This window comes from Nonomuraea sp. NPDC049709, assembly GCF_040674815.1.
In the GTDB taxonomy this organism is placed as follows: Bacteria; Actinomycetota; Actinomycetes; order Streptosporangiales; family Streptosporangiaceae; genus Nonomuraea.
On record NZ_JBFANM010000011.1, the window covers coordinates 1 to 113,067 of the forward strand.

102 protein-coding genes and 4 tRNA genes (1 of these 106 only partly in view) are annotated in these 113,067 nt (G+C 72.3%); 46 read left to right on the forward strand and 60 right to left on the reverse strand.

Annotated features, from left to right (window positions below; genetic code table 11):
• Nucleotides 1-88: 88 nt before the first annotated feature.
• From AB0J69_RS12900 to AB0J69_RS12915, 4 genes are all read right to left on the reverse strand, one after another.
• Nucleotides 89-925, reverse strand: a complete 837-nt coding sequence (locus AB0J69_RS12900; protein ID WP_364116301.1) for a chitosanase — start codon at nucleotides 923-925, stop codon at nucleotides 89-91.
• 74 nt (nucleotides 926-999) lie between these two features.
• A complete protein-coding gene (locus AB0J69_RS12905; protein WP_364116304.1) occupies nucleotides 1,000-1,605 on the reverse strand; it encodes an FMN reductase in 606 nt (201 codons plus the stop codon).
• A gap of 25 nt (nucleotides 1,606-1,630) precedes the next feature.
• Entirely contained in the window at nucleotides 1,631-2,743 is a 1,113-nt protein-coding gene (locus AB0J69_RS12910; RefSeq protein WP_364116307.1) for an LLM class flavin-dependent oxidoreductase, read from the reverse strand.
• A 176-nt stretch (nucleotides 2,744-2,919) separates the two neighbouring features.
• Nucleotides 2,920-3,456 (reverse strand): ABATE domain-containing protein, encoded by a 537-nt coding sequence (locus tag AB0J69_RS12915; protein WP_364116310.1) that lies wholly within the window; start codon nucleotides 3,454-3,456, stop codon nucleotides 2,920-2,922.
• A gap of 91 nt (nucleotides 3,457-3,547) precedes the next feature.
• Between AB0J69_RS12915 and AB0J69_RS12920 the strand changes: the two genes are divergently transcribed.
• Complete coding sequence (locus AB0J69_RS12920; protein WP_364116312.1) at nucleotides 3,548-4,975, forward strand: MFS transporter; 1,428 nt, start codon at nucleotides 3,548-3,550, stop codon at nucleotides 4,973-4,975.
• On the opposite strand, the gene AB0J69_RS12925 is transcribed toward AB0J69_RS12920, so the two are convergent.
• From AB0J69_RS12925 to AB0J69_RS12935, 3 genes are read right to left on the reverse strand one after another with little or no spacing between them, the layout of a single operon-like run.
• Nucleotides 4,962-5,612 carry an epimerase gene (locus AB0J69_RS12925; protein ID WP_364116315.1) on the reverse strand — a complete coding sequence of 217 codons (651 nt, stop codon included), beginning with the start codon at nucleotides 5,610-5,612 and terminating at the stop codon, nucleotides 4,962-4,964. The genes AB0J69_RS12920 and AB0J69_RS12925 overlap by 14 nt on opposite strands.
• On the reverse strand, nucleotides 5,609-6,052 hold the full coding sequence (locus AB0J69_RS12930; RefSeq protein WP_364116318.1) for a DUF4291 family protein: 444 nt from the start codon (nucleotides 6,050-6,052) through the stop codon (nucleotides 5,609-5,611). The genes AB0J69_RS12925 and AB0J69_RS12930 overlap by 4 nt, the downstream gene beginning before the upstream one ends.
• Before the next feature lie 48 nt (nucleotides 6,053-6,100).
• Nucleotides 6,101-6,832, reverse strand: a complete 732-nt coding sequence (locus AB0J69_RS12935; RefSeq protein ID WP_364116320.1) for a helix-turn-helix domain-containing protein — start codon at nucleotides 6,830-6,832, stop codon at nucleotides 6,101-6,103.
• A 71-nt stretch (nucleotides 6,833-6,903) separates the two neighbouring features.
• Between AB0J69_RS12935 and AB0J69_RS12940 the strand changes: the two genes are divergently transcribed.
• Complete coding sequence (locus AB0J69_RS12940) at nucleotides 6,904-7,278, forward strand: metal-sulfur cluster assembly factor (protein ID WP_364116323.1); 375 nt, start codon at nucleotides 6,904-6,906, stop codon at nucleotides 7,276-7,278.
• Nucleotides 7,268-8,251: an amidohydrolase family protein gene (locus tag AB0J69_RS12945; RefSeq protein WP_364116326.1), complete on the forward strand. Its 984-nt coding sequence runs from the start codon at nucleotides 7,268-7,270 to the stop codon at nucleotides 8,249-8,251. Before AB0J69_RS12940 ends, AB0J69_RS12945 begins: the two co-directional genes overlap by 11 nt.
• Here AB0J69_RS12945 and rodA read toward each other — a convergent pair.
• From rodA to AB0J69_RS12985, 8 genes are all read right to left on the reverse strand, one after another.
• On the reverse strand, nucleotides 8,213-9,349 hold the full coding sequence (gene rodA, locus AB0J69_RS12950) for a rod shape-determining protein RodA (RefSeq protein ID WP_364116329.1): 1,137 nt from the start codon (nucleotides 9,347-9,349) through the stop codon (nucleotides 8,213-8,215). The genes AB0J69_RS12945 and rodA overlap by 39 nt on opposite strands.
• The gene (mrdA, locus tag AB0J69_RS12955) at nucleotides 9,346-11,199 is read right to left on the reverse strand and encodes a penicillin-binding protein 2 (RefSeq protein ID WP_364116332.1); all 1,854 of its coding nucleotides are present in this window, start codon (nucleotides 11,197-11,199) and stop codon (nucleotides 9,346-9,348) included. Before mrdA ends, rodA begins: the two co-directional genes overlap by 4 nt.
• The gene (locus AB0J69_RS12960) at nucleotides 11,192-11,653 is read right to left on the reverse strand and encodes a rod shape-determining protein MreD (protein ID WP_364116335.1); all 462 of its coding nucleotides are present in this window, start codon (nucleotides 11,651-11,653) and stop codon (nucleotides 11,192-11,194) included. The genes mrdA and AB0J69_RS12960 overlap by 8 nt, the downstream gene beginning before the upstream one ends.
• A 4-nt stretch (nucleotides 11,654-11,657) precedes the next feature.
• Nucleotides 11,658-12,449 carry a rod shape-determining protein MreC gene (mreC, locus tag AB0J69_RS12965; RefSeq protein WP_364116338.1) on the reverse strand — a complete coding sequence of 264 codons (792 nt, stop codon included), beginning with the start codon at nucleotides 12,447-12,449 and terminating at the stop codon, nucleotides 11,658-11,660.
• A complete protein-coding gene (locus AB0J69_RS12970) occupies nucleotides 12,446-13,678 on the reverse strand; it encodes a rod shape-determining protein (protein ID WP_364116341.1) in 1,233 nt (410 codons plus the stop codon). The genes mreC and AB0J69_RS12970 overlap by 4 nt, the downstream gene beginning before the upstream one ends.
• Before the next feature lie 113 nt (nucleotides 13,679-13,791).
• Entirely contained in the window at nucleotides 13,792-15,648 is a 1,857-nt protein-coding gene (locus AB0J69_RS12975) for a hypothetical protein (RefSeq protein WP_364116343.1), read from the reverse strand.
• A gap of 220 nt (nucleotides 15,649-15,868) precedes the next feature.
• Nucleotides 15,869-16,303: a nuclear transport factor 2 family protein gene (locus AB0J69_RS12980; RefSeq protein ID WP_364116345.1), complete on the reverse strand. Its 435-nt coding sequence runs from the start codon at nucleotides 16,301-16,303 to the stop codon at nucleotides 15,869-15,871.
• Between the two features lie 15 nt (nucleotides 16,304-16,318).
• On the reverse strand, nucleotides 16,319-16,831 hold the full coding sequence (locus tag AB0J69_RS12985) for a nitroreductase (protein ID WP_364116347.1): 513 nt from the start codon (nucleotides 16,829-16,831) through the stop codon (nucleotides 16,319-16,321).
• 2,028 nt (nucleotides 16,832-18,859) lie between these two features.
• On the opposite strand from AB0J69_RS12985, the gene AB0J69_RS12990 reads away from it, so the two are divergent.
• Complete coding sequence (locus AB0J69_RS12990) at nucleotides 18,860-19,354, forward strand: pentapeptide repeat-containing protein (protein WP_364116680.1); 495 nt, start codon at nucleotides 18,860-18,862, stop codon at nucleotides 19,352-19,354.
• Between the two features lie 843 nt (nucleotides 19,355-20,197).
• Here AB0J69_RS12990 and AB0J69_RS12995 read toward each other — a convergent pair.
• The 5 genes from AB0J69_RS12995 to AB0J69_RS13015 all read right to left on the reverse strand — a co-directional run bounded on the left by AB0J69_RS12995 (nucleotide 20,198) and on the right by AB0J69_RS13015 (nucleotide 22,505).
• Nucleotides 20,198-20,272, reverse strand: a tRNA-Val gene (locus AB0J69_RS12995).
• Between the two features lie 6 nt (nucleotides 20,273-20,278).
• Nucleotides 20,279-20,349, reverse strand: a tRNA-Cys gene (locus AB0J69_RS13000).
• A gap of 15 nt (nucleotides 20,350-20,364) precedes the next feature.
• Nucleotides 20,365-20,436: transfer RNA gene (locus tag AB0J69_RS13005), tRNA-Gly, on the reverse strand.
• Between the two features lie 82 nt (nucleotides 20,437-20,518).
• The gene (locus AB0J69_RS13010; protein WP_364116349.1) at nucleotides 20,519-21,253 is read right to left on the reverse strand and encodes an SDR family oxidoreductase; all 735 of its coding nucleotides are present in this window, start codon (nucleotides 21,251-21,253) and stop codon (nucleotides 20,519-20,521) included.
• Nucleotides 21,254-21,305: 52 nt separating this feature from the next.
• A complete protein-coding gene (locus AB0J69_RS13015) occupies nucleotides 21,306-22,505 on the reverse strand; it encodes a ferritin-like domain-containing protein (RefSeq protein ID WP_364116351.1) in 1,200 nt (399 codons plus the stop codon).
• A 113-nt stretch (nucleotides 22,506-22,618) separates the two neighbouring features.
• Here AB0J69_RS13015 and AB0J69_RS13020 point away from each other — a divergent pair, with 113 nt between their 5' ends.
• From AB0J69_RS13020 to hutH, 3 genes are all read left to right on the forward strand, one after another.
• A complete protein-coding gene (locus AB0J69_RS13020) occupies nucleotides 22,619-23,170 on the forward strand; it encodes a hemerythrin domain-containing protein (protein ID WP_364116353.1) in 552 nt (183 codons plus the stop codon).
• Between the two features lie 152 nt (nucleotides 23,171-23,322).
• A complete protein-coding gene (locus tag AB0J69_RS13025) occupies nucleotides 23,323-24,030 on the forward strand; it encodes a metalloregulator ArsR/SmtB family transcription factor (protein ID WP_364116355.1) in 708 nt (235 codons plus the stop codon).
• A 16-nt stretch (nucleotides 24,031-24,046) separates the two neighbouring features.
• Nucleotides 24,047-25,597: a histidine ammonia-lyase gene (gene hutH, locus AB0J69_RS13030; protein WP_364116357.1), complete on the forward strand. Its 1,551-nt coding sequence runs from the start codon at nucleotides 24,047-24,049 to the stop codon at nucleotides 25,595-25,597.
• 1 nt (nucleotide 25,598) lies between these two features.
• Here hutH and AB0J69_RS13035 read toward each other — a convergent pair whose 3' ends face one another.
• Nucleotides 25,599-26,822, reverse strand: a complete 1,224-nt coding sequence (locus AB0J69_RS13035) for a Rid family hydrolase (RefSeq protein ID WP_364116360.1) — start codon at nucleotides 26,820-26,822, stop codon at nucleotides 25,599-25,601.
• Here AB0J69_RS13035 and AB0J69_RS13040 point away from each other — a divergent pair.
• The 6 genes from AB0J69_RS13040 (at nucleotide 26,821) to AB0J69_RS13065 (ending at nucleotide 31,602) form a co-directional block, all read left to right on the forward strand.
• Nucleotides 26,821-27,738 (forward strand): LysR family transcriptional regulator, encoded by a 918-nt coding sequence (locus AB0J69_RS13040; RefSeq protein ID WP_364116363.1) that lies wholly within the window; start codon nucleotides 26,821-26,823, stop codon nucleotides 27,736-27,738. The genes AB0J69_RS13035 and AB0J69_RS13040 overlap by 2 nt on opposite strands.
• Nucleotides 27,705-28,715, forward strand: a complete 1,011-nt coding sequence (locus tag AB0J69_RS13045) for a chorismate-binding protein (RefSeq protein ID WP_364116366.1) — start codon at nucleotides 27,705-27,707, stop codon at nucleotides 28,713-28,715. Before AB0J69_RS13040 ends, AB0J69_RS13045 begins: the two co-directional genes overlap by 34 nt.
• A complete protein-coding gene (locus AB0J69_RS13050; protein ID WP_364116368.1) occupies nucleotides 28,716-29,546 on the forward strand; it encodes an aminotransferase class IV in 831 nt (276 codons plus the stop codon).
• A gap of 177 nt (nucleotides 29,547-29,723) precedes the next feature.
• A complete protein-coding gene (locus AB0J69_RS13055) occupies nucleotides 29,724-30,410 on the forward strand; it encodes a serine/threonine-protein kinase (RefSeq protein WP_364116370.1) in 687 nt (228 codons plus the stop codon).
• Nucleotides 30,389-30,985: a hypothetical protein gene (locus AB0J69_RS13060; RefSeq protein WP_364116371.1), complete on the forward strand. Its 597-nt coding sequence runs from the start codon at nucleotides 30,389-30,391 to the stop codon at nucleotides 30,983-30,985. Before AB0J69_RS13055 ends, AB0J69_RS13060 begins: the two co-directional genes overlap by 22 nt.
• A gap of 146 nt (nucleotides 30,986-31,131) precedes the next feature.
• Nucleotides 31,132-31,602: a hypothetical protein gene (locus AB0J69_RS13065; protein ID WP_364116373.1), complete on the forward strand. Its 471-nt coding sequence runs from the start codon at nucleotides 31,132-31,134 to the stop codon at nucleotides 31,600-31,602.
• 6 nt (nucleotides 31,603-31,608) lie between these two features.
• Here AB0J69_RS13065 and AB0J69_RS13070 read toward each other — a convergent pair whose 3' ends face one another.
• On the reverse strand, nucleotides 31,609-32,997 hold the full coding sequence (locus AB0J69_RS13070) for a hypothetical protein (RefSeq protein ID WP_364116375.1): 1,389 nt from the start codon (nucleotides 32,995-32,997) through the stop codon (nucleotides 31,609-31,611).
• A 144-nt stretch (nucleotides 32,998-33,141) separates the two neighbouring features.
• Here AB0J69_RS13070 and AB0J69_RS13075 point away from each other — a divergent pair, with 144 nt between their 5' ends.
• Nucleotides 33,142-33,699 carry a DUF305 domain-containing protein gene (locus AB0J69_RS13075; RefSeq protein ID WP_364116377.1) on the forward strand — a complete coding sequence of 186 codons (558 nt, stop codon included), beginning with the start codon at nucleotides 33,142-33,144 and terminating at the stop codon, nucleotides 33,697-33,699.
• A 135-nt stretch (nucleotides 33,700-33,834) separates the two neighbouring features.
• Here AB0J69_RS13075 and AB0J69_RS13080 read toward each other — a convergent pair whose 3' ends face one another.
• On the reverse strand, nucleotides 33,835-34,251 hold the full coding sequence (locus tag AB0J69_RS13080; RefSeq protein ID WP_020547189.1) for an SsgA family sporulation/cell division regulator: 417 nt from the start codon (nucleotides 34,249-34,251) through the stop codon (nucleotides 33,835-33,837).
• A gap of 459 nt (nucleotides 34,252-34,710) precedes the next feature.
• Here AB0J69_RS13080 and AB0J69_RS13085 point away from each other — a divergent pair.
• A tRNA-Val gene (locus AB0J69_RS13085) sits at nucleotides 34,711-34,785 on the forward strand.
• A gap of 2 nt (nucleotides 34,786-34,787) precedes the next feature.
• On the opposite strand, the gene AB0J69_RS13090 is transcribed toward AB0J69_RS13085, so the two are convergent.
• Both AB0J69_RS13090 and AB0J69_RS13095 read right to left on the reverse strand, forming a co-directional pair.
• Nucleotides 34,788-35,123, reverse strand: coding sequence for a tyrosine-type recombinase/integrase (locus AB0J69_RS13090; RefSeq protein WP_364116379.1), 336 nt, complete (start codon nucleotides 35,121-35,123; stop codon nucleotides 34,788-34,790).
• Between the two features lie 63 nt (nucleotides 35,124-35,186).
• On the reverse strand, nucleotides 35,187-35,381 hold the full coding sequence (locus AB0J69_RS13095; RefSeq protein WP_364116381.1) for a hypothetical protein: 195 nt from the start codon (nucleotides 35,379-35,381) through the stop codon (nucleotides 35,187-35,189).
• 38 nt (nucleotides 35,382-35,419) lie between these two features.
• Between AB0J69_RS13095 and AB0J69_RS13100 the strand changes: the two genes are divergently transcribed.
• The 6 genes from AB0J69_RS13100 (at nucleotide 35,420) to AB0J69_RS13125 (ending at nucleotide 42,538) form a co-directional block, all read left to right on the forward strand.
• Nucleotides 35,420-35,668, forward strand: coding sequence for a hypothetical protein (locus tag AB0J69_RS13100; protein ID WP_364116383.1), 249 nt, complete (start codon nucleotides 35,420-35,422; stop codon nucleotides 35,666-35,668).
• 916 nt (nucleotides 35,669-36,584) lie between these two features.
• Nucleotides 36,585-38,249, forward strand: a complete 1,665-nt coding sequence (locus AB0J69_RS13105) for a TROVE domain-containing protein (RefSeq protein ID WP_364116385.1) — start codon at nucleotides 36,585-36,587, stop codon at nucleotides 38,247-38,249.
• A 123-nt stretch (nucleotides 38,250-38,372) separates the two neighbouring features.
• Complete coding sequence (locus tag AB0J69_RS13110) at nucleotides 38,373-38,732, forward strand: helix-turn-helix domain-containing protein (RefSeq protein ID WP_364116387.1); 360 nt, start codon at nucleotides 38,373-38,375, stop codon at nucleotides 38,730-38,732.
• A gap of 281 nt (nucleotides 38,733-39,013) precedes the next feature.
• Nucleotides 39,014-39,211, forward strand: a complete 198-nt coding sequence (locus tag AB0J69_RS13115; RefSeq protein WP_364116389.1) for a hypothetical protein — start codon at nucleotides 39,014-39,016, stop codon at nucleotides 39,209-39,211.
• A gap of 132 nt (nucleotides 39,212-39,343) precedes the next feature.
• A complete protein-coding gene (locus AB0J69_RS13120) occupies nucleotides 39,344-41,716 on the forward strand; it encodes a hypothetical protein (protein ID WP_364116391.1) in 2,373 nt (790 codons plus the stop codon).
• Nucleotides 41,717-41,809: 93 nt separating this feature from the next.
• Nucleotides 41,810-42,538, forward strand: coding sequence for a methyltransferase domain-containing protein (locus tag AB0J69_RS13125; protein ID WP_364116393.1), 729 nt, complete (start codon nucleotides 41,810-41,812; stop codon nucleotides 42,536-42,538).
• A 46-nt stretch (nucleotides 42,539-42,584) separates the two neighbouring features.
• Here AB0J69_RS13125 and AB0J69_RS13130 read toward each other — a convergent pair whose 3' ends face one another.
• On the reverse strand, nucleotides 42,585-43,784 hold the full coding sequence (locus AB0J69_RS13130) for an aminoglycoside phosphotransferase family protein (RefSeq protein WP_364116395.1): 1,200 nt from the start codon (nucleotides 43,782-43,784) through the stop codon (nucleotides 42,585-42,587).
• A gap of 361 nt (nucleotides 43,785-44,145) precedes the next feature.
• Here AB0J69_RS13130 and AB0J69_RS13135 point away from each other — a divergent pair, with 361 nt between their 5' ends.
• The gene (locus tag AB0J69_RS13135; RefSeq protein ID WP_364116397.1) at nucleotides 44,146-44,949 is read left to right on the forward strand and encodes an endonuclease/exonuclease/phosphatase family protein; all 804 of its coding nucleotides are present in this window, start codon (nucleotides 44,146-44,148) and stop codon (nucleotides 44,947-44,949) included.
• Nucleotides 44,950-45,031: 82 nt separating this feature from the next.
• Here AB0J69_RS13135 and AB0J69_RS13140 read toward each other — a convergent pair whose 3' ends face one another.
• The 8 genes from AB0J69_RS13140 to AB0J69_RS13175 form a co-directional block, all read right to left on the reverse strand.
• A complete protein-coding gene (locus tag AB0J69_RS13140) occupies nucleotides 45,032-46,588 on the reverse strand; it encodes a phospholipase D-like domain-containing protein (RefSeq protein WP_364116399.1) in 1,557 nt (518 codons plus the stop codon).
• 10 nt (nucleotides 46,589-46,598) lie between these two features.
• On the reverse strand, nucleotides 46,599-47,906 hold the full coding sequence (locus AB0J69_RS13145) for a HAMP domain-containing sensor histidine kinase (RefSeq protein ID WP_364116401.1): 1,308 nt from the start codon (nucleotides 47,904-47,906) through the stop codon (nucleotides 46,599-46,601).
• Nucleotides 47,903-48,592, reverse strand: coding sequence for a response regulator transcription factor (locus AB0J69_RS13150; protein ID WP_364116403.1), 690 nt, complete (start codon nucleotides 48,590-48,592; stop codon nucleotides 47,903-47,905). The genes AB0J69_RS13145 and AB0J69_RS13150 overlap by 4 nt, the downstream gene beginning before the upstream one ends.
• 93 nt (nucleotides 48,593-48,685) lie before the next feature.
• Entirely contained in the window at nucleotides 48,686-50,023 is a 1,338-nt protein-coding gene (locus tag AB0J69_RS13155; RefSeq protein WP_364116405.1) for a cation:proton antiporter, read from the reverse strand.
• Complete coding sequence (locus AB0J69_RS13160) at nucleotides 49,980-51,371, reverse strand: cytochrome P450 (RefSeq protein ID WP_364116407.1); 1,392 nt, start codon at nucleotides 51,369-51,371, stop codon at nucleotides 49,980-49,982. Before AB0J69_RS13160 ends, AB0J69_RS13155 begins: the two co-directional genes overlap by 44 nt.
• Entirely contained in the window at nucleotides 51,365-52,417 is a 1,053-nt protein-coding gene (locus tag AB0J69_RS13165) for an alpha-hydroxy acid oxidase (protein ID WP_364116409.1), read from the reverse strand. Before AB0J69_RS13165 ends, AB0J69_RS13160 begins: the two co-directional genes overlap by 7 nt.
• Nucleotides 52,417-53,985 (reverse strand): NAD(P)-binding domain-containing protein, encoded by a 1,569-nt coding sequence (locus tag AB0J69_RS13170; protein ID WP_364116411.1) that lies wholly within the window; start codon nucleotides 53,983-53,985, stop codon nucleotides 52,417-52,419. Before AB0J69_RS13170 ends, AB0J69_RS13165 begins: the two co-directional genes overlap by 1 nt.
• A gap of 70 nt (nucleotides 53,986-54,055) precedes the next feature.
• Nucleotides 54,056-55,558, reverse strand: a complete 1,503-nt coding sequence (locus tag AB0J69_RS13175) for an AMP-binding protein (protein ID WP_364116413.1) — start codon at nucleotides 55,556-55,558, stop codon at nucleotides 54,056-54,058.
• Nucleotides 55,559-55,653: 95 nt separating this feature from the next.
• Between AB0J69_RS13175 and AB0J69_RS13180 the strand changes: the two genes are divergently transcribed.
• Nucleotides 55,654-56,343 (forward strand): sulfotransferase family protein, encoded by a 690-nt coding sequence (locus AB0J69_RS13180; RefSeq protein ID WP_364116415.1) that lies wholly within the window; start codon nucleotides 55,654-55,656, stop codon nucleotides 56,341-56,343.
• Nucleotides 56,344-56,419: 76 nt separating this feature from the next.
• On the opposite strand, the gene AB0J69_RS13185 is transcribed toward AB0J69_RS13180, so the two are convergent.
• Nucleotides 56,420-57,346, reverse strand: coding sequence for a LysR family transcriptional regulator (locus AB0J69_RS13185; protein ID WP_364116417.1), 927 nt, complete (start codon nucleotides 57,344-57,346; stop codon nucleotides 56,420-56,422).
• A gap of 245 nt (nucleotides 57,347-57,591) precedes the next feature.
• The gene (locus AB0J69_RS13190; protein ID WP_364116419.1) at nucleotides 57,592-58,134 is read right to left on the reverse strand and encodes a hypothetical protein; all 543 of its coding nucleotides are present in this window, start codon (nucleotides 58,132-58,134) and stop codon (nucleotides 57,592-57,594) included.
• Between the two features lie 676 nt (nucleotides 58,135-58,810).
• On the opposite strand from AB0J69_RS13190, the gene AB0J69_RS13195 reads away from it, so the two are divergent.
• Complete coding sequence (locus AB0J69_RS13195; RefSeq protein WP_364116421.1) at nucleotides 58,811-59,869, forward strand: aldo/keto reductase; 1,059 nt, start codon at nucleotides 58,811-58,813, stop codon at nucleotides 59,867-59,869.
• A gap of 169 nt (nucleotides 59,870-60,038) precedes the next feature.
• Here the strand turns inward: AB0J69_RS13195 and AB0J69_RS13200 are convergent, their stop codons facing one another.
• A complete protein-coding gene (locus AB0J69_RS13200) occupies nucleotides 60,039-61,055 on the reverse strand; it encodes an aminoglycoside phosphotransferase family protein (protein ID WP_364116423.1) in 1,017 nt (338 codons plus the stop codon).
• A gap of 71 nt (nucleotides 61,056-61,126) precedes the next feature.
• Between AB0J69_RS13200 and AB0J69_RS13205 the strand changes: the two genes are divergently transcribed.
• The 3 genes from AB0J69_RS13205 to AB0J69_RS13215 all read left to right on the forward strand — a co-directional run bounded on the left by AB0J69_RS13205 (nucleotide 61,127) and on the right by AB0J69_RS13215 (nucleotide 64,627).
• Entirely contained in the window at nucleotides 61,127-62,941 is a 1,815-nt protein-coding gene (locus AB0J69_RS13205; RefSeq protein WP_364116425.1) for an amidase family protein, read from the forward strand.
• On the forward strand, nucleotides 62,938-63,684 hold the full coding sequence (locus AB0J69_RS13210; protein ID WP_364116427.1) for an SDR family oxidoreductase: 747 nt from the start codon (nucleotides 62,938-62,940) through the stop codon (nucleotides 63,682-63,684). The genes AB0J69_RS13205 and AB0J69_RS13210 overlap by 4 nt, the downstream gene beginning before the upstream one ends.
• A 73-nt stretch (nucleotides 63,685-63,757) precedes the next feature.
• Nucleotides 63,758-64,627 carry a hypothetical protein gene (locus tag AB0J69_RS13215; RefSeq protein WP_364116429.1) on the forward strand — a complete coding sequence of 290 codons (870 nt, stop codon included), beginning with the start codon at nucleotides 63,758-63,760 and terminating at the stop codon, nucleotides 64,625-64,627.
• A gap of 166 nt (nucleotides 64,628-64,793) precedes the next feature.
• Here AB0J69_RS13215 and AB0J69_RS13220 read toward each other — a convergent pair whose 3' ends face one another.
• From AB0J69_RS13220 to AB0J69_RS13230, 3 genes are read right to left on the reverse strand one after another with little or no spacing between them, the layout of a single operon-like run.
• Entirely contained in the window at nucleotides 64,794-68,021 is a 3,228-nt protein-coding gene (locus tag AB0J69_RS13220) for an AAA family ATPase (protein ID WP_364116431.1), read from the reverse strand.
• Entirely contained in the window at nucleotides 68,018-69,304 is a 1,287-nt protein-coding gene (locus AB0J69_RS13225) for an oxygenase MpaB family protein (RefSeq protein WP_364116433.1), read from the reverse strand. Before AB0J69_RS13225 ends, AB0J69_RS13220 begins: the two co-directional genes overlap by 4 nt.
• A 23-nt stretch (nucleotides 69,305-69,327) precedes the next feature.
• On the reverse strand, nucleotides 69,328-70,038 hold the full coding sequence (locus AB0J69_RS13230; RefSeq protein WP_364116435.1) for a Crp/Fnr family transcriptional regulator: 711 nt from the start codon (nucleotides 70,036-70,038) through the stop codon (nucleotides 69,328-69,330).
• A gap of 179 nt (nucleotides 70,039-70,217) precedes the next feature.
• Between AB0J69_RS13230 and AB0J69_RS13235 the strand changes: the two genes are divergently transcribed.
• Nucleotides 70,218-70,790, forward strand: a complete 573-nt coding sequence (locus AB0J69_RS13235; RefSeq protein WP_364116436.1) for a sigma-70 family RNA polymerase sigma factor — start codon at nucleotides 70,218-70,220, stop codon at nucleotides 70,788-70,790.
• A gap of 1 nt (nucleotide 70,791) precedes the next feature.
• On the opposite strand, the gene AB0J69_RS13240 is transcribed toward AB0J69_RS13235, so the two are convergent.
• The 6 genes from AB0J69_RS13240 to AB0J69_RS13265 all read right to left on the reverse strand — a co-directional run bounded on the left by AB0J69_RS13240 (nucleotide 70,792) and on the right by AB0J69_RS13265 (nucleotide 77,748).
• Entirely contained in the window at nucleotides 70,792-72,060 is a 1,269-nt protein-coding gene (locus AB0J69_RS13240) for a hypothetical protein (protein WP_364116438.1), read from the reverse strand.
• A gap of 185 nt (nucleotides 72,061-72,245) precedes the next feature.
• Nucleotides 72,246-72,665: a hypothetical protein gene (locus AB0J69_RS13245; RefSeq protein WP_364116440.1), complete on the reverse strand. Its 420-nt coding sequence runs from the start codon at nucleotides 72,663-72,665 to the stop codon at nucleotides 72,246-72,248.
• A 102-nt stretch (nucleotides 72,666-72,767) separates the two neighbouring features.
• On the reverse strand, nucleotides 72,768-74,729 hold the full coding sequence (locus AB0J69_RS13250; RefSeq protein ID WP_364116442.1) for a beta-galactosidase: 1,962 nt from the start codon (nucleotides 74,727-74,729) through the stop codon (nucleotides 72,768-72,770).
• Between the two features lie 10 nt (nucleotides 74,730-74,739).
• Complete coding sequence (locus AB0J69_RS13255; RefSeq protein ID WP_364116444.1) at nucleotides 74,740-75,573, reverse strand: carbohydrate ABC transporter permease; 834 nt, start codon at nucleotides 75,571-75,573, stop codon at nucleotides 74,740-74,742.
• Nucleotides 75,570-76,532, reverse strand: a complete 963-nt coding sequence (locus AB0J69_RS13260) for a sugar ABC transporter permease (protein ID WP_364116446.1) — start codon at nucleotides 76,530-76,532, stop codon at nucleotides 75,570-75,572. The genes AB0J69_RS13255 and AB0J69_RS13260 overlap by 4 nt, the downstream gene beginning before the upstream one ends.
• A gap of 1 nt (nucleotide 76,533) precedes the next feature.
• Nucleotides 76,534-77,748: an ABC transporter substrate-binding protein gene (locus tag AB0J69_RS13265; protein ID WP_364116448.1), complete on the reverse strand. Its 1,215-nt coding sequence runs from the start codon at nucleotides 77,746-77,748 to the stop codon at nucleotides 76,534-76,536.
• A gap of 170 nt (nucleotides 77,749-77,918) precedes the next feature.
• On the opposite strand from AB0J69_RS13265, the gene AB0J69_RS13270 reads away from it, so the two are divergent.
• Both AB0J69_RS13270 and AB0J69_RS13275 read left to right on the forward strand, forming a co-directional pair.
• A complete protein-coding gene (locus AB0J69_RS13270) occupies nucleotides 77,919-79,109 on the forward strand; it encodes an ROK family protein (RefSeq protein WP_364116450.1) in 1,191 nt (396 codons plus the stop codon).
• 124 nt (nucleotides 79,110-79,233) lie between these two features.
• Nucleotides 79,234-81,738, forward strand: coding sequence for a discoidin domain-containing protein (locus AB0J69_RS13275; protein WP_364116452.1), 2,505 nt, complete (start codon nucleotides 79,234-79,236; stop codon nucleotides 81,736-81,738).
• Here the strand turns inward: AB0J69_RS13275 and AB0J69_RS13280 are convergent.
• Nucleotides 81,725-82,891, reverse strand: a complete 1,167-nt coding sequence (locus tag AB0J69_RS13280) for an alpha-hydroxy acid oxidase (RefSeq protein WP_364116454.1) — start codon at nucleotides 82,889-82,891, stop codon at nucleotides 81,725-81,727. The genes AB0J69_RS13275 and AB0J69_RS13280 overlap by 14 nt on opposite strands.
• A gap of 89 nt (nucleotides 82,892-82,980) precedes the next feature.
• Between AB0J69_RS13280 and AB0J69_RS13285 the strand changes: the two genes are divergently transcribed.
• A complete protein-coding gene (locus tag AB0J69_RS13285) occupies nucleotides 82,981-83,859 on the forward strand; it encodes a hypothetical protein (protein WP_364116456.1) in 879 nt (292 codons plus the stop codon).
• Between the two features lie 99 nt (nucleotides 83,860-83,958).
• Here AB0J69_RS13285 and AB0J69_RS13290 read toward each other — a convergent pair whose 3' ends face one another.
• From AB0J69_RS13290 to AB0J69_RS13310, 5 genes are all read right to left on the reverse strand, one after another.
• Nucleotides 83,959-84,231 carry a DUF4031 domain-containing protein gene (locus tag AB0J69_RS13290; protein WP_364116458.1) on the reverse strand — a complete coding sequence of 91 codons (273 nt, stop codon included), beginning with the start codon at nucleotides 84,229-84,231 and terminating at the stop codon, nucleotides 83,959-83,961.
• A complete protein-coding gene (locus AB0J69_RS13295; protein ID WP_364116460.1) occupies nucleotides 84,228-84,965 on the reverse strand; it encodes an HAD family hydrolase in 738 nt (245 codons plus the stop codon). Before AB0J69_RS13295 ends, AB0J69_RS13290 begins: the two co-directional genes overlap by 4 nt.
• An 18-nt stretch (nucleotides 84,966-84,983) precedes the next feature.
• A complete protein-coding gene (locus AB0J69_RS13300) occupies nucleotides 84,984-86,165 on the reverse strand; it encodes a cytochrome P450 (RefSeq protein ID WP_364116462.1) in 1,182 nt (393 codons plus the stop codon).
• A 165-nt stretch (nucleotides 86,166-86,330) separates the two neighbouring features.
• On the reverse strand, nucleotides 86,331-86,606 hold the full coding sequence (locus tag AB0J69_RS13305) for a hypothetical protein (RefSeq protein WP_364116464.1): 276 nt from the start codon (nucleotides 86,604-86,606) through the stop codon (nucleotides 86,331-86,333).
• A gap of 366 nt (nucleotides 86,607-86,972) precedes the next feature.
• Nucleotides 86,973-87,551: a hypothetical protein gene (locus AB0J69_RS13310; RefSeq protein ID WP_364116466.1), complete on the reverse strand. Its 579-nt coding sequence runs from the start codon at nucleotides 87,549-87,551 to the stop codon at nucleotides 86,973-86,975.
• A gap of 199 nt (nucleotides 87,552-87,750) precedes the next feature.
• Between AB0J69_RS13310 and AB0J69_RS13315 the strand changes: the two genes are divergently transcribed.
• The 5 genes from AB0J69_RS13315 (at nucleotide 87,751) to AB0J69_RS13335 (ending at nucleotide 92,885) form a co-directional block, all read left to right on the forward strand.
• Nucleotides 87,751-88,992, forward strand: coding sequence for a hypothetical protein (locus AB0J69_RS13315; RefSeq protein WP_364116468.1), 1,242 nt, complete (start codon nucleotides 87,751-87,753; stop codon nucleotides 88,990-88,992).
• A 12-nt stretch (nucleotides 88,993-89,004) separates the two neighbouring features.
• Nucleotides 89,005-89,697: a DUF2786 domain-containing protein gene (locus tag AB0J69_RS13320; RefSeq protein WP_364116470.1), complete on the forward strand. Its 693-nt coding sequence runs from the start codon at nucleotides 89,005-89,007 to the stop codon at nucleotides 89,695-89,697.
• An 88-nt stretch (nucleotides 89,698-89,785) separates the two neighbouring features.
• Complete coding sequence (locus AB0J69_RS13325; RefSeq protein ID WP_364116472.1) at nucleotides 89,786-90,820, forward strand: Ldh family oxidoreductase; 1,035 nt, start codon at nucleotides 89,786-89,788, stop codon at nucleotides 90,818-90,820.
• On the forward strand, nucleotides 90,821-92,116 hold the full coding sequence (locus AB0J69_RS13330; protein ID WP_364116474.1) for an MFS transporter: 1,296 nt from the start codon (nucleotides 90,821-90,823) through the stop codon (nucleotides 92,114-92,116). It begins immediately after the preceding gene.
• 4 nt (nucleotides 92,117-92,120) lie between these two features.
• The gene (locus tag AB0J69_RS13335; protein ID WP_364116476.1) at nucleotides 92,121-92,885 is read left to right on the forward strand and encodes an SDR family oxidoreductase; all 765 of its coding nucleotides are present in this window, start codon (nucleotides 92,121-92,123) and stop codon (nucleotides 92,883-92,885) included.
• Between the two features lie 28 nt (nucleotides 92,886-92,913).
• Here AB0J69_RS13335 and pgm read toward each other — a convergent pair whose 3' ends face one another.
• Nucleotides 92,914-94,545, reverse strand: a complete 1,632-nt coding sequence (pgm, locus tag AB0J69_RS13340; RefSeq protein ID WP_364116478.1) for a phosphoglucomutase (alpha-D-glucose-1,6-bisphosphate-dependent) — start codon at nucleotides 94,543-94,545, stop codon at nucleotides 92,914-92,916.
• A 97-nt stretch (nucleotides 94,546-94,642) separates the two neighbouring features.
• Here pgm and AB0J69_RS13345 point away from each other — a divergent pair, with 97 nt between their 5' ends.
• Genes AB0J69_RS13345 through thrS form a run of 3 tightly spaced genes read left to right on the forward strand, consistent with a single transcriptional unit; the run spans nucleotide 94,643 to nucleotide 98,209 of the window.
• Nucleotides 94,643-95,542 (forward strand): TIGR03564 family F420-dependent LLM class oxidoreductase, encoded by a 900-nt coding sequence (locus AB0J69_RS13345; protein WP_364116480.1) that lies wholly within the window; start codon nucleotides 94,643-94,645, stop codon nucleotides 95,540-95,542.
• Nucleotides 95,543-95,572: 30 nt separating this feature from the next.
• On the forward strand, nucleotides 95,573-96,178 hold the full coding sequence (locus AB0J69_RS13350; RefSeq protein WP_364116482.1) for a GH25 family lysozyme: 606 nt from the start codon (nucleotides 95,573-95,575) through the stop codon (nucleotides 96,176-96,178).
• Between the two features lie 39 nt (nucleotides 96,179-96,217).
• Nucleotides 96,218-98,209 carry a threonine--tRNA ligase gene (gene thrS / locus AB0J69_RS13355; RefSeq protein WP_364116682.1) on the forward strand — a complete coding sequence of 664 codons (1,992 nt, stop codon included), beginning with the start codon at nucleotides 96,218-96,220 and terminating at the stop codon, nucleotides 98,207-98,209.
• A gap of 186 nt (nucleotides 98,210-98,395) precedes the next feature.
• Here thrS and AB0J69_RS13360 read toward each other — a convergent pair whose 3' ends face one another.
• Both AB0J69_RS13360 and AB0J69_RS13365 read right to left on the reverse strand, forming a co-directional pair.
• Complete coding sequence (locus tag AB0J69_RS13360) at nucleotides 98,396-98,644, reverse strand: TM2 domain-containing protein (protein WP_364116484.1); 249 nt, start codon at nucleotides 98,642-98,644, stop codon at nucleotides 98,396-98,398.
• Nucleotides 98,645-98,794: 150 nt separating this feature from the next.
• Complete coding sequence (locus AB0J69_RS13365; protein WP_364116486.1) at nucleotides 98,795-99,517, reverse strand: PIG-L deacetylase family protein; 723 nt, start codon at nucleotides 99,515-99,517, stop codon at nucleotides 98,795-98,797.
• 46 nt (nucleotides 99,518-99,563) lie between these two features.
• On the opposite strand from AB0J69_RS13365, the gene AB0J69_RS13370 reads away from it, so the two are divergent.
• On the forward strand, nucleotides 99,564-100,697 hold the full coding sequence (locus tag AB0J69_RS13370) for an RNA polymerase subunit sigma-70 (protein WP_364116488.1): 1,134 nt from the start codon (nucleotides 99,564-99,566) through the stop codon (nucleotides 100,695-100,697).
• An 83-nt stretch (nucleotides 100,698-100,780) separates the two neighbouring features.
• Nucleotides 100,781-101,206: a hypothetical protein gene (locus tag AB0J69_RS13375; RefSeq protein WP_364116490.1), complete on the forward strand. Its 426-nt coding sequence runs from the start codon at nucleotides 100,781-100,783 to the stop codon at nucleotides 101,204-101,206.
• A 2-nt stretch (nucleotides 101,207-101,208) separates the two neighbouring features.
• On the opposite strand, the gene AB0J69_RS13380 is transcribed toward AB0J69_RS13375, so the two are convergent.
• Entirely contained in the window at nucleotides 101,209-101,718 is a 510-nt protein-coding gene (locus tag AB0J69_RS13380; RefSeq protein ID WP_364116492.1) for an Asp23/Gls24 family envelope stress response protein, read from the reverse strand.
• Nucleotides 101,719-101,794: 76 nt separating this feature from the next.
• On the opposite strand from AB0J69_RS13380, the gene AB0J69_RS13385 reads away from it, so the two are divergent.
• Nucleotides 101,795-102,325, forward strand: coding sequence for an HIT domain-containing protein (locus AB0J69_RS13385; protein WP_364116494.1), 531 nt, complete (start codon nucleotides 101,795-101,797; stop codon nucleotides 102,323-102,325).
• On the opposite strand, the gene AB0J69_RS13390 is transcribed toward AB0J69_RS13385, so the two are convergent.
• Together AB0J69_RS13390 and AB0J69_RS13395 are read right to left on the reverse strand one after the other, a co-directional pair.
• Nucleotides 102,281-104,386 carry a hypothetical protein gene (locus AB0J69_RS13390; protein ID WP_364116496.1) on the reverse strand — a complete coding sequence of 702 codons (2,106 nt, stop codon included), beginning with the start codon at nucleotides 104,384-104,386 and terminating at the stop codon, nucleotides 102,281-102,283. The two genes, AB0J69_RS13385 and AB0J69_RS13390, sit on opposite strands and share 45 nt — an antisense overlap.
• 121 nt (nucleotides 104,387-104,507) lie before the next feature.
• Complete coding sequence (locus tag AB0J69_RS13395; protein WP_364116498.1) at nucleotides 104,508-105,410, reverse strand: branched-chain amino acid transaminase; 903 nt, start codon at nucleotides 105,408-105,410, stop codon at nucleotides 104,508-104,510.
• 87 nt (nucleotides 105,411-105,497) lie between these two features.
• Between AB0J69_RS13395 and AB0J69_RS13400 the strand changes: the two genes are divergently transcribed.
• Nucleotides 105,498-106,907 (forward strand): PLP-dependent aminotransferase family protein, encoded by a 1,410-nt coding sequence (locus AB0J69_RS13400; protein WP_364116500.1) that lies wholly within the window; start codon nucleotides 105,498-105,500, stop codon nucleotides 106,905-106,907.
• Nucleotides 106,908-107,145: 238 nt separating this feature from the next.
• Here the strand turns inward: AB0J69_RS13400 and AB0J69_RS13405 are convergent, their stop codons facing one another.
• Both AB0J69_RS13405 and AB0J69_RS13410 read right to left on the reverse strand, forming a co-directional pair.
• Nucleotides 107,146-108,660 (reverse strand): family 10 glycosylhydrolase, encoded by a 1,515-nt coding sequence (locus tag AB0J69_RS13405; protein ID WP_364116502.1) that lies wholly within the window; start codon nucleotides 108,658-108,660, stop codon nucleotides 107,146-107,148.
• Between the two features lie 175 nt (nucleotides 108,661-108,835).
• Nucleotides 108,836-110,974, reverse strand: coding sequence for an elongation factor G-like protein EF-G2 (locus AB0J69_RS13410; protein ID WP_364116504.1), 2,139 nt, complete (start codon nucleotides 110,972-110,974; stop codon nucleotides 108,836-108,838).
• A gap of 145 nt (nucleotides 110,975-111,119) precedes the next feature.
• On the opposite strand from AB0J69_RS13410, the gene pgsA reads away from it, so the two are divergent.
• The 3 genes in view from pgsA to AB0J69_RS13425 are tightly spaced (each overlapping or abutting the next) and all read left to right on the forward strand, a layout consistent with a single transcriptional unit that may run on beyond the window.
• Nucleotides 111,120-111,743, forward strand: a complete 624-nt coding sequence (gene pgsA, locus AB0J69_RS13415; RefSeq protein WP_364116506.1) for a phosphatidylinositol phosphate synthase — start codon at nucleotides 111,120-111,122, stop codon at nucleotides 111,741-111,743.
• A complete protein-coding gene (locus AB0J69_RS13420) occupies nucleotides 111,740-112,663 on the forward strand; it encodes a phosphatidylinositol mannoside acyltransferase (protein WP_364116508.1) in 924 nt (307 codons plus the stop codon). Before pgsA ends, AB0J69_RS13420 begins: the two co-directional genes overlap by 4 nt.
• Nucleotides 112,660-113,067: the 5' portion of a glycosyltransferase family 4 protein gene (locus AB0J69_RS13425; protein WP_364116510.1), read on the forward strand. 723 nt of this gene lie beyond the right edge of the window; 408 of the gene's 1,131 nt are visible here — the first part of the coding sequence; the start codon lies at nucleotides 112,660-112,662; its stop codon lies beyond the right edge, outside the window. Before AB0J69_RS13420 ends, AB0J69_RS13425 begins: the two co-directional genes overlap by 4 nt.

Consider the following 113,067-nt stretch of genomic DNA (forward strand, 5'->3'; position numbering starts at 1 on the left):
GACCCCCGACCCCACGACCGCCGTGGTCCCCACACCGCCCGGACCCCGGCCCGCGCGCTCCGGGGCCGCCCGTCCCGGAGCGCGCTCCTCACTTCTTGATCGTGTAGCTGTCGCCGTACACCTTCCAGGTCAGCGGCGGGTTCAGGTCGAGGTTGCCGTTCCTCAGGAACACCCGCTGCATCGTGTCCACGCGGGTCGTGTCCTCGTGCGCCTCCTCGGCCCGCATCGCCGCCTTGCGCGCGTCCAGGAACGCGTTCAGGTACGTCACCTCGTTCCCGCCCTGCGCCGGCGGCTTGGCCTTGGCCAGGGCGGACTTCCTGATGCCGCCGAAGCTCAGCCGGCTCGTGCCGGGGCCGTGCATGACGATGGCGTCGTAGTAGGCGAACTGGCCGAGCGCCCGCAGCCCGTCCTGCTTGGCCTGCCGGACGGCCGGGCCGAAGTAGACGCGGTCGCGCTCGTCGTTCTGGGCCTGCTGGAAGGCGGGGTCCTTGGCGGCGGCCCGCCAGTCCTTCATGAAGTTCGGCTCCAGGCCCTGGTGGGAGTCGGTGCCGTTGACCGCGCGCAGGGCGGGCAGGTATCTGGCCAGGACGTTGCCGGGCTTGCGCCTGGTGTAGAGCTCGACCAGCTCCAGCATGTCGCCGGTGCCGGAGCAGAAGCCGATGATGCCGGCCGTGTAGCCGCGCTCGTCCTCGATGTCCTCGATGTAGCCGTACTGGGCCTTCCAGTCGAGCGAGGAGTTCTCCGCGCTCGACACCAGCCGCATGGCGATGTCCTTCTTGTGCGGGTCGGTGAGGTCCACCGGTGCGGTGCCGGTCAAGGGGCCGGTCAAGGGGCCGTTCAAGGGGCCGGTCAAGGGACCGGTGAGGGGGCCGGTGACAGTGACGGTGACGGTGAGGGCGAGGCTGAGCAGAGTCGCGGTCAGCACGTGGGCTCCCTGCTTTCGTTAGGAAAGGTTCCTAACGGACCTTACTCCTCCGGACGCGGCCCGCGCCGGTGAACCTAGTCGACCGGGCGCAGGGCCGCGAGCTGCTGCTCGAACGGGACGATCTCCTCCGGCTGCTCCGCCCGGCCGGGCGCGCGGTGCAGCAGCAGGTCGGCCAGCTCGTCCGCGGCGCGGGCGATGCGCTCGCCCAGCCCGTCCGTGAAGGCGTCGCGGCCGCCGCCCCAGTCCTCCGACGCGGCGTACACGGCGGTCGGGACGACCACGGCGCGCAGGTACGCGAACAGCGGCCGGAGCGCGTGCTCCAGCGCCAGCGAGTGCCGGGCGGTGCCGCCCGTCGCCGCGATGAGCACGGGCTTGCCCGTCAGCGCGGTGTTGTCGAGCACGTCGAAGAACGACTTGAACATGCCGCTGTACGAGCCGCTGAAGATCGGCGTGACCGCGATGAGCGCGTCGGCCTCCGTCACGGCCGCGATCACCTCGCGGAGCCTGCCGTTCGGGAATCCGGTCACGAAGTTGTTGGCGATGTCCACGGCCAGGTCGCGCAGCTCGATCACGCGGACCTCCACCTCGGCCCGCCGCGCCACCGCCTCGGCCAGGCGGTCGGCGAGCAGGCGGGAGGAGGAGGGCTGCGTCAGCCCCGCCGTGACGACGACGAGCTTCATGGGGGTCGATCTCCTTCCGGGCGCTTCAGGCGCCCACGTGCTCCGAGGCGTTCTTGCCGGCGGGTGCGTTCTTCTTCGCCAGCAGGGACGCGTGCGTCGGCGCGCCGGGCACCTCCGCCGGCCGGTCCTTGGCGAACTCCTTGCGCAGCACGGGCACGACCTCCTCACCGAGGATGTCGAGCTGCTCCAGCACGGTCTTCAGCGGCAGGCCCGCGTGGTCCATGAGGAAGAGCTGGCGCTGGTAGTCGCCGAAGAACTCCCTGAACTCCATCGTCCGGTCGATGACCTGCTGCGGGCTGCCCACGGTGAGCGGCGTCTCCGCGGTGAACTCCTCCAGCGACGGCCCGTGGCCGTACACGGGGGCGTTGTCGAAGTACGGGCGGAACTCGCGTACCGCGTCCTGGGAGTTCTTGCGCATGAACACCTGGCCGCCCAGGCCCACGACGGCCTGCTCGGGGGTGCCGTGGCCGTAGTGCGCGTACCGCTGGCGGTAGAGGTTGATCAGGCGCATGAAGTGCTCCTTCGGCCAGAAGATGTTGTTGGCGAAGAAGCCGTCACCGTAGTAGGCGGCCTGCTCGGCGATCTCCGGGCTGCGGATCGAGCCGTGCCAGACGAACGGCGGCACCCCGTCGAGCGGGCGCGGCGTGCTCGTGAACCCCTGCAGCGGGGTGCGGAAGCGCCCCTCCCAGTCGACGACGTCCTCGCGCCACAGCTTGTGCAGCAGCGCGTAGTTCTCGATGGCCAGCGGGATGCCCTGCCGGATGTCCTGCCCGAACCACGGGTACACCGGCCCGGTGTTGCCCCGGCCCAGCATGAGGTCCACCCGGCCGTCCGCCAGGTGCTGCAGCATGGCGAAGTCCTCGGCGATCTTCACCGGGTCGTTCGTGGTGATCAGCGTCGTGGCGGTGGAGAGCTGCAGGCGCTCCGTCCTGGCCGCGATGTAGCCGAGCATGGTGGTCGGGGAGGACGGCACGAAGGGCGGGTTGTGGTGCTCGCCCGTCGCGAACACGTCCAGCCCGACCTCCTCCGCCTTGAGCGCGATCGCCACCATCGCCTTGATCCGCTCGTGCTCGGTCGGGGTCCTGCCGTTGGTGGGATCGGTGGTCACGTCGCCCACACTGAAGATTCCGAACTGCACTTTTAGTCACCATCCATGACTGTTGAATCTTTGACGGCTACGGTAGCGCTGAGGCCCTCGGGGATATTCCATCATCCGGCATGCCCGATGCCGCCCGCTCCTCGGGGCCCCTGGCCAGGGGGTCGGGGGCCAGGGGGTCAGTGGTGCCGGCGGGCCAGGGGGCCGGGGGTCCGGGGTCAGTGGTGCCGGCGGGCGCGGAATGCGGCCGCCTTGGCGCGGTTGCCGCAGCCGCGCATGTCGCACCAGCGGCGCGTGCGGCGGTGCGAGGCGTCGATGTAGAGGCGCGTGCAGGGGTCGGCCTCGCACTCCCTGATCAGCGCGGCCTGCGGGCCGCCGAGCAGCTCGGCGGCGGCGCGGGCGGTGCTGGACAGCGCGGCCGGCAGGTCGCCGCCGCGCTCCAGGCCGTCCTCGCCGAGCAGCACGCTCGCGGGCGCGTGGCCGGCGGCCCAGTTGAGCGTCTCCCGGTCGGCCGCCTCGAACGGCGCTCCGGTACGGGCCGCCGACGCCAGCCGGTAGATCGCCTCGCGCAGCGCCACCGTCCGGGCGAGGTCGTCGCCGCTCACGGCGGGCGGGGTGTCGAGGAGCCCGGCGGCGACCGTCCAGTGGGCCAGGTCGCCGGGGGTCGCCAGCAGGTCGATGCGCTCGCCCCGGCGGTGGCCGACGGTGCCGGCCAGGTCGAGCCCGAGGTTCCCGCTGACGAAGGTGAAGTCCATGGCCCTCATCGTAACCGGGTTGACAAGTTACTTCTGGCGCTGCCAGGGTCAATAACCGCTAAGTCTGGTTATTTCGTGAAAGGTGCGCGTCGTGACGACGTTGGCTTCCACCGCCGACCGCTCCACCGCCGGGGCGGGACGGCGCTCGTACGGGGCGCGGCACCGGTGGGTCGTGCTCGCCGTGGGCGTCGGGGCGCAGGCCAGCTTCTCGGCGATGTTCTCCGGCATCCCGGTCACCGGCATCACGATGCGCGCCGACTACCACCTGTCGACGGGTGCGCTCGGCCTGGTGCTGGCCTGCCTGGGGCTCGGGGTGGCGGCCTCCGACATCGTGTGGGGGCTGCTGACCGACCGCTTCGGCGACCGGCGCGTCCTGCTCACGGGATTGACGTCCACGGCCGCCCTGCTCGCCGTGATGGCCGTGGCCGTGACCCCCGGGGACGGGGCCGGGGTCGGCCTGCTGGCGGCGTGCATGGCGATCGCGGGCGCGCTGGGCGGCAGCGTCAACGGGGCCTCGGGGCGGGCGGTCATGACGTGGTTCGGGGAAGGGGAGCGGGGGTTCGCGATGAGCATCCGCCAGACGGCGATCCCGGTGGGCGGGGCGGTGGGGGTGGCGTTGCTGCCGTGGCTCGCCCAGTCGTACGGCTTCCGCGCCGTCTACGCCGTACCCGCCGCCTTCTGCCTCACCGCCGCGGCCGCCACCTGGCGCTGGCTCCACAACCCCTTCCTGGAGAAGACCGGCCCCGGCGAGCGAAACCCTGCGGCAACGCCCAGCACCCCCGAGGCGCAGGCGGCGGCGACCACCGGTGACGCCGGCCAGGAGCCGCGTCCGGCGGCACCCCACCCGTCAGCGGAGGACCACGGGGATGCGCACCCGACGGGGCAGCCGCTCCCGGCGGAGGCGCGACGGGACCCGCGCCCGACGGGGCAGCCGCTCCCACCGAAGGGCCGCTCACCGCTCCGCCGCTGGGACGTGTGGCGGGTGGCCCTGGCCGGGGCGCTGCTCACCGTCCCCCAGTTCGCCGTCCTCTCCTTCACCGCCATCTTCCTGCACGACGTCAAGGGCGAGGGCGCCACGCTGGCCAGCGTCACCGTCCTGATCGCCCAGCTGGGAGGCGGCGCGGCGCGCATCTGGACCGGCCGCCGCACCGACCGCCGGGGCAACCGCCGCACCTACCTGCGCGGCATCGGCGCCCTGGCCGGGGTCGCCATGGCGGCCGCGGCGGTGCTCACCGACGCCCCCACCCCGCTCACCGTCGCCGCCCTCGCCGTCGGCGGCCTGCTCGCCAATTCCTGGCACGGCGTCGCCTACACCGAGATCGCCGCCATGGCCGGCCCCGACAGGGCCGGAACCGCCCTGGGCCTCCTGGGCACCGCACTGTTCGCGGTGGGCTTCCTCACCCCGCTGCTCATCCCCGTCGTCATCGCCCAAGCCTCCTGGGCGGCGGTCTGGGGCCTGGCCGCGGCGGCCTCACTCCTCGCCATCCCCCTGGCCCCAGGGACGATCAGAGCGCGTTGATGTCCGCGGGCCCGAGGATCCGCTTCGGCGCCCCGCGCTCGGCGACCGCGATCATCGCCTGCCCGATCCGCTCCGTCGTCGTCACCCCCGACGCGAACAACCGCCGCAGCACCGGGTAGAGCGGCCGGGTCACCACGTACGCCACCCGGTAGAGCCGCGTGCGCGAGGTGACGCCGTGCATGGGCTGGATGTAGCCGGGCCGGAACATGTACGCCTCCAGCGGCAACGCCAGCAGCGCGTTCTCGGTCAGCCCCTTCACCCTGGCCCACATGGCCCGCCCCTGCGCGTCGGTCCCGACGCCGGACACGTATATGAACGTGGAGCCGGGACTCAGCCGCGCCAGCGTCTCCCCGGCCGCCAGCGTGAAGTCGTACGTGACGCGCCGGTAGTCCCGCTCGCTCATCCCGGCCGAGGAGACTCCCAGGCAGAAGAAGCACGCGTCGTAACCGCCCAGCTCACCCTCGACGGGGGACAGGTCGAGCAGGTCGTCGTGCCGGATCTCGCGCAACTTGGGATGCGAAACCCCCGTCGAGGAGCGCCCGACCGCGAGCACGGCCGTGACCCGCTCGTCGAGCAGGCACTCCCGGAGCACCCCCCGCCCGACCATCCCGGTCGCCCCGAACAGGATCACCCTCATTCCACACTCGCTCCGATCGTCTCCGTGAGCTCGTCCGTCACCGGGTACGGCAACTCGACCGGCAGCAGGCCGCTACGCCGGCGCCTCATGCCCCACCCCCGCTCAGGATCCCACTGGATCCGCACCGGGCTGCGGCGCACCCGCCGGGCCCACCCCGGGCGCCCGTCGCCGTGGCTGAGGCAGGAGTGCTCCAGCGCCCACTCGAACCCGTCCCGGGCCGGCTCGATCGCCGGCACCCGCTCCTGGGCCGGCTCGGTCGCGTAGCCGCACCGGTGCGTCATCCACAGGTACGACGGTTCGATCCACGTCATCCGCTCCCGCTTGAAGGGCGCGACGAAGCGCTGCGCCGCGACTGCGGGGCCCGCGATGGCGGCGTCGTACGCCTGGTAGACGGTGATCGACCGCTCGGTGCGGACGGCGCGGATCTGGCGGTTGGGCACGCGCGTGGCGTACAAGATCGGCGAAGTCCGGCACCGGCCGGCAACCGATCAAGCCAGGTCCCGTACGGCCTCCGCCAGGCGGATGCGGGCGATCTGGGGGATCGACAGGCCGCGGGCCGAGATGCCGATCGCCCACTGCGTGCCGGGCACGATCGCGCCCGCGCAGGCCACCTCCTCCCTGAACTGCCCGTGCTCCTCCACCACCTGCCCCGGCCGCAGCCGCGCCAGCTCCTCCTCCAGGTCCTCCACGCTGACGGGGGTCGAGGAGGTGAAGCGGCGCAGGCCGTACCCGGTCAGGATGGCGCGCCTGGCGCGGGACGTGAGGGACAGCAGCAGCGCCTTGCCGAGCGCGGTGGCGTGCGGGGCGGTCTCCAGGCCCGCCTGCAGGTCCTCCAGCCACGGCGAGCGCGGCCCCTCGGCCACGTCCACCACGACCAGCCGTCCCCCGGACAGCTGCGCCAGGTAGGCCGTGTGGCCGGAGACGGCGGCGAGGTGCCGCAGCACCGCCGTGGCGCGGGGCGGCCGCTCGAAGGTGTCCAGCATCTCGTGGAACCGCTCGGCCACCTGCGAGCCGAGCAGGTAGTCGCCGTCGGGCTGCCGGTGCAGGTAGCCCTCGTAGCACAGGGTGCGGACCAGGTGGTAGGAGGTGGACAGGTTGAGGCCGCAGCGGCGGGCGATGACCTTGACCGACAGCGGCCGGTCGGCCCGCGAGACCTCCTCCAGCACGCGAAGCGCGCGGGAGACGCTGCGGATCAGATCGCTGGGTTGTTCGCCGGTCATCCATCCAGCATCTGCGCTATCTGAAAATCGGACGCCTACCCCAAGCGGCACACCCGTCCGACGATGAGGCCATGCCGGAGATACCGCAGTGGGCCAGTCAGGCACTGTCCGGGGTCTACGACCCGTGCTGCAGGGAGAAGGGCATTTCCGTCGTGGAGATGGGCCTCGTCAGGTCGGTCGAGGTCGACGAGGGCCGGGCCCGGGTGGAGTTGCTGCTGACCTCGGGCTGGTGCCCGTTCGCCGCGAGGGTCCTCACGGAGGTACGCGACCGCATCGAGGAGCAGCCCGGCATCCGCGAGGCGGAGGTGGAGATCGTGTGGGACGAGGCGTGGACTGTGGACCGGCTCTCGCCGAGGGCGGCCCGCCTGCTGCGCTTCCTGCCGGCTCCCGCGCAGGTGCCCGACAAGGCCGCCTACATAAGGAGGAATCAGGCACATGATCGATGACTTCTTCGTGTTCGACAGCGTGGCCCACGTGTTCAACTTCGAGGCCAAGAACGCCTACGGCTCCGCGGGCCAGATGTTCTCCAACCACCTGTACGCCTTCCACACCACCCTCACCCCCGAGGGCGAGACCAAGCTGCCGCCCGAGGAGTTCCTGCGGCAGTGGACGATCGACGACATCCGCCGCATGGTCTACGAGGAGTCCGACACGGACATGCTGGTCGCCATGCCGCTGCCGCTCACCGACCTCTACCACGACGGCCTGTCGCCGTGGCAGGAGTGCGCCGAGCTGGCCGCCCGCGACCCGGACCGGACGATCTTCTGGGGCACGGTCAACCCGCTGGAGGGCCGCAAGGCGCTCGACCTGATGGAACGCCAGGTGGGGGAGTTCAACGCGCGCGCGTTCAAGCTGTACAACGTCCGCTACGACTACGGCTCGCCGTACCCGTGGCGCATGGACGACCCGCGGGTGGCCTTCCCGATCTTCGAGAAGGCCAGGGACCTGGGCGTCAACCTGATCGGCGTGCACAAGGGCGTCCCGCTGGGCCCGCAGCCGATCGAGCACACGCAGACGTGGGACATGGACGGCGCCGCCGCGAACTTCCCCGACATCAACTTCGTCATCTTCCACGTCGGCCTGCCGTTCCTGGACGAGACCTGCTGGCAGCTCATCCGCTACCCCAACCTGTACGCCGACCTGGCGGCCACGATCAACTTCATCGTCCGGGCGCCCAGGATGTTCGCCGAGATCATCGGCAAACTGCTCTTCTGGTGCGGCGAGGACAAGATCATCTACGGTTCGGAGGCGCCGATCTTCCACCCGCAGTGGGCGCTGAGGGCGTTCAGGGACTTCACCATCCCGCAGGACCTCTGCGACGGGTACGGCTACCCGCAGCTCACCGACCAGGCCAAGCGCAAGATCCTGGGCGAGAACCTGCTACGGCTGCATGGACTTGGTCCGGTGAACCGCCTGTAGCAGCCCGACGGCCAGCAGCCCGGCGACCGTGGCCGAGCCGCCGTAGGAGACGAACGGCAGCGGCACGCCCACGATCGGCATGAGGCCCACGGTCATGCCCACGTTCACGAAGGTCTGGAAGGCGATCCACGACACCACCGCGCCCGCCAGCACGGCTCCGTACGGCGAGGCGCTGTGCCGCGCGATCGACAGCCCGCGCCACAGCAGCGCGCACACGGCCAGCACGATGAGCGCGGCCCCGGCGAAGCCGAGCTCCTCGCCCGCGACGGTGAAGATGAAGTCGGTGTGCTGCTCGGGCACGAAGTGGCCGGCCGTCTGCTCGCCGTTGAACAGCCCCTTGCCGTAGAGGCCGCCGGAGCCGATCGCGATGCGCGCCTGGGCGGCGTTGTAGCCCACGCCGCCCGGGTCGGCCCCGGGGTTGGCCAGCACGAGCAGCCGTTCCAGCTGGTACGGCCGGACGAGCCCGAGCCGCCACGCCGCCGCCCCCGCCCCCACCGCGCCCAGGACGAGCACCAGCAGCCAGCGCTTGGGCGCCCCCGACACCAGCAGCGCTCCCGCCACCATGGCCGCGAACACCAGCATCGTGCCCAGGTCCGGCTGCAGCGCGATCAACCCGATCGGCACCGCGGCCAGCACCAGCGCCAGCAGCACCCCGCCGAACCCCGGCCGGTGCTGCCCGTCGCGCAGCTCTCCCAGGGGCACCGCGAACGCCAGCGCGAGGGCCACCTTGGCGAACTCCGACGGCTGGAACTGCACGCCGGGCGCCAGCACGATCCACGAGTGCGCCCCGTTCACCCGCACGCCCAGCGGGCTCAGCACCGCGGCCAGCGACAGCAGCGTCAGCACGTACGCCAGCGGCACGTACGCCCGCAGCACCCGCAGATCGACCCGCGACACCAGCCACATCAGCACCAGCCCGCCCCCGACGGCCACCGCCTGCCGCACCAGCAGCCCGTTGTCGTCCTGCATGCGCGTGGCCGACCACACCAGCAGCAGCCCGGTCGCGGACAGGGCCAGCGCCAGCAGCGTCAGCACCCGGTCGGGCGCGCCCAGGGAGGGCGCCCACACGACCCGCCGCCTGCCCGAAACAGCGATCATCGTCGCTCCCTCAGCCCGAGGATGCCTTCCCAGATGTCGCGGGCCGCCGGCGCCGCGCCCTCCGCGCCCCGGCCGCCCTCCGACAGGACGACCACCACGGTGTAGGCGGGGTCGGGGGCGAACGAGGCGAACCAGGAGGTGTCCCGGTGCCCGAACGACTCCGCCGTGCCCGTCTTCCCCGCCACGGCGATCTTGCCGAACGGGAACCCCTTGAACGCGCCCTCCGCCGTCCCCGACCGGGGCACCTGGGTGAGGGCCTGCCGGATGAAGCGCAGCGTCTCGGCCGTGGCGGGCAGCCGGCCGGCCACCGGCGGCGTGATCGTCCTGACCGTCGACCCGTCCGGGCGGACGACGCGCAGCCCCACGCGCGGGCTGTGCAGCGTGCCGCCGTTGGCGATCGCCGCGTACGCCCGCGCCAGCTGCAGCGGCGTGACCAGCACCCCGCCCTGCCCGATGGAGAAGTTGGCCGCGTCGCCGCCGCGCCACACGCCGCCGCCGCGGCAGTTCTCCCGGGCGATCGCCGTCAGGTAGGCCGCCCGTCCCTGATCGGCCATCTCGGGGTAGCCCTTCTCGGCCCGGCGGCAGCTCTCCGCGCGCGTCGCCCGCCACAGCGCCTTCTTCGACGCCGGGTCGGGCACCGCCCCGGCCGCCTCGCCCGGCAGGTCCACGCCGGTCGGCCGGCCGAAGCCGAACCCGCGGGCGGTCTTCTGCAGGGCGTCGGAGCCGCGCTGCCAGAGCTGGTCGGCGAGCCGGTAGAAGATCGTGTCGCACGACTGCACGAGCGCCCCGTGCATGGTCATCAGGCCCAGGTCGGCGCTGCCGAAGTTCCGGAACACCCGGTTGCCCACCGTGTAGCCGCTCGGGCAGTCGTAGGTGGCGCCGAGCCCGTACCCCGACGTCACGGCGGCCGCCGCCGAGGCGACCTTCCACGTCGAACCGGGCGCCCACTCACCCTGTACGGCCTGCGACAGCAGCGGCAGCGCCTTGTACTCGCGGGCGGTCACGCCGTCGGTCCACACGCCCGGGTCGTAGGCCGGCCGCCCGGCCAGCGCGACCACCCGGCCCGTCCCCGACTCCAGCACCACGGCCGCGCCCGAGGAGCCGCCGCTGCTCGTCAGCGCCCGGCCCAGCGCCTGCTCGGCGATGGCCTGGATGCGCGAGTCGATGCTGGTCACGAGCGTGTTCCCGGGGACCGGCGGGTCCTGGCGGATGATCCTGGTGACCTGGCCGGTGTTGTCCACCGCCACGTCCCGGCGCCCCGCCCGCCCGGCCAGCTCCCGGTCGTAGACGCCTTCGAGGCCGTCGCGGCCCTTGGCGCCCTGCACGTACCCGAGGGTGTGGGCCGCCGCCGCGCCCCCCGGGTGGACGCGCACCGGGCGCAGGTCCGTACGCACGCCGGGGAAGTCCTGCTGCCGCTCGCTGATCTGCAGCGCGACCGGCACGGTGACACCCTCGGCCACGGGGATCGGCTCGTACGGCGAGCCCTGCCAGCACGGCTGCCGCACCTGCGGCGCGCACAGCCGCACCTTCTCCGCGATCTGCCGGTACGGCCGGCCCAGCACCTCCCCCAGCCGCGTCAGCACCTCCCGGCCGCCGTCCGGCTGGTGGGCCAGCGCTACGGCGTCCACCGTGACCACCGGCCGGGTCCGGTTCGTCACCAGGGGACGCCCGGCCACGTCGAGGATCTGCCCCCGGGTCGGCGGCAGCGCCACGGTCCTGATCCGCACGTCGGCCGCCGCGCGGACGTACTCGTCCCCGCTGACCACCTGGAGGAACCACAGCCGCCCCACCAGCGTGGCCAGCATCGCCGTGACGACCAGCCGCAACACGAACAACCTGGCCCTAGACACGGCGCTGCACCTCCGCGGGCGGGCGCCGCCGGACGAGCACGGCGCCCACGACGGCCCCGAGCGGCACCGTCCACGCCAGCACCAGCGGCAGCCCGGCCACCGCCGAGCGCCACGGCTCGTCCCCGAGCGCCACCGCGGCGGCGGCCTGCAGCACCGTGCCCAGGGCGGCCGCGGCTCCGGCCACCAGCAGCGGCCTGCGCTCGCGCCAGTGCCCCGCCAGCAGCCCCGTCACCGACAGCACCAGCGCCGCGCGCCCCACGGTGCCGTCGGCGGGCGGCGTCACGTCGGCGGCCAGCCCGGCCACCAGCCCGGCCACGCAGCCCCAGACCGGGCCCCTGGCCAGCGCCAGCCACACCACGGCCAGCGTCACCAGGTCGGGCCCGCCCCACGGGGACCGGTTGACCAGCAGCACCTGCAACAGCGGCGCCGCGAGCAGCAGCAACACCAGGCCCACGGCGTCACCTCCCCGGGGGTGGCACGATCACGGTGACCAGGTCGAGCGCGGACAGCCGGGCGGCGGGCCGCACCAGCGCCGTACGCGTGGCCGCCCCCGGCACGTCCTCGATCGAGGCGACGGTGCCGATGGGCACCCCGGCCACGTACGGCCGCGCGCCCGCCGAACCCAGCGTCTCCACCACGTCACCGACCTTCAGCGGCGCGTTCGGGTCGAACAGGCTGAGCCGCAGCCGCCCCTCGCCCGGCACCCCGGTCACCACGCCCAGCTCGCCCGACTCCGTCATGCGCGCCCCCACGGAGGAGCCGGCGTCGGTGATCAGGGACACCGAGGCCGTCGCGGCGCCCGTCCAGGTGACCTTGCCGACCAGGCCGTCGGCGTTCAGGACGGTCACGTCGCGCACGACTCCGGACGAGCTCCCGGCGTCGATGGTGACCTGCGGGCCCCGGCCGAACCCGACCACGTGCGCGGCCACACCCCGGTGCCGGGCTGGCACGGCGGTCGTGCCACTCGCCGGGCCACTCGCTGAACCGCCCGCTGGGCCGCCCGCTGGACCGCTCGCCGCGCGGGCGCCGGAGGACAGCAGGTCGGCGCGGAGCGCGGCGTTCTCCCGCTCCAGGGCGCGCAGCCGCCCCTCGCCGCCGAACGACCTGGTCACCGTGCCGAACGCGCTCTCCGCCGTGCCGTACACGGTCGCGCCCGCCTCCCGCAGCGGGGCCAGCGGCGCCAGCGTACGGTCGATCACGACGAGCAGGACGGCGGTGGCGAGCACGAGCAGGACGAACGCCCGCTTCACCGGCGCGACCAATCGGGCAGCAGCACGTCGCGCATGGCCTGGAAGCGCTCGACGCAGCGGCCCGCGCCCAGCGCCACCGAGTACAGCGGCTTGTCCACGACCCGGATGGGCATGCCGGTGGCCTCGCCCATCCGCTCGGCCAGGCCGCGTAGCAGGGCGCCGCCGCCGGTCAGCACGATGCCGTTGTCCAGCAGGTCGCCGGCCAGCTCGGCCGGGCACTGGTCGAGCGTCGTCTGCACCGCGTCGATGATGGCCTGCACCTCGTTCTCGATGGCCTCGCTGATCTGCTCGGCGGTGATGGTCGCGGTCTTCGGCAGGCCGCTGACGAGGTCGCGCCCGCGTACCGGGGCCGACGCCTTCGGCTCCAGCGGGCGCGGCGCGGCGGCCGGCGTCCCGTTCTCGGGCTTCGGCCGGGACCGGAACGGGTTCCAGCCGCGCGGCGCGGGCGGCGCCGGCGGCTCGTCGTCCTCCGCAGCGACCGGCTCGCCGTCCTCCGTCACGGTGACCACGCCGACCCGGTGCCGGCCCTTGGGGACGGGATCGGCGTCGCGGGCGGTCACGGGCGCGGGCCGCGCCATGCCCAGGTCGATCTTCAGCCGCTCGGCGGTACGGTCACCGAGCAGCAGCGCGTGCTCCTTCTTGATGTGGGTGATGATCGCCTCGTCGAGCTCGTCACCGCCGACCCGCAGCGACTTGGCCACCACGACGCCGCTCATCGAGACGATGGCGACCTCCGTGGTGCCGCCGCCGATGTCGACGACCATGTTGCCGGTGGCCTCGCCGACCTTCAGCCCGGCGCCGATCGCCGCGGCCATCGGCTCCTCGATGATGTGCACGCGCCGCGCGCCCGCCTCGTACGCGGCCTCCTTGACCGCCCGCTGCTCGATCGAGGTGGTGCCGCTCGGGACCGCCACGACGATGCGCGGCTTGGCCAGGAACCGGCTCGGGTGCGCCCGCTGGATGAACATGCGCAACATCCGCTCGGCGGCGTCCAGATCCGCGATCACGCCGTCCTTGAGCGGCCTGATCGTGGCGATGTGCGGGGGAGTACGGCCCATCATGCGCTTGGCCGCCTTCCCGACGGCCACGACGGTGTTCTTGTGCAGGTTGATCGCTATGACGGAGGGCTCGTTCAGCACGATGCCCTTCCTGCGGACGTACACGAGTGTGTTGGCTGTTCCGAGATCGACCGCTATGTCATGACCGAGAAGAGCCCATGCGAACGCCATTACCGCACAGCCTTTCGACCGGGAAGGGCAGGGGGACACTGCCCGCCTTCGCGCTGCCCGAGGCGATCTAGCCACAAACGCGATAAATCTGTATCCGCCGCCGTCTGCGCAGGTCAGCCGGGGTCGTAGGAGCAGCGCACGCCGGTGCGGACGGTCGCGCGCAGCTCGGCCCCGATGACGGGATCGGCCGCCGCGATGCGATCCACCGCCCGCCGGATGGCCTTGCCCACGGCCGTACGCGCCCGCTCCCCGCCGGGCGCCAGCATGCGCGCCCGCCCGCCCAGCCCGGTCGCCGAGGCCAGCTCGGTGATCAGCCAGTCGCGCTCGGCCCGCCGCCCGTGCGCCTGCTGGCGCTGGTGGTTGGACTCCAGCTCCTGGATCTCCGCGTCGAGCTGTGCCAGCCGGTTCTTGTACGCCCGGCCCGCCGACCCGTCCAGCAGCCGCTGTGCGGACTCCGGCACCGCCGCCGAGCCGGCGGCCAGGTCGGCGGCCGGGATCTCCCTGCCGGGGTCGGCCAGCAGGGCCGCCAGGTGCAGCATGCCCACGCAGTGGTCGATGAGCGCCGCCCGCGTGCCCAGCTCCACCCGCCAGCGCGGGCCCGACGGGCGGCAGGTCACCCGGCCGGCGACCTGGCGGGGCAGCGCCATGCCCAGCGCCCTGGCCTCCTGCTCGGCCAGCGTGAGCTGCCTGCGCGCCCCCTCCTGCCTGGGGCCGTCGCGCAGCGCCAATGCCTGGCCCAGGCGCGAGCGGGACAGGGCGACGGCGGGCCAGTGGCCCAGCGCCAGGTTGTCGTCCACGGCCCGGCGCAGGTGGCCGATCGCCCGGTCGAGGTCGCCCGTGGTGATCGCGGCCACGCCCAGGCTGTGGCGGGCGGAGCCGAAGCAGGCGATGCCGGGGCCGGTCATGACCGGCAGCTCCGCGTACGGGGCCAGCAGCGCCCCCGCCCTGGCCGCCAGCTCCGTGTCGGCCAGCAGGTCGGCCGCCTCCACGACCGCGTACATCGAGACCAGCCAGGTCCCCGAGCGCGGCCCGTCGGCCAGGACGCTGCCACGCAGCCTGGCCAGCATGCTCCCGGCCAGCCGACGATCCCCGGCCGCGGCGGCGGCCACCGCCAGGCACGCGTACGGGGAGTCGTCCGCGCCGAGCATGGGGGAGTTCAGCAGATTGGTGAGCCGTGGGACGAGCTCGCCGATCCGGCCCTGGTACCAGCGGACGGCGGCGAGCTGGCAGCCGTGCCGGCCGGTCGCCTCGTGGTCGCCGGCCGCCACGCCCCGCTCGTGCCAGGCCGCGGCGCGCTCCTCGGCCTGCCCGAACCGGCCGGCGCGCAGGTCGAGCATCACCTCGATCCCGCCCAGCACGACCTCGACCGCCTGGTGCCCTTCCCCGTCCAGCGCGTCGCGCAGCTCGCCCAGGGCCCGCTCGGCGTGCGGGTCGGCCGCCAGGAGCAGGTCCACGGCGTACCAGAGCAGGCCGGTCAACAGGTCGGAGCGGCGGCCCGTACGGGAGGCCATCCCGATCAGCTCCCTGGCCAGCTCCAGCCGCGCGGCTCCGTGCTCGGGGCCCGGCGCGCACTGGTGGGCCAGGCTCAGCGCCTCGGCCAGCGCCACGGGATCGCCCGCGGCCCTGGCCTCGGACACCAGCGCCAGGATCGCGTCGTGGCCGCCGCCGCGGTGGTCGTCCTCGGCGGCCAGCCTGATCCGCAACCGCAGCGCGACCGGCGAGTCCGCGTCGAGCAGGGACAGCGCCTCCCGCTGGCGCATCCGTACCATGGCCGCCCCCGCTGCGGTCCGGTGCTCGTGCACCCACATCCCGCCCAGGCCCAGCGCGGCCCGGGCCGTCGCGGGCCGGTCGCCCCGGCGCACGGCCTCGTGGTAGGCGACGTGGAAGAGTTCGCGCGCCCGCCGCAGGTCTCCCTCGACGAGCAGCGCGTGCTCTCCGTCCAGAAGTGCACGTTCCAGCGCTTCGATCACTGGCCCTACCCCCGTGGCAAGCCGGATTCCTCTCGCAACACCCGTGGGGCAGCGGGCTCCCCTCCGCTTCCCCCATGCCGATGAACGCAGCCGATGAACGCAGCCGATGAAACGCAGCCGATGAACGCCCGGGTGGACCATCCCGACGGCGGCTCCCATCCGTCGTCGGTTCAATTCCACCGCAATCCGGTAATTTTCGAAACCTAATTAGTAAGAGGGGTCAGCGCGCGGTGCGCCAGCTCTGCTCCTCCACCAGCTCGGTGCTGCGCCACCCGTCGGGGGTGCGGAGCATGAGGTGGTGGTACCAGCCGCCACCGTGCAGGAACCCCTCGGTACGCGCGGCGACCATCTCCCGGGTCGGGGCCAGGGTGTCGGTGAAGGGGGCGCTCACGCGGGCCTGCGTGCCGTCGAGGAAGTCGATGTGCGCGGCCCCGACCAGGTGCAGGCGGGCCGGCCAGTGCGCCAGCACCTGGGCCAGCCAGCCCTTGACCTCGTCGCGTGAGCCCCTGATGCCGCCGGAGGAGCTGTAGTCGATGACCGCGTCCTGGCAGAACACCTCGTCGAGCAGGTCCCACTGCCCGGTGTCGATGGCGTGGGTGTAGCGGGCCAGCAGCGCGATGATCTCTAATCGGTCGCCGATCTCCTGAGTGTCCATGAGCTGATCGTCGCGCTAAGAGAGCTCGATGACCAGATCGGCCGGCGGCAGCCGTCCCTGGGGGATGGCGGGCGTCCCGCCCGGGGCCGGGGCGGGGTGGCCCAGCGAGATGCCCGTACGGATCCGCCACGGCTCCCCGAGCCCCGCGAGCGCGGTGGCCGCGCGGGCGTTGGCGGCGGGGAAGAACGAGGCGGGGCAACTGCCCAGGCCGAGCGCGTGGGCGGCGAGCATGAGGTTCTGGGCCGCCCGCCCGGCGTCGAACTCGGCGTCCTCGGTGCTCAGCGTGGCGTCCACGGCGAGCAGGACCGCCACCGGCGCCCCCGCCAGGTGCCCGGCGTAGGCGCCGAGGCGGCTCAGCTCGCCCAGCAGGCCCCGGTGGCGTACGACGACGAACCGCCACGGCTGGCGGTTGCGCGCGGACCCCGCCCACCGCGCGGCCTCCAGGACCGCCGTCACCTGGTCGCGCGTGACGGGAGCGGAGGTGAAGGCACGCGTCGCCCTGAGGCTCGTGATCAGTTCCAGGCCCATGCGGGAAGGCTAGCGGCGCAGCAGCCCGGTCAGCCTCCCGTCCGGCACCCGCACCGTGAACGGGGAGCAGGGGGTGCAGAAGTAGTCGCGTCCGAACGTGAACTCCACCGCTCCCACGGCCAGGTTGACCAGCAGGCGGTCGCTGTCCACGCTCACGGTCCTGGGGTTCTGGCCCTTGGGCATGAGCGGCCGCAGCGCGTCGGCCATCTGCCGCCGCCCGGCCGGCGTTAAGGCGTGCGGCACGAAGAGGTCCCGCACGGTGAGCACCTCGCCCGCGGCCACGTCGTACGTGACCGCCCGCCCGATCTCGCCCGCCAGCGCGTATCGCACGGAGACGACCTCGGCGTCGGCGCGCACGACCACGAAGGTGCCGGTCACCGCGCCGGGGCCGGCTCCTTCACGGTGCCGCCGCAGCGCCTCGTCCACGTACGCCTTCACCGGCGCCATCAGCGCCGCGTCGACCCGGGCGGTGTCCGGCCCGCCCCGGGCCCGCGGGTAGGAGACGTCGATGACGAGCCCGGGGAGCCGCTCCCGCCAGGCCCCCGGGACGACCGCGACCGGCTCGCGCGGCGGAGCACCCCGTACGAGCGGCGCCAGCGCCACCAGGACCAGCACCACGCCCGCGGCCAGCAACACCCGCCGGCGCGCCGCCACCACCAGCCCTGCCACCACCAGCCCCGCCACCGCGAACGGCCCGGCGACCAGCCCGAGCTGCATCCCCGCGGGCGTGGCGAGCGCCGCCGCCGCTCCCGCCACCACGGACAACCCCCACACGGTCAGCCAGACCGACCAGCGGCGCTCCTGGAGGTTCACCTTCGTCAGCGCCGCGTAGACCAGCCCGGCCAGCAGCACGAGGTAGAGCGCGCCGGTCAGGTTCTCGGCCGCCGGGACCCCGGCGGACAGCACGGGCGCCGCCAGGAACACCCCGCTCCCCGGCAGCTCGGCCTGCCCACCGCCGCCGAACGCGCGTACCGCCCCCGCCACCACGGCGAGCACCAGCGCGCCCCCGGCCGCCCGCGCCGCGATCAGCCCGCGCTCGCGCCTGCCCGGCACGTGCCCGCTCACCTGCTCCTTCCACGCCCGGTACCGCTCGGTCACCTTCTCCCACGTCTGCTCGCCCTCCAGCTCCACGATCCCGGCGAACCTGGACACCCCCACCTGCGAGTGCACGATGAACAGCAGCGCCCCGAACACCGGCACCACGAAGGCGCAGAACTCGGCCGCCTCCGCCGCGGGCGAGATCCCGAGCGGCCGCTCCCCGGTCACGGCGTGGCCGATCACGCTGCCCGCGTTCCACGCCAGGGCCGTGGCCAGCGCGAGCGCCGCGACCAGCACCAGGTAGGACGTCGCCGGGAAGACCCGGACGAGCTGCCCCCGCACCGCGACGTACACGAGCACCGCCGCCGACACCCCGAACACCGCCGCGACCGCCCATAACCACACCACCACGGTCCGGCCCAGCGCCGGGTCGGGCGGGGCGAGCAGGGCCAGCGCCCGCACCATCACGGGCGTCTCCGCGTCGAACGTCCGCCGCGTCAGCAGCGGGAACCGCGACGTCACGGCCAGGCAGAAGTACGTCAGCGCGACCGCCGCCCCCGCCACCAGCAGGCTCCAGCGCCGGTCGGTCCGCACCGGATCCGGCTCGGCAGGCGGCCCCTGCCGGTGCGGCAGCGCCTGCTGCACGCCGGTGGCGACCAGCGCGAGCAGCAGCGGGGGCACGGCGACCTGGGCGGGCTGGGCCACCAGGGCGGCCGTCATGTCGCCGGCGTACTCGGCCACCCACGCCGTGCTCAGCGGCCGGGCCAGCAGCAGCTCCCGCATGCCCCGGTCGATGGCGACGACGGCCGCGTACACGACGGGGGCCACGGACAACGAGATCCACGCCAGCACGAACGCCCGCCCGGGCCGCCCCTCGACGGGCAAGCGCCGCCGCAACATCCCTTCGAGTGACCCGGCCGCGATGGTCGCCAGCACGACGGCCACCTGGTCGAAGTAGCTGAGCGACAGCGGCAGCCAGGCCAGCAGCGGTTGCTCCGCACGCAGGAAGACGCTCCAGACGATCGCCCACCCGGCCGCCAGGCACGGCAACACCCACGAACGGGGCCGGAACGACCACCGGCTCTCGCCGACGGAGGCCCCCTCAGGTCCGGCCGCGGGCTCCTTCCCGCCGGCCGGCTTCGCGGTGGAGACCCGGGCCGCCCCCGCCTTCGTGGTGCCCGCCTTCGCGCTGCTCGCCTTCGTGGTGCCCGTCTTCGTGGTGCCTGCCTTCGTGGTGCCTGCCTTCGTGGTGGCCGTCTTCGTGGTGCCTGCCTTCGTGGTGGCCGTCTTCGTGGTGCCTGCCTTCGTGGTGGCCGTCTTCGTGGTGGCCGTCTTCGGGGTGGCCGTCTTCCCGGTGGCGGCGGGCTTCTTGGCGATGGTGGGGGGCTTCTTGGGTGCGGCGGCGGGGGCCTTCTTGACGGGCTTCACGGGTTCCCCGGAGCCGGCGGGGGTGCCGGGCGCCTTCGGGGCGGGGGTCGCGGGTAACACCCGGGTCACGGCCAGTGCCAGCAGCGCGGCCAGCAGGGCGGTGGCCATGCCCCACGAGGCCGCGTACCGGGCGTACGCGTCGAACGGCACCCCGTGCCACCGCACCCAGGCAAGCACCGCCACCACCCCGGCCGGCCCGCCCGTCAGCCCCCAGCACACCAGCAGCCCGACCCGGGACGCGCCGAACCCGGACCACCTGAACGCGACGTAGGCCAGACCGGTCAGCCCCACGGAGAAGGCCGCTAGCGCGCCGGCGGTGGCCGCCGCCGACCCCTGGCCCAGCCCGGGGAACACCAGCGCGGCCGCGATCGCCCGCCCCAGCAGGAACCCGCCGACGGGCGGGAGCGCGCACAGGGCGGAGATGCCCAGCGCGGAGGTCAAAGCAGCGAGCAGAAACGTCCGGGTCGTCTTCGCCACACCCCGTCATCTGCCCCCCACGGGCCGTCCCGCACGGCGGTCACCGTGAAGTGACCACCAGGTGACCGCCCGCCAGCACTCCTCCGCCCGCCAGCACTCCTCCGCCCGCCCAGCACCCCACCGCTCGTCCGGCCCCACCGCTCGTCCGGCCCCAGCGGCGGCCCGGCACCCCATCGCCCATCCGGGCACCTCACCGAATCCGGGCACTTCACCGCCCACCCCGTCGCCCTGTCGGCGCGGCGCCTGCCTGGACACCGGAGCGGGGAACGCGTTGGCGAGACGATCGGCGGCGGTAGCCTGCCAACGGCGCCACTGGCCGCGCGACCGTCCTGAAGTCGCGCCCGGCCCGTCCACAAGGCCCGCTGCAAACAGAGAAGGCCGGGCTCGCGATCTCGCGAACCCGACCTCTCACCTGCCGGAACCTGGTGGACGATACTGGGATTGAACCAGTGACCTCTTCCGTGTCAGGGAAGCGCTCTCCCGCTGAGCTAATCGTCCTTGCAGAGGTGGCGACGGGATTTGAACCCGTGTGGACGGCTTTGCAGGCCGCTGCCTCGCCTCTCGGCCACGCCACCGAGCCGGAAGCTCCGAGCGGAAGACGGGATTCGAACCCGCGACCCTCACCTTGGCAAGGTGATGCTCTACCACTGAGCCACTTCCGCATCAGCCCCGGCGACTGCCGGGCGACGAGAGAACTCTAGCGAATCCTGGCCGAGTCCCCAAACTGGATTGCGCCCGCCCGCGTCACGTGTGGCCACCGTTGACGGTGATGCGCTGGCCGGTGACGAACGCCCCGCCGTCCGAGGCCAGGTACGACACCGCTGCCGCCACGTCCTCCGGCGTGCCCATCCGCCCCAGCGGCACCTCCGCGAGGTATTCGCTCTCGTCCAGCCCCGCGTGCCGCTCCACCGGGATCCAGCCGGGCGCGACCACGTTCACCGTGACCCCGTACGGCCCCAGCTCCCTCGCCCACACCTCGGAAATCGCGTGCTGGGCCCCCTTGGCGGCGATGTAGGCGGACATGCCGGGCAGGTTGCGGTCCACGATGTCGGAGCCGATCTGCACGACGCGCCCGCCGCCCCGCTCCTTCATGCCGGGCAGCACCGCCTGCACCAGCAGCGTCGGGCTCTTGACGAAGAACGTGAGCTGGTCGAGGTGCGCCTGCCAGGTGAGGTCCTCGAACGGGACGGACGGCTGCGGCCCGGTCGCGTTGAGCACCAGGACGTCCACCGGCCCGAGCCGCTCGGCGACGGCGGCGGCCAGGCCTGTCACGGCGGCCTCGTCCGTGACGTCGCCCGCGAACGCCTCGGCGATGCCTCCGGCGGCGCGGATGCCGCTCACCACCCGCTCGGCCCCGGCCCGGTCGGAGTGGTAGTTGACGGCCACGGCCAGGCCGTCGGCGGCCAGCCTGCGGGCGATCACGGCCCCGAGGCCGCGCGAGGCCCCGGTGACGAGGGCGACTGATGGCGAAGGGGTCATGGGGCCCGACTCTAGCGACCGCGCCCCGCCGCTCAGAGGTCCACTCCGGGGTCTAACGGCTGAGTTGCAGGCCCGCCGGGTGCGGCCCCTCCGTCTCCAGCCGGTACTCCTGCCCCGAGATCGCCCGGTTGTCGTCGATGACCTGCTCCGACGGCGGCTTCTCCCCGCCCATGACCGCCTCCTGCATCCGGGTGAAGCGCTCGTGCGCCTCGCGCACGTACCCCGTGCCCAGCGTCGTGCAGTCGATCTGGGTGGCGAGCAGCTCGCGGATGTAGCCCTTGTTCGGCTCGAACGTCACCGGCGGCGGCAGCGCCGGGGCGAGCACCTGGTCCGGATCGCGCCCGTCGAACCGCTTGAACAGCTCGGCGGCCAGCCGCAGGTGCTCCAGCTCCATGTTGAGGTGCAGCTCCCAGATGTTCTTCACCTTGGGATCCGACTCGGTCTCCATGAACGAGTAGTAGAGGTAGCACTCGTTGTACTCGTGGTTGAGCAACTGCTCCCACAGGCTCTCGCCCGGGTCGACGAGCGACTCGTAGTGGGTGACGTGCTCTTCCTCGATGAGGCCGATCTCCTGGTAGAGCTGACGCGCGATGGGCTCCATGTGCATGGGGCCGACGTTCATGTAGAAGTTCATGGTCTGCTGCTCGGCCGACATGATCGTCAGGGCGTGCAGCCGGGACAGCGGCTCGGTGACGCTGCGGTCGTAGGGCTCGCGCACGTTGTCCATCGGGTCGCGGTGGTGCAGGTAGGTCGGGCGGCCCGGCATGACCTCGGTGAGCTGGTCGACGATCTTCTCGGCCTTGCGGTGCTCGATCATCTCGTACAGGTTGGCGTAGCGGTAGAGGTGGTCGAAGTCCTCCAGCACGCCGAACTGGTAGGCCTGCTTCAGGTAGGAGTCCGGCTCCATCCGGGCCACCCACGCGGTCAGGTCCACCGCCACCTGCTCATAGGCGATCGTCGTCTCCAGCACCGACGACACCCCCGGCAGCAGCCAGTTGACCACCTTCTGCTGCTGTGCCTCGATGTAGCGCACCCGGGCCAGCTGCTGCCTGATCTCCAGGTCCGGGCAGTGCCGGGCGAGCTGGTGGCTGAACAGGATCGCCTCCACCTCGATCCCGTTCATCGTGATGATCCGGCACCGCGTGTACGGATCGGCATGATCGGGATCGATCGGCGTGACGTTCAGCTCGCGCCAGTTCCGCAGCTGCTCGTCCAGCGGGATACCCCGCTCCTGGAGTGGGTCGAAGGCCATGTCGCTGCGCGTACCCGCGGCCGGGCCGGGCAACCTCCGCGTTCGGTCCTCGAACGGCCCGCGTTCGGTAAGGGGGCGCGTGCCGGCCGGCGGCCCGGGGTACGGGCGCTGACGTGGCTGAACAAGATGTCATCGAGCTCCTGATGGCCCAGCACGGGCAGATCAGGGACCTGTTCGACGAGGTGGAGCAGGCGCCTCCGGACAAGGTCGGCGAGGCGTTCGCGCGGCTGACGCGCATGCTGTCGGTGCACGAGACCGCCGAGGAGGAGATCGTCCACCCGTACGCGCGCAGGAAGCTCGACAACGGCCAGGGCGTGGTGGCCGACCGGCTGACCGAGGAGAACAAGGCCAAGCGCCTGCTCCTCGACCTGCACCAGCGGGGCGTGGACCATCCGGGGTTCTGGGACGGCCTGGCCGAGCTGCGCGCCGCCGTGAGCGCGCACGCGCGCAGCGAGGAGCGGTACGAGTTCGCCCGGCTGCGGGCGCACACCTCCACCGTGGAGCGGCGGGCCATGGCGGCGGCGGTGCGGGCGGCCGAGTCGCTGGCCCCGACGCGTCCGCATCCCGGCACGGAGTCCATGACCAAGAACGTGCTCGTAGGCACGCCCGTCGCGGTGATGGACCGGGCGCGCGACCTGATCCGCAAGGCCCTGGGCAAGCGCTGACATCGGCAGGCGCCCATCAGACACGGGCGGCCCGCCCGGAGCGGTCCGTCAGGCACGGGCGGCCCGCCCAGGGCGGGCCGTCAGGCACGGGGCGGCCTGCCCCGGGGACCCTTCGACGCGCGGCGAAATGTCGGGGTATTAGCGTCAGAGGCATGGAGTACATCGCTCGTGACGCCGACATCGCGCCCGTCGCCGCGCTGATCGCGGACCCCACGCGGGCGGCGATCCTGACCGCCCTGCTCGGCGGGCGGGCGCTGGCGGCCGGGGAGCTGGCCAGGATGGCCGGCGTGAGCCCGGCCACGGCGAGTGCCCACCTGTCCAGGCTGCTCGACGGCCGGCTCGTGGACGTCGTACGCCAGGGCCGCCACCGCTACTACCGCCTGGCCGGGCACGAGGTGGCCGAGGTGCTGGAGGTGCTGGCCGGGATCAGCGCCCGGCCGCCGGTGCGCTCGCTGCGCCAGTCCCGGCAGGCCCGGCTGCTGGAGGAGGCCCGCACCTGCTACGACCACCTCGCCGGGAAGGCCGGGGTGGGGCTGCTGGACCGGCTCAGGGAGGGCGGCTACTACACCGGGCACGACCTGACCGAGGTGGGGGAGCGGCTGCTGTCGGGGCTGGGTGTGGACGTGGCGGGCGCGCGCGGGTCGAGGCGCCGGTTCGCGCCCGAGTGCCTGGACTGGACCGAGCGCCGTGCGCACCTGGGCGGGGCGCTGGGGGCGGCGGTCACGGAGGTGCTGTTCGAGCGCGGCTGGTACCGGCGGGGGAACGTGCCCAGGGCGGTCGTCCTCACCGACGAGGGCAGGGAGGGGCTGGCGAAGCTGTTCTCCGGTAAGGAGCTAACATCGGTTACGCCGGTTACCTAAGTGAGAGAGACGCAACATGCGCGACAACGGAGTCGTGAACGTCGGTCCGGAGCCGCTGACCTTCGACGACGTCATCAGGGTGGCCCGCCACGGAGCCCCCGTCCAGCTCACCGACGACGCCATCGCCGCCATCTCGGCGGCCCGCCAGCGGGTGGACGAGCTGGCCGAGAGCCCGACGCCCGCGTACGGGATCTCGACCGGGTTCGGGGCCCTGGCCACCCGCCACATCGACCCGGCGCTGCGGGCGCAGCTGCAGCGCTCGCTGGTGCGCTCGCACGCGGCCGGCAGCGGGCCCGAGGTGGAGACCGAGGTGGTGCGCGCGCTCATGCTGCTGCGCCTGCACACCCTCGCCACCGGCCACACCGGCATCAGACCGACCACGGCCAAGACCCTGGCCGCGCTGATCAGCGCGGGCATCACGCCGATCGTGCACGAGTACGGCAGCCTCGGCTGTTCGGGCGACCTTGCCCCGCTGGCGCACGTGGCGCTCACGCTGATGGGCGAGGGCGTCGTACGCGACGCGTCCGGGAACCTCCAGTCGGCCGCCGAGGCGCTCAAGCAGGCCAGGATCGACCCCGTCGAGCTGGCCGCCAAGGAGGGCCTGGCGCTGATCAACGGCACGGACGGCATGCTCGGCATGCTCATCCTGGCCATCGACGACCTCACCAGGCTCGTCAGGACCGCCGACGTGAGCGCCTCGATGAGCGTGGAGGCGCTGCTGGGCACCGACCGGGTGTTCGCCCCCGAGCTGCAGGCGCTGCGGCCGCACCCGGGCCAGGCGCTCTCCGCCGCGAACATGGTCTCGATCCTGCGCGGTTCGGGCATCATGGCCAGCCACCGCGACCCGGCCGCCTGCACCCGGGTCCAGGACGCCTACTCCCTGCGCTGCGCCCCCCAGGTCGCCGGGGCCGCCCGCGACACGATCGCGCACGCCGCCACCGTGGCCGGGTGGGAGCTGGCCAGCGCCGTCGACAACCCGGCCGTGCTGGCCGACGGCCGGGTCGAGTCGAACGGCAACTTCCACGGCGCGCCCGTCGCGTACGTCCTGGACTTCCTCGCCGTCGTGGCCGCCGACCTGGCCTCGATGTCCGAGCGCCGTACCGACCGCTTCCTCGACGTGGCCCGCAATCACGGGTTGCCCGCGTTCCTGGCCCACGACCCCGGCGTGGACTCCGGGCACATGATCGCCCAGTACACGCAGGCGGCGATCGTCTCGGAGCTCAAGCGGCTGGCCGTGCCCGCCAGCGTGGACTCCATCCCCAGCTCGGCCATGCAGGAGGACCACGTGTCCATGGGCTGGTCGGCCGCGCGCAAGCTGCGCAAGTCGGTGGACGGGCTCACCAGGGTGCTGGCCGTCGAGGTGCTCACGGCCGCCCGGGCGCTCGACCTGCGGGCCCCGCTGGAGCCGGCGCCCGCGACGGCGGCCGTGGTCAGGGCGCTGCGCGAGACCGTGCCCGCGCCGGGTCCCGACCGGTTCCTGGCGCCGGAGATCGACTCCGCGGTGCGCCTGGTGGCCGAGGGCGGCGTGGTGTCGGCGGTGGAGTCGGTGACCGGCCCGCTCGCCTGAGTCAGGCCCGGGCGGGGAGCGCCACGATCAGGTCCACCTCCAGCAGCAGCCCCGGCATGAACAGCTTCGACACCTCCACGGTCGTGCTGGCCGGGGCGGTGCCGGTGATGTACTTGCGGCGCACCCGTCCGTACGCGATCCGGTCCGCCATGTCCGTCAGGTAGGTCCTGATGAACGCGACATCCTCGAACGTCGCCCCCTGGTCGGCCAGGATGCGGGAGATGACCTGGAAGACGTGCTCGGCCTGCGCCTCCATGGAGCCCTCGCCGACCACGTTCCCCTGCTCGTCGAAGGCCGCCTGGCCGGAGACGTAGAGCATGTCGCCGACGCGGACGGCGTGCGAGTAGAAGCCGTTCGTGGCGGGGATGGTGGCGAGGTTGAGCGGCACGGCCCGCCGCTCGCCAGGCCCCGCCACGTGCTCGGCGATGGCCGTCAGGTCGCGCTCGCCCAGCCCCGCCGCCCGCGCCTGCCCCAGCCTGGCCCGCGCCGCCGCGGCCATCGAGGCCCCCTCCCAGGCGCCCAGCTCCAGGTCCTTGGCCGCGTGCGCCAGCGAGTACCGGGTCTCGGCCGACGGCACCCGCAGCCGCTCGGCCAGCGCGCCCAGCGGGGTGCCCGACAGCACGTCGATCAGCGCGCCGCGGTCCACGCCGTGCGCCTCCCCGTACGCGAACGTCTCCGCCAGCAGCACCTGGGCGGGCACGAGCGCGCTCATGACGGCGAGCTTCATGGCCGCGCCGGACCCCAGCGGCCCCAACTCGAGCACCTGCCCGAACACCGACAACACCGCGCGGCACCCCGACACGTCCCCGCCGGCCAGCACGGTCAGCGTCCCCTCGGCGGCGGGCCCCACGCTGCCCAGCACGGGCGCGTCCACCAGCCCCACCGACTCCGGCAGCAGCCCGCGCAGCTCGCGCACCGCCTCCGGGCCGATCGTGGACATCTCCACCACCGTCGTCCCCGGCCGCAACCCCGGCAGCGCCGCCGCCAGCACCTCCCGCACGGCCGCCGGGTCGCTGAGCATCGTGATGACCAGCTCGGCGCCCGTCACCGCCTCGGCCACCGGAACCCCGGTCGCGCGCCGCCACGTCGTCACCTTGTGCCCGGCCGCCATCAGCCGCCGGGCCATCGGGACGCCCATGCGTCCCTGTCCGAGAAAAGTAATCACGCGCCCCAGTGAACCCGGATGCGAGACATTCCACCACCGACTAGATTGCATGCCAGCCATGCCTGACACGAATGCCTTTGACACCGCCACGCTCCGGCTCTTCGACGAGGTCGCCAGGAGCGGGTCGTTCACCGCTGCCGCCGAGTTGCTCGGCTACACGCAGTCGGCGGTCTCCCGCCGCGTCGCCGCGCTGGAGCGCGCCTCCGGAGGGCCGCTGTTCGAGCGCCTGGCCCGCGGCGTACGCCTGACGCCCGCCGGGGCGGCGCTGCACCGCCACGCCGTCGCCGTGCTCGACCGGCTCGACCGCGCGGGCGAGGAGCTGGCCGCCATCCACGGCGGGCGCGGCGGCACAATGCGGATCGGCGCGTTCGCCACGGCCAACGTCGATCTGGTGCCCGGCACGCTCAAGCGGTTCGCGCACCGGCATCCGGGTGTCGAGCTGCGGCTGACGGAGGGCCTCACGTCCCGGCTGCTGGACCGGCTGGGCGCCGGCGCGCTCGACGTGGCCGTGATCAGCGACTACCCGGCCGGGTTGCCCGCCGAGGGGGCGCGCACGGTGCTCCTGCGCGAGGACCGGCTGCTGGTCGCGCTGCCCGCCGGGCACCGCCTGTCCGCCGAGCCGGACGTGGACCTGCGCGACCTGGCCGGCGAGACCTGGATCGAGGCCGCCCCGCGCGGCCAGCCGACACTGCTGGTCACGGCGTGCGCGGCGGCCGGGTTCACGCCGCGCGGCGGGCTGCGGGTGGCGGAGTGGTCGGGCAAGTTCGGATTCGTCGCCGCCGGGCTCGGGGTGACGCTGGTGCCGGAGCTGGCGGCGCGGGCCGTACCGGCTGATCTGGTGCTCCGGCCGCTGCGCGGGATGGCCCCCGCGCGCAAGGTGTACGCGGCCCTTCCCGAGGCGCCACTGACCGCTGCGTTGGAGCTTGTCCAGATGCTGGGAGAATGGGAGGTGTGTACGACGGTTTCGCCTACTTAGGTCACCACCTCGCCACCGGCCTGCGTGACGTGACCTCCGACCTCGCCGCGCTCGACGGCGAGGGCTGGTGGGCCGTCGTCGTCGACTACGAGGGCAAGGTGACGTGCGCCCGGTTCGACCGGGTGCGCCGTTCGCCCCTGCCCGCACCCGCCGCCCCCTGGCACGGGCCCCATCCCGGCCAGTGGCGCAGCTCGCTCGACCGGGCCGCCTACGAGCGCGGCGTGCGCGCCATCCGCGACTACATCGAGCAGGGCGAGGTCTACCAGGCCAACCTCTGCCGGATCCTGGCCGCCCCCGTGCCCCACGACGCCGAGCCGCTGGCGCTGGCGGCCCGGCTGGCCGAGGGCAACCCGGCGCCCTACTCCGCGCTGGTCCAGGTCCCGGGGCTGAGCGTGGTGTCGGCCTCGCCGGAGCTCTACCTGTCGCGCGACGGCGACGTCGTGGAGTCCCGGCCCATCAAGGGCACCGGCGCGACCGCCGACGACCTCCTCGACAAGGACTACGCCGAGAACGTCATGATCGTCGACCTCGTCCGCAACGACCTCGGCCGGGTGGCGGCGGTCGGCTCGGTCGAGGTGCCGTCGTTGTGCGCGATCGAGGAGCACCCCGGGCTCGTCCACCTCGTCTCCACCGTCCGCGCCAAACTCGCCCCGGGGGCGGGCTGGCCGGAGCTCTTCGCGGCCACTTTCCCGCCCGGATCTGTCACGGGCGCGCCCAAGTCGTCGGCCCTGCGCATCATCAATGAGCTCGAAACCGCACCTCGGGGCCCGTACTGTGGGGCCGTGGGCTGGGTCGACGCCGACCGGCGAAGGGCGGCGCTGGCCGTAGGCATCAGGACATTCTGGATCTCGGCAGGCGAGATCCGGTTCGGCACGGGAGCGGGCATCACCTGGGGCAGCGACCCCGGGCGTGAATGGCTCGAGACCGAGCTCAAAGCAGCCAGGCTGATAGCGCTGGCATCCACAGGAGGAATCTGAATGAACATCCCTGTCTGGGTCAACGGGGAGTTGATCGACCCCGCGCAGGCCACGGTCTCCGTGTTCGACCACGGAGTGATGGTCGGCGACGGCGTCTTCGAGACCATCAAGATCGTGAACGGGAAGTCGTTCGCGCTCACCAGGCACCTCGACCGGCTCACGCTCTCCGCCCAGCGCATGGACCTGCCCGAACCCGACGTGGAGGCCATCGCCGACGGCATCGCCAAGCTCCTGGACGCCGCGCCCGCCTGGGAGCTGGGCCGCATCCGGGTCACCTACACCAGCGGCCCCGGCCCGCTCGGCTCCGACCGCGGCGACCAGGGCACCACCTCGATCGTCATCGTGGACGAGCAGAAGCCGTTCCCGGCCGCCGCCAACGTGACCGTCGTCCCGTGGCCGCGCAACGAGCGCGGCGCCCTGGCGGGCGTCAAGAGCACCTCGTACGGCGACAACGCCAAGGCCCTGCTGCACGCCAAGAAGCGCGGCGGCGGCGAGGCCATCTTCGGCAACCTCGCCGGCAACCTGTGCGAGGGCACCGGCTCCAACGTCTTCATCGTCCGCGACGGCCGCCTGCTCACCCCGACCCTGGCCTCCGGCTGCCTGGCCGGCGTCACCCGGGCCCTGGTGCTCGAATGGTGCGGCGGCGAGGAGACCGACGTTCCGCTCCAGGCGCTGTACGACGCCGAGGAGGCGTTCCTCACCTCCACCACCCGCGACATCCAGCCGATCAAGCTGGTGGACGACACCGAGCTCCCGGTCGCCCCCGGCCCGATCACCACGAAGGCCATGCGGATCTTCGCCGAGCGCTCCGCCACGGACCTCAACCCGTGAGCTGGTCTCGTTCCGCACGTTCCGCTTGATCGCAGGCCGCCCATCCCGTTCTCCGCCGAAGGTCCGCGCGGTCAGGCGTGGCGGCGTGCGGAACCCCGGGCCGGTCCCGGGCCTCACACCCGAACCTGCGAGGCGAACGCGGCAATCGGTCCGCTCCGCCCGGGCGATCCCGAGGCGGTGGGTGGGTTCCGCATCGCCGGCCGCCTGGGTCAGGGCGGGCAGGGCATCGTCTACCTGGGCGAGTCGCCGGACGGCGGGCGGGCCGCGGTAAAGGTGATGACGGGTGGCATCGACCGCGGCTTCGCCCGCGAGCCGGCCGCCGCCCGGAAGGTGGACGAGTTCTGCACGGTCCGCGTCCTCGTCGCGGACCTGGACCACGACCCGCCCTACGTGGCCGGCGAGTACATCGACGGCCCCGCCCTGGCGACGGCGGGGCCGGTGCGCGGCGCCGCCCTGACCAGGCTGGCGCTCGGCACCGTCACCGCCCTGGCCGCCATCCACCGGGCCGGGGTGGTGCACAGGGACTTCAAGCCGGGCAACGTGCTGCTGGGGCCCGACGGGCCACGAGTGATCGACTTCGGGATCGCCCGGCTGGTGGACGCCACCTCGACGCGGACGTACACCTCGGGGACGCCCCCGTACATGTCGCCCGAGCAGCTTTCCGGCGCGGAGGCGGGGCCCACCTCCGACCCGTTCGCCTGGGGCTCGACCATGACGTTCGCGGGCACGGGGCGGCCGCCGTTCGGATGGGACAGGCCTCCAGCGGCGCGCCGAGCCCCGCCGCCGGCTCCGAGCCGCCGGTGCTCCCGCCCGGACCCGACGGGCAGGAGATCACGATCGCGATGGAGAGCGCGATCACGGTGAAGCCGATGGCGGACCTCACCTTCCAGGGCGGCCTGACGGAGAGCTCCTTCGTCGCGACGGCCCGTGGCCGGGCGCGCTTCCAGCCGGACAGGGGCTACAGCCCGGGCGACTGCGACTTCGCCCTGAACGTCGATCCCGCCGACATGGAGAGCTTCGACCTGGTCATCCTGTCGCCCGACGACCGCTACGTGAACGGCAAGGTCGTGGGGGACAGCACCGATGTGGATATTCGCGACTATCTCGACATGATCACCGTCATGTCGGGCATCGGGGTCATCCTCGATCTCGTCGCCGGCACCACGGGCGTGAGCCGGGCCGGGCGCCGCTACGCCGGCGGACTGGTCGCCCCCAAGGCGCCGATCTCGATCAAGGAGCGGCTGGTGGACATGGCCGGCTGGAAGGCGAGCCGGCTGGCGGGCACCAGGCTCAACTGGCGGCTCGAACTCGACCGGGACAACCGCCCTCGTTCCTTCATGCTCTCCTGGCTGGTCTCGATGGCGGGCACCGAGATCGCCTCGAGTTACGAGACGACGTTCGCGAACTGGCGGGAGGGCCGAATCCCCGCACCCCGCTAGGCGTGTCCTATATTCGTCCTACATTTTCGCGGTTCCTCTCCAGCCCCGCGGAAAGCGGCGTTACGCTTCCCAGCAGAATCGCCCGAACCCGAAGTGAGTTCGATATGAGTGGGGATGGCGGCGCACCGGTGCCGCCGATTTCGAGAATGGGCGCGATCGTCACCGTGGAGCGCGTGCTCGCACGCACTCCGGCTCTCGTCGTCCTGCTGCCGATGATCCAGGCGTACGACGTCGGTTGCCTGCTGAACCTCGACGTCGTGGCCCGTAATGACGCCGCTCCGCGCGGCCTGGCGCTGCAGCTCGACGCGGCGTTCTCCGGAGAGGAGAGCACGTCGCTGCACGTCGCCCTGCGCTATCCGAACGGCCTCGAAGTCGCTTCCGGCGACGACCGTGACTGTGCGCCGCCCTGCCTTTCCTGGTTCCCCGGGGGCGTGCGCGGCGATGCGAGACTCACGCTTTACCAGATGCCACTGTGGCTGTTTCCGCTGCCGCCCGCCGCGGATCTTCTGCTCACCGTGGAATGGCCGTGGGCACGCATCGCGCCCACGGCCATCACGCTCGACGGCGCCGCCATCACGGGGGCGGCGGCGCGGTCGGCCTCACACTGGCCCGCGTAGGGCCGGTCAGTAGGACTTCTGGGTCTGGACGTTGAAGTCGTCCATCTTGACCTGCTTGGCCGGGTCGGTCAGCGGGTCGTCGATCTCCAGGACGTCCAGGCCCTCGGTCATGTCGCTGGAGTAGATGTAGCCGTTGTAGTAGTAGGCCGACCAGGTGCCCGCGATGCCGGCGCCCTCCTGCGGGCCGCGCTCGAAGAAGCCGATCTCCTTCGGGTTCGCCGAGTCGGTGAAGTCCCAGATCGACACCCCGCCCTGGTACCAGGACTGCACCATGATGTCCTTGCCCGGCACCGGGATCAGGGAGCCGTTGTGGGCCACGCAGTTCTCGTTCGGCTGCTGCTCCCTCGGGATCTTGAAGTAGCCGCGCCTCTCCAGCTTGCCGTCCACCAGCTCGTAGACGGCGTTCGCGCCCTTCGTGACCGGCGTGTTGCGGTCGCAGGTCGCCTGGCCGCCGCCGCCCAGCTCGTCGCCGAACACGACCTTCGTCCCGTCGTTGTTGAACGTCGCCGAGTGCCAGATCTGGAAGTTCTCGAGGTCCGTGAGCTGCTGGAGCACCTTCGGCTGGATCGGGTCGCTGATGTCGAGCAGCACGCCGTCGCCGAAGCAGGCGGCCGCGGCCAGCTTCTTCTCCGGGTAGGCGGTGATGTCGTGGCAGCCGGAGGCGAGCTCGGAGTGCTGGCGCTCGGGGAAGATATCCGGCTTCGCCACGATTTTTGCGGACTGAGGTGACTTCGTCGGGATTTCTACGATCTGGATGAGTTCGTGCGGTGCTGGGCAGGTCGCCGAGTCGGGCTCCGGGCCGGGCGAGGAGACGTACACGTAGAGCGTGTCCCCGTCGGGGACCATCGTGTGCGTGTGGGAGCCGCACTCGGTCTTGACGGCGCCGACGTACTGAGGGCTCTTCTTGTCGCTGACGTCGAAGATCCGCAGGCCCTCCCAGTCGCGGCCACCCTCGCCGGAGTCGCACTCCTCGCCGGCCTGCGGCTCGTCGATCGAGAGGACCAGCAGGTCCCCGTAGATCGTCACGTCGTTCTGTTGCGCCGGGCAGGACACCTGGCTGACCAGCTCGGGCTTGGTCGGGTCGCTGATGTCATAGATCGTGAAACCGCCGAAGTTCCCGACATAGGCGTAGTCGCCCTGGAAGGCCAGGTCGGTGTTGAAGGCGCCCTCCCCGTTGAACGGTGCCGTCCTCGGCATGTTGGCGACCTGCTTGACATTGTCGCTCATCATCACGTCGCCCGAGGGTGGCGCGGCGCGCGTGCCGGCTGGAGCGCTGGTCTCCTGCGGAGAGGTGGCGGGCGGCTGCTCCCCGGTGGCCGGCGACTCCGCGGCACACGCGGAAGCCAGCAGCAGCACCGTACACAACAACGCTCCGCGCAACTTGGCAGAGATCAACGCGCATTCCCCTTTGTCTCGTAGCTCACTATGGAAGCTATGTCAGCAGGTTCGCGGCCGCGTACGGTCTTCATCACAGTTATGGCGACATTTGCTCTTACAGCCTGCTCTCAGCAGCCCACCGAGCCCTCAGGGCCGTCGCCCGTGGGCACCGGGGCGCCGGTCATCGTGCCGGGCAGCCCGGGCGCAGCGGCCCGTACGGCGACGCCGGGGGAGCGGGTCGGCCGGCCGGCCGCCGCCACGGTGGCCTCGGACGTACGCTTCGCGGAGGGGATGATCCCGCATCACCGGCAGGCCCTGGAGATGACCTCCCTGGTGGAGGCGCGTACGACCACGGAGACCATCCGCGCGTTCGCCCGCCAGATCGCCGCCGCACAGACACCGGAGATCAAGGCCATGAGCGCCTGGCTGACCGAGCTGGGCCGCCCGATCCCGGCCGAGCACGCTCACGAGCAGGCGACCGGCTACGGGATGGCCACCCAGGAGGAGCTGAACGCCCTGCGCGCCGCCAGGGGAGGCGCCTTCGACCGCCTGTTCCTCCAGCTCATGATCAGGCACCACGAGGGCGCGGTGAAGATGGCGGGGGAGGAGCTGGCCGGTGGCCGGGACCAGCGCATGCGGATGATGGCCAAGGACGTCTATTCCGGCCAGAGCATCGAGATCGCCCGGATGCGCCAGGTCCTGGAGAAGCTCCCGGCGTAGGGCGGCGGGCCGGGGCCTTCCCCGGCACCCCCTGGAACGCCGCCGGGGAAGGCCCCGGCGACGGAACCTCCCCCTGCATGATCGCGTCCGGCCTCTTCTGGAGACTGCCGGACGGCTCGTGCGACTGCGCCGCTGCTAGGACGGCCAGAGCATGTTGGTCAACTCGGCGTCCAGATCCATGAAGTCTGTCTCCCGCCCCGCCGGCACCTTCTCGTAGGTCCGGTGGAGGAACTCGGTGAGCGGGGCCAGCGGTACTTCGAAGAGTGCTTGTCCGAACGGCGACGTGAGGCTGATGTGCAGCGTGCGTTCGCCGTCGGCGCGTGCGGGCCACACCTGCACGTCGCCGTCGCCGACACGCCTCACGATGCCTACTGTCAGCAGTTCGCGAGCAAAGATCCACTCGACCGGCTCGTCGTTCCCTACGTGGAAGGCCATGCGGATGGCGTACGGATCGTCGGCTGTGTAACTCAGTCCGGCGAGCAGGGGGACGGTAGTACGGTCGGGGACCACAAGCCGAAGGCCAAGCTCGGCGGAGACGGTGGTGCTGTTCATCGTCAGCCAAACCTTTTCGTCGTAGGTCCCCTCTTCGGGGCTTTCACTGCTCTGACGGACTTCGTCCTGAGCTATGACGCGGAACGAAGAAACCTGTAGGAAAGATTCCGCCTCCAGGGCCTTCTGTAACGCACATCACAGCTGGACATTTAGGCATCTACCAGGCTAAACGGCATCAATCGGGTCGTATTTACAAGGGTTTTGCGTGCTGTGGAGCCTGCCCCGGACGGGCCGTCCATGAACGTTTCTCGTCAAAAGATCGTGGCCGATACCTTCCGGGACACGACGATGGTATGCCACGGGCGTGCCGTGCCGATGGGCAACCGCCGCGTTTCACCCGAATCCCTCTGGCGGGCCCTCCCGGCGCTCCCATGATCGCCCCAGGCCTATTCGCTTCGCCAGCACCCCCCGGAGTGCGGTATGGTTTTCCCCGTCGGCACCGCGAGGTGCCGGCAGGGCGGGCGATTAGCTCAGCGGGAGAGCGCTTCGTTCACACCGAAGAGGTCACTGGTTCGATCCCAGTATCGCCCACCAGCTCAGAGGCCGCTTCCCAGTCGGGAAGCGGCCTTTTTGATCTTCTGGGTGTCTAAGTGCGTGACTAAGGCTCCCAGCTGTCCTTGAAGATCTCGTCCATGGCGATGGCTCCGTGCTGGAGAACGGGACGGATCTGCTTGCGGTAGACGAACGATCTCCGTGACGGCCGTGCTCTTGTGACCGACCAGCCGAGAGATCTCCTCCAAGGGAAGACCCTTGTCGGACAGGAGAGAGACGAAGCTGTGGCGTAGCTCCCGGGGCGTCCACTCCTTCGGGTTCACCCCTTCGGCGTTCTTGATCGCAGTGCGGAAGCCTCGCCGTACGTTGGCCGCGTCCAAGGGGGGCGCCGCTCGCTGTGGCGAACACGAGCTTCCCGGGAGACCAGTTAGTTCCCTGGGCCTCTACCTGCTATTCCGGGTCTTGGTGTCGCCGCCCGCTCTCACGGACCGCCACACCGCGACGTGTGGTGGCACGGGCGGGATGGCTTGCGAGTCGCCTACCAGGTCCATGTGGTCCCAGGTCAGGGCGCGCAGCTCCTCCGTGCGGGCTCCGGTGAGCAGCGAGACGACGACGTAGGCGTACATCCGGGAGTTCACCGCGGCCTTGAGCGCGGCGTCGGCCTGGGCGAAGGTCAGTGCTTTCGGCGGACGGCCCTCCGTGCCGGGAGCTCGTCTCGCCTGGGGAGTTCGCCGTCCTGCCGTGGCCTGCCCGCCCCAGATGCGGCGAAGACATCAGCGTCGACCACGCGTACGAGGTCATCGACGGCAAGGAGCCGGTGATCGTGGGCGCGGGCGTGCTCACCGAGATCCCGGCACAGGTGGTGGCCAAGCCCACCCTGTGCCGCTGCACCGGGGCCACGTGCACGGCAGGAGGTGCCGCGTGACCGCCCAGTGCCCCACCTGCCTTGGCAGGGGAGAGGTTCCCGACGCGAAGACGTGCGCCCTGCCGGGTTGCGGGCGAAAGTTCGTGGCAGGACGACGGTCGCGGCCGCAGTTATCCCCGGGCGGACGCGATCTACTGCTCGCGCTACTGCTCGCGGCCCCGCAAGCACGCCGCCACCATGCGCACCTACCGGTCCCGGAAAGCTGCGTGACCTCATAGTTCGGGCGGATCGGATCACTTTTCCCGATCCGCCCGAAAAATGAGCTGTGACGCGGCACGCTGATCGCTACGGTAGGAGACAGTTCGCGGGCCTTAGGGCGCGGGTCGAAGAACATCGGTTATCTCTTCGAAACAGATCGCGCCGGTGTTCATCTCCACATCCGTGTCTTCAGGTTCGTGAGCTGGTCAGGTGTGGTGCTGGCACGGGTCGAAGTCCTGTCGGTTATCCGCTGATAACGGGGTGGTCGCAGGTTCGAGTCCTGCCCGAGGCTTCGGCTTCGGTAGCTCAGATGGACAGAGCGCCTAAACGCCGGTGGGCGTCCCCATATCCGCGCCAGCTCCACACCTGATCGTTCGTCAGCCTTGCCGGTGGTGCGGGTCGAATCTGGTCGGTTATCTGATGGATGTGCAGGTTCGAATCCTGTCGGGTCGTCCGCGGCCCGTCGCCCAACGGCAGGGCAACCCGGTCGGTACGCCATATCCGTGCCGCTGGCAGGGCTGACGAACGCGAGGTAGGGGAGCGGGTCGAAGTCGTATCGGTTATCGGGCGCCGCCGACGTAGGTTCAAATCCTGCTGGCCTGAACTCTCAGGCCATCGTCTAGCGGCCAAGGACAGCGGCTTATACCGGTGGACACTCACACACATCCGCTCCCCTTTCGCATATCCGCTCCTCGGGCGGGTCGAACGGAAGGAGCGCATGGTGGTACGTGATCCCCTCGCGAACGTCTCGACGGTCGCGACCCCGCAGGGCCAGCCGATCCCCGGCCGTACCGACCAGGTGAAGAACGCCGCCGGCGGCTACGTGTTCGACAAGGACGTGTGGACCCGCCTGGAGGACTTCCTGATCCTGGGCACCACGGGCGGCACCTACTACGTCGGCGAGGACAAGCTGACCGCGGAGAACGCCGGTGTGCTGTTCCAGGCCATCAGCGAGGACGGGCCGCGCGTCGTGCAGCTGCTGACGGACATCTCGACGGCCCGCCCGCCGCGGGCACCGAAGCAGCGTCCGGCCCTGTTCGCTCTCGCCGCCTGCTACGCGAACGGCGACGCCGACACCCGTCAGGCCGCCAAGGCGGCGCTGGCCAAGGTGGCGCGTACGACCGACCACCTGGCGCAGTTCTTCGGCTACTACAAGAACCTGGGCGGCAAGCCGACGGCTCGCGGTATCTCGCCTACGGTGGGCCGGTCGCTGCGTACAGCGCTCGGCTCGTGGTTCCTGGCCGGCAGCGCGGACGATGTGGCGTTCAGGGCGTGCAAGGCCCGCCAGCGTAAGACGCCGCAAGGTGAGGCGTTCGACCTGCGGGACGTGCTGCGCATCGCCCACCCGAGCGCGGACGACGAGCAGCGCAGGACGCTGTTCGGCTGGATCGCCGGCAACGTGAGCGACGAGCAGGCCCGCGAGGCGCTGCCTGCGGTGGACCGGTTCCTGACTGCGAAGGCCGTCACCACGCCGGCCGAAGCGGTGCGGGTGGTTACCACGGCGAAGGTGCCGTGGGAGTTCCTGCCGGACTCGGTGCTGCGCGACCCCAGTGTGTGGGAGGCGCTGATCGAGACGGTCGGCATGACCGCTCTCATCCGGAACCTGGCTCGGATGACCAGGCTGGGCACGCTCAAGCCGATGGCGGAGGCGACCTCGCGCGCTGTAGCGCGGCTCACCGACCGGGAGGCGATCCTGCGCGCCCGCATCCACCCCATGGACGCGTGGCTGGCCATGCGCGTCTACAAGGCTGGTGTGGCGCAGCCGAACCCTCGCGCCGACCGGCAGACCTGGCACCCCGTCCCGGCGATCCCGGACGCGCTGGAGGAGACGTACGAGCTCGCCTTCGGCACCGTCGAACCGTCCGGGAAGCGGCTCCTCGTCGCGGTGGACTCGTCCGGGTCGATGAGCTGGGGCGGCGGCGTCCAGGTCGGTGGTTCGCCGATCGGGTCGCCGTACGAGGTCGGCAACGCCATGGCGGTCATGCTCGCCCGGATCGAGAAGGGCAACGTGCACGTCATCGACGTCGACACCTCCGTGCACGCGTCGAAGGTGACCCCGCGCACCAACCTGCGCGAGATCGCCTCCTGGCGGCCGTCCGGCGGCGGCACCGACCTGTCGCTGCCGTTCGCGTGGGCGCGCGACCAGCGGATGGAGGTGGACGGCATCGTCGTTTTCACCGACAACGAGACGTGGGCCGGGCGCTCCCACCCGACCCAGGCCCTCGACGCCTACCGGCGCTCGGTCAACCCGGACGCCCGGGTGGTCGTCGCCGCGATGACGGCTGCCGGGCACTCGATCGGCGACCCGAAGGATGGCGGTGTTCTGAACGTGGCCGGCCTGGACGCTTCGCTACCGCTCATTGTCAACGGATTCGTGCGCTGACCTGAGCAAGAGGTCGTAACGCGACCAACGGTTCGATTCTGCGTCACGCTGGTCCCGCGGACTTGTGCCCCTGATCAGGAGGAATCCCGGTCAGGGGCTTCTTTGTGTTCAGGGGGTGACATCATGCCCGGACCGCAGTTGGATCCTGAAGAGGTCTACCTGACCACGGCCCAAGCAGCCGAACTGGCGGGCGTCAGCGAAGCGGCCATCGGGCAGTGGGTGAGGCGCAAGCATCTCGCCCCAGCCGGCCGTGACCGCAGAGGCGCGATGATGTTCACCCAGAGGGCAGTGGCTCACGCGAGGCGAAGACCCGCTGAAGTGCTGGCCAGGGAGATCGTCGCTGCTCTCGAAGCCGCAGCGAGGGACAGTCGGACGAGGAGGCGGGCCAAGGTGAAGCAGACGGCCGGATTTTTGGGCGGCTCCGGATGGCTGGTGCCATTCGGTGTCGCTGGCAGCGCAGCTTCCGCAGTGATCGGCCTGTGACGTGACCGAGCACTCCTGCGTCCCGCCGGCCACCTCCGACGGCCAACCGTGGAGATGCCCCGACTGCGGTCAGCTGTGGGATCCGCTGCTGATGCCACCCGTACAGCGGCCGAGGGCGGCGAAGGGACGGCTGGGCCTCCCGGTAAAGGTGACCATCGTGGCAATTGCGCTGTTTGCCGGGATTGGGGCGGCAGGGCCAGTGGTGTTCCTCCCGCTCCTCGTCGGAGCGTTGGTCTGGTGGTGGAGATCACGACGCACCTGAGGCGATTACTGTCGGTCCCTTGTCGGCCCTCGCCACCTGGCAGGTCGACGTGGCGAAAGGGGTCGCGGCCGGCCACGCCAAGCCGGCCGGGCTCACCCTGCGGTGGACGCTGGAGTCCCGTGCCGGTGCCTTCTGTTGCTCGTGGTTCCCGATGACGGTGGCTCGCAAGGACGTCGCGGTGAAGTATGGGTACCTCGACGGGCCTAAGGCGGGGTAATTGGTGGGTGAAAGCGTGAAATGTCCGGACTGTGGGGCGATGTTGTCCGGGACCGGGGCTCAGGAGCCGGTGGCCAGGTGCCCAGGGTGTGCGCTGCCTCTGCAGGGACCCGCGGCGCACGAGCTCTGGCAGGTGGAGCAGGCTCTCGCCGGGCTGAGGGACCAGCAGGTCCGGTTGCAGGCCCGGCGGACGGAACTGATCGGTGTCCTGCGTGCCGGTGCGGCGGGTGAGGGGATGGCGGGTCCGGGGGGCGCGGGTGTGGCGCCTTCCTGGGTGGGTGCGGTGCCGCCGTACCCGGGGGCGGTGGCCGGACCGCCCGGTGTCGCGGCGAGGGAGGTCTCGCCGGGCGCCGCGAAGAACGTCCTGCTCATTCTCGGCGGCCTGCTGCTGACGGTGGCGGCGGTGGTGTTCACCGTGGTGAGCTGGGGGCGGCTGGGCATGGGCGGGCGGGCGGCCGTGCTGGCCGGGTTCACCGCGCTGGTCATGCTGGCGCCGGTCGTGCTGACCCGGCGCGGGCTCAACGCGACGGCCGAGACCGTGGCCGGGTTCGCGGTCGCGCTGCTGCTGCTCGACGGCTACGCGACCAGGCAGGTGGGGCTCCTCGGGGTTGACGCCCTCGACGTGCTGCACTACACGGCGGCGGTGCTCGGGCTCACCGCGCTCATCCTGGTGGCCTATGCCCGGATCACCCGGCTTCGCGGACCCGCTCCGGTCGCCGTGGTGCTGGCGCAGCCGGTCCTGCCACTCCTGGTCAGCGACTGGCCGGCGACCTGGCTGGTGGCCATGCTGGTGGTCACGGCGGCGCTGGACGTCGCCCTGGTCCGCTACGGCCGGGGGACGGTGCGGGTGACGGCCGTCCTGGCGGGCAGCGGGGTCGCGACCCTCGCCCTGCTGGGCGGCGCGCCGTACGCGCTGGGGTCCCCGTCGGTCGGTCAGGCCCTGGTCAGGTCGGTGCCGCTGGCCGCGCTGGCGCTGCTCGGCGGGCTGGTCGCATGGCTGCTGGTCAGGCCGGGCAAGGCTCAGGGGGAGATCTGGGCCGGCGCGGTCACCGTCGGGACCGCGCTCGCGCTGATCGCCGTGCCGGCCGCGCTGGCGCAGCCGGTGCTGGACGGCCCGGGTACGGACTGGCGTTCCCTGGCCTACCTCGTCCCCGCACTCGCGGTGGTGCTCGCCGCCGCCCGGTTGCCCTGGCGGAGGGTACGGCTGGCGGGCATGGCCACCGGCGGGCTGGTGGCGCTGGTGACGGTGCTGACGCTGCTGCCTCGGCTCGTGGCGACCCTGGCGGCACCCTTCGCCTGGCTGGACGTGCTCTGGACGGGAACGTGGAACGGACGGCAGCGGCAGCCGTTCGAGGTGGTGTCGTCGCCGGCGGACGTGGTGGCGCTGGGCGCGGTGGCGGCAGGCCTCCTGGTGATGGCCGTGTGGAGCATCTCCGGGCGGCCGATCGAGGCTGCGGCGGCCGTGGCCGGCACGTCCGGGGCTGCGATGGAGGTGGCGGCCGTGCGTAGGAGCTCCGGGTGGGCGATGCAGGCGGCGGCCGGTGCTCTGGTTTCCGGGGCGCTCATGGTCGCGGTCTTCCCGCAAGCCTTCGCGATGCCCTACCCGGCGGCGGTGGCGGTGCAGGTGGTGGCGGCCGTCGCGGCGGCGGTGGGCGCCGCACTGGGCCGGGCGCCCTGGTGGGCGGTCGCATGCGCGCTCGTCGCCGGTCCGGCCTCGGTACGGGCGGCGGCGTACGCGTTCGGCAGCGAGCCGGCGACGCTGATCGTGCTGCCGATCCTGGCGGTGGCCGCCGCCGTCGTGGCTCTGGTGGCCAGGCTGCGGAAGCTCCGGAACTGGGGACTGGGCTTCGCCGCGCTGTTCCTCGGGCTGGAGGCGGTGGCGGTGGGGTTCTCGCTGGGCCTGCGCGTCCTGGTTGCGGCGAGCGTCGGATTCGCCGTGGCGGGGGTGCTGGTGCTGCTCATGTCGCTGCGGGCTGGGTCCGCCGGCCAAGGCGGGGCGAAGGGCCTCAGGTACTCGGGTGCCGTCCTGCTGTTGCTGGCCTCGTGGCTGCGGCTGGGGGCGGACGAGGTCACCGTCGTCGAGGCGTACACGGTGCCGTGCTCGCTGGCCCTGCTGGTGTCCGGCTGGTGGCGGCGGCGTGGTGCACCGGTGCCGTCCTGGGCGGCCTATGGCGCGGGCCTGTCCTTCACGATGCTGCCCAGCCTGGTGGCGGTCTACGCGGACACGGAATGGCGGCGGTCGCTCGCGCTCGGGGTGCTGGCGCTCGCGGTGTTGTTCGCCGGAGCCCGGTCCCGGCTCCAGGCGCCCACGGCGATCGGAGCGGTCGTGGTCGCCGGGGTCGCGGTGCGGGAATTGGCCCCGTACGTGTCGGAGGTGCTTCTCACGGTGCCGCGCTGGGTGCCGATCGCCGTGGGCGGGCTGCTGCTCGTGGTGGTCGGGGCGACGTACGAGGCACGCATGCGGGACCTGCGCCGGTTGCGTGACACCCTGACGGCGATGGGCTGATGGCCGCCGCCGGAACCACAACCCCCTGGCCCGTGTCGGCTTGTGTCGTATGAGGCAGCTCGCCCCGGCTCTCCGGGAAAGTACTCTTGGCTGATGTTCTCGCCCCAAGGCCCGTCGCTGCGTGAGCTGGCGGTCCAGGCACTGTCCTCGGTCGAGCGCGGCTACGACCTGCTTGCGACGAAGTTCGACCACACGCCCTTCCGCACCCCCGACGGCGTTCTTGACGCGACCGCCGACGCTCTGCGTCCGCTCGGGCCGTTCGAACGGGGGCTGGACGTGTGCTGCGGCACCGGCGCGGGGGTGCGCATCCTCGAACCCCTGTGCCGAGGACGGGTCACCGGAGTCGACTTCAGCGCCGGCATGCTCGCGCAGGCGCGCCGGGCACACCCGGACGCCGCGTGGGTACGGGCCGACGTTCGAGCCCTGCCCTTCACCGAGTCCTTCGACCTCGCGGTCAGCTTCGGAGCGCTCGGACACTTCCTGCCCGCCGAACGGCCCGCGCTCTTCGCCGGGGTCTACCGTGCGTTACGCCCGGACGGGCTCTTCGCCTTCCCGATCGGCGCGCCCCCGCCCATCAGGTCGGGCCGGTACTGGGCGATGCTCGGATTCGACCTGGCCATGCAGGTGCGGAACGCCGTGTGGCGTCCCCCCTTCGTCATGTACTACGGCACCTGCCCGCCACACGCGGTCCGTACTGACCTGATGGCGGCCGGATTCACCGTGGAGACAGTCCCCTTGACGGCCCTGGGCCGGCGCGAGGACGGCAGCCCGCGGTGCGGGCTCGTCCTCGCGCGTAAAACTCCGGCGTACAGGCACAGGTGACCCCGAAAGGAGCCGGCGCAGCACCGATGAACGGCCGGTCAGATCGTCAGCCCGTGATCGCGGCGGAACGCAGGGCGGCGCGGATGCTGGTGACCGGATCGCCGAGGTGGTAGATCCGCTCCGACGGTTCGATGCCGTCCAGGAACTCCTGGTAGCGGACGGCGTAGGTGAGGTCGGACAGCGGCTCGGCGATCGCGAGTGCCCGGGCCGGGTCGCAGCCGGGCAGGTGGGCGGTCCAGGCATCGATCCAGGCCTTGGCGACGGCGGGTCGTTCGGCGGGGGGAAGCCAGTCGCGGGGCCGTATCCCGTCCAGCACCGGGTTGCCGAGGTGCGCGTCGGCGAAGTCGACCACGGCCGGCGGGCCGCCGTCGCTGCGCCAGTTTCCCGGGTGGAAGTCGCCGTGCACGATCGTGTCGGGCAGGCCGCACTCGGCGAGCAGGGGCCACCGTTCGACCAGCTCGTATGCGCCCGCCAGTTCCTCGGCGGTCAGCTCGCCGCCCACGTCACCGGCGAGCAGGTCGCGAACCCGATCGGCGATGACGGGTCCGCGCCGGTCCGGCAACCCGGGCGGGATCGCGCCCGCCAGGCGGGCCTGTGCGGCGACCAGTCGCGTCACCGCGCCGGCGACGATCCCGGCGGGGGCGTCCCAGCAGTCCTCGCCGGGAAGGTGCTCCAGCAGCACCCGCCCCGGCGCGGACGCCACGACCGAGGGAACCAGGCTCGGGTCCAGGGCTGCGAACGCGTCGAGGACGGTGGCCTCGTCGGTGGCGAAGTGGGGTGTGGCCTTCAGCCATACCGGCCCCCGGGCGGTGGGCAGGAGGAACAGCCCGGCCAGATTCCAGGTCCGGCGTTGCCGGATCGGCCCGGTCAGCGGCCGCCCGGCCGCTCCCAGCGCGTCCGCCGCCCAGCTCAACAGCTCCCGAAGCCCGTCGATCCGCGCCCACGGCGCGCGCAGCGGTTCGGGCCTGTCCAGCACCGCGTGGTCGGCCGGCAGCGGAGCCGTCAGCCGCCCGGGCGCGGGCCGCTCCAGCGCTTCGACGTGATAGGTCACATGGCCGCCGCGGCCTCCTTCGCCGCCGTCCACGTCCAGCAGGCGCAGCACCAGCACGTCCACGCCGAGCGCCTGGCGCAGGTGGGCGACGACCGGCTGCACGTCGGCCCACCACGGCACGTCCACCGCGAACGGGCCGACGACACCGAGCCGATCCTCACCCAAGGTGATCCATGCGCTGACGGTCCTGTCCATCCGCTCAGTGTGATCGCTTCCGCGCGACCTCCGCCACGCAATATCCGGCCGGCCCAGTGCCCGGCGCCCAGCGCGTGTGCCGGACGCGGCACCTGCTGCCGAGACCGGCGAGGAGACTCTGTGCAAAACGGACAAATGCGTACAAGCTGGACGGGGTGGGTAGGAGATGGGGGAGGGATCGATTGCCCCATCCCTCGGACGCCCTGGCTGTGGGAAGTGGTCGGGGCGTCCGAACGTCCGCGAACGCGGGTTCGTCCGGATCGGGCCGGATGCGCGATGGGGTGACGGCCGCGTGAGAGCGTGGTGAACACTTCTCGCGTGCCCTGTCCGGTTTGGTGGTCGGGTCAGCACAATGGCCGCCATGATCCGATTTCCTCTGACACGTTTGCGTGCCCTGATGATGGCCGGCCTGATGGCGGCCGGGGTGGTGGTGTCCCTCTCCGGCGTCGCCATGGCCGACACCCCGCCGTCGCAGGACGCGGCGCGGCCGCCGTACTCGCTGCTCCAGATGAACCTCTGCCTGAGCGGTTATGCCGGCTGCTACCCCCGGACCCAGTACCCGAAGATCGTCGATGAGGCCGTGGAGCGCATCCAGGCCAACGACGTCAACGCGGTCACCCTCAACGAGGCGTGCAGCGGCGACGTGGCCGAGATCGCCGAGCGCACCGGCTACCACTACCGGTTCGCCACGGTCATCTACAACGGCGCCCCGCTGGCCTGCAAGACGCCGGCCGGGCGGGGCGAGTTCGGCAACGCCGTGCTGACCAAGGAGGCGATCCGCGCTTCCGAGGACGCGCCGTACTCGGTGTTCAGCGGGGTGGAGCAGCGGCGCTGGCTCTGCGTGACCACCGCTCGCGGCGTGGATGTGTGCACCAGCCACCTCTCCACCGACGGCGAGGCGCCCGGCACCGCCAACTCGATCCAGTGCGCCGAGCTCTCCCAGGTGCTCGCCTCCCGCGGCCGCCCGACCGTCTTCGCGGGTGACGTCAACCGCCGTTCGTCGTGCGCCCCCCAGGGCCAGTGGACGCTGACCGACGCGGCCGCCACCCAGGCTCCCGGCATCCAGCACGCCTACGGCACCCTCACGGCTCCCACGCTGGAGCTCGAGCAGACCACGTACACCGACCACGACGCGCTCGTGATCCGCGCCGGCCTGCGGAAGTGACCTGACCGGGTGGTCCGGGGACGTGCTCGCGGACCACCCGTCTGGGTGGAGGTGCCGGTGGGGGTGTGTCAGTCGGGCGGTCTCAGAAGTCGCGGGAGCGGCGCAGGGCGGGCGGGCGGCCGTCCGGGTCCACCGCCCACCGGTAGAGCGGCAGTGCCAGCACCTTCTGCAGCCGCGACAGGTGCGGCGCCGGATGGGGGCGCAGGCGGCCCGGCGGGCGCGGCCCCGTACGGCCGGACGTGTGCCACGTCTCCAGGGCCGACGCCGAGCGGGCGAACGCGTCGAAGGCGGTCACCGGGTCGCACAGGTCGTCATACCGCTCGGCGGGCAGGTCCAGGTGCTCGGCCATGAGGGACAGGCGCAGCTCCCTGGCGAAGCGCAGCGCCCCGGCCGGCGGCCTGGGGTCCTCCCGCTCGTCCAGCACGGCGCAGCTCAGCTCCGAGTCGTACGTCCACGACCGCAGGTTGACGTTGTCCGAGCCGACCGTGGCCCACACGTCGTCCACCACGCAGACCTTCGCGTGCACGTAGACCGGGACGCCCTGGTGGTTCTCCAGGTCGTAGACGGCCACCCGGTCGCCGCCTGCCCGGCGGAGGCGGTGCAGCGCGTCCGCCCGCCCGATGAGGCTCGCGGGCCCGGCCAGCCAGCCGTCCTGGTCGGGGTGGCGCGGCACGACGACGATCATCCGCAGCTCCGGCTCGCGCTCCAGGGCCTGGGCGAACGGCTCGATCACGTCGGTGGACCACAGGTACTGGTCCTCCAGGTAGATCAGCGAGCGGGCGCGGGCCAGGACCTTGCGGTAGGCGTGGGCGATGCTGCGCTCCCCGTCCGGCGCGAAGGGGTAGCCGTGCCGCCTGGCCGGATACGTGCGCAGGAGCTGCACGCGGTGGTGGCCGGCCGGCGGCGGGGGAGGGCCGGGACGCGGCAGGGCCGGGGCGTCGTCGAGGCGGCCGAGGTGGTCGCGCAGGCGCCGCAGCGGGTCGCGGGTCTCGGGCGCCGGGTCGTCCCAGCGCTCGCAGAACACCTGCTCCACCTGCTCGACGGCGGGGCCCCGGATGGCGAGCTGGATGTCGTGCCAGGGCGGGCGCGGGCCGTACACGTCGGGCATCGGGGCGCGCTGCGGGTCGCCCGCGTGGGAGGCGTCGTCGCGGCGGCTGTGGCACAGGTCGATGCCGCCGACGAAGGCCACGTCCCGCTCGGGGTCGCGGTCGTGGCGCAGGATGACGAACTTCTGGTGGTGCGAGCCGCCCACGGCGGTACGCGTGTCGAGCAGGGCCTGGCCGCCGGTGTTCTCGATCTCCTGGCCGAGGTGGCGGTTCTCGGCGGAGCTGAAGCGCAGCAGGTCGAGGTGGGAGCGCCAGATGAGGCCGCGTACGAGGGCGCCGCGCCGGGCGGCGGCCGCCATCGCCGCGCCCACGCTCGGCCCCTCCGGGGTCAGGCGCTCGTCCGGGTCACCGCGCCAGTCGGCGAACAGCAGCAGGTCGTCCTTGCCCAGCTGCTCCAGACAGGTGCGCAGCTCGGCGAAGTAGGCCGCGCCGTGGACCAGCGGGCGCACCTCGTTGCCCTCCGACCACGGCTCGAGTTCGGTCGCGGCATTGCCGCGCTCCTCCCCGGTGAGGAACCAGTCCTGGATCCGCATCCGATCCTGGCTACCCCGGCAGCGGGGGCTGATACCTCTGCCACGCCGGTTCCGGGGCCGGCTCGGCCGCCGTGCCGGTGGGGTCGGCGGGCAGCCGTACGGTGAACGTCGCCCCGCCGCCCGGCCGGCCGTCGGCGGTGATCGTGCCGTCGTGGCCGTCCACCACCTCCCGTACGAGCGCCAGCCCCAGCCCGAACCCCGTCCCCTCGAACCTGGCGAAGAGCCGCTCGGCGTCCTCGGGGTCCAGGCCCGAGCCGTCGTCCCGGACGGTGAGCTCGACCACGGACGGCTCCCTGGACAGCGTCACCCAGATGTGCCCGCCGGCGCTGGTGTGGCCGAGCGCGTTGTCCAGGAGGGCCGAGATCACCCGCCGCAGGGCGGATTCCACCCCGCTCACGACGTGGTCGCCCGGCCCGTCGCAGCGCACCTCGACGGCCACCCCGCGGGCGGCGGCCCTGGCCTCCTCGGCCTCGGCCAGCTCGGCGGCCAGCACGGCCAGGTCCACCGGCCCGAACGGCCGGCGCAGCTGCTTGAACTGGGCGGCCCTGAGCAGGTCCTCGACCACCTCGCCGAGCTGCCTGGTGCCGGCCACGAGCTGGTCCACCTCGTCGATGAGCAGGATCGGGTCGGTTCCGCCGCGCAGCCGCCGCGACAGGAGCTGGGCGCGGGTGTGCAGGCGGGTCAGCGGGGTGCGCAGCTCGTGGCTGACGTCGGCGGCGAAGCGGCGCTGGCGGGCCAGGGCCTCTCCCAGGGGCGCGATCGCGCGCCGGGAGACGACCTGGCCGACCAGCAGCGCGGCCAGCAGCCCGGCGATCTCCGCGCCGGCGAGCGTGCGCAGCAGCCGCTGCCGCTCGGCGGCCGGGTGACGCAGGTCCAGGACGGCCTGGACCGTCGTGTAGCCGCGCCCGCGCGTGTGGACCAGGTAGTCGCGCCCTGCCACCCGCACCTGCGCGAGCCGCGGCCCGCCACCGGCGGCCACCTGGTCGAGGGACGCCCGGACGGGGAGCGACGCCGGGGCGCCGGGGGAGGCGCGGACGGTGCCGTCGGCGTGCAGCTCGAAGAGCCACATGCAGGGCGGCGGCTGCCCGACGGGCGAGCTCTCGGCGGCGGCGGCCAGCTCGCGCCTGGCCGCGTCGTCCTGGCTGTGCACCATGGCGCAGTAGACGAGCACGCCCACCAGCGCCAGGACCGCGGATATCGCGCCCGCCACCTGCACGGTGAGCCGGCGCCGGGCGCGGACGAGCAGCCGTCGGTCGGGGTCGGGCCGTCGGCTCCGGTCCGGGGCCGCCGGGCCGCGCCCGGGCGTGGTGAGGCTCATAGCCGCCCCAGGCGGTAGCCCACCCCTCGCACGGTGCACACGACCCCGGAGCCCAGCTTGTTGCGCAGGTAGTAGACGTAGGTGTCCACGATCGATTCCTTGTTCGCCCCGTCGAAGACCCGCTGGCGCAGCGACCTGCGGGTGTGCACCTGCCGGGGGCGGGCGGCCAGCGCGCTGAGCAGCCGGCACTCCTGCCCCGACAGCGTCACCTGCTCCCCGGTCGGCAGCCGCACGATGTGGGACTCGGCGTCCAGCCAGCCCGCGCCCAGCGGCAGCAGCCGGGCCAGGTCGATGTTGCGGCGGTGCAGCGCGCGCACCCTGGCCAGCAGCTCGTCGATCTCGAACGGCTTGACCAGGTAGTCCTCCGCGCCCGCGTCCAGCCCGGCGACCCGGTCGGCGACCGAGCCGAAGGCGGTGAGCACGAGCACCGGCACGGTGACCGCCTGCCGCCGCAGCCGCCGCAGCAGGTCGATGCCGTCGAGCGAGGGCAGGCCGCGGTCGACGATGAGCACGTCGTACGCGCGGCTCAGGCCCAGATGCAGCCCCCGCTGCCCCTCCAGCGCGAGGTCGACCGTGTAGCCCTGTTCGGTGAACAGGTCGACCAGCATGTTCCCCAGTTCGCGATCGTCTTCGACGAGCAGCAGCCGACGGGAGGGCAGGTCGGCCGTGCCCGATGTCCCAGCCACGAGACCACCGTTACACCACTGCCGGGGATTTACCAGGTCCACTGAACCATTGGCCCCGCCCGCGAACCGGCCACTCCCCGCCCACCTGCGCGATCACGAGGAATTGGACCTGACTTCGACCGGTGGATCGACGGGTGCCACGGTCTTGGTTTCACGTTCGAGGCGGTCGGGCAGGGCGAGCTTGTACAGGGGCAGGGCGGCCGCGGTGGTCAGCACGGCCACGAGCACGAGCATGGCGAACAGCTCCTGCGTGATCATGCCCTGGGCCAGGCCGATGTTGATGAAGATGAGGATCATCAGCCCCCGGGCGTTCATCAGCGCCCCCACCGCGTACGACTCGCGCCGGCCGAACCCGAGCCCCCTCATCGCCAGCGAGCACCCGAAGTACTTCCCGGCGAACCCGGCCAGCAGGATCACCCCGAACGCCAGCAGCATGGCCCCGCCCGCGATGCCGCCGAGCTGGGTGTTCAGCCCGGAGAAGGTGAAGAACGTGGGCAGCAGCAGGGTCGAGACGACCTCCATCATCCGGCCGTGCAGGGCCTGGCGGAAGGCGGGGTCGCGGGGCATGGCCAGGCCGGCGAAGAAGCCGCCGAAGACCGCGTACACGCCGATCCAGTCCGTCAGCCAGCCGGCCGCGAGCGGGATGAGGATGACGGCGTACATGGCGCCGGGGCCGAGCCGGCCGGTGCGCGCGACGGTCCGGCCCATCGGGCGCAGCATGGGGGCGACCACCTTCAGCATCACGACGGCGAACAGCGCGGTCAGCAGGATGGTGGGCAGCGCGCCGGTGGCGCCGTTGCCGAGGTGCATGGCCGACAGGACGGCCAGGAGGCACCAGGCCAGGGCGTCGTCGATGGAGGCGGCCAGCAGGGTGAGCCGGCCGACGGGGCTGTTCTCCAGGCCCCGCTCGTACAGGATCCTGGCCAGCATGGGGAACGCGGTCAGCGACAGGGCGCCCCCGACGAACAGGGCGAACTGGAACGGGGGCACGTCCGGGCGGGACAGCAGGTCGTACACGAGGAGGCCGGCGCCGAAGCCGAGCAGCAGCGAGGGGACGATCCCCGACGCGGCCAGCACGGACGCCTTGCGGACCTCGCCGGGCGTCTGGGCGCTGTGGTCGAGGCCGGCCCCGACCAGGAACATGTAGAGGGTCAGGCCGATGGTGCTCAGCACGTACAGGATCGGCCGGACCTCCGGCGGGAACAGGGCCGCCTGCGCCTCCGGGAAGAGCCAGCCGAACAGCGTGGGCCCGAGCAGGACACCGGCGACCATCTCGCCGAGCACGCGCGGTTGCATCACCATGAGGGCCAGCCGCCCGCAGATCGCCGCGGCGATCAGGATGACGACGAGGGCGGGCAGGACCTTCAAGATGAGGGCGAGGTTCGGGTCAGGAGCCGTGACGAGAGTCAGAGCGGGAGCCAAAACGGGCATTCCGGTTCTCCGGTTCAGAGGTGAAGTGGCGTTCGCACAGTCGCTGCCGGCGCGCGTCCCAGACCATGTAGCTGCCGAGGACGAGCTGCACCAGGCCGCGCCAGACGTCCTCCCAGCGGTCGCGCACCCGCAGGTACGCCAGGGCGCGGCGGGGGCGGTGCGGAGCGTCGCGAGGGGTGAGCAGGCAGGGCCCCCGGCTGGGCAGGGACCTGGTGTGGGAGACGGAGGAGTCCAGGACGTGGCGGTCGAGCACCTCCCGGGCCACCGCCCGCATGGCGATCGGCGCCAGCCGCCAGGCCGGGCAGGGCCGGTTGGCCGCCACGCCGAACGGGATGTGGTTGAGCTCCTTGACCGGCCGCTCGGAGCGCGCGGGGTCGAAGCGGTCCGGGTCGAAGCGGTCCGGGTCGGTGAAGCCGGCGCGGTGGAACTCCGGGTAGTTGAAGCAGAGCACCGAACCGGTGGGGATCGTGGTGCGCTCGTCGAGCCGGATGTCGCCGGTGGTGACGCGGTGGGCGATGCCGAACAGCGGGTAGAGCCGCATCGTCTCGGCGATCACCTGGTCGAGGTCGCGGGCGTCGCCCGTACGCGCCTTGTGCTGCACGTCCGGGTGCTGGGCCAGGACCAGCAACAGGTGGGCCATGGCCTCCGACATCTGCACGACGGCGGTGTTGAAGAAGGCGCCCTGCAGGTAGTGCGCCTGCTGCAGGGGCGTCAGGCCGGGCGGGAGCGGCACGCGCACCCGGGACAGCCGGCCGAGGAGATAGCGGGTCAGGCGCTCCCGGCGGTCCATGTGCCGCAGGCCCGTGCACTTGAGCGAGGTGACGACGTCGTTCGCGTTGGCGGCGATCAGGTCGCGGGCCTCGCGCGGGCAGGGCTCGGCGAAGACCAGCTCGTACGAGAACTCCGCCCACAGCGGCATCATCAGGTCCCGGAGCCGGACCAGGCCGCGCACGCCGTCGAGCGTCCGGGCCGCGCAGCGCCGGGCGAGCTCCTCGGCCTCGGCCCGCGGCACTGCGAGCAGGGCGCGGGTGACCCGGGCCACGGCGTCGTAGCGCTCGCCCGCCTCCAGGTGCTCCTGGTGCATCTCGGGGCCGGGCGACAGCCAGTACCAGAACAGGTCCGACAGCGCGGCCCCCTCGCTGCGCCCGCCGGCGGCCGGGTGCGAGTAGATCTCCCTGAACCGGTCCACCCCGACCAGGTCGCCGGGCACGGGGATGCCCTCGTCTCCGTTGATCCGGGCGAACACCCGCGCCCGCAGCGCCACGATCCGGTCCGGCAGCCACCACGGCAGGCTCACCACGACGACGAGCAGGGCCGGCGCGCCCAGCACGATCAGCGTGTTCAGCACGGCCGTCGCACCATGTCCGGCTCGAGGTCGTGGATCGAGGCGCAGCCGCACAGCGTGAGAGCGTGCTCGACCTCCGCGCGCAGCAGCTCCAGCACGGCCGCCACGCCCCGCTCGCCGTCCGCCGCCAGGCCCCAGACCACCGGGCGGCCGACCGCGACGGCGGCGGCGCCGAGCGCCAGCGCCTTCAGCACGTCGGTACCGCGCCGCACGCCGCCGTCCAGCAGCACGGGCACGGCCCCGCCGACCTCCGCCACGATGTCCGGCAGCAGGTCGATCGTGGCCGCGACGCCGTCGAGCTGCCGCCCGCCGTGGTTCGACACCATGATCGCCGAGGTGCCGTGATCGAGCGCGAGCCGCGCGTCGGCCGGGTGCGTGATGCCCTTGAGCACGATCGGCAGGCCCGTCATCCGCCTGAGCGCGCCGAGGTGCTCCCAGGACAGCTCCGGCCACATGACGATCGGGCGCACCCGGTCCCCGCGAGCCCCGTCGCGCAGGTTCTCGCAGCACAGGTGGTCGGGCAGGTCGTGGAAGCCGTTGCGCAGGTCCCGCTCCCGCCGGCCGAGGACCGGCGAGTCCACGGTGACCACCAGCGCCCTGCAGCCGGCCGCCTCGGCGCGGCGGACGAGCCGCTCGGTGAAGGCCAGGTCCGGCTGCACGTAGAGCTGGAACCACAGCTCGGCGCCGGGCGCCGCGGCCGCCACGTCCTCGATCGCGACCGTGGCGGCCATGCTCACGATCATGATCGTCTCGGTGGCGGCCGCGGCCCGCGCGGTGGCCCGCTCGCCCTCAGGGTCGGCGAGGCGGTGGAACGCCGTCGGCGCCACCAGCACGGGAGCCGCCGCGCGGCTCTCCAGCAGGGTCAGGTCGGTCTGGAGCTTGCCGGTGCCACGCAGCACCCGGGGCACCAGCCCGAGCCGCCCGAACGCGGCCTCGTTGGCCCGCACGGTGACCTCGTCACCCGCGCCGCCCGCGAAGTAGTCGTAGTGCGCGGGGTCGAGGCGCTCGCGGGCGGCCGCCTCGAACTCGCGCAGGTTCCGCCGGTCCATCAGGCCGGCACGGAGGACGTACGGCCGGCGAAGAAGGCCCGTAGCGGCTCCACGTGGACCTCCGGGGAGTCCCACTCGTTCTCCAGGTTCTCCGTGATGTGGTGGGCCACGGGGGGCTCGCCGGGGAGGTGGTGGCGAACGACGGGATGCAGGTAGTGGCCCTCGTGCGCGCGGGCCGAGTCGCTCTGGCTGATGCGGCCGACCTCGATGTCGAACGGGTCGACCTGGTCGTGCTCGGGCCCGTACTCCAGGGTGATCGTGAAGTGGCCGCGGTCGCCGATCGGCGGGCCCTGGAGGTCGTGCGGCAGTTCCTCCAGGTAACGGGCGGTGTCGCCGTCGACGACGATCACGTCGGCCAGCAGACCGAACTGCTGCCACAGGGCCGAGGTCCGGTTGACCCGCCCGATGACCGCCTCCGCGAGCGCCGCCGGGTCCGCCGGGAGCACCCGTGCGGGCCAGGGGACGTCGTGGTGGCGGGACTCCAGGACGCGGTGCAGGGCGCGGGCGCCGTAGCGGAAGCCGTGGATGAAACCGCTGGTGCCGTGCCGGAAGTCGCGCGACTGGGTGATGGTGCCGGCGAAGTACAGGTCCGTCACGTTGACCGACTCGTACGCGGGCGTGAGCGCCGGGAACCTGCCGTTGATCACCAGGTCGGGGCGGCACCCGTCGGCGAAGATCGAGGCGTCGAAGCGGAATCCGGTGCAGACGATCACGCGGTCGTACGGGATGTCCTTGGTGACCTCGTTGACCCGGGCGAAGGCCACCGTCACCAGGTACGTGCCGTCCGGCTGCCGCTCGATCCGCCTGACGTCGCCGTCGAGCAGCGCGTTCTGGGACTTGAGCTGGTAGGTGTCGAGCAGGCCGTTGTTGACCGCCCGCAGGTGCCCCACGTAGTGCGTGCGCCAGGCCATGCGCAGCGAGTGGGGGCCGGACACATGGATGACCGCGGCCGTCTCGATCAGGTTGTCGGCCGTCTCGAACCCCGAGTTGCCCTTGCCGATGATGAGCACCCGCTGATTGACGTAGTCGGCCGGGTCGGTGGAGGCGGTGCCGTACGTGTCGGCCGTCTCGACGCCCGGGATGGGCGGGATGTTGGGCCTGGTCACACCGGTCGCCACGACGAGCCGGTGGGCCTCGTACGTACGGCCGTTCTCGTCGGTCACCCGGAACGGCCCGGTCGGCGGGTCAGGCCGGTCCACCCGGACCACCGGCGAGTCGTAGGAGATCCGCAGCCCGCACGTCCTGGCGAAGTCGCCGAGGTAGCGGACCATGTCGTCGGCGTGCGGGAAGTACCGGTCGCTGTAGCGCGTGAACAGCAGGCCGGGATCGTCCGACAGCAGCGAGTTCCAGTCCATGCGCAGGTTGAGCTCAGGATCGTCCCAGCCGGTGTGCTTCTTGTTGATCGAGATGAGCGTGCGATGGCGCGGGAAGGTGCGGAAGAACTGGCCCGGTTCCGGACCCGCCTCCAGGATCCGGTACGTCCGGCCCGCCCGGTGCAGGAAGTAGCCGAGCTGCAGGCCCGCGGGCCCGGCGCCGATCACCAGGTAGTCCAGGGTGTTGTCCGGCACTGACGCCTCCGTCACAGCGAAGTGGTTGAAATGACAACATCAGTGTTGGCGGGCAATTCTCAGAGATTGCTCAGAACGCCCCGCCGCCGTGCAGGGCGAGGAGGGCCCGCTTGTCGGGCTTGCCGCTGGTGGCGACCGGGACGCCGGGCACCATCGTGATCGTCTTGGGCACGCTGTCCGCGCCCAGCTCGGCGCGTACCAGCGCGGACAGGGCGGCGGGGTCGGGGACGCGGCCCGGCGCGGGCACCACGAACGCGTGCACGGCCTCCCCGGTGCCCTCGTCCGGCGTGCCGGCCACGTACGCCTCGTCGACGTCGGGATGGCCGGTCAGCACGCGCTCGATCGGGCCCGCGTACACCACCATCGCGTTGACCATGACCACGTCCCGGGTGCGGCCCTCCAGGTGCAGGAACCCGTCCTCGTCGACGTGGCCGAGGTCGCGGGTGCGCAGCCAGCCGTCCCGCAGGGTGTCGCGGGTCTCCTCCTCGTCGCCCCAGTAACCCGCCATCACGTACGGGCTGCGCACGTGGAGCTCGCCCGTCCGCCCGGCGGGCAGCTCGGTGCCCTCCTCGTCGCGCACGCTGAGCTCGACCCCGGGATGCGGCCGGCCGACCGGGGCCACGACGCCCGCGGCGATGTGCTCGGGGGTGAGCATCGCGATGTTGCCCGCCTCGGTCTGGCCGTACCCCTGGTAGACGACGGGGCCGAGCCGCGCGGCCGCCGCCGCCAGCCGCCGCGGGCCGATCGGCGAGCCCGACACCATCAGCGCCCGCAGGCTGGACAGGTCGGCCGTGTCCGCCAGCTCCAGGAGCTGGAACAGCCGGGGCACGGTGATGATCGTCCCGGTGATCCGGTAGCGCTCGATCGCGTACGGGAACAGCGGCCGCCCGTCGTCCTCCGGGATCACCGCGGTGCCCCCGCCCAGCAGGCACGGCGCCAGGAACTCCAGCACCACCATGCTCGCCAGCGTGCCGAACAGCAGGTAGCGCTCGAAGCCCCGGGCGAGCGCGGTCGCGACCGGCGACCACACGCGCGGCTGCCACGTCCAGTGCTCGCCCAGCGCCCGGTACGTGATCGCGCAGCCCTTGGGCCGCCCGGTGCTGCCGCTGGTGAAGGTCAGGGCGGCCACGTCGCCGGGCCGGGCGGTCACGGTGAGCGGCCGGCCGCCGTCCGGGTGGGCCAGCAGGTCGGCCGCGCCGTCCACCGGACCGAGCGAGAGCGGCGTGCCCGCGCCCAGCAGCCGCGGCGTGGCCGTCGCCGGGTCCACGAGCACGGCGTCCACGCCCATGCCGAGCACGTGGTCGAGCTGGGCCGGCGGGTACCCGGGCCGGATGCCGACGACGCGGCAGCCCAGCGTGTGCGCGGCCATGTGCGCGGCGAACGCCTCCGGCGTGACCTCCGTACGGACGGCGACCGCCCGGCCGGGGCCCAGGCCGGCGTCGTGCATCGCGCCCGCCAGCCGGCGGATCAGCTCCAGCAGCTCGCCGCGCGAGACGGTCCTGTCGCCGTGCTCGAAGGCCGGGCTCGCCGGGGTTGCGCGCAGCGCGTCGAGAAGGGGGGTCGGGAAGAGCATGGTCGGCTCCTCTGCGTGTTAGTGGCCGTTCCCGATTGCGATTTGCCGTCATATAACGGGATTCACATCAGAGACGGATCAGAGACGGGCATGACGTGAAGGTCATCGGCGCCGGATTCGGCCGCACGGGTACGAGATCGCTCAAGGCCGCGCTCGAACAGCTGGGCTTCGGGCCCTGCTACCACATGTCGTCGGTCATCGCCGAGCCGTACCGGGTGCGGCAGTGGCTCGACGTCGGCGAAGGGCGCTCCCGGGACTGGGACGCGCTGTTCGCCGGGTTCGGGTCCGCGCTCGACTGGCCCGCCTCGGCGTACTGGCGGGAACTGGCCGCGCACTATCCCGATGCCAAGGTCATCCTCACCGTCCGCGACCCCGGGCGCTGGTACGACAGCGTCAGCGAGACCATCTTCCGCAGCGCGCTGGAGCAGCGGCGCGGGTTGCCGCCGCACCGCCGGGTGATCCGCTGGCTGGTGGCGCGGCGGGCCCCGGACTTCGCCCTCTACCCGCGCATGGCCAGGGCGACCTTCATCGACCCGGTCTTCGGCGGCCGCATCGACGACCGCGAGCACGTCATCGAGGTCTTCGAACGGCACGTCGCCGAGGTGCGGGCGGCGATCCCGGCCGAGCGGCTGCTGGTGTTCGAGCCGGGGGACGGGTGGGAGCCGCTGTGCGCGTTCCTCGGGGTGCCGGTGCCGGAGGTGCCGTACCCGCAGGTCAACGAGCGGGCGGCGTTCCGGCGCAAGCGCCCGCGCCGGCTGTCCCGCCTCATCCTGCGCGGCCGCTGAGATCCGTCAGGGCTGCTCCCGAGCGGGGCCTCGCGGGTCCGTCAGGGCTGCTTCCGAGCGGGGCCTCGTGGGTCCGTCAGGGCTGCTCCCGAGCGGTTCCTGGTGCGGCGGTGAGCCAGCCTTCCCGCCTGGCGACCCTGCGCGCCGTCCTGACCAGGGTCATCACGGCGGGGGAGGGGTTGCGCTGCCAGGACACCCGCAGCTCGATCGGCGGCAGCCGGTCCTCGAGCCGCAGGCAGGCGATCCCGCCGGGGAGCTGGCCGCACAGGGAGCGGGGCAGCAGCATGTACCCGCTGTCGCTCAGGCTGACGTTGAGGTTGCGCAGCCCCGGCAGCGGGTTCTCCCAGACGTCGAACTCCTCGCCCGTACTCCTCAGACTCGCCAGCACCCGGTCGTAGTAGAGGGGCGCGAAGCGGCGCGGGAAGAAGCGCAACGTCTCCCCGCGCAAGTCGCGCAGGCTCACCCCGGCCCGCCCCGCCAGCCGGTGACCGGCCCCCACGACCACGACGAACTCCTCCGAGCGCAACACCGCCGACAACCACTCCGCCGGCACGGCCAGGTGCCTGCCCAGCAGCACGTCCAGCTCGCCGTCCGCCGCGGCGCCGGTCAGCTCGGCGTCCCACGCCTCGCGGGCCTCGACCCGGATCCCGGGATGGCGGGCGCGCATCGCCGCGAACACCTTCGGCATCTCGTCGAATGACGTCGTCACCGTGTACCCGACCCGGGCCGCCCCGTGATCGACCCCGGCCGCCCGCCGGGTCCGCTCGACGGCCTGCTCCGCCCCCGCCAGCACCTCGCGCGCCGCCTCCACGAACACCCGGCCCGCCTCGGTGAGCCGGGTGGGCCGCCGGTGGAAGAGGTTGACGCCCAGCTCGCGCTCCAGGTCGCGGATCTGGCGGCTGAGCGGCGGCTGGGTCATGTGCAGCCGCTCGGCCGCGGCCTCGAAGCTGCCCGCCTCCGCCACCGCGATCACGTAGCGCATCATGCGCAGATCAACCGGCATACAGGAAAGGTATGTCGCCGGGCGTCAGGAGAGCGTCCGTTCGCCCTTCTGCCCGGCGATCCCGGCGTTCAACGCGAACGCGAACCTGGCCACGGACGCCACCTGTCCCATCCTGCCGCCCCACCCGCTGTTAGACGACGCCACCCCGCCGTTGGACGGCGCCCCCGGTCACGCCTGCGACAGCCCGCTGGCCGGGAGTCGGCTACCCGCCCACGCCCGGTCGGCTACCCGCCCACGCCCGGTCGCTACCCGGCCGCGTCGGTGGGCTGGCCGGCCGCGCTCGTTGGCTGGCCGGAGGCTGGGTACCCGCCGACGCTCGTGGGCTGGCCCGCCAGCCCACCAGGGCCCGGCTCCCCGAACCCGCTCGTTGGCCCGCTCGTCACGCCTCCGGCAGCCGGTTGGCCGAGGGTCGGCTGGCCGGCCGTGCCCGTGGGCTGGCCGGCTGGGCTCGTGGGCTGGCCTCCCGCGCCGGTGGGTTGCCCGGCCGCGCCGGTGGGCTGACCCGCCAGGCCGCCGGGCGGCTCGCTGGCCACGCCTTCCGCCTGCTGCTGGTTCGGCACGGGCTCGCGGGACGGCATGATCATGTTCGGCGCTCCGGCCTCGGTGGCCACCGTGCCCTGGCCGGTGTCCGTCAGGACCATGACCACCGCCGCGCCACCGCCCAGAAGGATCAGGGGAAGGCCCACCGCGAGCAGGACGATCAGCCCGAGGTTCTCCCGGGACGACCACGCTTGGGGCGGCGCCCGGTGTCCCCGAGGACCGTGCTGGGCCACCGCCCCCTGCGGCATGCCCTGAACAGACGGAGGGCCCTGGGTCATGGGCTGGGTGGGCCACGGGTTCTGCGGCATGGGCTGGGTGGGCCACGGGCTCTGTGGCATGCGCTGCGCGGACCACGGGATTGGTGGCATGGGCTGGGTGGGCCAGGGATCGTGCGGCGGCGGCGTGCGCTGCGCGGGCCAGGGACTCTGGGCGGTGTGCTGCGCCTGCGGGGGGCCGTGTGGAGCGTGCCGGGGCGCGGGGCCCTGTGGACCGTGCTGAGGTGCGCGGCCTGGTGGCACGAGCCGGCGCACGGGGCCGTGCGGCGGCCCGGGATGCTGTGCCGCGCATGGGGGTGCGGGCTGCTGTACCCCGCGCTGGGGCGCGGGCTGCTGTGCCGGGTATGGGGGCGCGGAGCGTGGTGCGCCGGGGTGGGGCGCGGAATGGTGCGGGTGCCCGCCGGGGCCGTAGGGCCGTGGCTGGTGCGGCCGGCCGTACGGCCCTTGCGGCTGGGGCGGGGATCCCATGGCGTGACTCCAGGTAGGGGACGGGAGTATTGGGACGTTCCATACCCGCATCCGGTTGACCTTGATCACGTACCGGATTCCGGACCCTACCTGCGAGGCCCGCCGCCGGATACCCGCGCGGTATGCCGCCGGTCCGAACCGGACTTGGCTTTCCGGGCGTTTCCCGAGCAACCATCTCGATATGCAGAACAATCTCTCGTGGACGCCCACGCGGCGGCAGCTGATGAAGGCGGGCGGGCTCGGTGCGCTCCCGGTGGGGACGGCGGGCGCCGCCGCGGCCGAGCCGGACGACGACCTGATCACCCGTACGGTGCCCGGCACGAACGAGCGGCTGCCCGCGATCGGGCTCGGCACCTTCATGACCTTCGACACCTTCTCCGACCGGCACCGCGTCCGGGAGGTGGTCAGGCGGCACTGGCGGGCGGGCGGCAGGGTGTTCGACTGCTCGCCGCTGTACGGCAGGTCGGAGGTGAATCTGGGCGAGGTCGCCGCCGACCTGCGCATCGGCGATCGCATGTTCCTGGCCGGCAAGATCTGGTCGACCGGCGAGCATCTCTGGGACGACAGCCATGCCGAGGCCAGCCGGCGGCGCACGGTCGAGCGCATGTCACTCGACCGGCCGGTGGACCTGATGCAGTGCCACAGCCTGGTCAACGTGGACGTGATCGTCCCCCTCCTGCACGCGTGGAAGAAGGAGGGCCGCATCCGGCACCTCGGCGTGACCCACCACGAGCCCGCGTACTTCCCGCTGGTGGAGAGCTGGGTCGAGCGGGCCGCGCCGGACTTCGTACAGGTGCACTACTCGATCCACACCCGAGCGGCCGAGGAGCGGCTCATCCCGGCGGCGGCGGCGAACGGCACGGCGGTGCTCGTGAACATGCCGCTGGAGAAGGCGCGCCTGCACCAGATCGTGGCTGGCCGCCCGCTGCCCGGCTTCGCCAGGGAGCTGGGCATCAGCACCTGGTCGCAATATTTCCTGAAATGGGTGATCTCCAACCCGGCCGTCACCTGCGCCCTGCCCGCCACCTCGAACCCCGCCCACGTGGCCGAGAATGTCGCCGCCATGCGCGGCCCGCTCCCCGACACCGCCACGCGCCGGCGCATGGTCCAGCACATGGAGACCATCCCCGGGTTCGACCGGATCGCCACCATGCCGTGGTATCCCGGCAAGCGCTACACGGGCCTCGTCTCCCGCGCCCAGGCCGCCATCCGCGAACGCAGCCCCTGGTGGCCCTCATAACCGGTCGTGCCGGGTCCGCCGTCCTGCCGGGTCCGCCGTCCTGCCGGGTCCGCCGTCCTGCCGGGTCCGCCGTCCTGCCGGGTCCGCCGTCCTGCCGGTCCGCCGTCCTGGCGGTCGGTCGGCCTCGCCTCAAGAGCCCCGCCTCGCCCGCCCAGCCCTACGACCGGCCTCAACCGCCCGAGCAGGCGGAGCGTAGGGCGTCGATCCGGGCGAGTGTCAGCGGCTGGTCGAGCATCGTGCCGAGCCGGGTCCGGGCCCGGGATCGGTTCTCCGCCGACTCCAGCGACTCCGCCGACTCCAGCGGCGACAGCGCCCGCCGGGCGTAGAACTCCAGCAGGTGCCCCTGCACGGCGATGGCCATCGAGAAATCGGCCCGCTCCGCGATCACCCCGCGCCCGCCCTCGGCCCGGTAAGCCCGGTAGGCCACCACTGCGTCCTGGAGCGAGAGGTCGGTCAGGATCGAGGCCAGCTCGTACGCCGGCTGGGCCGCGCCGCAGTTCTCCCAGTCCAGCACCACCACGCCCCCGTCGCGCGCCCGCCGTACGTTCTCCACGTTGACGTCGCGGTGGCACGTGGCGAGGGACCCAGGATCGGGCGGCACGACGAGGGCGTCGAGCGCCACCAGCTCGGGCAGCAGCCGCGCCAGCGCGAGCCCCCACGCCTCGCCCGTTCCTGCGCCCGCCCCCGTGCCCGCCCCCGTGCCCGCCCCCGTGCCCACCTCCGCGCCTGCCCCCGTGCCCGCCTCTGCCAGCGCCTCCCACCGGTCCCGGCCGATCGGCTCGGAGAACCACGGGATCACGGGACCGCCGGCCGGATGTCCGAGCCGGTGCAGCCGCGCCGTCACGGCACCCAGCTCCGCCGCCGTGACCACCTCTCCGTCCACCAGATCCACCCACTCGTAGACCCGGCACACCCCGAACAGCACCGCCCCGGCCGAGGTCAGCCGCGGCCGTGGCAGCCGGATGCCCGCGTCCGCGGCGGCCAGCTGGTACGCGTGGTCCGCCCGCACGTCGCCCTCCTCGACGGGTACGAGCGACTCCTTGACCGCCCACGAGCCGCGGTCGGTGTCGAGCCGCCAGATCCGGCCCAGCTCGCCGCGGGCCGCGTACACCGGAGGCCGGAGCGGCTCGCCCAGCTCGTACGCCCGCGCCACGTCCGCGGTCAGGCCGGCGGGGAACTCGGTCAAGGTCGGCTCCTGGTCGCGAGGGTGTTGACCATCGTAGGGTGGCGAGGGCTGCCGGACCCAGAGGAGGGCCGATGAGCCGGAACGTCCTCGATCTCGTACACCGCCACAAGACCGGCGAGACCACCGTCACCGAAACGGTCCGGGACGTGCTGGAGCGGCTGGAGGGTTTGCACGCCCGGATCGGCGCGGTGGCCGCGATCGACCCCGGGCGGAGCCTGACCGAGGCGGCCCGGGCCGACCGGCGGTTGCGTGCGGGCGCGGGCAGGCTCCTGGAGGGTGTGCCGATCACGGTCAAGGACTGGATCGACGTGGCCGGCTGGCCCGTCACGGGGGCCACGGGCACCTCGCGCGGCGACCCCGGACGGCGCCCGGCCGCCGACGCCACGGCGGTCGCCCGGCTCCGGCAGGCGGGGGCGATCGTGGTGGCGATCAGCGCGGCCATGGCGGACAACGCCGTGTACGGTCCCACCCGGAACCCGCTCGACCCCAGCCGCGCGCCCGGCGGCTCCTCGTCCGGCACGGCGGCGCTGGTGGCGGCCGGTGCCGTGCCGCTGGGGCTGGGCAGCGACTCGGGCGGCAGCGTACGCCTGCCCGCCGCGTGGTGCGGGATCGCGGGGCTGAAGCCGACGTTCGGACGGGTGCCCCTGACGGGCCACTTCCCGCGCTGCGGCGCCCTGGAGGACGGCAGGACCGCCATCGGCCCGCTCGCCACCTGCGTCCGCGACCTGGCCCTCGCGCTCGCGGTGATCGCCGGACCGGACGGCCTGGACGCCGGCGTCGCCCCCGTCCCCTTGGGCGACCCGGACACGGTGTCCCTGGCCGGGCTCCGCGTGGGCATCATGACCCCGTCCTCCGACTGGTCCCCGGCGTCCGGCGCGTCCCAGGGAGCGGGCGCGTTCCGCGCGTCTGGCGCGTCCCCTCCGTCCGGGCGCCTGCCCGCCCCCGGTCGCTCACCGTCCGACCCCGACCACCCGCCGGCCCAGTCCGCCCCGCCCGCAGAACGGACACCGCCGGGAGCCGGCCGCTCCGCTCCGGAGAGGCCGGTGGGAGCCGAGCAGGCCGGGCCCATGGCGGCGGAGCGGCCAGGGGCAGGAGGCGCTGTGCCGGAGGCATGGCCGGTGGAACGGGAAGGGCGCGGACCGATGGCGGCGGAGCGCCCGGCGGAGGGGGCGACGTCGCCACGAGCGGTGGGGGAAGAGACGTCAGGACGGGCGATGGAAGGAGAGACGGCGGGACGGGCGATGGAAGGAGAGACGGCGGGACGAGCGGCGGTGGGGAAGGAGGCGGGGGACCTCGTGCGGGAGGTAAAGGAGGCGCGGGACCTCGCGCGGATGAGCACGGGGACGGCGAACCTCGTGCGGGTCGGGAACGAAGCGGGGGACCTCGCGCGGGTGGGGCCGGATCGGGCGGAGGATCCCGTGCGGGCGGCGGTGGAGATGCTGGCCGAAGCGGGGGCCGTGGTCGTGGAGGAGCCGGTGCCGGACGTCCGCGAGGAGGCACTGGAGCTGACCCGCCGCCACTGGGGACGGGCCGGGCTGTCGGGCGCGGAGCACGCATGGCTGCTGTGGGACTGGGACCGCTTCCGCAGGCGCATGCTCGCCGCCACCGCCCACCTGGACCTGCTCATCACCCCGGCCGCCCCGTCACCCCCGCCGCCCTGGCGCGAATCGACCGAGTCCGACTACGTCTGGACCCTGCCCTGGAGCCTCACGGGCGCTCCCGTGGTCGTCGTCCCGTCGGGCACGGCCGGCGGCCGGCCCGGCGCGGTCCAGGTCGTCGCCCGCCCCTGGGAGGACCACGTGGCCTTGGCCGCCGCGCTGCTGATCGAGCGGGGGGCACCCCACCGGAACCCGTGCGGTGCCGATCCCCTAGGGTGCGGTGGATGAGCGGACGTGGAGTTCTTGTCACCGGCGCGTCGAGAGGCATCGGACGGGCGGTAACGGCGGCCTTCGCCGCGCAGGGCGACCGGGTCGCGATCCATCACCGCGACTCCGCCAAGGAGGCCGAGAGCCTGCTCGGCGAGCTGCCGGGAGAGGGACACGCCGTCGTCCAGGCCGACCTGGCCGACCCCGGGGACGTCAGGACCATGGTGGACGCGGCGGCCGGGGCGCTCGGCGGAGCGATCGACGTCCTGGTGAACAACGCGGGCGTGTTCCTGCACCACCCCATCACCGAGACGTCGTACGAGGAGTGGCAGGACGCCTGGCGCCGCACGCTCGACGTCAACCTGGTGGGCCCGGCCAACGCGACCTGGTGCGCCCTGCGCCACATGCCCGCCGGCGGCCGCGTCATCAACGTCACCTCGCGCGGCGCCTTCCGCGGCGAGCCCGACAGCCCGGCCTACGGCGCGAGCAAGGCGGCGCTGAACGCCCTGGGCCAGTCGCTGGCCATCGCCCTGGCCCCGAGCGGTGTCGCGGTGGCCAGCGTGGCGCCGGGCTTCGTCGAGACGGACATGACGAACGAGCACCTCAAGGCCCCGCGCGGCGACGCGATCCGCGCGCAGAGCCCGTTCGGCCGGGTGGCGCGGCCGGAGGAGATCGCCGCGGCCGTCGTGTACCTGGCCTCGCCGGCCGCCGAATGGGCCAGCGGTGCCGTGCTCGATCTGAACGGAGCTTCCTACCTCCGGTGACCCGTGATCTTCCCGCCTCTCCGGGCTATTGTGAACTCTCGGGCACTTCGGGACTCGCTCAGAGGGGGACGGTGTGGCCAAGGTCCGTGCCTACGCGTTCTTATCGGTCGCGATCTGCGCGGCGGTCCTGCTGGCCGGCCTCGTCATGTACGGGACGGCGGGGCTCTCGGGCATCCTGTACGCCCTGCTGCTCGTCCCGGTCGGCCTGTGCGCGTTCGTGGTCGCGCACGACGTGTTCCGCCGCCGGGACCTGGTCACCGCCGAGCGGCACCTGCTCGCCCACGAGCGCGACCACGTCAGGCGTACGGTGGACTTCGTCGCGGACCCGGACCTGACCGAGCAGGAGCGCCTGGCCGTCATCGACTCCTTCATCCCGAGGCTGCGCGGTTCGAGCCGGCCGAGCAGGGACCGGTTCGTGCTGGTGCCCGAGCTCTCCCCGCCCGCCCGGGCCCTGCTGGAACGCGCCAGGGCGGCCGTCATGTCCGTCTACACCTCGCAGGTCATGCAGAAACGCTTGCTGGACGGGCTGGCCAACGAGGTGCTGCTGCCCCGGCAGATCTGGGAGATCGCGCTGCTGCTGCGGGTCCAGACGCACCTGCAGCAGGAGCAGACCCGCGCCATGCGGGGCGTCGTGACCGCCGAGCTGATGGCCGTGCTGGAGCCGCAGCAGGAGGCCCTGCGCCGCTCCGTGGCGAGCGTGACGGCCAGGGTGGAGGGGCTGGAGGGGTACGCCCGCCGCGTCCAGGAGGCCGACGCCGCCCTGCGGGCGCAGGAGGCGCTGGGCAACAACGAGAAGTACCGGGCGCTGCTGGCTCACACCGACGACACCGACGGCCTGCGCGGCCTCGAGGCCCGCGGCGAGGCGCTGCAGGAGACGCTGGCCAGGAGCGTGCGCGAGGCCATCGAGGCGGGCCAGACCCTGAGCCTGCGCCCCGCCCACTGACGTCACCCACTGGGCCGCGCCGTGTTCGGGCAACGCGGCCGCGCCGTGTTCGGGCAACGCGGCCGCGTCGAGGTCGGGCGCCGCCTCCTATGAGCGCCAGTTGGACGCTCACTGCTGTCCCCCGTGGCCTGTTCCCCGAGGACGGGTCGCCCGGTGCCCTACCAGCCTAAACAGGCAGCCGCCGGTCCAGCAGCAGCGCTCCCCGACCGGCCAGCAGCGACCGGCACCACTCGCGCAGATCCGCCGGCTTGGGGCCGCCGACGCCTCCCGCGTCCAGCAGGTCGGCCCAGTCGAGCAGGGACTCGGCGAGCATGAGCGGCACCGCGCGCCGCTCGTGCACCTCGGCCGCGGCCTCGAAGTGCTCGGCGGCCCGTCCCCGGTCGCCCATCGCCACGCACAGGTGGGCCAGGTAGTGGTGCCCGCAGTGGTGGGCCACGGCGCCGTGGCCGAAGGTCTCCCCGCCGGCGGACAACGAGTCGTACAACCGCCCGGCCAGCTCGGCCCGCCCCAGCCGCGCGGCGGCCAGGGCGAGGTTGTCGAGGGCGGACCGGTGCGCCATGTTGCGCGGCGGCGCGGCGCCCCCGTACGCCAGGATGCGGTCGAGCAGGGGAGCGGCCTCCTCGTCGGCCAGCTCGCACAGGTAGCGCAGCACCGCGTGCACCGGGTCCACGCGGGGAGCCTGACCGGCGCGGCGCAGCCGGTCGCGCAGCTCCCACAGCCGTCCCTGCAGGCGCCGGATCTCGGCGATCTGCTCGGCGTAGATGGCCACGGCCTCCAGGCGGCGGCCGATCTCCGAGCCCAGCCGCAGGGCCGCCTCCGCCTCCGACTCGGCCTGCGCCAGGTCGCCCTGCATGAGGGTCAGCCCGGCCTTGGAGTAGCCGATCAGCCAGTTGAGGTGCGGCTGCCCGAGCCGACGGGCCAGCTCGTCGGCCTGGTCGAGCAGCATGGCGGCCCTGGTGGCGTCGCCGCTGTCCAGCACCGGGGGAGTGCGCTGCACGTACGCGTGGAACAGCACCAGGTCGTCGCCCGTGCGGCGGGCCGCCTCCAGCATCTCGTCGCCGTCGCGGTGCCGCTGGTGCAGCGGGTCGGCGGGGACGATGGTCAGGCTGCGCATGCCCAGCACGCCGGCCAGCGTGCGGGGGTCGCCGGACTTGCGGGCCAGCGCCACCGCCTCGTCGCTCAGCGCGAAGCGCCGCTCCCCGTCGGGTGCCCAGATGAGCTCCGAGGCGAGCTGGGCGGCCAGCAGCGCCCGGGTGCTGACGTCGGTGGAGTCGACCACCTTGCGCGCCTCGGTCAGCAACGCGATGCGCTCCTGGTCGGGCGTCACCGAGATGCTGCCGCGGTCGCCGCCGAGCGCCGCGGTGACGATCAGGTCGTGCCGCTCGCACTCCCGGGCCAGGTCGGCCGCGTCCAGCAGGGTCCGCCGGGCCTCCGGGTGCCCGGCCAGCCACATCGCCCGGCCGCACTCCACCAGCAGCTCGGCGCGCCGCTCCAGCGTGCTGTGGGGGTGGTCGCGCAGCAGGTCGAGCACCCGCTGGTACCAGGTGACCGCCTCGCGGTGGGCCAGCCCGGCCAGCGCGTGCTGGGCCGCGTGCACCGCCGCGTCGGCGGCCGCGCTCACCCGGGCCGGGTCGCGGCCGTGCTCGGCGGCGGCCAGCAGGTGAGTGGCCACCACGTACGGCCGCGACTCCATCGCCTTCGGGTCCGTCTCGCACAGCGCGTCGGCCACCCGGCCGTGCAGCAGCGCGGCGCGCGGCGCGGAGAGCATGCCGTAGAGGGCGGTCCTGGTGAGCTCGTGGGAGAACTGGCAGGACCCGTCGTCCAGCATGGTCACCAGGCCCGCGCCCATCGCCTCCTCCACCGCGGCCACGAACCGGGCCTCGTCGAGGCCCTGCTCGTGGCCGAGGCCGCGCCGCAGCGCGGCGGAGTCCATCCGCTCGCCGACGGCCAGCAGGCTGACCAGGTCTCTGGCGTCGGGGTGGAGCTGGGCCAGGCGGGCCATGACCATCCGGGTGACCGAATCGGGCACGGCCAGCGAGTCGAGGTCCTTGCCCGCGGCCAGCTCTCTGATCACCTCGCTGATCAGGAACGCGTTGCCGCCCGTGATCCGGTGCAGCAGCTGGGGGTCGCCGCTCGCGCGCGCCTCCGCCAGCGCGCGCGAGACCTCGTCCAGCCCGAACGACGGCACCTGGATGACCCGGCCGTCGGCGGTGAGCTTGTGCAGCTCCGGCATGGCCGACTCGACCGGCACGGGACGCGACAACGCCAGGACGAGCAGCGGCAGCGCGTCGGCGTCCCACATGAGCGCGTTGAGCATCTGCAGCGACTCCAGCGTGGCCCACTGCAGGTCGTCGACGACCAGCAGCACGGGCCGCACGGTGGCCAGGCGCTCGATCAGCGTGCGGGCCGCGGCCATCAGGTGGTAACGCTCGGACACCGGCTCGGTGGCCGGCGGCACCTCCAGCGACAGCGGCGGCGCGGCCAGCGACGGCGCCAGCCGAACGAGCTGGCCGCACTGCTGGTCCACCCCGGCCCGCAGCAGCAGCGCGGGCGAGGTGCGGGCCAGCCGCTCCACCGCGCCGGCGATCGGCTCGTACGCCTGCCGCGCCGGATCCGTGCACCGCCCCGCCAGCACCGTGAACTGCCGCTTGAGCGCCCGCCGGGCCACCTCGGAGGCCAGCCGGGTCTTGCCCACCCCGGACTCACCCTCCAGGATCACCAGCCCGCTGCCGAACTCGGCCGCCGCCAGCTCCTGGTCCAGCGCCCGCAGCTCCTCCTGCCTGCCCACGAACGGCAGCAGCGGGCCGTCGTCCAGCCACGGCGCAAGCCCGCCGCCGAGGTGATGGTCGGCGCTCTGCCAGTGCAGCTCGTACGTGTGCAGCGGCTCGCGCAGCCCCTTGCCCGGCAGCCGCCCGAGGTCCTTGAACTCGTGCCTGCTGCGCCCCTGCGCCAGCCGCCGCACCAGGTCGGTGCAGAGCACCTGCCCGCCCTCGGCCACCGCCACCAGGCGGGCCGCCTCCACCGTGGGCAGCCCGCTCACGTCGTCGTGCCCCCAGCACACGTCGCCGGCGGCGAGCGCGGCCCTGATGGAGATCTTCTCCAGGGCGCGCTCGTTCTCGTCGGCCACCGCCTGCTGCACCGCGATGATCGCGTCCAGCCCGGCCGTGGCGGAGTCGAACACGGCCATCAGCCCGTCGCCCAGGCTCTTGGTGAACGACGAGCCGCTGGCCGTCACCACCGAGCGCAGGAGCTGGTAGAGGCGGCGGAAGACGACGTTGGCCCGCTCCTCGCCGAGCCTGATCCGCAGGGCGGTGGAGCTCACCACGTCGGTGAACAGGATGGTCGCCGTGGTGAGCGTGCCCGGCTCGTGCGGGGGCTCTTGGGGGGCAGTCACTGGCGCGGCCCTTTCAGCGCCCGCGCGGGCGCTCGTAGCTTGCTGCGGACTGTGCGGCGGATCTCGCGGGTCTTCACCGCGGGGTTCGACTGCTTGATCCGCCACGCGTGGGCCAGCTCCCCGGGGATCCTGAACGCCGCCTGCCCGTCGGAGTGGCGGTCGATCAGGGCGACCACGATGTGCCGCCCGGCCTTGCGTACCAGCCAGCGAACCACACCGTCCACCGGCCCGGCCAGCCACGCATGCCGGTGGGCGGAACGCGCCGCCGCGAAGATCGCGGTGAACCACCAGGCCGGCTCCGGCACGCCGAGCAGCTCGGGCACCCGGTCGGCGCCGTGCTGGGCGTGCCGGAAGATCCAGTGCACCAGGCTGCGCGGCATCTTGCGCCAGCCCAGCGGCATGAAGACCTCCATCTCCTGCAGCAGCATGGCCATCAGGCGGCGGCCCTCGTCACTGGACTCGAGCAGGCGGCCCAGGCGCGCGCTGATCGGCTCGACGTCGTCGAGCGTGAGAGGGCCGTCGCGGCAGACCTCGATGCCCATGAGGTGCCCGAAGACGCTCCAGGTGTAGAGGTTGGCGGTGCGCTCCTCGTCGCTCAGCAGGACGCCCATGGTCTCCATCGCCTCCCACGTCACCACGGAGAAGTCGAAGAGCGTGGCCAGCAGCAGCTCCTGGTTGACCGGCGGGCCGTGCTGCTCGGTGTCCCAGCTGTCGGCGTACTTCTCGTCGACCAGGGCCCGCACGAACGAGTGCAGGATCCGCAGCCCGATCGCCGTCGTGTGCCCGGGACGGCCCGGCTGCAGGCTGTCGGCGGCCTTCAGCCCCATCACGTCCACCAGCATCTGGCCGGTCTCCGCCACCCGGCGGGTGAGGCTGTGCGTGGCCAGCTGGGAAACGCCGCCCAGCACCTTGGCGCTGGACATCTCCGCGTACGCCATCGGCAGGCAGGCGAAGAACAGCGCGGCCGACTGGTACAGCCCGTAGTCGGCGAAGACGGCCTGCCCCCGGGCCAGCAGCTCCCGGTCGTCCCCCCACTCCGGCAGGTCCCTCACGAAGTCGAGCGCGTCGAAGATCTCGGAGGTCGGCGGCTCGCCCGAGGGGGCCCGGGCCTCCCGCTTGGCCGCCCCCAGCTCGGCGACCACGGCCTTGACCAGCTCCAGCGCGCCCGTCCCCGCGGGCTGCGCCTGGAGGTACTCGGCCACCACCTTGTCGATGTCCGGGTCGGCCTGCTGCCGTAGCTGCCGGAACCTCTCCTCCGGCCAGCGCTCGTCATGAACGTTCATCTACCCCGTACTCTCCAGTTCGTTCAGAGGCCGCCCCGTTTCCGGAGGGCGGCGACATCCAGCAGCGTGATCGTTCGGCCTTTGACGGCGATGAGGTTCCTCGCCACGAGTGACTGCAGCGCCCGGTTGACCGCCGGTCGCGACGCGCCGATCAGCGCGGCGAGGTCGGACTGGGTCAACCCGGGCAGGTCCACCACCCCGGCGTCCTGGCCGTGCTTGTCGGCCAGCTGCAGCAGCAGCTTGGCCAGGCGGCCCCCTAGGTCGAGGAAGGCCAGGTCGGCCGCCTGGTCGGTGAGCCTGCGCACCATCCGGCCGAGCAGGCGCAGGAACTCGTCGGCCAGCCCCGGGTGCTCCCGCATCAGCTCCAGCAGCCGCGCCCTGGGCAGCACGAACACCCAGGCGGGCCGCACGGTCACGATGGAGGCCGAGCGGGGCGAGCCGTCCAGCAGTGCCATCTCGCCGAAGGTGTCGCCGCGGCCCAGCATGTTGAGGACGATCTCGTCGCCGTGCTCGGTGGTGAACACCACCTTCACCAGCCCGTCCAGCAGCACGTACAGCGACTCTCCCGGGTCTCCCTGGTGGAAGATGATCTGCCCGGACCGGTATCTGCGCGCCAGCCCGGCCCGTGCCGTGCTCTGGATGCCGCTCTCTCCGAGTACGCGGAACAACGGGATCTCCGCCAGCACGGCGGCGACCGGCTCGACGTCGTGTGGAAGCCCGCTGCGAGCGTTCATGCAAGAACTCTAGGCCGCATTCCGCGAGCGGACAGCCTGTGGTTACCGATCTCCGAAATGTGATGCGGAACACACCTGGACTGTCACGTTCGAGACAGCCTTTTCGGATCACTGGGCGCACCGTGAGGGAGCCGGCCGGAAATGACCCCCCGAGTGCCCGGGCCGGCGGGGAGAACGACATGCAGTTGGAGACCATCGAACGCCCTGACACCGCCGCCCTGGTGTCCGCCGCGCAGGACGGCGACGCCATGGCGTGGGAGCGGCTGGTCGAGGAGTTCAGCCCGATGCTCAGGGCCCGCATCCGCCGCTTCCGGCTCAGCCACGAGGACGCCCAGGACGTGCTCCAGACGACCTGGCTGCTGGCCTGGCAGAACCTGCGCAGCGTGGAGGACGGCCAGCGCATGGCGGGCTGGCTGGCCACGATCGCCTTCCGCGAGTGCCTGAAGCTCACCAGGCGGACGAAGGAGATCTGCACACCGGACCTCGACTCGCTGGGCAGCACGGACGACGTGGACAGGGAACTTGCCAGGATCTGGCTGGCCGGCACGCTGGAGGAGCTGGTCGAGAAGCTGCCGGCAGCGCAGCGGGTCCTGTTCAGGGCGCTCACGGAAACCTCCGAGCCGCACTATGTGGACGTGGCGCGCAGGCTGGGCAGGCCGGTCGGGAGCATCGGGCCCACCCGAGCCCGCTGTTTCGCGAAGCTACGCGGGCTTCTCCAGGCCCGCGAGATCACGCGCGACTTCCTGGACTGATCTACTTCGTGGCCGGGTCAAGCTGGATCGCCTCCAGGAACGGCTCGAAGTCGAAGTGCGCCATCTCGTGGGCGTCCGGGTCGGTCTCCGCGGGATAGGCGTAGAACTTCGTGCGCCGCTCGCGCAGCCCCGGCCTGCTGTCGAACATGCCGCTGATGGCGTCGGGGACGAACCCCCGGCGCATCTCCTCGGCGAGCCCCTCGGCGACCTGCTGGTCGAACGGCACCCGGTAGAGCGCGTCCACCCGCTGGTAGACCCGGAAATAGCTGACGATGAACCGCATCCGGTCCCGGTAGGACACCCAGTCGGTCACCCCGGCCGTGGAGGCCTCCTGGTCCTCGGTGATGAACTCCTCGGCGAGCTTGCGTACCTTCTCGTTCTGGATCGGCGCCCATGCCTTCGCCATGTCCACGCCCGCCGGCGCCGTCAGCGGCCGGCCGACCTTGATGTCGCTGAGCGGCGTCCGCACGGCGAACAGGTGGCGGGTGTAGAGCGAGGACCACAGGTCCTCCAGCTTGCGGGTCAGCCACGGCTGGTCCGCGTGCGCGGCGGCGTAGAGGCGGAAGCGGGCGAAGCGCCTGCGGGTGACCAGCGAGCGCAGCGACCGCCACGACACCCGGGTCAGCCACCGGACCGGCCGGTAGAGCACCAGCTCGAGCGCAGCCTGCGCGCGAGCCTGCTCGTACGCCGACAGCGCGATGTTCGCGCCCAGCATCAGCTCGGCCCGCACCTCGGGGTCGTCGGCCCCGGCGGCCTCGACCATGAGCTGGGCGGCGTCCTTCAGATAGCGCGCGTCGGCCGGCGACAGCAGGTTCGTCAGGAACTCCGGCGGCGTCGGCGTCAGGTCGGACTCCGGGCTCACCCGGAGGAAGCGGTCAGGGCTGTCGTTCCACAGGTTGACCGCCAGGCTGGCGGTCTCCAGGAAGATGGCGCGGTTGGCCAGCGCCAGCCCGAGCTGGTAGCTGGGCCCGAGCAGCGTGAGCAACGCGGCCCTGAACACCCGCTTGAAGCGCTGCGGCACCCGCAGGCGGCGGCCGAAGTCCTCGATGAACGGGGAGTCCGGGCCGAGGTCGAGGCTCTCGCCGACGGCCTTGGACGTCCAGGTGGCGTAGCAGTACCAGTTGTTCGCCTCCCGGCCCAGGCGGGTGGCGAGGTCGGCGGCCACGCGATGGTAGCTGTAGGCGATGACCATGGCTTCTAACGCCGCGCTCCGGTCCTTGTAGGCCGCGATGCGCAGCACGTCGTCCGCGGTCATCGGAGTGTCGGACATGGGGTCTCCCGTTGTGGTCCCGTCGCCTCGAGGAATGCTCACGGAGTAAAGAGAGCCTCCAGCGGCGTCAGATACAGTCCGGCGGCCGCATTGCCCCGTGACCGCCAGGGCTGGAGCGTAGGAGCCGTCACTTGCGACGGGCTTGCAGCGCGCCGCCCCGGGCGGCCGGCCCGGGGCGGCGGTCCTCAGTCCTTGACCATGATCTTGCTGATCACGACGAATCCGCCGAGCGCCCCCGCGGTGCCGGCGGCCGTCGTCGTGGTGAGATTGACCACCAGGTCATATGTGCCGGGGACGAGCTGGCCGCGCATGGGGACAGAAGCGGTATATCTGCCGGAGCCGGGTGTGAAGGTCATCTCCACCGGGGGTGATGGATGCCTTGTCTCACCACCCCCCAGCAGATCGGCGATGATCTCCAATTGCCAGCGGCCCGCCAGCCAGTCGACGAGCTCACCGGTGACCTCCCAGCTCACGTCCACGGTCCAACCCTCGCCCTGATGAACGATGTTCGTGGGATGAGCTCCGGGATCGACAACCTGACCGTGCAGAATGCCGGTCAACTGCTCGGCCGGCACTTTCATCAGTTGAAATTCTCCGGTTGCCATTTCGATCTCCTCTCCGCGGGACAGGTCCCCGTGTGAAGGAGCAGAGCGACGACACCGGTGGCGAAATACGCGTCCTTTCTGATGATGAATAGGTGACTTTTTCTAGATTCCTGGACCGCTGATCCTGACGAGGTCGCCGGGGCCCGTGGCGCCGACGCGTACGCCGTTCAGCCGCACGCTGGCCTCCACGGCGCAGTCCAGATAGGCGTTGAGCCCCTTGACCACCATGTCGCCGAGCCGCCCGCCGGCCAGGCGCAGCACCGCTCCGCCGCCTTCCGCGGCGACGACCTCGACGGTCCCGTATGGGGTCCGCAGGCCGATCGGGCCCTCGTTGCCCGTCTGGACGAGCACCGTGAGGTAGTGGACGTCCCGGCCGGGGTGGCTGCGCAGGAACGCGTCGGCCTCCCCGTACAGGACCAGGCCCTCGCCGGCCTCCGGCGGGGGAGCGGGGGAGGGGGTGAGCAGCGCGCACGGACCCAGCCGCTCGTCCAGCTCGGGCACGGGCCCGTCCACCAGCACCCGCCCGCCCGCCGCGGCGTAGGCGGCCAGCAACTCCTGCACGCGCCGGTGCATGAACGGCCCGCCGGGCACGGTGACCGTCCGGTACGCGGCCAGCTCCTCCGGCGTCACGCTCTCCAGCTCGACCAGCCCGTAGTCCAGGCCCCGCGCCCGCATCCGCTCGTGGAAGGCCAGCAGCGCCCGCCCGCAGCCGGGGCCGCCGGGGCCGGACAGCGCGGCGATCCCGGCGTACGGGAGGTACAGCCCGAACGCGTCCCGCCGCACCCCGGCGCACTCCAGGAACTCGGCGCCGTGCGCGGCGAAGAAGTCCGCCAGCGCCCGCACCACCGGCGCCTTCCCGGTGGCCGCGCCGCCCGCGTCGATGGGCGCGCAGTCCGGGTACGGCCCGGCGTGCGCCGCATCGAGCTCCGGCGCCCAGCCCGAGGTGGCCACCCCGGTGTAGACGTTGAACCCGGTCGCCCCCGCCGCCATCGCCAGCAGCGACTGGTGGAAGCTGGTCGCCCCGTCGATGTAGGCCGGGTCGTAGAGCTCGGAGAAGCCCCAGTTCTCCTCCAGGTTGGGGCCGGGCGCGCGCTTGGCGGCGATCACGTAGCGGGCCTGCGCGCCGGGGTCGGCCGACACGACGCCCATCCAGTTGGTGAACCCGTAGGAGATGCCGTCCCACAGCTCCGGCCTGACCCTGGCCAGCCAGTCGTCCAGCTCCGGCACGGTCGGCGGGTTCAGGTTGACGACGACCGGCAGGTCGGAGCCGACGGCCTGGGTCCAGACGCGGTACACCTCGGCCAGGTATTCGGCGTGGAAGCGACCCCAGTCGGCGAGGGCGAGCAGGCCGGTGACCGGGGGCCCGATCTCCGCCCAGTCGCCGAGCGCGGTGCCGTGCACCTCGTTGTACGCCTGCGGCGTCCCGTACCAGGCCCGCAGCCGGTCCCGGTAGAACGCCACCCCGGAGGCGCTGTAGTCGTAGGCCGTCAGGGGCAGCGCCCCGCTGGTGTAGATGCCCTCGTTCGCGATCTGCACCGCGATCACCGCCTCCGCGCCGGCCAGCACCTCCTTGCCGACCGCCGAGAGCCACTGCGTCGCCCTGGTCAGGAACGCGGGCCCGAGCGGCGCCGGCAGCGTGCGGGTCGCGGCGCCGTCACCCCAGCGCGAGGGCGCGCCGGCGGCGTCGAGCAGCGGCTCGATCGACGGGTCGGCGTCCGGGCACACCCAGTCCGGCAGGCCGCCGTAGCTGACCTCGGCGTGGATGAACGGTCCCGGCTTGGCGACCACCCGCAGCCCCAGCTCGTGGCAGAGCGCCAGGAAGCCGGTGACGTCCCGGGCGGGATGGGTGACGCCGGTGAAGTCAGGGGCCGTGCCCGCCTCGGGCTGGTGGTGCCGCCAGGGCAGGTAGCAGGTGACCACCTCGATCCCGAGCTCGTCCCGTACCGCCCGCAGCCGGTCGGCCCACACGGCCGGATCGTCGCGGTAGTACGGATAGTCGGCGGTGACGAGCACCCGCGGCACGCCGTCGACGACGGCGACCCCGTCGCGGACCTCGATGACCACGCTTGTCCTCCTAAGCTTTCAGACCGGTGAATGCGATGCCCTGCAGGATGCGGCGCTGGAAGACCAGCAGCACGGCGATCACGGGCAGGACGGCGAGCGTGGCGCCCGCCATGATGTAGTACGCGCGCCCGCCGTCGGGGCTGGCCACGAGCTGCTGCAGCGCCAGCGGCAGGGTGTAGAGCTCGGGGTCGTTGGTCACCAGCAGCGGCCACACCAGGTCGTTCCAGTGGAACAGGAAGCTGGTGATGGTGACGACCGCGAGCACGGGCTTCGACAGCGGCAGCACGATCCGCCAGAAGATCTGCATCCGGCCGGCCCCGTCGATCAGCGCGGCCTCCTCCAGCTCGCCGGGCAGCGACAGGAAGAACTGCCGCAGCAGGAAGATGTCGAGCACCGAGGCGATGTTCGGGACGATCAGCCCCCACCCGGAGTCGAACATGCCCAGCGACTGGGTGACGTGGATGCGCGGCACCAGCAGCGTGATCGCGGGCACCATCATGCCGCCCAGCATGATCACGAACAGCTTGTCGCGGCCGGGGAACGGGATCCGCGCGAACGCGTACGCGGCCAGCGCGTCCACCAGCAGCTTCGCCGGCACCAGGATCGCGCAGACCCACACGCTGTTCACGAACGCGTTGCCCAGCCCGCCGACGCCCAGCACGTAGTCGTAGTTGTCCAGCGTCGCCGCCCACTCGCCGGTCTTCCTGTCCAGCGGCAGCAGGTTGGGCACCTTGCTGTAGATGTCCTGGCCGTGCTTGAAGGAGGTGGCCAGCATCCACAGGAACGGCACCACCGACACGGCCGCCAGCAGCACCAGCGCCACGTACATGGACGCCTTCCTCATGACGCCTCCTGCTTGACGAACCTGAACTGCAGCGCGGTGACGATCATGATGAAGACGAGCAGGATGAACGACATCGCGCAGGCCGCCCCCATCGCGTCGTAGCGGAAGGCGAACAGGTAGAGGTGCAGCACGTACGTCAGCCCCGACTGCTCGGGCCCGCCGGTGACGCTGCGCCCGTTGCCGGAGAAGATCACGTAGACCAGGCCGAACACCTGCAGCGCCGCGATCACCCCGGTCACCAGCAGGTAGAACGTGGTCGGCCGGAGCATCGGGAACGTCACCCGCCAGAACCGCTGCCACGGCCCGGCCCCGTCGATGATCGCCGCCTCCTGGATGGCGCCGGGGATGCCCTTCAGGCCCGCTAGGTAGATGATCATCGAGATGCCGCACTGCCAGGCCGCGATGAACGCCAGCGCCGGGATGACCAGCTCGGGGGTGTTGAGCCAGTTCTGCCCCGGGATGCCGACCAGGCCGAGCAGCGTGTTGATCAGGCCGTACTGCGGGTCGTAGAGCCAGCGCCAGATCGCGCCGACCGCCGCCTCCGCCGTGACGACCGGCAGGAACAGCAGCAGCCTGAACAGGTTCGCCCCGCGCCTGATCGCGTTCACCAGCAGCGCCTGCACCAGCGCGGCCACCAGGGTCAGCGGCACGGCGATCAGCGTGTACTGCAGGGTGACCTGCACCGACTTCCAGAAGTGCGGGTACTTGACGTCGTCGAACAGCAGGTCCGTGTAGTTGGCCAGGCCCACCCAGTTCGCGTCGGTGCGCAGGTTCCAGTCGGTGAAGCTGTAGTAGAGCGCCGACAGGGCCGGGTACAGCAGGAAGACCAGGAAGTAGACGAGCGCCGGGGTGACCAGGAGCCAGCCGATCACGTGGTCGCGGCGGCGTGGCGGGCGGCGGCGGGCACGTCTCCCAGGCCCCGCCGCCACCCGCCGGTCCGCCAGTACGGGTGCCGTCACGTCAGCTGTTCCAGCCGAGCAGGGAGCGCGTCTTGGCCGCCGCGTCCGCCAGCGCCTGCTGGGCCGTGACCTTGCCGGTCAGCGCCGACTCGATCGCCGGGGCGATGATCTCGTCGTTGACCTGGATCCACTGCGGCACCGCCGGGCGCGCGTGCGCCACCTTGAGCTGCTCCAGGAACGCCGCCTGCTCCGGGCCGCCCGCGACGACCTTCGCCTTGAGGTGGACGGGGAACCCACCGAGCGCGTCGGCGACGACGCCGTTGTTGTCCGCGTTGCCGAGGAAGGCCAGCCACTTCCACGCCAGGTCCGGGTTCTTGCTGGTGGAGAAGACGACCGAGTCCTCGCCGCCGATGTTGCCGGCCGGCTCGCTCTTGTACGGCAGCGGCGCCACGCCGAAGTCGAGGTCGGGGAACTGCTCGCGGATCGTCGGCACGTCCCACGGGCCGGAGATCGTCATGGCGGCCAGGCCGTTCTCGAAGGGCTTGTCCGAGTCGGTGATCTTGCGCGGCGACGACTTCTGCAGGTCCACCCAGAGCTGCAGCGCCTCCACGGCCGGCGGCTGGTCGAACAGCACCTTCTTGCCGGCGTCGTCCACCATCTCGCCGCCCGCGCCGTGCACGATGCCGGGGAACATCCAGGCGCCGTAGCCGTCGCCCTTGGGCACGTTCATGCCGGCCACGTTCGCGTCGGCGGCGTGCACCCGGTCCGCGGTCTGCTTCAGCTCGTCCCACGTCTTGGGCGGCGTCGGGACCAGCTTCTTGTTGTAGAAGAGCGCGACGGTCGTCTGGTCCTGGGGCAGGCCGTAGAGCTTGCCGCCGGCGCGGTTGGTGTCCAGCGCGCCCTTGTAGTAGTCGGCCTCGGTGATAAGCCCGGCGGGCACCTCCTTGATCGTGCCGTCGAGGGCGTACTTGGAGACCAGCGGCTGGTCGAGGATGCCCGCGTCGGGGGCGCTCTTGCTGGCCACGGCGCTGCCGAGCTTGGTGTTGTAGTCGTCCTTCGGGATCTTGACGAGCTTGACGGTGACGCCGGGGTTGGCCTTCTCGAAGTCCTGGCGGACCTTCTCGATGACCTGGCCCGCCTGCGGGGTGCGGTCCTGGTACATCCAGAAGGTCAGCTCCTTGGAGTCGCCCTGGCCACCGCCGCCACCGCCGCCGCACGCGGCCAGCCCGCTCGCCAGCACCGCCACGACGGCGCCTCGCACAAGTCCTCGGCTCATTGTCGTCTCCTCATCGGGGGGATGGCCAGACCATAATCTAAGGTCCGAAAGAAGTCAGGGGTTGCCGGGAAACGCTTCGGTAACGCCGTGGACATCCGGGCGGCCCGAGCCCGCTCTTCGGGCCGTGAACTAACATGGCGGCGGGTTTCAGGAGAGGAACGGGGACGAGGATGGGCACGTCAGGGCGCAGGACCGTACGAGATCTTCGCCGGGGCAACCGGGCGATGCTGCTGCGCGCGCTCTACTTCGGCGGCCCCGCCAGCCGCAACGAGCTGTCCGCCGAGACCGGCCTCAGCGCGGCCACGGTCAGCACGATGACCGGCGACCTGCTGGCCGACAACGTCATCGTCGAGGCGGGCCAGGTCGACTCCGACGGCGGCCGGCCCCGCGTCCTGCTCAAGGTCAACCCGGCCTTCGGCTACGCGGTGGGCGTGGACGTGGGCGAGACCCAGGTCAAGGTCGAGCTGTTCGACCTGGAGATGAACGTGCGGGCCAGGGCCCACTACGCGGTCCGGTCGGCCAAGCACGACCCAGAGCTGGTCGCCCGCCACATCCTGACCGGCGTGGACGCGGTCATCGCCGAGGGCGAGGTGGCGCCCGGGCAGGTGCTCGGCGTGGGCGTCGGCGTGCCGGGCATCGTCGAGCCGGGGCCGGACGCGCTGGTGCGGGCCAAGACGTTCGGCTGGGAGGCGGTGCCGCTGGGCGCGCTGCTGCGGGCCGGCACCGCGCTGCCGCTGTTCGTGGACAACGGCGCCAAGACCATGGGGCAGGCCGAGCTCTGGTTCGGGTCCGGCCGGGGCACCCGCGACGCGATCATCCTGCTCGTGGGGTCCGGCGTGGGCGGGACCGTGGTGAGTGACGGGCGGATCTACCGCGGCGCGGGCAAGGCCGCGGGCGAGGTGGGGCACCTGAAGATCGTCGCCGGGGGGCGGGTCTGCCGGTGCGGGGCGCGCGGGTGCCTGGAGGCGTACCTGGGGGCCGAGGCCATCCTCGACCGGGCCGGCGTGGTGGCCGACTCCGCCGACGAGGAGGCCGCGCTGGCCAGGCTGCTGGAGGAGGGCTCGCCGGTGATCGGGGAGAGCGTCGAGCTGCTCGGCGTGGGTCTGTCGAGCCTGGTGCACCTGTTCAACCCCGAGCGCATCGTGATCGGGGGGTGGGCGGGCCTCATGCTGGGCGGCCGGCTGCTGGCCGACATCCGCGCCGCCACCGCGGCCAACACGCAGGCGCAGCCGTTCCAGCCGGAGATGGTCGTGCTCGGCCGCCTCGGGCCCGACGCGGTGGCGCTGGGTGCGGCCACGCTGGTGATCGAGCCCTTCTTCGGGGACGCCGCGTTTCCGGAAGCGGTCACCACTATTGCGTAGGCGTTAAATCAAGCATTGACAGAAGTGCCGGGCGCAGGCACGCTCTCCTCGATAGAGCGCTCTCTCACTACCCCCTGTTCGTGAGGAGTTCGCAGTGCACCCGCCCCGAAGTACCGCCCTCATCGTGGCGTCACTCGCCGCCCTGATCCTGTCCTTCCTGGTCGCCGGGCCCGCGCGGGCGGCCGACCCGCTCCTGTCGCAGGGCCGGACCGTGACCGCTTCGTCCTCCGAGAGCGCCGGCACGCCCGCCTCGGCCGCCGTGGACGGCGACACCGGGACCCGCTGGTCCAGCGCGTTCGGCGACCCGCAGTGGGTCCAGGTGGACCTGGGCGCCACCGCCACCGTGTCCGGCGTGGTGCTGCGGTGGGAGGCCGCGTACGCCACCGCGTTCCGCCTCCAGGTCTCCACCGACGCCGCCACCTGGACCGACATCTACTCGACCACGACCGGCACCGGCGGCACGCAGACGCTCACCGTGTCCGGCACCGGCCGCTACCTCCGCCTGTACGGCACCGCCCGCGCCACCGCGTACGGCTACTCGCTGTGGGAGCTCCAGGTCTACGGCACCACGGGCACCACGGCCTGCGGCACCGCCAACGCCGCGCTCAACCGCCCGGCCACCGCCTCCTCGTCCGAGGGCGCCGCCACCTCCGCTCCGGCCGCCGTGGACGGCGACGCCGGGACCCGCTGGTCCAGCCTGTTCACCGACCCGCAGTGGCTCCAGGTCGACCTCGGCTCGGTCCGGCAGATCTGCCAGGTGGTGCTCCAGTGGGAGGCCGCCTACGCCAGGTCCTTCCGCGTCCAGGTCTCCGACAACGCCTCGACCTGGACCGACATCTACTCCACCACGACGGGCACGGGCGGCACGCAGGCCCTGAACGTCTCCGGCGCCGGCCGCTACCTCCGCGTGCACGGCACGGTCAGGGCCACCGCGTACGGCTACTCGCTCTGGGAGCTCACCGTGCGGACCCCCGGCACGACCGACCCGCAGCCCGGCGGCGACCTCGGCCCCAACGTGCACGTCTTCGACCCGTCGATGCCGGCCGCCACCATCCAGTCCACGCTGGACTCGGTGTTCACCCAGATGGAGTCCAACCAGTTCGGCCTGCAGCGGCACGCCCTGCTGTTCAAGCCCGGCAGCTACAACGTCAACGCGAACATCGGCTTCTACACCTCGATCATGGGCCTGGGCCGCAGCCCCGACGACGTCACCATCAACGGCCAGGTCAGGGTGGACGCGGGCTGGTTCGGCGGCAACGCCACGCAGAACTTCTGGCGCTCGGCCGAGAACCTGTCGATCACGCCGACCGGCGGCACCAACCAGTGGGCGGTCTCGCAGGCGGCGCCGTTCCGGCGGATGCACGTCAGGGGCAACCTCAACCTGGCGCCCAGCGGGTACGGCTGGGCCAGCGGCGGCTACATCGCCGACAGCCGGATCGACGGGACCGTGCAGCCCTACTCGCAGCAGCAGTGGTTCACCCGCGACAGCACCATAGGCGGCTGGCTCAACGGCGTGTGGAACATGGTCTTCTCCGGCGTCGCCGGGGCGCCCGCCCAGTCCTTCCCCGAGCCGCCGTACACGACGCTCGACACCAGCCCGGTGACCAGGGAGAAGCCCTACCTGTACGTGGACTCCGCGGGCGCCTACCAGGTGTTCGTGCCCGCCCTGCGGCAGAACTCGCGCGGCGCGAGCTGGCCCGGCACCGGCACCTCCATCCCGCTGAACCGCTTCTACGTCGCCAAGCCGGCCGACACCGCCGCCACGATCAACGCCGCCCTCGCCGCCGGCCTGAACCTGCTCTTCACGCCCGGCATCTACCACGTCGGCCAGACCATCAACGTGACCCGGCCCGACACGGTCGTGCTCGGCCTCGGCTACGCCACGATCATCCCCGACAACGGCGTGGTGCCGATGCGGGTCGCCGACGTGGACGGCGTCAAGGTGGCCGGGCTGCTCTTCGACGCCGGGCCGGTCAACTCGCCAATCCTCATGGAGGTCGGCCCGTCCGGCTCCTCGGCCTCGCACGCCGCCAACCCCATCTCGATCCAGGACGTGTTCTTCCGCATCGGCGGCAGCCACGCGGGCAAGGCCACGACCAGCCTCGTCATCAACAGCGACCACACGATCATCGACCACATCTGGGCCTGGCGCGGCGACCACGGAACCGGCATCGGCTGGACCGTCAACACCGCCGACACCGGGCTGATCGTCAACGGCGACGATGTCACCGCGTACGGGCTGTTCGTCGAGCACTACCAGAAGTACCAGGTCATCTGGAACGGGCAGCGCGGCCGGACGATCTTCTTCCAGAACGAGATGCCCTACGACCCGCCGAACCAGGCCGCCTGGATGAACGGCTCCACCCGCGGCTACGCCGCCTACAAGGTCGCCGACTCCGTCACCTCGCACGAGGCGTGGGGGCTGGGGGCGTACTGCTACTTCAACGTCGACCCGAGCATCGTGGCCGAACGCGGCTTCGAGACGCCGGTCAACCCGAACGTGCGCTTCCACGACCTGCTCACCGTCTCCCTCGGGGGCAACGGCACGATCGCCCACGTCGTCAACAACACGGGCGGCCCCGCCCAGGGCACGGACACGATCCCGGTGAAGGTCGTCACCTTCCCCTGAGCCGTACGACGTCGGGGCCCAGGCCCTCGACGCCGCCCACGCCCAGCAGCTGCAGGGTACGGACGAGCTCGGCGTGCAGCAGGTCCAGCACCCGCCGCACGCCGGGCTCGCCACCGGCCATCAGGCCGTACAGGTAGGCGCGGCCGACGAAGCACGCCCGGGCGCCCAGCGCGACCGCGGCGGCGACGTCGGCCCCGCTCCGCACCCCTCCGTCGAGGAACACCTCCGTGCGATCCCCCACGGCCGCCACCACCTCGGGCAGCAGCTCCAGCGGCGTGGGGGAGCGGTCGAGCTGGCGCCCGCCGTGGTTGGACACCACGATCCCGTCCACCCCGACGGCGGCCAGGTCCTTGGCGTCGTCCACCCGCTGCACCCCCTTGACCAGCAGCCGGCCCTGCCACGCGGACCTGATCCACTCCAGGTCGCGGATCGTCACGGACGGGTCGAACATCAGGTTCGTCAGGCCCGCGATGTCGGCGGGCGCCCCCTCCACGGTGGCGAACCGGAGCGGCTCGCTGGTGAGGAAGTCGAACCACCACGCCGGGTGCCGCAGCACCTCCAGCGCGCCGCGCCAGCGCAGGGCGGGCGGGATCGTCAGCCCGTGCCGCACATCCCGCAGCCGCGCCCCGGCCACCGGCACGTCCACGGTCACCACCAGCACGTCCATGCCCGCGTCCGCGGCCATGGACAGCGACTCCAGGTTGCGGGCGCGGTCGCGGACCACGTACAGCTGGAACCAGTTCCAGCCGCCGGGCGCCGCCGCGGCCACGTCACGCACCGTCGTGGTGCCCATGGTGGACAGCGTGTACGGGATCGACGCCCCTGCCGCCGCCCGTGCCACGGCCCGCTCGCCCTCGCGGTGCATCATCCGGGTGAACCCGGTCGGGCCTAGCACGACCGGCATCCCGATCCGCCGCCCCAGGACCTCGACCGCCGTCGGAGCCTCGGCGACGTCCCGCAACACGCGCGGGGCGAACTCCACCCGCTCGAACGCCTCCACCGCCCTGGCCATCGACCGCTCACCCTCGGCCGCGCCGTCCACGTAGTCGAACACCATGCGCGGGGCACGCTTCCTGGCCAGCAGCCGCAGATCCGCCACATCGGCCGCCGCCGCCACCCTCGCCGCCCGCGCCCACCGGGGCCGTCCGGGCATGACGGCCCGCAGCTCCCGCCAGCGGGGCAGGCGCCGCGGCTCCTTGCCTGTCGTCCCGATGCCCAGGACGCTACCACTACGGTGGAACTGTGATCGACGACTGGCCGGCACCGGACAACGACACCCCCACCGCCGGACCTCCGGCCTCCGGCAGGTCCCGCGACGACGACGGCGCGACCCCCGGCAACGGTCCCGGGGACGCCGCCGCGTCGCGTGAGAGCCGGCCCTCGGGCGTCGGCGGGTCTCCCGGGAGCGGGGCCGCGGGCGTCGGCGGGCCTTCCGAGACTGGGGCCGCGGGCGTCGGCGGGCCTTCCGAGACTGGGGCCTCGGGCGTCGGCGGGGTGGCTGAGGACTGGACCTCACCCGGGCGCTGGGCGGAGCTCGCGGGCGGCTCGCCCGCATCCCTGGCGGTCCGCGCGGAGCTCATCGCCCGCTGGTCCGAGCCGCACCGCAGATACCACACCCGCACCCACCTGGCCGCCGTCCTGGCCGCCATCGAGCCGCTCGCCACCGAGGCCGAGGACGCGACGGCCGTACGGCTCGCCGCCTGGTTCCACGACGCCGTCTACGACGGCCGCCCCGGCTGGGACGAGGAACGCAGCGCCCAACTCGCCCAGTCCCGCCTCCCCAGATGCGGCGTCCCCGCCGACCGGGTCGCCACGGTCGCCCGGCTGGTACGCCTCACGGCCGCCCACGACACGCTCGAACCCGGCGACCACGACGGCGCCGTCCTGTGCGACGCCGACCTCGCCATCCTCGCCAGCCCCGCCTACCCGGCCTACGCGCACGCCATCCGCCAGGAATACGCCCACGTCCCCGACCCGGCGTTCGCTAAGGGCCGCTCGCAGGTGCTGCGCCGCCTGCTCGCCACCCCGTCCCTCTACCGCACCCCACGAGCCAGAGAACTGTGGGAAGCCCCCGCCAGGACCAACATGACGGCCGAACTCGCCACCCTGACCACCGACTGATCCCGGCCCCGCCTTCTCCCTCCCCCGAAGGACACCAGCCGTAGTGCGGTGGGAGAGCCGGGATCGGGGGCCGGAGGCGAGAACCAGCCCTGACAGGCCCTAACCGACCCGGTGCCGCTTGCGGCGGCGCAGCCCGCCCGCGATCAGCCGCCGCAGCAACTCCCGAGAACTGACCGCCTCGGCCCCCAGCTCCACAGCCCGCGCATGCACGGTCTCCGGCACGTCATAGTGGTCCCGGTCGAACGCCCGCTCCGGCACCCCCAACCGCACGGCGAAGGCATGCAACTCCTCCAGCGAGCTGTCGCTGACGAGATGCGACCACATCAGGCCACGCGGCCCCGGCCAGTTGGGCGGATCGATCAGAACGGTCACGCCCTCAAGGGTAGAACCCTTCCCAGCACCCCCAGATCCCCCAGATCGGGCACCACGACGTCCGCCCCGGTCCCGTCGCCGTCCCGGGCCACCGCGGCGACCAGCCCGAACCCGCCCTTCTTGCCCGCCTCGATCCCCGGCAGCGCGGACACCACCACCGCGACCTTGGCCGCGGGCAGGTTCAGCCGCCGGGCCGCCTCCAGGTAGAGCGCGGGGTCGGGCGTGCCGGGCAGGTTCATCAGCGCGGCGTCGTTGCCGTCCACCATCAGGTCGAACAGGTGCATGACCCCGGCCGAGCCGACCAGCTTGCGGCCGTGCAGGCTGGCGGAGACGGCCGCCGTACGGGCGCCGCGGTGCCGCAGCTCGTGCAGCAGCGCCACCGTGGACGGGAACGCGGCCACCCCGTACTTGTCCACCTGCTCCATGAACAGGCGGTCCTTGGCCAGGCCAAGCCCGTGTACGGTCGGCGCGCCGGGCTCGTCGTCGGGCGATCCCTCGGGCACCGTGATGCCGCGAGCGGTCAGGAACGTACGGATGCCGTCCAGGCGCGGGCGCCCGTCCACGTGCCGCAGATAGTCGTCGCGGATGTCGAACGGTGCCGAGCGGCCGCGCAGGAACGCGTCGAAGACGTGCTTCCAGGCGGCCGCGTGCCCCCGAGCGGTGTCGGTGACCACGCCGTCGGTGTCGAACACGACGGCGCTGATCGCGGTCAGGTCGATGACAGGCTCGTTCACATTGCGAACGTAACCGCTCTACCAGGCGACGGGTAGTTCTTTGACCCCGTAGACGATGGCGAGTTCCCGGAACGGCACCTCGCCCGCGACATGCAGGCCGGGGAAGCGGCGCAGCAGCGCGGGGAAGGCGATGCGCATCTCCATCTGGGCCAGCGGCGCGCCGATGCAGCGGTGGATGCCGTGGCCGAACGCCATGTGCGAGCCCGCCGTCGCCCGTCCCGGCAGTACCTCGTCCATGTTCTCGCCGAGGGCGGGGTCGCGGTTGGCACCGGTCAGCGAGCACAGCACCATCTCGCCCTTCTTGATCGGTACGCCGTGCAGCTCCAGGTCGTCGCGGGCGAAGCGCGGGAAGGCGACCTGCACGACCGTCATGTACCGCAGCAGTTCCTCGACCACGTCCACGACGTAGCCGTCCACCTCGCGCACCTTGGCGGCCTGCTCGGGGTTGCGCATCAGCCACAGGGAGCCGAGCGCGAGCATGCTGGTGCTGGTGTCGTGCCCGCCGGTCAGCAGCCCGTCGGCCATGCTGGCGAGCGTACGGTCGTCGAGCTCGTCGCCGTGCTCGCGCAGCAACTGCCCGAGCAGCCCGTCACCCGGATTCTGCCGCTCCCTGGCCACGAGGTCCGTCAGGTACGTCATGGCGTCGTTGATGGCCTGCAGGGACGCCTCGGGCCCGGCGGTGAAGTCGAACCGGTCCTTGCTGATCTTCACGAAGTCGGCGCGCTCCTCGAACGGGACGCCGAGCAGCTCGCACACGACCAGCGACGGGATCGGCAGCGCGAACTCCTCCACCAGGTCCACCGGCATGCCCTCGGCGCCCTTGGCCTCGATGCGGTCGAGGTACTCCTCGACCATGGCCTCGATGCGCGGCTCCAGCCGGCGCAGACGGCGCATGGTGAACTCGGGCGTCAGGTACTTGCGCAGCCGCGTGTGCTCGGGCGGGTCGCGGAACCCCAGGCCACCGGGGTCCTCCTGGTTGGAGCCGAGCCCGATCACGCCGGCGAAGTCGTTGCTGAAGCGCTCGTGGTCGCCGAGCACACCGCGTACGTCCTCCCAGCGGGTGACGAGGTACACGGTCTGACCGCCCGGGATCTCCATGGGGAAGACCGGGTGCTCGGTCCGGATGCGCCCGAGCTCGCCCACGGGGTCGAACCCGTCACGCATGAACTGGACGAGCGGGAACTCTTCTGTATCTGACATCGATATCCGTCCTGCTGGGATACATCACACCATGTTGGGATAAATCCCTGCATAGATGGTCCCATCCGGATTGGTGAATGGTGCCCTCCGAAAGGACGAATTTACATCTCGCCCCTGCCGCCCTCTCAGCCGGTGGGTGCAGATGAACTCGACCCGGGGGCGGCCTCACCTGCCGGCTAACGCCCTGGTCACCTCGTCGGGCGGCGGCTGGGTGCGGTCGCGGGCGCGGATGAGCGGCTCGGGCAGTGGGGCCTCGGCCGACAGGGCGGGCGGGGCGGGCTTGGGCCTGCGCGGCTCGCGCACGCCGCCCTCGCCTCCTTGCGGATCGTCGAACGGGAAGTCGTCGCCTTCGGTCCAGTGGGGCTCCCCGGGGCCGAAGCCGGGCGGCCAGGCGGGCGCGCCGCTGGTTAGAGCACGGCGTCTGCGCGATCGCTTGCTCACAGTCCCTCCTCGCGTCCCATTGTGCGCCCGCCGTCCATGACCGACCACCCCGAATCACCCCTGTCACCAACACGGCACCCCACCCGACCGACGCCCGCCCCACCGACCGCACCCGCGCCCGGTTCCCCGCGCGCCTGGTTCCCCGCGCGCCTGGTTCCCCGTCCGGCTGGTTCCCCGTCCGGCTGGTTCCCCGCGCGGCTGGTTGCCCGTCCGGCTGGTTGCCCGCGCGGCCAGCTGTCGGAGGTGCTGCTCGCCCGCACCCCGATCGGCAGGCGGTTGCCGACGTCGCCGGGTGTGGCGCGTGCGACGGTCGCCCGAGCGGCCCCCCGTGCCGTAAGCCCCGTGCCGCATGCCCCGCTCCTGGGCTCAGTCGGACGGCGTGCCCTGGCCGGCCGCTGGCGTGGGGCCGCCCGCTCGGGTGCTGCGGCGGGGACCGGTGCGGCGGCGGGCGCGGCGGGGCGCGGGTGGCGTGTGCGTCGCCGCGCCCGTCACTCCGTCCGTCGCCCCGTCTGTCGCCCCGTCTGTCGCCCCGTCTGTCGCTCCGCCTGTTGCCCCGTCCGTCGCCGTGGCCTGCGGGTGCGGTTCGGTGGGCGCCGGGGGTGTGGCCGTGCCCGCCGGCGTCGAGACCTGGCGGACGAACGCCGCCCCCACCACCGCCACGAAGGCCATGATGGACGCCGTCTGCTGCTCCGTCAGCGCCACCCCGAACACCAGCCCCAGCGTGACCGCAGCCTGCGCGAACCCCAGCGCCGCCGCCTTGATGGACCTGCCCCCGTCCAGGTTCCGCGTGGCGAACGCCGTCCAGACGCCCAGCCCCGCGGCCGCGATCGCGTTGATCGCCGCCACCTGCGTGGTGGTCAGCGGCAGGAACGTCGCCGTCACCATCTGCACGCCCGCGCTCGCCAGTCCGAGGACGAGCGCCGGCTCACCGCCGAAGATCTTCATGAGCCCCTCCCTGAGTCGAACCCCCTGTGACCGCAGAGCACGCTCCGCCGCGCCTGATACACCCTCCGTCAAGAGCATCGAACAGCAGTGAAAGGTGGGCAAAATGGTGCAGCAGACGGCGTTTGGCGTACAAGATGGCGACATTCTGCGATGATCTCGTCGCATAGAGCCGGAGTTTGAGCCTCACGGATAGTGACTGATGCCGACATTTGAGGAAATAACAGCCTTCGTCACGGAGAAGCCGCTCGCCACCGCTGTCATCGCGCTGTTGAGCCTGGCCGGGCTGGTGCTCGCGTTCCTGGTGCTCAGGATCGCCTGGCGCGTCGTCTCCTGGGTGTTCGCCAGGTACGTCGCCCCGCGTCCCGTCGAGGACGTGCTGACCGTCGTGGCCGCCTCCATCGCCACGGGCGTGTCCGCGCAGGGCATGTGGCGTTTCTCCGGGGACGTGCTGGGCCTCGACGGGCCGCTCAGGTTACTGCTGTTCGCGTTCATCGAGGTCGCGATCATCACCTCCGCCGTACGCGCCCGCCGCAACATGCGCGAGAACTTCTCCGCCGGCATCGACGGCATCGCCGTGTGGGCGCTGACGTGCCTGACCGCCGTCCTGTCCAGCATGGACGCGCGCAGCCTGCCCGAGGCGGTGTTCAGGCTGGCCGCCCCGCTGGTGGCCGCCTGGCTGTGGGAGCGCGGCATGGCCATCGAGCGTCACCGCATCCGCGGCACCGGCCGCATCAACTGGCGGCTGACCCCCGAGCGGCTGCTGGTCAGGATGGGGCTGGCCGAGGTCAGCGACCGTACGGCGAGCGAGGTCGACGCCCACCGCAGGCTGACCAGGGTCGCCCTGGCGGCCAAGCGGGCCAAGGCGCTGCGCGAGGGCGGCGCGTCGGAGCGGAAGATGCGCGCCGCGCTGGCCAAGCTCGACAAGGCCATGGACCAGGCAGTCGAGCACACCGGCCTGGCCGTGGACCAGTCCCGCCAGGAGGCGCTGCTGGCCCAGATCGCCGCCCTGTACAACACCTCGGCGCTCATCGACGCCGACCCCCGCGTGCCGTGGGAGCCCGAGGCCGACCACCACCCGGTGCCGGCGCGCCCGGCGCTGCCGCCCGCGCTGGCCGAGCTGGTCGACGACGAGGACGAGGACGCCGAGGTGCTCGACACCACCCCGCAGGTCATCAGCACGGCCGAGCGCGCGGCGCGGATGCGGTCCGCCCGCGAGTACTGGGACCGGCAGATCGCCAAGGGCATCGTGCCGCGTACGGTGGACATCGCCCAGGAGATCGGCATCTCGCTGGCCACGGCGCGCGAGTATCGTGCCCTGTGGAAGCTGGAGCCGCAGGCGCACGCCCTCATCGAGGCGCTGTACCAGCAGCACGGCATCGTGGACACCGGCGCCTTCCCGATCATCGCCGACGACGGGCGGGTGCTGACGACCAAGTCTTAGGGGAGAGTGCCGTTGCGGGAGCGGACGCTCGATCGCGTCAGGAAACTGCTGGCCAAGGCCGAACGCACCGACAACGAGCACGAGCGGGCCACCTTCATGGCCGCCGCGTCGGCGCTGATGGCCAAGCACGGCATCGACTCGCTGCCGCCCGCCGGCACTCGCCAGACCCCCGGCAACCGCGTGGTCACCCTGCCCGCCCCCTGGGCCAGGGAGAAGGCGCGCCTGGTCAGCCTGGTGGCGCAGGCGGTGCGGTGCCGGCCGCTGCTGATCGGGCGCGGCGACGGCGGGCAGCGCGTGCACGTGTTCGGGTTCGCGGCCGATCTGGAGCGCGCCGACCTGCTGGCCACCTCGCTGCTGCTGCAGATGGCCTCGGGGCTGGCCCGGGTGCGGCCGCCCGAGTACGTCACGGCGGTGCGGGCGTACCGGAGGTCGTGGCTGCTGGGGTTCACCGACGAGGTCTACCGGCTGCTGTGCGCGGCCGAGTCCCGCGCCGAGACCGAATCCGCCGGCACGGGGTCCGCCGTGGTCCTGGCCGACCGGCGGGCCGAGGTCGAGCGGGCGGTCGCCGCCCACTACCCCGACATCCGCATGAGCGTGCCCCGGACCAGCGGCACCGGCTACCGCGACGGCGTCGCGGCGGGCCGCCGGGCCGACCTGGGCCGTACGGGGATGACCACCGCCACGGCGCCGGAACTGGCCCGGTAAGCCCTTTCCCGAGACCCGTTTGGCGGGGCCGGAAACGGGCATAAGCGCGCACACGGAACGCAGTCCTGCCGAAGCGAGACAGGTCACCGTGAACGCAGCCGTACGTGTCCTCGCCGCCGATCTCCACGTACTCGCCCGAGACCTCCTGACCGCCGCCGGCGTGCCCGCCGGCACGGCGGCCACGGTCGCCGAGTCCCTGGTGGAGGCCGACCTCGCGGGGCACGGCTCGCACGGCGTACGGCGGATCAAGCCGTACCTCGACCGGATCGAGGCGGGCGTCGTCGTGCCCGCCGCCCGCCCCGAGGTGGTCTCGCGCCGTGGCGCGAGCGCCGTCGTGTCGGGGCGGCGCGGCTTCGGGCAGGTCGCCGCCCGCCTGGCCACCGAGGAGGCGGCCGAACTGGCCGCCGGGCACGGCGTCGGCGTGGTCGCCATCAGCGAGTGCAACCACGTCGGCCGGCTCGGCGAGTACGCGGAGAAGCTGGCGGGCCGGGGCCTGGCCGCTCAGGTCATCGGCAACGCCGACCCCACCGTGGCACCGTACGCCGGGCACCGCAGGATGCTCGGCACCAACCCCATGGCCTGGGCCGTGCCGCGCGCCGGCGGCGCGGCCGTCGTCATGGACTGGGCGACCGCCGCGATGGCCGAGGGCAAGCTGGGCCTCCTGAACGCCGCCGGGGCGCCGGCCCCCGAAGGCGTGCTGGTCGACCCGGACGGCCGCCCGTCCACCGACCCGGCCGACTTCTACCGGGGCGGGGCGCTGCTGCCGTTCGGCGGCCACAAGGGGTACGGCCTGAGCGTCCTCATCGAGCTCGTCGGCGGCCTGCTCACGGGCACCGGCACCGCCTGCTCGCCCGAGTACGACGGCACGTTCGGCACGGTGATCACCGCGATCGACATCTCCGCCTTCGTCCCGCTGGAGACCTATGTCGCCCAGGTCGAATCCTTCTGCGAGGCCCTGCGCGCCTCCGGCCCCGGCGTGGTCGTGCCGGGGGAGCCAGAGGCCGGCACGCGCGCGGAGCACCTGAAGGAGGGCGTCCCGGTGTCCGTGCCGGTGTGGGAGGAGCTGGGCGGGCTCGCCGCGCGGCTCGGCGTTCCGCGGCCTCACACGCCCCCTGGAGGTTAGATGCCCGCCACACCCGAATTACGGCGCGTCGTCCTGGGTGCCCTCGTCGGCACCGCCCTGGAGTGGTACGACTTCTTCATCTACGGCACCGCCGCCGCCCTCATCTTCAACCGCCTGTTCTTCACCGAGTCCGACCCGGCCACGGGCACGATCGTCGCGTTCGCCACGTTCGGCGTGGGGTTCGTGGTCCGGCCGTTCGGCGGGGTCCTGTTCGGCCACCTGGGCGACAAGATCGGCCGCCGCTCCACCCTGATCATCACCACCGTGATCATGGGCGTGTCCACCGGGCTGATCGGCCTGCTGCCCACCTACCCCGCCATCGGCGTCTGGGCGCCGATCCTGCTCACGCTGCTGCGCGTCTGCCAGGGGCTCGGCGCGGGCGCCGAGTTCGGCGGCGCGGCGACGCTGCTGGCCGAGCACGCGCCGCCCGGCCGGCGCGGCTACTACGCCTCCTACGCCCAGACCGGCGTGCAGATCGGGCTGGTGCTGGGCACCTCGGCGTTCCTGCTGGTCCAGCTCCTGCCGGAGGAGGACTTCGTGGCGTGGGGCTGGCGGGTGCCGTTCCTGGTGAGCTTCGCGCTGATCGGGGTGGCGCTGTACGTGCGGCTGCGGGTCGCCGAGTCGCCGGTGTTCCGCGAGATGGCGCGGACCCGGGAGATCGTCAAGCTGCCGATCAGGGACGCGCTGGCCCGCTACCCGCGCAACTTCCTCGTCGGCGTCGGCGCGCACATCTGCGACACCGCCGTGGTCTACACGCTGGCCACCTTCAGCGTCGCCTACGCCACCAACCAGCTCGGCCTGACCAACCGGACGGCGCTGCTGGGGGTGATCCTGTTCGGGCTGACCGTCATCGTGCTCCAGCCGATCTACGGCAACCTGTCGGACCGGATCGGGCGGCGGCCGCTCAACCTGTTCAGCGTGGTGTTCGTGGCGGCGTACGTCTATCCGTACTTCCTGCTGGTCAACACCGGGGTCACCTGGCTGGTGTGGCTGGCGATGATGATCATGGGGGCCTTCGGCTTCGCCCCGCAGGTGGCCGTGCAGCCGGTGTTCTACGCCGAGCTGTTCGGGGCGCGCGTGCGCTACACCGGGTTCGCCGCCTCGCGGGAGCTGGGGGCGGCCCTGGCCGGCTTCTCGCCGCTGATCGGCGCGGCGCTGGCGGCGCGGCTGGGCGGGGCGCCGTGGCTGGTGGCGGCGTTCCTGGTCGGCACGGCGGTGATCTCGTTCGCGGCCTTCTACGCCTCGCGTGAGAGCAAGGACATCGACATCGCGGCCTTCGACCCGCTGAAGGAGTAAGGGCATGGACATCAACGGCACGGTCACCGTGATCACCGGCGGCGGCACCGGCATCGGCGCGGCCGTCGCGGAGGGCCTGGCCAGGAAGGGCGCGGCGGCCGTGGTCCTCAACTACTCGCGCTCGGCCGCCGAGGCCCAGGCCACGGTGGCGCGGCTGGAGAGCCTGGGCTGCAAGGCCGAGGCCGTGGCCGCCGACGTGTCGGACGACGCCGCCGTACGCAGGATGGCCGAGCGGGTGCGGGCCACCTACGGCCGGGTGGACGCGCTGGTGTGCAACGCGGGCACGACCAGGTGGGTGCCGTTCCCGGACCTGGAGGGGCTCACCGACGACGTGTGGCGGCAGATCATGGGCGTCAACCTCATGGGCGCCTTCTACTGCGCCCGCGCGTTCGCCCCCGACCTGCGGGCGGCGCGCGGCGCGATCGTCAACGTGGCCTCCGTGGCCGGGCTGCTGGCCACCGGCTCCTCGATCGCGTACGGGGTGAGCAAGGCCGCCCTGCTCCACCTCACCCGCGACCTGGCCGTGGCGCTCGGGCCCGAGGTCAGGGTGAACGCGGTCGCGCCCGGCATCGTGGCCACCCGGTGGCACATCGACCGGGTGGGGGAGCAGGTGTTCTCCGAGATGGCGGCGAAGGAGGAGATGAAGGCGCCGCTGCGGCGCACGGCGCGGCCGGAGCACATCGCGCAGACGGTGACCGCGCTGCTGGAGTCGGACCTGGTGACGGGGGAGGTCCTGGTCGGCGACGGCGGCCGCCACCTCGGCTACTGAGCCCCGGTCACCTGCCCGGCCCGCTCGCTCACCCCAGGGCGGCCGACACCAGTGAGCGGGCCTCCTCCTGCACCTTGGCCAGGTGGTCGGGGCCCTTGAAGGACTCGGCGTAGATCTTGTAGACGTCCTCGGTGCCGGACGGCCGGGCCGCGAACCAGGCGCTCTCCGTCGAGACCTTCACCCCGCCCAGCGAGGCCCCGTTGCCGGGGGCCGACGTCTGCACCGCCGTGATCGGCTCGCCCGCCAGCGAGGAGGCCGTCACCTGCTCGGCCGACAGCTTGCCCAGCACGGCCTTCTCCTCGCGGGTGGCCGGCGCGTCCACCCGCGCGTACGCGGGCTCGCCGAAGCGCCCGACCAGGTTACGGTAGCGGGCGCTGGGGGACTCGCCGGTGACGGCCAGGATCTCCGAGGCCAGCAGGGCCAGGATGATGCCGTCCTTGTCGGTCGACCAGACCGAGCCGTCGCGCCGCAGGAAGGACGCGCCCGCGCTCTCCTCGCCGCCGAACCCCAGCGACCCGTCCAGCAGCCCCGGCACGAACCACTTGAAGCCCACCGGCACCTCGTAGAGGCGCCGGCCCAGGGACTTGGCCACCCGGTCGATGATCCCGCTGCTGACCATGGTCTTGCCCACCCCGGCGTCGGAGGGCCAGCCGTCGCGGTGCGTGCAGAGGTAGGAGATGGCCACGGCGAGGTAGTGGTTGGGGTTCATCAGGCCGCCGTCGGGCGTGACGATGCCGTGCCGGTCGGCGTCGGCGTCGTTGCCCGTGGAGATGCCGTACTTGTCGCGGTTGGCGATGAGCGAGGCCATCGCGTACGGCGACGAGCAGTCCATCCGGATCTTGCCGTCCCAGTCGAGCGTCATGAACCGCCACGTCGGATCGACGAGGGGATTGACCACGGTCAGCTCCAGCCGGTGCCGCTCGGCGATCTCCCCCCAGTAGGCCACGCTCGCCCCGCCCAGCGGGTCGGCCCCGATCCGCACCCCGGCCGCCCGGATCGCGTCGAGGTCCACCACGGACGGCAGGTCGTCGGCGTACGTCCCCAGGAAGTCGTAGCGCCCCGCCCCGCCCAGCGCCGTCGCGTACGGCACCCGCCGCACGCTCTTGAGCCCGTCGTGCAGCAGCCGGTTGGCGCGGTCCTGGATCCACGTGGTCGCGTCGGTGTCGGCGGGACCGCCGTGCGGCGGGTTGTACTTGAACCCGCCGTCGCTCGGCGGGTTGTGCGACGGCGTGACCACGACGCCGTCGGCCAGCCCGGTCGTGCGGCCCCGGTTGTGCCGCAGGATGGCGTGGGAGACGGCCGGGGTGGGCGTGTAGCCGTCGCGCGAGTCGATGAGCACCTCGACACCGTTGGCCGCCAGCACCTCCAGCGCCGACACCCGCGCGGGCTCCGACAGCGCATGCGTGTCGATGCCCAGGAACAGCGGCCCGTCCGTGCCCTGCAACTGCCGGTATTCGCAGATGGCCTGGCTCGTGGCCAGGATGTGGTCCTCGTTGAAGGCCGTCCTCAGCGACGACCCCCGGTGCCCCGACGTGCCGAACGCCACCCGCTGCGCCACCTCGCCGACGTCCGGACGGAGGGCGTAGTAGGACGTCACGAGCCTGGCGACGTCGACCAGATCCGAAGGCTGAGCGGGCTGTCCTGCGCGTTCGTGCGTCATGTAGGCCACTTTACAAATCACCTCCGGCCCGGCGGGTGAGCGCGTGGCGGCGCGGGGAGATACATTCGCGTCAGTCACCAGAATGGAGTTCTGTTCCATGCGCTACGGATACTTCCTGGCCGAGCCCCAAGGGGATGACCCCATCGGCGGCCTGCGCGACCAGATCGCCCAGGCGGCCGAGGACGGTTTCTCCTCCGCCTGGCTCTCCCACATCTTCGGCCTCGACGCCATCACCGCCCTGGCGGTGGCCGGCGCGCAGGCACCGCCCCTGGAGCTCGGCACCGCGGTCGTGCCGACCTACCCGCGCCACCCGGCCGCGCTCGCCCAGCAGGCCATGACGGCCAACGCCGGGCTCGGCGGGCGGTTCGCGCTGGGCATCGGCCTGTCGCACCAGGTCGTCATCGAGAACATGTTCGGCTACAGCTTCGACCGCCCCGGCCGGCACATGAAGGAATACCTCGACATCCTCATCCCGGCCTCGCGGGGCGAGCAGGTCGAGTACGCGGGCGAGACGCTCAAGGCCAACGTGCGCCTCAGCACGCCGGGGGCGGGCTTCCCCGTGCTGGTGGCCGCGCTCGGCCCGCGCATGCTCAAGCTGGCCGGCACCGTGGCCGACGGCACCGTGCTGTGGATGACCGGCCCCAAGACGGTCGCCGAGCACATCGCGCCCACCATCAAGGCGGCCGCGGCCGAGGCGGGCCGCGAGGCGCCCAGGATCGTCTGCGCGCTGCCCATCAGCGTCACCGACGATCCCGCCGGCGCGGTCGAGCGCGCCAACGAGATCTTCTCGGTGTACGGGCAACTGCCCTCCTACCGTGCGATGCTCGACAGGGAGGGCGCGGCCGGGCCGGGCAACGTGGCCATCGTCGGCGACGAGGACACGGTGCTGGCCAAGCTCGACGAGCTGAAGCAGGCCGGCGTGACCGACTTCGTAGGATCCCCGTTCGCCAACCGGGAACGCACCCGCAACCTGCTGATCGGCGCGGCGAAGGGCTGATCCGGAGACATCTCAATAAAATCCGACAAGGTGAAGCGCGTGCTACAGGGCATTGATGTGTCGAACTGGCAGGGCACCGTCGACTGGGCCGACCACGCCGAGGCCGGGGTGGCCTTCGCGTTCGCCAAGGCGACGGAGGGTGGCGACTACACCGACAAATGGTTCGCGCGCAACTGGAACGGCATGCGCGAGAGCTGGATCGTCTGTGGCGCCTACCACTTCGCCAGGCCCAAGGGCGACCCCATCGAGCAGGCACGCCACTTTCTGGGCGTGATCAGGTCGGCCGGCGGGCTGCGCCGCGGCGACCTGATCGCGCTCGACCTCGAGACCAACGACGGCCTGCGGCCCGAGCAGGTCGCCCGCTACGCCCGCCGCTGGTGCCACCACGTCGAGCGGCACGCGGGCGTGCGGCCCTTCATCTACACCTTCCACGCGTTCGCCCGCGGCGGGCACTGCGCCGGGCTGGCCGAATATCCGCTCTGGATCGCCAGCCCGGAGAGCCCGCGCGGGCGCCCCCCGGTGCCCAGACCCTGGAGCGACTGGACCATCCACCAGTACGCCAGCAGCCCGATCGACCGCAACGTCTTCCACGGGACCCGGCAGGAGCTGACAAAGCTGGGGTTTCACCCGCGATAGCATCGGGGTTCACCATCGAACCTTGCCTCGGTGCCGGGCATCGAGCGCGATCCACGAGGAGTCACCGTGTCAGCCGAGCTACGCATCACCCTCGCCGGAGCCGAGCGTGTGGTCGCGGCCGGCACGACGGCCGGGGAGGCGCTCGAGGCGGACGGCCGCACCGTCATCGCCGCCAGGGTCAACGGCGTGCCGCGCGATCTGGCCCACCCGCTGGAGCAGGACGACACGGTCGAGCCGATCGAGGTCTCCAGCGAGGACGGCCGGGCGATCGTGCGCCACTCCACCGCCCACGTCATGGCGCAGGCGGTGCAGGAGCTGTTCCCCGAGGCCAAACTGGGCATCGGGCCGCCCGTGGAAAACGGGTTCTACTACGACTTCGACGTCGAGCAGGCGTTCCACCCCGACGACCTCAAGCGCATCGAGAAGCGGATGCGGGAGATCGTCAAGCAGGGGCAGCTCTTCTCCCGCCGGGCCGTCTCCGACGACGAGGCCCGCGAGGAGCTGGCGGCGGAGCCGTACAAGCTGGAGCTGATCGGCCTCAAGGGCGGGGCCGCGGAAGAGGAGTCCGTCGAGGTGGGGGCCGGGCAGCTCACCATCTACGACAACCTCGACCCCAAGTCCGGCGACCTGCGGTGGAAGGACCTGTGCCGGGGGCCGCACGTGCCCTCCACCCGGTCCATCCCGGCGTTCAAGCTCATGCGCTCCGGCGGTGCCTACTGGCGGGGCAGCGAGAAGAACCCGCAGCTCCAGCGCATCTACGGCACCGCGTGGGAGTCCCGCGACAAGCAGGACGAATATCTCAAGCTGCTGGAGGAGGCCGAGAAGCGCGACCACCGCAAGCTGGGCGCGGAGCTCGACCTGTTCAGCTTCCCGCCGGAGCTGGGCAGCGGCCTGCCGATCTTCCATCCCAAGGGCGGGATCATCCGCAAGGAGATGGAAGACTACATGCGCCGGCGGCAGGCCGAGGCGGGCTACGAGTTCGTCAACACCCCGCACATCACCAAGTCCTCGCTCTTCGAGACCTCGGGTCACCTTCCGTGGTACGCCGACGACATGTTCCCGGCCTTCGAGCTGGAGGGCATCGAATACCGCGTCAAGCCGATGAACTGCCCGATGCACAACCTGATCTTCAGGGCGCGCGGGCGGTCCTACCGCGAGCTGCCGCTGCGGCTGTGCGAGTTCGGCTCGGTCTACCGCTACGAGAAGTCGGGCGTGGTGCACGGGCTCACCCGCGTGCGCGGCATGACGCAGGACGACGCGCACATCTACACCACCCGCGAGCAGATGGCCGACGAGATCAAGTCGCTGCTGCGGTTCGTGCTCAGCGTGCTGCGCGACTTCGGCCTGCCGGACTTCTACCTGGAGCTGTCGACCCGCGACGAGTCCGAGAAGTTCATCGGCGACCCCGCCGAGTGGGAGGAGGCGACCGCGGCGCTGCGCCAGGTCGCCACCGAGTCGGGGCTGAAGCTGGTGGACGACCCGGGCGGCGCGGCCTTCTACGGGCCGAAGATCTCGGTGCAGGCCAAGGACGCCATCGGCCGCACCTGGCAGCTGTCCACCATCCAGCTCGACCTCAACCAGCCCAAGCGTTTCGGCCTGGAATACCAGGCGGCCGACGGCTCGCGGCAGACCCCGGTCATGATCCACCGGGCGCTGTTCGGCTCCGTCGAGCGCTTCCTCGGCGTGCTCACCGAGCACTACGCCGGCGCCTTCCCGCCCTGGCTGGCCCCGGTGCAGGTGGTGGGCATCCCGATCGCCGAGGCGCACGTGGCCTACCTGCAGGACGTCGCGAAGAAGCTGCGCGCGAGCGGGATCCGGATCGAGGTCGACGCGGCCGACGACCGGATGCAGAAGAAGATCCGCAACGCGCAGAAGGCCAAGGTGCCCTTCATGCTGCTGGCCGGCGACGACGACATCGCCAACGGCGCGGTGTCGTTCCGCTACCGCAGCGGTGAGCAGAAGAACGGCGTCCCGGTCGAGGAGGCGATCGCCGAGATCGTCAACGCCGTGGAGCGGCGCGTCCAGGTGTGAGTCAACGCGGCGGGGCCGGCGTCTTTGCCGGGCGCAGGCCCCGCCCCCGCCGTCGCATGTCCCGCCCGGTGACGCCCCCGCGCAGGCCCGTCCAGCGCAGGCCCGTCCAGCGCAGGCCCGTCTCGTGAGTACGGCGGAGCGGCCTCGTGCTGGCCGGCTCCGCCGTTCCTCCGCTGCCCGCCACCGCTACTTGGCCAGCGGCTGACCCTGCTTGTCGGTGAACTTCCCGATGAGGATCATGATGAAGTCGATCAGCACCCACACGCCGAGGCCGCCGAGGGTGACGATCATGAGGATGCCCGTCCCGATCTTCCCGACGTAGAAGCGGTGCACGCCCAGCGCGCCGAGGAAGAAGCAGAGTAAGACAGCCACGAGCCATGACTTGGCCATGAGGAATCGCCTTTCGGTTCGGGGGATCGGCCGGGCGCAGAGCATGGCGCGCCCGACCGGCAGGACCTGCGGGAAGGATCACCGCAGGGCACCGAACCCTAGCAAGGTCTCCCGGGCTGTCGCAGACGCTTTCCTGACGATGCGTCTAATATCCAGCAATGGGTGGAAGATGCTGATATATCCGCGATTGGTGAATTAAAGGGTGAATAGTCGGAAGGTGACTGCGGGGCGGCCGCCGAAGCGCTTCGCCTCCTCCCTGGCGAAGCCCTCGATCAGGTTCCGGGCGTACGCCTCCGGGTCCTCCGTGGTGAGGGCCTCGATGTAGGCGCGGTGCTCCATGAGCGAGCGCACCCCGCGGTCCAGGCCGTCCGTGACGTCCACCGCGTGGGTGGGGGAGTCGACGCCGGCGACGGCGACCCAGCGGACGCCGCTCCAGGGCTCGGCGTCAGTGTCCGGAAATATCCATCGGTTTCCGGCGTCTCCGGCGGCATCCATCAGGGCGCGCCCCACGGCGCGGTGGTCGGGCGTGTTCCAGTGCGTGCCCGCCCAGGTGTCGTCGAAGTTCAGGGTGATGAGGAGCTCGGGGCGGTGCCTGCGGATGGCGGCGGCCAGGTCTCTCCGCAGCGCGGTGCCGTACTCGATGACCCCGTCGGCGTGGTCGAGGAACTCCACGCTCGTCACCCCGACGACGGCCGCGCTGGCCCGCTCCTCGCGCTCGCGCAGCGGCCCGGCCGCGCCGGGTTCGAGAGTGTCGATGCCCGCCTCGCCCCTGGTGGCGATCAGGTAGGAGACCTCGCGCCCGGCATCCGTCCAGACGGCCACGGCCGCCGCGCAGCCGTACTCGAGGTCGTCGGGGTGGGCGACGACGGCCAGCGCGCGCTGCCAGTCGTCCGGCATGGGCTCAAGCTGATCAGTCATGGCTATCATCCTGGCAGGCGCGACCGGACGGGGAGAGGTGCGGTGGATGGGCACTGGGGACGACGTCACGGGCGGCGCGCGGGCCGGTGGCCGCGCCGGGAAGCACGGCGGGCCGGCCGCCGAGGCGCATGGCCGGGGAGACGGTGAGCGGGCCGTCGAGGCGCGCGGCCGGGGGGACGGCGAGCAGGCTGCCGGGGCGCGGGGAGACGGTGAGCGGGGCGGGTTCGCCGAGCTGGCCGAGGCTCACCGGCACGAGCTGCAGGTGCACTGCTACCGGATGCTGGGCTCGTTCACCGACGCCGAGGACATGGTGCAGGAGACGATGCTGCGTGCCTGGCGCCGGCGGGAGACGTTCGAGGGGCGCTCGACGCTGCGGGCCTGGCTCTACCGCATCGCCACCAACGCCTGCCTCGACCTGCTGTCCGGGCCCGCCCGCTCGCGCGAGATCGCGGTCGGCATGGAGAGCGCGTCCCGCTCGCCGTTCGCCGAGGTGCCGTGGCTGCAGCCGTATCCCGACCGCCTGCTCGATCTGGCCGCCCCCGACGGCGGCCGGCCGGACGCGGTGACGGTCGAGCGGGAGACGGTCGAGCTGGCCTACCTGGCCGCCATCCAGCATCTGCCGCCGCGCCAGCGCGCGGTGCTGATCCTGCGCGACGTGGCGGGCTGGTCCGCCGAGGAGACCTCGGGGGCGCTGGAGCTGAGCGTGCCGGCCGTCAAGAGCGCGCTGCAGCGGGCCCGCGCCACGCTGCGCATGCACCTGCCGGCGCAGCGCACGCAGTGGGGCCCCGTCACCGCCCCGAGCGAGGAGGAGCGCGCCGTGCTGCGCCGCTACATGGACGCCTCCGTGGAGGGCGACCTGTCGGCGCTGGCCGCCCTGTTGCGCGAGGACGCGCGGCAGACGATGCCGCCGGCGTCCCTGGTGTACGACGGGCGCACGGCCATTCTCGACATGTGGGGCCCCGTCATGGCCGGACCCGAGGCGTGGGGCTCCTGGAAGGCCCTGGCGACGTACGCCAACCGCCGCCCGGCCGTCGCCAACTACGTACGCCGCCCCGGCGAGAGCCGCTACACGGCCGTCAACCTCGACGTGCTCCGCGTCGAGGACGGCCTGATCGCCGAGATCACCACGTTCGGCCCCGAACTGAACGCCGCCTTCGGCCTGCCCACCGAAATTTGCTGAGAAATCTCGCCCAGGACCGATTCCTTTCCCGGCGCCGTGCCGTCATACAGGCGTAACCGACTCACCGAGACAGAGGAGCGATCATGACCGAGCACGTCGACACCCAGCTCAAGGCCCTGGACCGGCTCGTCGGCACCTGGAAGCTCAGCGGCGACGTCGGGGGCACGGTGACCTACCGCTGGATGGAGGGCGGGCATTTCCTCATCCAGGAGGTGGACATCCTCAGCGAGGGCAGCCGGACCAGGGGCACGGAGTTCATCGGCAGGAAGCGGCCGTACGGCGCCGAGGGGCCGAGCCAGGACATCCACTCCTGGTACTTCGACAACCAGGGCGCCACCCTGGCCTACGTGTACGAGGTCGACGGCGACACGCTGACGATCTGGGCCCACAAGAGGGACTCGGGGGCCTACTACCGCGGCACGTTCAACGCCGACGGCACCAGCGTCACCGGCGCCTGGGTCTACCCGGGAGGCGGCGGCTACCGCTCCGACATGACCAGGGTGGCCTGAGCTCAGGAGGGCTCGTCGTCGTCCTCGGCGGGGTCGCGGGTCGCCGTGCGGCCCTCGCCGGGGAGCCGGACGTCGTCGACGGTCACGTTGACCTCCATGACGCGCATGCCCAGCATGCGGCTGACGGTCTGGGCCACGTTCGTCTTGACCTCGGAGGCGACGTCCATGACGACGTGGCCGTACTCGACCACGATCGTCAGGCTCACCGCCACCTGGCGGTCCTGGATCTGCGCGCTGACGCCCTGGGTGCCGCGCCGGGAGCCGATGCCGATGCGGTCGCGTACGGACTCGAAGGCCCGCGCCAGGTCGCCGCCCATGTCGGCGACCCCGGCCACCTCGAGCGCGGCCAGTGCCGCGACCTTCTCGACCACCTCGTCGGCGACCTTGATCCGGCCCTTGACCACCGCGTCGGCGGTGGGCGCCTCGATGTACGAGGGCGTGGTGGGTTCGGCCGGCGGGTCTCCGGCGGAGTCGGCGGGCGGGGTGTGCTGCTCGGCTAACGCTTCACTCATCGCGGCCTCCTGTTGGCGGTGCTCAGGATTGTGCCGGAAGAGCACCCGGTTTGTCCGGGGTCCTATGCTGCTAGTTATGCACGATCAGGCAGGGGCCGGGGCCCCCGACAACTTCCAGCGTCTGTGGACCCCGCATCGCATGGCCTACATCAAGGGCGAGAACAAGCCGACCGGCACCGGTCCCGGCGACGGGTGCCCGTTCGACGCGATCCCCAAGATGAGCGACGAGGACGGCCTGATCGTGGCGCGGGGCGAGGCGGTCTACACCGTGCTCAACCTCTACCCGTACAACTCGGGCCACCTGATGGTCGTGCCCTACCGGCACGTGTCCGAATACGACGAGCTCGACGCGGCCGAGGTGGCCGAATTGGGGGAGTTCACCCAGAAGTCGCTGCGGGCACTGCGCAGGGCCAGCGGCGCGCAGGGCTTCAACGTCGGCATGAACCTGGGCCACGTCGCCGGCGCGGGCATCGCCGCGCACCTGCACCAGCACGTGGTGCCCCGGTGGGGCGGCGACACGAACTTCATGCCGGTCGTCGCCCAGACCAAGGTGCTGCCGCAGCTACTTCGTGACACCCGCCAGCTTCTCGCCGACGCCTGGAACTGACTCGGGGGCGCGCGCCATCGCGCCGATGCCCGTGGCCAGCAGCAGCGGCACGGCCAGCGCCAGCGCCATGGACAGCACGGCCGCGCCCGAGTCGTTGACCAGCATGCCGACCACGCCGCTGACCAGCGTGCCGATCAGCCCGGCCCGCAGCGCGGGGGAGTGCTCGAACGCGGCCGGCACCACGCCCGCCGAGGCCTGCTCGGGCCGCAGGATCGCGTAGACCAGGAACGCCACGGCCGCGATCACGATCGGCATCAGGTTGGGGTTGAGCAGGGTGCCGAGCATGGCCTGCAGCTTGCGCCAGATGACGTCGAACGCCTCCCCGGTCAGCACCTGCCCCACGAACCTGCCCAGGTGCGTCTGCTCGGCGGGCGGCCGCAGGTAGTTGAGCCACGCGAAACCCATCACGATCACGCCGCCGGCCACGCAGAACGCGCCCAGCTTCAGCAGCGAGACCCGCTTGCCCGACAGGATCAGCGCGGTCACCGCGATGCCCGGCACGAACGCGATCACGCCGCCGAAGTCGCTGCCCATCCCGGACCCGCCCAGCACCATCGCGAACGTCCCCAGCCCGACGATCGCCGCCAGCCCCACCTTGCCCGGCCACCGGTGCGCGATGACCGTGGTGACCAGCAGCGTGCCGGTGGCCAGCAGCGCGAAGGGGATGTTGCCCAGGCCGAAGTAGCGGGCCCCCTGCTCGGCGCTGTAGCCCATGAAGCTGTTGAGCTGGAGCGTGGTGCCGGTGAGCAGGTCACCGGCGAGCGTCAGCGCGGTGACGCCGGCGACCACGGCCAGCGGGCCGAGCGGCCTGCGCCGCCACGGCCCGGCGAGCGCCAGGGTGGTGATCGCGGCCCACCAGGCCAGCATGCCGCCGAACAGCTCCAGGTGGGTGGACCAGGGCAGGAGATTCACCAGGAACGAGGTGACCGGCAGGGCCGCCAGGGCCACGGCGGCGCCGCGTACCCAGGACAGGGTCTTGCGGCGGCGCAGCAGCAGGAAGGCCGCCACGTAGAACCCGACCTGGAGCACCGCCAGGGCGGTGAAGTAGGGGCCCTTCGCCGAGCGCATGGTCTGGGCGGTGGCGTCGGCGCGCGCGAGCCGCTCGAACGTCGCGCCCTGCTCGCCCACCCGCAGCGGCTCGCCGACCCGCATTGGCACGCCCACCACGGTGCTCGGCACCGGCACGCCCAGCTCGGTCAGCACGGTGGAGGTCACGTCGGGCAGGATCGAGATGTCCTCGCGGCGGGTGGAGGCCGCGCCGAGCAGGCGCCCCTCGGCGCCCGGCTCGCGCAGCGCGGCCACCCGCAGGTGCGGCACGGAGCCGTGGTCGGACAGCCCCGCCAGCAGCACCGTGGTGCCGGCCGGGAGGACCGACAGCAGCGCGCCCGCCTTGGCGTCGGCCAGCCGCAGCGCGTCGCGGCGCTCGGCCGGGGCGAGCTGGTCGGGCACCTTGGGCAGCCGGTCGCCGGTCAGGTAGGGCAGGACGAGGTCGTCCACGTCCATGGCGACCATCGGGCACTTCTCCAGGTCGGCGGTCGTGACCTGGAGCGGCGAGGCGTGGTAGCCGGCCACCGCGCCCTGCCGGTCGGCCAGCGCCAGCGCGGCGCCCGGGCCGATCGCGATCGAGCAGCGGCCGGCCGCCTTGAGCGACTCGCCCAGCGTGCCCGCGTTGCGCTGCCCGGCCACGTCGACGAGGTAGCGGTAGTCGGGGATGACGGCGCCCGTGCCCGCGGCCTCGGGCCTGGGAGGCGCGCCGCAGCCGTAGCCGACGGCCGACCTGGTGCCCGCCGACACGGTCAGCCACCCGTCGTAGGGGCAGGTCACGTTGCCGACCGTGCGGACCGACAGCGACCCGACCGCGCTGGCCTCGGCCAGCTCCCACAAGTTCGGCGTGTCGGACGGGGTCAGGTCGTTCCAGTGCAGGCCGGGCACCCCGATGAGCGCCACCCGCCCGGGGGCCTGATCGATGCCTCGATCCGCCCCGGCGGGCCCGGCGAGCAGGCCCTGGCCCAGCATCATCTGTCCGACCAGCACGGCCAGCACGATCAGCGCGCGCCTCACCCCGATGACCTCCTGTGGTCGCCGATTTCCCGTGGCACGGCAGAGCAAGGTCGTGCCCCGGCGCCACCAGATCCCGACTACCCTCTCATGCGCCGAGTGTGCGTCGGGCCGACTCGGATCATCAGGCCGCCACCGGCGTGAGCCAGTGCCGGTAACGCTCGTCCCGGCCGTGCACCGCGTCGTCGTAGGCGTCGGTCAGCTTGGCGGTCACCGGTCCCGGGCCGCCGCCGAGCTCACGTCCGTCGATGGAGGCGACGTGCGCGATCCCGGCCCCGGTGCCGCAGACGAAGATCTCGTCGGCCGCGTACAGGTCCGAACGCATCAGCTCCTGCCTGACCGCCCGCAGGCCCAGGTCGGCGGCCAGCCGCTCGACCGTGTCCTGGGTGATCCCCTCCAGCGCGCCCGCGCTGGAGGGAGGCGTGACCAGCAGCCCGTCGCGGACCACGAAGAGGTTGGCGCCGGTGCACTCGCTGACATGACCGGCGGCGTTCAGCAGCACGGCCTCGTCGTAGCCGGCCCGCAGGGCTTCGTCCTTGGCCAGGACGGAGTTGAGGTAGGGGCCGGTGGCCTTGGCCGCGGTGGGCACCACCATGTGGTCGTTGCACCGCCACGAGCTGGTCATCAGCCGCACGCCGGCGCCGAGCAGCGCACCCCAGCTCCAGGACGCGATGGACACGTCGGTGGGGCAGCGGCGCGCCGCGATGCCCATCTCGCCGTAACCGCGGGAGGCGAGGTGGCGGATGTAGCACGCCGGGTGGCGGTTGGCGGCCACCGTCCGCAGCGTGGCCGTGCGCAGCTCGTCCAGCGTGTACGGCAGCGCCAGCCCGATCATCCGGGCACTGCGCACCAGCCGCTCCAGGTGATCGTCGAGCCGGAACACGGCCGGCCCCTCCGGCGTCTCGAACGCCCTGGTGCCCTCGAGGACGGCGGTGCCGTAGTGCAGGGCGTGCGAAAGCACGTGCACCCGGGCCTCGCCCCACGGCACCAGCGCCCCGTTCATCCAGATGTACGTGGCCTCCTCCACCCGCGCTCCTCTCCTCGGTGGCCCTGTTCGATCAAGATTGATGGGCCAATTTCACGATGAGTGGCACATTATCGAGATAATGGTGGCATGGGAAGGGAAGACAACCTCGTCACGCTCGTCCGGGACCGCCTCCGCCTCCAGCAGGGCACGCCCAGCCGCCGCCTGGCCGGCGCGCTCGCCGACCTCACCCAGGCGGGCCTCATCACCCCCGGCACCCGGCTCCCGTCGGAACGCGACCTCGCGCAGGCCGTGGGGGTCAGCAGGGGGACCGTGGCGGCGGCCTTCAACGCGCTGTGCGAGGAAGGGCTGTGCGAGCGGCGCCACGGGAGCGGCACGTACGTGCTCGGCACGCCCTCGTTCGGCGGGTTGCTGCAGGCGGGGGCGGTGCGCGCGGACCTGTCCACGTCGGTCGTCCCCGACCCGTCACACCTGGTCCTCCCGCCCCTGGACCCGGCCGACCTCCTGCGGGTACCCAGCGGGCACGGCTACGACGCGATGGGCGACCCCCGTCTGAGAGCCCTCCTGGCGACCCCGGCAGCCCTCGCCCCCGAGACCGGCACGACGGGAGAGGCGGGTGTTCGGCCCGGGGACGGGGAGGCGGGACACGGCTATGAGGGGGCGGGCGTGCTGCCCGGGGAGATCCTGGTCACCGCGGGGGCACAGCAGGGCATCGACCTGGCCGCGCGGGTGCTGGTGCGGCCGGGCGACCGGGTCCTGGTGGGCGATCCCGCCTACGGGGGCGCGCTGAGCGTGTTCCGGCGGGCGGGGGCGCTCGTGGTGGCCGTGGACCTCACCTCGCCGGCGGCCGTCGAGGAGGCGCTCGCCCGGCACCGCCCCGCCGCCGTCTACGTGGTCAGCGTCGACAACCCCACCGGCTCGGTCCCGCCGCTGCGGCACGTCGCCGAGCTGGCCGCGGGCGCCGACGTGCCGGTGGTCGAGGACCGTACGCTGGCGGCGCTGGTGTACGACGGCACGCCGCCGCCCGAGCCGCTGGCCCGGCGGCACCCGTACGGGACGGTGACCGTCGGGTCGCTGTCGAAGGTGCTGTGGGGCGGGCTCCGGGTGGGCTGGGTGACGGCGGCGGAGCCGCTGCTGGCCCGGCTGGTGGAGGCCAAGCTGGACGCCGACCTGGCGACCAGCGCGGTGTCGCAGCGCCTGGCGGCCGACCTGCTGGAACGCAACCCGGTGGAGCCCTGGCGCGCCGAGCTGGCCCGCCGCCGGGACCACTGCTTGGCCGCCCTCACCGCGTACCTCCCCGAATGGACCTGGACCCGGCCGGCCGGCGGGCTGTCGGTGTGGGCGCGCCTGCCCGGCACGGACACGGACCGGTTCGCCGCCGTGGCCCGGGAGCACGGGGTCGCGGTCGCGCCCGGCTCCCTGTTCTCCCCGGACGGCCGCCACCGCGACCGCCTCCGCCTCAGCTTCGCCCTCCCACCCGCCCTGACGGACCAGGCGGTGGCAAGCCTGACCCAGGCCTGGCGGTCCTACCACCACTGACACCCCGAATGCCCCTGCCTGTGGCGCGACGGCGTCGTGGGGCGCCCTCAGCGGCCTCGTGGGGCGGCGCCCTCGGTGGCCCTGTGGGGCAGTGACGCCGCTCGCGGGAGGCCGATCCCAAGGGGCGCGGCCGGCAGGGCGTGGTCCGCTGGACCCTGGCAACCGGCCCCGCCGGCGTGCGTGCGGAGACGACGAAGGGCCGGCCCCATGTGGGACCGGCCCCGGTGTCGTGCGGGGGTCAGACCGCGTCCACCTTCACCTTGACCGCCTTGCTCTCATGGTGCAGCCGGTCGAGCGAGGTCACCAGGTAGGTGCCCGCCGACTTCGCCGCGTAGGACGGATCGCTGACCACCGCCACCAGGTTCCGGGCGTCGGTGGTGTGGCAGTCCTTGCCCGACTTGGGCAGCTGGTACACCGCGTAGGCCCGCGCCCCGGAGGAGGGCGTCCAGGACAGCTGCGACCCGGCCGCCTTGGCGCCGGCGGGCGCCGCCGGGGCCTGGCCGCCGCGGTCCTCGGCCAGCGGCAGCAGCGCCGGACGGCTGTAGTAGGTCTTGGCGACCCGGTCCATCGCGCCCAGCGGGTTGGTCAGGAGCTGCTTGGCGCTGAAGTAGACGGCGCCGTCGACCTGCTTGCTGGCGCGGTTGACGCCGATCTGCCCGGCGAGCTCGCCCGGCCTGGTCCAGGTCCGGTCGTCCCTGGTGCCGACCCGGTAGAGGCCCTCGCCGATGTAGAGCTGCACGTCGCTGCCCTTGACCTCGTTGGACCACCAGCGGACCAGCGTGTTGTAGTCGGCCAGCTTGTGCCCGCGCGGCCAGTAGAGCTGCGGCAGCACGTAGTCGACCGTGCCGGACTTGATCCAGGCCCGCGCGTCGGCGTAGATCGAGTCGTACGCCGACATGCCCGACGTGTTCGACCCGGTCGGGTCGTTGGACTTGTTACGCCAGATGCCGAACGGGCTGATGCCGAACTTCACGTGGTTCTTGGCCTGGTGGACGGCCTTGTCGACACCGGCCACGAGCGTGTTGACGTTGCCGCGCCGCCACTCGGCCAGGCTCTGGCCCTTGCCGTATTTGCGGAAGGCCGCGGTGTCGTCGAACTTCGCCCCCGCCACGGGGTAGGGGTAGAAGTAGTCGTCGAAGTGGATCCCGTCGACGTCGTATCGGTCGACCACGTCGGTGATGACCTTGGTCACGTGGTCGCGCACGGCGGGCAGGCCCGGGTTGTAGTAGAGGCGGCCGCCGTATTTGATCGTCCAGTCCGGGTGCTTGCGCGCCGGGTGGCCGGCGGGCAGCTTGGCGGTGCTGTCGCCGTAGGAGGCGCGGTAAGGGTTGAACCAGGCGTGGAACTCCATGCCGCGCTTGTGCGCCTCCTCGATGAGGAAGGGCAGCGGGTCCCAGCCCGGGTCCTTGCCCGGCGTGCCGGTCAGGTATTGCGACCAGGGCTCGAGCGAGGACTTGTAGAGCGCGTCGGAGGCGGGCCGCACCTGGACGAAGACCGCGTTGAGGTTACGCTCGGCGGCGCTGTCCAGGATCTTGACGTATTCGGCCTTCTGCCTGTCCGCGCCGAGGCCGGCCTTGGAGGGCCAGTCGATGTTCTGGGTGGTGGCAATCCACACCCCGCGCAGCTCTCGCTTGGGATAGCGGGCGTCAGCCTTGCAGGCCGCGGGGGGTGCGGCGACGGTCGTCTTCTTCTCGCTCGCTGCGGGGCTCTCCCCGGCACCGGGGCCGAAGACGTAGGCGGCCGTGGTGGTCACGACAGCGAGAGCAGCAGCGGCTAGGAGTGGGCGTCCAGTTCGCATAATGCCACCCAGTGTGACAGCTGCTCCGGCGTGCTCGGTACGAAAAATCGAAATCGAGTCGTGATTCCTTTGTGACAAAAGCACATTACTGGGCCGGGAGGGACATATCCCTCCCGGCTCCTCCGGGGCCTCAATCCGCGGCTGTCACCTTGTTCGCGAGGTTCGGCGGCAGCGGTTCGTAGCGCAGGAACGTCCGGTGGAAAGTTCCCGTCCCGTGTGACATGGATCTCAGGTCGATGGCGTACCTCGTTATCTCCAGCTCGGGCACCTCCGCCTTGACCAGCGTGCGCCCGGTGCCGACCGGCTCGGTGCCGAGCACCCGCCCGCGCCGCGACGACAGGTCGGACATCACCGACCCGACGTAGTCGTCGGCCACCAGCACCGACAGCTCGTCCACGGGTTCGAGCAGCAGCGTCGAGACCTTCGACGCGGCCTCCTTGAGCGCGAGCTGCCCCGCGATCTGGAAGGCCATGTCGGAGGAGTCGACGGAGTGGGCCTTGCCGTCGTACAGCGTGACGCGCACGTCCACCATCGGGTAGCCGGCGACCACGCCCCGCTCCATCTGGGCCCGCACGCCCTTCTCCACCGACGGGATGAACTGCCGCGGCACCACGCCGCCCACGATCTTGTCCACGAACTCGAAGCCCCCGCCGGACGGCAGCGGCTCGACCTCGAGGTGGCAGATCGCGTACTGGCCGTGGCCGCCGGTCTGCTTGACGTTGCGGCCCATCGCCTTGCACTTGCCGCCGAACGTCTCGCGCAGCGGCACCCGCAGCTCGATCCGCTCGACCTCGACGCCGTGGCGCTTGGCCAGGCGGTCGAGCAGCACGTCGGTGTGGGCCTCTCCCATGCACCACAGGACGAGCTGCCGGGTCTCGGCGTTGTTCTCCAGGCGCAGCGTCGGGTCCTCGGCCACCAGCCGGCCGAGCGCCTGCGACAGCTTGTCCTCGTCGGCCTTGGACTTGGCCGTGATCGCCACGGGCAGCAGCGGGTCGGGCATGTCCCAGGCCGTCATCAGCAGCGGGTGCTCCACGTCCGACAGCGTGTCGCCGGTCTCGGCGCGCGACAGCTTGGCCACGGCCACGATGTCGCCGGCCATGCCCTTGGCCGCGCCGCGCTGCTGCTTGCCCAGCGGGCAGGTCAGGGTGCCGATGCGCTCGTCCACGTCGTGGTCCTCGTGCCCGCGGTCGGCCAGGCCGTGCCCGGACACGTGCACGGTCATGTCGGGCCGCAGGCTGCCGGAGAAGACGCGTACGAGGCTGATGCGGCCCACGTACGGGTCGCTGGTGGTCTTGACGATCTCGGCCACGAGCGGCCCGTTCGGGTCGCACGTGATGCCCTTGACCGGCTTGCCGGACAGGTCGGTGATCTCCGGCATCGGGTGTTCGAGGGGCGACGGGAAGCCCTGCGTCACCAGCTCCAGGATCTCCTGCGCGCCCACCCCGAGGCCGCTGCACAGCACCGGGTAGAAGCTGCCGCGCGCGACGGCCTTCTCCAGGTCGTCGATGAGCACCTTGGTGTCGATGGGCTCGCCCTCGAGGTATCGCTCCATGAGCGACTCGTCCTCGCTCTCCTGGATGATGCCCTCGATCAGCACCCCGCGGTGCTCCTCGATCTGCGCTTCGTACTCCGCGCCCGGGTCCTTCTCCGTACGGGTGCCCGTGGCGTAGTTGTAGAACTTCTGCGACAGCAGCCCGATCAGCCCGTTCACGTGACCATTGGTGATCACCGGGAGATAGAGCGGCGCGACGCCGTCACCGAAGATGTCCTGGCAGGTCGCGAGCACCTCGTCGAAGTCGGCCCGCTGGTGGTCGATCTTGGTGATCACGACCGCCCGCGGCATGCCGACCTGGGAGCACTCCTCCCAGAGCATCTGGGTGAGCCCGTCCACCCCGTCGGACGCCGACACGACGAACAGCGCGGCGTCGGCCGCGCGCAGCCCCGCGCGCAGGTCGCCCACGAAGTCGGCGTAGCCGGGGGTGTCCAGAAGGTTGATCTTGATGCCGTTGTGCACCAAGGGCGCCACGGCGAGGTTGACGGACCGTTGTTGCCGGACCTCTACCTCGTCGTAGTCGCTGACCGTGTTGCCGTCCTCCACCCGTCCCGGGCGCTGAATGGTGCCCGTCGCGGCCAGCAGCTGCTCGACGAGGGTCGTCTTACCCGCTCCTGAGTGGCCGACCAGCACGACATTGCGTATCGCATCCGCCCTGTCGGCCGCGGGTGCCCTGCCCGCGGCTCCCACGGCGCCTCCCGAATGTCTTTCCGCCACATCGCCTCCCGCGTCGTCGGTCTGTTTGCCAACGCCGCGCCCGCGCGGAGGGTGATGGAAACCGCATGGACGCGGTGTGTTCACCAAATACCCCTGTGGCGGATATCACAAGAGGGGAGGGGCAAAGAAAGTTGTCAGGCTCGTCATGGCCTACGATCGGACCGCGATGCTCAAACTCCTGCGCCCGGCCATGACCCGGATACTCACCCCGCTGGGCAGGGCCCTCGTCGGCCGCGGGATCGGCCCGAACGCCGTCACGGCGGTCGGCACCCTCGGCACCGTCGTGTCCGCCCTGCTCTTCTTCCCCCTGGGGCACCTCACCTGGGGTGCCCTCGTGATCACTGTCTTCGTGCTGTTCGACCTGCTCGACGGCGTGGTGGCCCGGCTCGGCGGGAAGGGGGGCAGCACCTGGGGGGCCTTCCTCGACTCCACGCTCGACCGGGTCGCCGACGCCGCCATCTTCGCCGGCCTGATCCTGTATTTCATCTCCGTGGACGACACTCTGATGGCCGCGGTGACGCTGGTGTGCCTGATAGCGGGCACCCTCGTCTCCTATGCCAAGGCCAGGGCCGAGGGGCTCGGGCTCACGGCCGACGTCGGGCTGGCCGAGCGGCCGGAGCGGCTGGTGGTGGCCCTGGTCGCGGCCTGTTTCTCGGGGCTCGGAGTTCCGTACATCCTGCCTGTGGGCATGTGGCTGCTGGCGGTGGCCAGCGTGATCACCGTGGGGCAGCGCGTGGTGGCCGTCTACCAGCAGACGAGGGAGAGATGAGCGAGAAGGTGTCGTTCGGCGACCGGATCGTGGCCGCCGGGTTCGCGGCCGGGTGGAAGCTCGTGCCGCTGCTGCCCGAGCGCCCGACGGCCGCGGTCTTCCGGTTCCTGGCCGACCGGGTCTGGAGCCGGCGGGGCAAGTCCGTGCTCAGGCTGGAGTCCAACCTGGCCAGGGTGACCGGTCTCGACCCCGGCAGCCGCGAGGTGCGCGAGCTGGGCAGGGCCGGGATGCGCTCCTACTTCCGCTACTTCCACGAGATCTTCCGGCTCCCGTCGATGCGCACCGAGGAGGTCGTGCGCCGCACCCACGTCATCGGGGCCGAGCACGTCCACACAAACGTGGCGGCCGGCCGGGGCGTGGTGCTGGCGCTGCCGCACATGGGCAACTGGGACCAGGCCGGGGCGTGGCTGGTGGGCGTGGGCCATCCGTTCACCACCGTGGCCGAGCGGCTCAAGCCCGAGTCGCTGTTCCGGCGCTACGTCGCCTTCCGCGAGGGGCTCGGCATGGAGGTGCTGCCGCTCACCGGCGGCGACGGGCACAACTTCGGCACGCTGGCCATGCGGGTGCGCAAGGGCGGCGTGGTGTGCCTGCCCGCCGAGCGCGACCTGACCAAGAGCGGCATCGAGGTGCGCTTCTTCGGTGCGGCCACCAAGGTGCCGGCCGGGCCGCCGCTGCTGGCCGTGCAGACCGGGGCCGCGCTGCTGCCCGCCACCGTCTACTTCGAGGGCGACGACTGGGGCATCCACATCCACGAGGAGGTCCCCGTCCCCGAGGAGGGCACCAGGCAGGAGAAGGTCGCCGCGGTGGCGCAGCACCTGGCCGACGTGTTCGAGAAGGGCATCTCCGAGCACCCGGAGGACTGGCACATGTTGCAGCGGCTCTGGCTGGACGACCTGCCACCCGGCCGGGAACCTCGATGAGGGTCGGCATCGTCTGCCCCTACTCCTGGGACATGCCGGGCGGCGTCAAGCAGCACATCGACGACCTGGCCCAGGCGCTCGTGGCACAGGGGCACGACGTGTCGGTGATCGCGCCGGCGGCCGACGACGACGAGCTGCCCCCCTACGTGACCGGCGCGGGCAGGGCGGTGCCGGTGCCGTACAACGGGTCGGTGGCCAGGATGTCGTTCGGGTTCCTGTCGGCCGCGCGGGTGCGGCGCTGGGTCCGTACGGGCGGGTTCGACGTGCTGCACATCCACGAGCCGCTGATCCCGAGCCTGGGCGTGCTGGCCTGCTGGGCGGCCAAGGGGCCGATCGTGGCCACGTTCCACGCCTCCTTCTCGCGATCGCGGGCGATCGCGGTGGCCGAGCCGCTGCTGCGCAGC

Bases quoted from the DNA above. Each gene is read 5' to 3' on its own strand.
- AB0J69_RS13185 (WP_364116417.1), bottom strand. From the start codon at position 57,346: ATGCCGGTTGATCTGCGCATGATGCGCTACGTGATCGCGGTGGCGGAG.
- AB0J69_RS13125 (WP_364116393.1), top strand. From the start codon at position 41,810: ATGTTCTCGCCCCAAGGCCCGTCGCTGCGTGAGCTGGCGGTCCAGGCA.
- AB0J69_RS13380 (WP_364116492.1), bottom strand. From the start codon at position 101,718: ATGAGTGAAGCGTTAGCCGAGCAGCACACCCCGCCCGCCGACTCCGCC.
- AB0J69_RS13370 (WP_364116488.1), top strand. From the start codon at position 99,564: ATGGGCACTGGGGACGACGTCACGGGCGGCGCGCGGGCCGGTGGCCGC.
- AB0J69_RS13315 (WP_364116468.1), top strand. From the start codon at position 87,751: ATGCCGACATTTGAGGAAATAACAGCCTTCGTCACGGAGAAGCCGCTC.
- AB0J69_RS13230 (WP_364116435.1), bottom strand. From the start codon at position 70,038: ATGAACGCTCGCAGCGGGCTTCCACACGACGTCGAGCCGGTCGCCGCC.
- pgsA (WP_364116506.1), top strand. From the start codon at position 111,120: ATGGCCTACGATCGGACCGCGATGCTCAAACTCCTGCGCCCGGCCATG.
- AB0J69_RS13140 (WP_364116399.1), bottom strand. From the start codon at position 46,588: ATGCGGATCCAGGACTGGTTCCTCACCGGGGAGGAGCGCGGCAATGCC.
- AB0J69_RS13225 (WP_364116433.1), bottom strand. From the start codon at position 69,304: ATGAACGTTCATGACGAGCGCTGGCCGGAGGAGAGGTTCCGGCAGCTA.
- AB0J69_RS13310 (WP_364116466.1), bottom strand. From the start codon at position 87,551: ATGAAGATCTTCGGCGGTGAGCCGGCGCTCGTCCTCGGACTGGCGAGC.
- AB0J69_RS13205 (WP_364116425.1), top strand. From the start codon at position 61,127: ATGAGCCGGAACGTCCTCGATCTCGTACACCGCCACAAGACCGGCGAG.
- AB0J69_RS13420 (WP_364116508.1), top strand. From the start codon at position 111,740: ATGAGCGAGAAGGTGTCGTTCGGCGACCGGATCGTGGCCGCCGGGTTC.
- AB0J69_RS13345 (WP_364116480.1), top strand. From the start codon at position 94,643: ATGCGCTACGGATACTTCCTGGCCGAGCCCCAAGGGGATGACCCCATC.
- AB0J69_RS12940 (WP_364116323.1), top strand. From the start codon at position 6,904: ATGCCGGAGATACCGCAGTGGGCCAGTCAGGCACTGTCCGGGGTCTAC.
- AB0J69_RS13210 (WP_364116427.1), top strand. From the start codon at position 62,938: ATGAGCGGACGTGGAGTTCTTGTCACCGGCGCGTCGAGAGGCATCGGA.
- rodA (WP_364116329.1), bottom strand. From the start codon at position 9,349: ATGATCGCTGTTTCGGGCAGGCGGCGGGTCGTGTGGGCGCCCTCCCTG.
- AB0J69_RS13365 (WP_364116486.1), bottom strand. From the start codon at position 99,517: ATGACTGATCAGCTTGAGCCCATGCCGGACGACTGGCAGCGCGCGCTG.
- AB0J69_RS13065 (WP_364116373.1), top strand. From the start codon at position 31,132: ATGGGCGCGATCGTCACCGTGGAGCGCGTGCTCGCACGCACTCCGGCT.
- AB0J69_RS13235 (WP_364116436.1), top strand. From the start codon at position 70,218: ATGCAGTTGGAGACCATCGAACGCCCTGACACCGCCGCCCTGGTGTCC.
- AB0J69_RS13130 (WP_364116395.1), bottom strand. From the start codon at position 43,784: ATGGACAGGACCGTCAGCGCATGGATCACCTTGGGTGAGGATCGGCTC.
- AB0J69_RS13040 (WP_364116363.1), top strand. From the start codon at position 26,821: ATGCCTGACACGAATGCCTTTGACACCGCCACGCTCCGGCTCTTCGAC.
- hutH (WP_364116357.1), top strand. From the start codon at position 24,047: ATGCGCGACAACGGAGTCGTGAACGTCGGTCCGGAGCCGCTGACCTTC.
- AB0J69_RS13165 (WP_364116409.1), bottom strand. From the start codon at position 52,417: ATGGACCGGCGGAACCTGCGCGAGTTCGAGGCGGCCGCCCGCGAGCGC.
- AB0J69_RS12915 (WP_364116310.1), bottom strand. From the start codon at position 3,456: ATGGACTTCACCTTCGTCAGCGGGAACCTCGGGCTCGACCTGGCCGGC.
- AB0J69_RS13280 (WP_364116454.1), bottom strand. From the start codon at position 82,891: ATGCCCGGACGGCCCCGGTGGGCGCGGGCGGCGAGGGTGGCGGCGGCG.
- AB0J69_RS13060 (WP_364116371.1), top strand. From the start codon at position 30,389: ATGGAGAGCGCGATCACGGTGAAGCCGATGGCGGACCTCACCTTCCAG.
- AB0J69_RS13360 (WP_364116484.1), bottom strand. From the start codon at position 98,644: ATGCTCTGCGCCCGGCCGATCCCCCGAACCGAAAGGCGATTCCTCATG.
- AB0J69_RS13025 (WP_364116355.1), top strand. From the start codon at position 23,323: ATGGAGTACATCGCTCGTGACGCCGACATCGCGCCCGTCGCCGCGCTG.
- AB0J69_RS13045 (WP_364116366.1), top strand. From the start codon at position 27,705: ATGGGAGGTGTGTACGACGGTTTCGCCTACTTAGGTCACCACCTCGCC.
- AB0J69_RS12985 (WP_364116347.1), bottom strand. From the start codon at position 16,831: ATGGGCCTGGAACTGATCACGAGCCTCAGGGCGACGCGTGCCTTCACC.
- AB0J69_RS13110 (WP_364116387.1), top strand. From the start codon at position 38,373: ATGCCCGGACCGCAGTTGGATCCTGAAGAGGTCTACCTGACCACGGCC.
- AB0J69_RS13400 (WP_364116500.1), top strand. From the start codon at position 105,498: ATGGGAAGGGAAGACAACCTCGTCACGCTCGTCCGGGACCGCCTCCGC.
- AB0J69_RS12925 (WP_364116315.1), bottom strand. From the start codon at position 5,612: ATGAGGGTGATCCTGTTCGGGGCGACCGGGATGGTCGGGCGGGGGGTG.
- AB0J69_RS13270 (WP_364116450.1), top strand. From the start codon at position 77,919: ATGGGCACGTCAGGGCGCAGGACCGTACGAGATCTTCGCCGGGGCAAC.
- AB0J69_RS13155 (WP_364116405.1), bottom strand. From the start codon at position 50,023: ATGCCCGTTTTGGCTCCCGCTCTGACTCTCGTCACGGCTCCTGACCCG.
- AB0J69_RS13050 (WP_364116368.1), top strand. From the start codon at position 28,716: ATGAACATCCCTGTCTGGGTCAACGGGGAGTTGATCGACCCCGCGCAG.
- AB0J69_RS13175 (WP_364116413.1), bottom strand. From the start codon at position 55,558: ATGCTCTTCCCGACCCCCCTTCTCGACGCGCTGCGCGCAACCCCGGCG.
- AB0J69_RS13300 (WP_364116462.1), bottom strand. From the start codon at position 86,165: ATGTCAGATACAGAAGAGTTCCCGCTCGTCCAGTTCATGCGTGACGGG.
- AB0J69_RS12905 (WP_364116304.1), bottom strand. From the start codon at position 1,605: ATGAAGCTCGTCGTCGTCACGGCGGGGCTGACGCAGCCCTCCTCCTCC.
- AB0J69_RS13080 (WP_020547189.1), bottom strand. From the start codon at position 34,251: ATGAACAGCACCACCGTCTCCGCCGAGCTTGGCCTTCGGCTTGTGGTC.
- AB0J69_RS12980 (WP_364116345.1), bottom strand. From the start codon at position 16,303: ATGGACACTCAGGAGATCGGCGACCGATTAGAGATCATCGCGCTGCTG.
- AB0J69_RS13335 (WP_364116476.1), top strand. From the start codon at position 92,121: ATGGACATCAACGGCACGGTCACCGTGATCACCGGCGGCGGCACCGGC.
- AB0J69_RS13105 (WP_364116385.1), top strand. From the start codon at position 36,585: ATGGTGGTACGTGATCCCCTCGCGAACGTCTCGACGGTCGCGACCCCG.
- AB0J69_RS13265 (WP_364116448.1), bottom strand. From the start codon at position 77,748: ATGAGCCGAGGACTTGTGCGAGGCGCCGTCGTGGCGGTGCTGGCGAGC.
- AB0J69_RS13035 (WP_364116360.1), bottom strand. From the start codon at position 26,822: ATGGCTGGCATGCAATCTAGTCGGTGGTGGAATGTCTCGCATCCGGGT.
- AB0J69_RS12970 (WP_364116341.1), bottom strand. From the start codon at position 13,678: ATGGCGTTCGCATGGGCTCTTCTCGGTCATGACATAGCGGTCGATCTC.
- AB0J69_RS13135 (WP_364116397.1), top strand. From the start codon at position 44,146: ATGATCCGATTTCCTCTGACACGTTTGCGTGCCCTGATGATGGCCGGC.
- AB0J69_RS13190 (WP_364116419.1), bottom strand. From the start codon at position 58,134: ATGCCGCAGGGGGCGGTGGCCCAGCACGGTCCTCGGGGACACCGGGCG.
- AB0J69_RS13375 (WP_364116490.1), top strand. From the start codon at position 100,781: ATGACCGAGCACGTCGACACCCAGCTCAAGGCCCTGGACCGGCTCGTC.
- AB0J69_RS13145 (WP_364116401.1), bottom strand. From the start codon at position 47,906: ATGAGCCTCACCACGCCCGGGCGCGGCCCGGCGGCCCCGGACCGGAGC.
- AB0J69_RS13240 (WP_364116438.1), bottom strand. From the start codon at position 72,060: ATGTCCGACACTCCGATGACCGCGGACGACGTGCTGCGCATCGCGGCC.
- AB0J69_RS13385 (WP_364116494.1), top strand. From the start codon at position 101,795: ATGCACGATCAGGCAGGGGCCGGGGCCCCCGACAACTTCCAGCGTCTG.
- AB0J69_RS13195 (WP_364116421.1), top strand. From the start codon at position 58,811: ATGCAGAACAATCTCTCGTGGACGCCCACGCGGCGGCAGCTGATGAAG.
- AB0J69_RS12945 (WP_364116326.1), top strand. From the start codon at position 7,268: ATGATCGATGACTTCTTCGTGTTCGACAGCGTGGCCCACGTGTTCAAC.
- AB0J69_RS13255 (WP_364116444.1), bottom strand. From the start codon at position 75,573: ATGAGGAAGGCGTCCATGTACGTGGCGCTGGTGCTGCTGGCGGCCGTG.
- pgm (WP_364116478.1), bottom strand. From the start codon at position 94,545: ATGACGCACGAACGCGCAGGACAGCCCGCTCAGCCTTCGGATCTGGTC.
- AB0J69_RS13245 (WP_364116440.1), bottom strand. From the start codon at position 72,665: ATGGCAACCGGAGAATTTCAACTGATGAAAGTGCCGGCCGAGCAGTTG.
- AB0J69_RS12935 (WP_364116320.1), bottom strand. From the start codon at position 6,832: ATGACCGGCGAACAACCCAGCGATCTGATCCGCAGCGTCTCCCGCGCG.
- AB0J69_RS13010 (WP_364116349.1), bottom strand. From the start codon at position 21,253: ATGACCCCTTCGCCATCAGTCGCCCTCGTCACCGGGGCCTCGCGCGGC.
- AB0J69_RS13015 (WP_364116351.1), bottom strand. From the start codon at position 22,505: ATGGCCTTCGACCCACTCCAGGAGCGGGGTATCCCGCTGGACGAGCAG.
- AB0J69_RS13330 (WP_364116474.1), top strand. From the start codon at position 90,821: ATGCCCGCCACACCCGAATTACGGCGCGTCGTCCTGGGTGCCCTCGTC.